Here is a 115,343-nt window from a genome sequence, read left to right as displayed (position 1 = left end):
GCGGGGTCTCGGGAGAGGGCCGCATCATCGGCCCCATGAGCCTGCTGATCCGCGGCCAGTTGCTGGCGCGCCTCACCCGGCTCCGCCTGATCGTCCCCGAGGCCGAGCCGAGCGCCCGGAACCTGGGCGAGCTCTCGGCACTCGTCGGATCAGGCTCCCTCACCCCGGTCGTCGACCGGGTCTTCCCGCTCAAGGACGCCGCCGAGGCCGTCCGCTACATGGAGGTCGAACACGCCCGCGCCAAGGTCGTCATCACCGTTTGATCATGTACCGGTGCGCGTCGGGCAGTTGACCGGGCCGGAGGCCGGTCGGCCCCCGGCCCGGGTCGAAGGCGCCCTTGGCGCGGCCAAGCGGCGCAAGGCAGTTGGTGTGCAGGTCCGCGCCTCGGCGCCATGACTGGACGACGTCGACCGGGCCATACTGATGCGGTGAACCGATATCTGCTGGACAACCGTCGTCCGGAGGCCGGCGAGCGGTTCGCGGCGCTTGCCGAGATGTTCGACCCGTGGACCTTCCGTCACCTCGACGACCTGGGGCTCGGTGAAGGATGGCGGTGCTGGGAGGTCGGCGCCGGCGGCGTCTCGGTGCCGCGCGGCCTGGCGGAGCGCGTGGGGGCCGGCGGCCGGGTGCTGGCCACGGACATCGACGTGTCGTGGGCCGAGCCCGCGGCCGGCGGCGCGCTGGAGGTACGCCGGCACGACGTGCTCCGCGACCCACCGCCGGCGGAGACGTTCGACCTGGTCCACGCCCGGCTGGTCCTGGTCCACCTGAAGGATCGCGCGGCCGCGATGCGCGTCATGACCGATGCGCTCCGGCCGGGCGGATGGCTGGTGATCGAGGACGGGGACCCGGCCCTGCAACCACTCGCCTGTCCCGACGAACGCGGCCCCGACGAGGAGTTGGCGAACCGGCTGCGCGCCCGGATGCGGCAACTGATGGCCGAGCGCGGGGCGGACCTCGCATACGGTCGCACGCTGCCCCGGCTGCTGCGTGAGTCGGATCTGACGGACGTCGGCGCCGAGGCCTACTTCCCCGTCGCGTCACGCGCGTGCGCGGTCCTGGAGGCGGCCACGCTCCAGCACGTCCGCGATCAGCTCCTGGCCGCGGAACTGGCGACGCCCGAGGAGATCGAGACGCATCTCGCGAACCTCGCGCACGGCGGCCTGGACCTTATGCTCGCACCGATGATCACCGCATGGGGCCGCAAGCCGGCCTGATGCCCCAGCCGGTCTGATACCCCAGACAACCGGCCGCTCGACGCGCGCTCCGACGACCGGCCATGTCCAAGCTCCTGGTGGGTCAACTGGCCGCACCCGGGCTCTGGTTCCGGGGGCCGGGGCATTCCGAGGCCGCCGTGTGCCCCGATCCGATCGGCGGTCTCAGGCGTCAGCCGGCCTTGGCCACCTCAACGGTCACTTGACGCTCGTGCAGCTCCTTGAGGACCGGCTCCGGGGTGCGCTCGTCCACGATGACGACGTCGAAGTCGGTGAGTGGAGCCAGGGCGTGCAGGGCCCGGCGTTCGAACTTCGTATGGTCCACGTACAGGATCCGCTTGGCCGCGACGTCCATCATGGCGCGCTTGAACGACACGGTGTCATGTGTCTGGTGGTAGCAGGTCCCGGCCGTGATGGCGGAGGTGGAGAGCACGGCGAGGTCGACCGAGAGGCTGCGGATGGCGTCGACCGTCATCCCGCCCAGGAAGGCGTCGCCGGCCTCGTGGTAAGTGCCGCCGAGGCCGATCAGGCGGATGCCCTGACCGCCCTTGAGTTCACTGAGCACGGGCAGGAAGTTGCTGATCACAGTGGCGGGCCCGGCGTCCCGCAGGAGCCGGGCGAAGTGGATGCCGGTGGTGCTGTCGTCGAGCAGGATCGCCTGACCCGGCTCGACATGCCTCAGGGCGGCCCGGGCGATGGTGCGCTTGTGGGCGGCCTGGCTCTCCAGTCGTACGGTCACGCTGCTCTCGAAGAGCGCCGACGGCTGCACGCTCGCACCACCGCGGGTCCGGCGCAGCAGGCCCTGACGGTCCAGTGCGGTCACGTCGCGCAGGATCGTCATCACGCTGACCCCGAAGCGCTCGGCGAGGTCTTCGTTCCTCACTGAACCCTGGTCGATGACCTGCATGAGGATTTGCTGCTGACGTTGCGACGGCCGTAGTGGTCCCTGGTTGTCGGTTTCCTCTGCGACCACGAGGTCGTCACTCTCACCCACCGGTGTTGCCTCCTGTCAGGTGCCGAGCCGCTTCAGTGCCTTGCCAGCCTAGTCGTGAGCGTCTCACCGGCTACCACCGAGCCGTCTTTCTTACGTAGGCAATGTTGGAACGAACACTTGACATGTTAGTTCGGGCGCGAGCATCGTCTTAACGAACAGGAAACCTGAGAGGTCGAGGACCGGTGCCCGGCCGCGGTCGAGGCGGCCGCCCGCCCGGTGGCTCCCTCACCGAGATGAGACGGGACAGCCCGATACCAGCAGCAGGTCCGGGACGGGATCGAAGCGGGCGGCGGCGTCGGCGTCACGGACCCGACGGAGAAGGAGGGGAGGTCACATGGAACGCAGCAGCGCCGGCAGGTACGTCATCGGCGTCGACAGCTCGTCGACCGCGACCAAGGCCGTCGTGTTCGACGACGCCGGCCACGCCGTCGGTGAAGGACGTCGCACGTTCCCGCTGCGGCGCCCGTATCCCGGGTGGCACGAGCAGAACGCCCGGCACTGGTGGGACTCCACGCGCGGCGCGCTGGGCGAGGCGGCCTCGCAGGTCGACGCCTCGCAGATCGCCGCCATCGGCATCACCCACCAGCGCGAGAGCTTCGTCTGCCTGGACGGGCAGGGCAACGAACTGCGCCCGGCGATCCTTTGGCTCGACGGCCGGGCGGGGAAGCAGATCGCCGAGTACGGCAGCCCGTCCGTGCATGAGACGTCCGGCAAGCCGCCGGACGTCACCCCTGCCTTCTACAAGTTGATGTGGCTGCGCGAGAACGAACCGGACACCCTGCGCGACAGCGCCCGCGTGGTGGACGTCGCCACCTACCTCACCCACAAGCTCACGGGCCAGTGGCGCACCAGCTGGGCCTCGGCCGACCCGCTCGGGTTGGTCGACATGGCCTCCTTCACATGGTCGCGGCAACTGCTGGAGACCGTCGGACTGACGGAGGATCAGCTGCCGGAGCTGGTGCCGCCCGGTGCCGTGCTCGGAGTGCTGGGCCGCGATGTCGCGGCCGAGTTGGGCCTCCCCGAGGGCATCCCGGTCGTGGCGGGTGCGGGGGACGGCCAGTGCGCCGGCCTCGGCGCAGGTGTCACCCGTCCCGGCCTGATGTACACGAACATGGGCACCGCCCTCGCCGCCGGCACGTGGTCGGACGAGTACCGCTGGTCCCGTGCCTTCCGTACGTTGGGCGGCCCGGTCCCCGGCACGTACACGCTGGAGACCCTGCTGTCGTCCGGCAGTTATCTGATCAGCTGGTTCATGGAGAAGTTCGGCGCGCTGCCGGGCCTGGGGCTGGAGCTGACCGCCGAGGAGATCATGGAGGCCGCGGCCGCCAAGGTCCCTCCGGGTGCGGACGGGCTGATGGCACTGCCGTACCTCAACGCCGCGCAGACACCGTACTGGGACCCCGACGCCCGTGGCGCGATCATCGGTTGGTCCGGATTCCACGGCAGAGAGCACCTGTACCGGGCCCTTCTCGAGGGCATCGCCTTCGAGTTGCGGCTCACCACGGACGGCGTCGCCGACGACACCGGTGTCCCCGTCGAGCGGTACCTGGCGATGGGCGGCGGCTCGCGCAGCCGGCTGTGGACCCAGATCGTCGCCGACGTCACCGGACGTCCCGTCACCGTGTGCGCCGAAACCGAGACCACGGCACTGGGTGCGGCGGTCCTTGCGGCGGCCGCCGTCGGTCTCGGCGGGGTGCACGACATCGGGCAGACGGTGAGCCGGATGGCCAGGAGCAGGGGCACCGTCGACCCCGACCCGGGCGCGCGACCCCGCTACGAGGACCTCTACGGCGTCTACCGCCGCCTGTATCCGGCGTTGAAGGACCTCTTCCCGCCGCTGCTCGCCGCCTCCGGGGCGGCCGGCGGGGCGCCCCGGGCCGAGGAGAGCGCCGATCCTCCCAACTGACGGCCGGCCCATGCGATTTCACACCCCGCACCACACCTGGAGACGAGATGAGCACCATCGCCATCGGCTCTGACGACGCAGGCGCAGCGATGAAGGACGCCCTGCGCGACCACTTGATCGCGAAGGGCCACGACGTGACGGACTACGGATCGGGCGAGGACGAGGACTACCCGGACGTTGCCGAACGCGTCGCCGTGGCCGTCGCCGACGGCAGGCACGACCGCGCCGTTCTCGTCTGCGGTACCGGCATCGGCGTTGCGATCACCGCCAACAAGGTGCCCGGGGTGCGCGCCGCGCAGATAGCCGACGCCTACAGCGCCGAGCGGGCCCGCAAGTCCAACGACGCGCAGATCGCCTGTCTCGGCTCCCGCACCCTCGGCATCGAGCAGGCGAAGGTCTGCCTCGATCACTGGGTCGCCTCCGAATTCGACGGTGGCCGTTCCCTGCCCAAGGTCCGCAAGATCCAAGAGGTCGAGCAGCGCCAGCTCGCCGCGCACGAGGCGAAGAAGTTCGCATGAGCCGGCCCACTGAGACGGTGACCATCCTCGGCGCGGGCGCGATGGGCAGCGCGCTCGCCTCTCCGGCGGCCGACAACGGCCACGAGGTCCGGGTGTGGGGCACCTGGCTCGACGACGAGCTGCTGGACGCGGTCGAGCAGGGCCGCTCTCATCCGCGTACCGGCGTCCCCCTCGACTCCCGGGTGAAGACCTACCGCAGCGGCGAGTTGGCAGAAGCCCTCGCGGAAGCCACGTACGTGGTGCTGTCCATCAGTTCCGACGGCGTCATGGAAGTCCTGCGCGAGGCCGCCGAGTACCTGCGCCCCGGCCAGACCCTGGCCATCACCACCAAGGGCTTCGTCCGCAGCGGCGACAGGGTCGTCACCCTGCCCGAGGCCGTGGCCGGGGTGCTGCGCGAGGCCGCACCGGCCCTGGACCTGTCGCTCGTCGCCATCGGCGGTCCGTGCAAGGCCAACGAGGTCGCGGCCCGTAGGCCCACCGCCGCCGTGCACGCCTGCGCTTCACGCGAGGTCGCCGGGCGCTCGCGCGCTCTGTTCGCCACCGGCGCCTACGCGGTGGAGGTGAGCGAGGACCCCGTCGGCGTGGAGGTCTCCGCCGCGCTGAAGAACGTGTACGCCGTTTCGCTGGGCGTCTGCCAGGGCCTGGCCCAGCACGGTGGCGAGCCCTACCACGACCTACAGGCCGCCGCGTTCGCCCAGGCCGTCACCGAGATGATCCGGATCGCCGAAGCGCTCGGGGGGCGTCCCGAGACCGTCACCGGTCTCGCCGGCGTCGGAGACCTGGAGGTCACCGGGCTCTCCGGCCGCAACCGCGTCTACGGCACCCGTGTCGGCGGCGGCGAGCATCCGTACGAGGCGATGCAGGCGATGCAGGCGGCGGGCCAGACCGTCGAAGGCGTCCCCGCCGCCCGGCTCGCCTGTGAACTCGTCGATCAGCTGATACGTGCCGGTGCCCTGCCGGACTGGTCCGGGCTGCCGCTGCTGCGGCAGATCGCCCGGCTGCTCGACGGGCGGTCCCCCCGCCGTGGCGAGGAACTGTCCCTCGCGCTCGCCCGGGCCGCCCTGCCACACGCCCTGCCGCACGCCCTGACGGAGCGTTAGCTCATGCCGTGCGTCGCACAGGGCGGGGGAGTCCACGGCAGCGGTACGGCCGTCAGCCGCAGTAGAGACGCGCACAAGAGCGCACCGACGCAGACCGCACCGATGCAGACCGCACCCATGACCCCAACGTGCGCCAGGGACACGGCAGTCCAGCAGCAGCGGGAGGCACCATGACGAACACCGCCCTCGAATGCCGGGGCGTGGTCAAGGCGTTCGGAGGGATTCCCGTGCTGCGCGGGATATCCCTGGCCCTGGAGCCCGGCACCGTCACGGCACTGGCCGGTGAGAACGGCGCCGGCAAGTCGACCCTGATGAAGATCATGTCCGGGCAGGTCCGTCAGGACGCCGGAGACCTCATGGTGGACGGCGAGACGCTGCACCACCCGGACCCGCAGCTCGTCCGGGGCCGCGGCGTCGGGATCGTGCCGCAGGAGCTCGCACCGATCCTCGACATGACCGTCTACGAGAACCTCTTCGCCGGCCGCGAGCTGCGCCGTCGATCGGGCCTGCTCGACCGCAACCGGATGGCGGCCCGCGCCCGCGAACTGCTGGAGGTTTTCGGCGTCGCCATCGACCCCCACGTCCCCATGCGCGAACTCACCGTGGCGCTGCGGCAGATCGTCGAGATCGTCAAGAACACCTCATGGGGCGCCCGCGTGGTGCTGCTGGACGAGCCGACCTCCGCCATATCAGGGCATGAAGCCGAGCGGCTGTACGGAGTGGTGAACAAGCTGCGCGACCGGGGCGTCGCCATGCTCTACACCACTCACAAGATGGGGGAGATCCGGGCACTGGCCGACCGTGTGGTCGTCCTGCGGGACGGCGAACTCGTCGTGGACAGCCCTCGCGAGGACATCACGGATGACGAGATCGTCCACGCGATGATCGGCCGCGAGCTGGAGGATCTCTTTCCCGCGCTGCCCGAGCCGGGCGATCAGACGACTCTGCGCGTCGACGGGCTACAGGTGGCGGGGGTTTCGGAGCCGGTGAGCCTCCACGCCCGCGCCGGCGAGATCGTCGGCCTCGCCGGGCTGGTCGGCGCCGGCCGCACGGAGCTGCTCGAAGCCCTCTTCGGCGCCCGTTCCAGCTCCGGCGGCGAGATCACGGTGGCCGGCACCTCCGTGCGCCGCAACTCCACCGGCTCGTCGATCAGTTCGGGCATGGCGCTCGTCCCGGAGGACCGCAAGGGAGCCGGACTGGTCCTCGGAATGAGCGTGCTCGACAACGGCACGCTGCCGCGCCTGTCCCACTTCAGCCTCGGCGGCTGGCTGCGCAACAGGCAACGCACCGGGACCGTCGGGCAGGCGATGTCCTCAGTCCACCTGCGCAGCAAGGGACTCGGCCAGCAGGCCGGCACGCTCTCCGGCGGCAACCAGCAGAAGGTCGTACTCGCCCGCTGGCTCACCGGACACGTCAAGGTGCTGCTGCTCGACGAGCCCACCCGCGGCGTCGACGTCGGCGCCCGCAGCGAGATCTACCGCATCATCACCGAACTCGCCGCCTCGGGCATGACCGTCGTCATGGCCTCCTCGGACATGACGGAGATCCTCGGGCTCGCGCACCGCGTACACGTCATACGTGACGGCGCCATCGCCGGGACCCTGGGCCGCGACGAACTCTCCGCCTCCGACGCCCAGCGTCGCATCTTCCACCTCGCCGCCGGACTCGACGGCGAGGCCTCCGCCAGCGTTTCGCTCATCCAGGACGGCGCGTCATGACAGCCCTTCAGCAGACCAAGCCCGACACCTCGGCAGACCACCCCGAGGCGGCGGCCCCGGCTTCCCGTCTCAGCGCAGCGTGGCTACGGGAGTTCGCACTCCGTCACGCCATGGTCATCGTGATGCTGCTCGTGGTCGTCTACTTCAGCTACCGCAGCGCCACGTTCAGCACGGTCGGCAACTTCCAGACCATCGCCGTCGCCGCGGCACCCTTCGCGCTCATCGCTCTCGGGCAGACCCTGGTCATCCTGACCGGCGGCATCGACCTGTCGGTGGGCAGCGTGATCGCCGCGAGCGCCATGGCGGCGGCCGCGACCGTCGCGGGACATCCCGAACGGCTCTGGCTGGCCCTGCTGGTCGGCCTGGCCGTCGGTCTGGCCGCCGGCTCCATCAACGGGGCGCTGGTGTCCTGGCTCAACGTGCCGCCGTTCGTGGTGACGCTCGGAATGCTCACGGCGGCCTCGGGCATGGCCTTCGTCATCGGCAAGGGCGCCCCGATCAACGGGTTGCCCTCGAACTTCAACAAGATCGCGAACACGAGCGTCCTGGGACTTCAGCTGCCCGTGGTGGTGATGATCCTCGGCATCGTCGTCCTCGCCGTGGTCATGCGGTACACCGCGTACGGGATGCGGATCTACGCGGTCGGCGGCAACCGGACCGCCGCCGAACTCGCCGGCATCAAGACACACCGCGTGCTGTTCAGCGTCTACGCCCTCAGCGGTCTGTTCGCGGGCCTGTCCGGCGTCATCCTCGCCTCGCGCGTCCTGTCCGGGCCGCCCACCCTGGGCACCGGATTCGAACTCGACGCGATCGCCGCGGTCGTCATCGGCGGCGCGAGCCTGATGGGCGGCCGCGGAACGATCTGGGGCACCGTCCTCGGCCTGTTCCTGATGCAGACCCTCAACAACGGCCTCGACATCCTCGTGGTCCCCGCCTACTGGCAGAAGGTCATCAAGGGCGCGCTCATCGTCGCCGCCGTCTCGATCGATGTCTGGGCGAACAGCCGCCGCCGCTGATCACCCCGAAAGGAAAGGTGGTTCTCCCATGCCCCGACGAATAGCGCGCCTTGCGGGAGCCGCAGCCTGTGCGGCCGTACTGCTGACGACGACCGCGTGCGGTGCCGGTGATCCGAACGCCGGCAAGCTCCGCGTGGGCGTCGCCGTCTACGACATGTCCTCCTTCATCAGCCAGGGCCAGGAAGGCATGCAGGCCTTCGCGAAGGCCAACAACGTGGAGCTGGCGTGGAATTCGGCCGGCGGCGACGTCAGCACCCAGGCCAGCCAGGTCGAACAGCTGATCAACTCCGGTGTGGACGCCATCGTCATCGTCCCCGTCGAGGCGGACTCGCTCGCGCCGCAGATCGCCAAGGCCAAGGAGAAGCACATCCCCGTGGTGACCGTGAACACCACGCTCAAGCGCTCCTCCGGACTGGCCGCCACGGTTCTCCCCGACGACGTCAGGGCGGGGGAGCAGGAGATGCGGATGATGGCCGACGAACTCGGCGGCAAGGGCAACATCGTGATCCTTCAGGGCCCGCTCGGATCGTCACCCGAGCTGGACCGCACACGCGGGATCAAGAACGTGCTCGAGAAGCATCCCGGCATCAAGGTTCTCGCCAAGGACACAGCCAACTGGAAGCGGGACCAGGCCGTCGACAAGACCAAGAACTGGCTGTCCAGCTTCGGCGGAAAGATCGACGGAGTCGTCTCCGAGAACGACGACATGGGCCTGGGCGCGGCGCAGGCGCTGAAGGAGCGAGGGAAGAAGCTCCCGGTGGTGGGCATCGACGGGATCGAGGACGGGCTGCGCGCGGTGAAGAGCGGCAAGTTCATCGGCTCGTCTCTGCAACACGGCAGGGTCGAGCTCGCGGAAGGCCTCGCGGTGGCTCGTCGCGTCGCCGAGGACAAGCCGGTTCGAAAGCACTACACGTATGTCATGCCGCCGATCACGAAGGGCAACGTCGACTCGTACCTCGACCACGTGGTGACGGACAAGGAAGCGTTCCTCAAGCGGCTGCCGGCGCTCGTCAACAAGAACCTGCACAGCGGGAACCTGGCCAACGAACGCTGACCCGGCGCTCGTCCCTCTTCGGTGTGCTTCAGGCGATCAGTGCGCAGTAGCATCGCCCGACATCCAACGAGTCCCGACATCCAACGAGGAAAGGCGAGTTCACGTGGTGGACATGAAAGCGGCCGCGCGCAAGGTCTTCGATACGTACGACCTCGACGGCGACGGGCGGATAACGGCCAAGGAATACCAGCAGGTCGTCGCCGAGCTGCGCGGCGAGCACCTCACCGACGAGCAGGCGCAGCAGTTCATCGACGTACTCGACACGGACGGCGACGGCACGATGTCGTTCGAGGAGTTCTGGGCCCCGATGCAGGGCGGCGCGGACTGACCACGGGCCTTCAGGTCACCCCGCGCGCGGCACCGGCGGTGGCGGGATCGCCGCTCCCACGGGGCGTGTGTCATACGTGCGGACGCCGGCCCTTCTCCTGGTGCGGGAGGGTCTGGTCCGCTCCGGGGAGCGTCGGCTTCGGCAGGTTCGCCACTTCCTCCCTCGCCTTCTCCAGCTGCTCCTCCGTGTCGTCGGGGAGCCGCGGCGAGCGGGGGCGGGCGTCGGGGAAGCGGAAGGCGGACGTGAGATCGCCGAAGGTGGCGCGCCGCCATTCGCTGATGTTCGGTTCCTCCACCCCGGTGAAGCGCTCCAGGAACAGCAGGGCGGAGGTGTGGTCGAATGCCTCCGATGCGACCCAACCGCCCACGGTCCAGGGCGAGATGACGATGGCCGGGACCCGGAAGCCGGCGCCTGTCGGCAGCCCCTGGACGTATTCGTCGGGCGTTCCCGCCGGAGCGGTCGGCGGGGCGACGTGGTCGAACAGGCCGTCGTTCTCGTCGTAGTTGAGGATGAAGGCGGTCTTGCGCCACACCTTCGGGTTCGACGCGATCGCCTCGATCTTCGAGGCCACGTAGTCGGCTCCGGCCGCCGGCAGGTAGTCGGGGTGCTCCGACTGGTCGGTCGTCGGAATGATCCAGCTCACCGCCGGGAGGCGGTCGTTGCGGGCGTCGTCCTCGAAGGTGCCCTCGGGCTGCGGGCGTACGCCCCGCTCGTACAGCTCGGAGCCGGGCTGCGCGTTCCGGAACGTCGCGAACTGCTCCAGCATGTTGCACTCGTAGTCGTCGTCCTGCTGGTACACCTTCCAGCTGATGCCGGCTTCCTGAAGACGTTCGGCATAGGTCTTCCAGCGGTACGGCGAGGGCGCGACGTTGCTGATGACCGGGCCGCCCCGGGTGCCGCCCGGGTCGATGGAACCGGTCATCCACATCAGGCGGTTGGGCCAGGTGGGGCCGAGGACCGAGCAGTAGTAGTTGTCGCAGACGGTGAAGGCGTCGGCGAGCGCGAACTGGAACGGAATGTCCTCGCGCGTGTAATACCCCATCACATAGGGGCCGTTGACGCCGTCCGCCTCGCGGTGGGCCGGCAACCACCGGTCCATCTTGCCGCCGTTCAACGCCTGGTGCTGCACGGACCAGGCATGGCTGGTGGACGGGATGGCTTGGGCGCTCGACTTGTGGGTGTCCAGGTGGAAGGGCAGCAGATACCCCTTCGGGTTCTCCTCGTCGGGCTGGTAGAAGACGGAACGCCCGTTCTCCAGCTTGAGGGCCCGCGGGTCGTCGAAGCCGCGGACACCGGACAGGGTGCCGAAGTAGTGGTCGAACGACCGGTTCTCCTGCATCAGCATGACGACGTGCTCGACGTCGCGCAGCGAGCCGTGCTTGGGCGGCTCGGCGGCGACGGCCTTCTGGACACTCGGCGGGAGGAGCGAGAGGGCAGCGGCGCCGCCCAGCGTCCCCGCTGCCGAACCGAGAAGCCTACGGCGTGTCAACTCAGCCATGACGGTCCCTTCTTGAGCGAGAGAGGGATCTCCGGTGACCGCGCCGGCCCGGATGCAGGCGGGGCCGCCGATCACCTTCCGCCCGCGACGGCGAGGCGCGTCAGGGATGCCCGGCGAACATGTGGCCAACGTGCGGGAACGGGTTGGCCAAGTCATGACCGGCAACACCCGCGCGTCGCACGGGTGTTGCCGGCTGTTGGGAAACGATGTCTGCTACATGGATCCGGCCGCAGGTGCAGGCGTCACGCGCGGCCTCCGCTATCGGGGCGCACGGGAGCCGCTGCCGATCCAGAAGCCGCGAATCGAGACCTGCCCAAGTGCACGCATGCCGGGCCGCTTTGATGCCGCCGCAGACTGCCCTTATGCGCGGGACTTGGTGCGCCTGAACGCGACGATCAAGAGTCCGCCAGGGTGGCGCCGGTGAAGTGACCCGGCCCAAGTGCCCTGCTGCGCAACGGAATTGGAGTCTCCGCAGATCCGGACCGATACAGTCGGGCCTGGAGCCGGACTTGGGGGAGGGGCAGGCGTGTTCGAGGTCGTGACGGTGGGAGCGCTGACCGCGTTTCTGACTGCGGTGGGGAACGGCGCCGCGGGGGAGATGGGCAAGCACATCCTGTTGTCGACCGGTGCCCAGGTACGGCGTTGCCTGGGGCGGGAGACGCCGCTACCGGACACCACGGAGGGGTGGGAGATCCTGGCGCGTCAGGTGCACCGGCGCCTGTCCGAGGATCCCCGGCAGAACACCGAGTTCACCCACCTCATGCGGAGCATGTCGGATGCTGCGCCGACGCTGCGGCCGGGGCCGGGTCTCCCGCCCGCTCCGCGGGACTTCACCGACCGCGCCAGGGTCGTGAAGCTGCTTCGGCGCGAGGCCACGCGCCCGGCTGCGGGTCGGCCGAGGGCCGCGCTGCTGTACGGGCGGCCGGGCATGGGCACAAGCGCGGTGGCGCTGCACTGGGGTTCCCTCTGCATCGACCGGTTCCCCGACGGACAGTTCTACATCGACCTCCGCGGCGCCGCGGGGGAGCTCGGACCGGATCCGGCCACCGTCCTTCAGCTTCTGTTGCAGCAGATGGACGTCGACCCGGAGCAGATGCCGTCCACGGAGACGGGTCGGGAAGCGCTCTACCGGAGTCTGACGGCGGGTCGCAGGGCTCTGATCGTGGTCGATCACGCGACCACGGCCGCGCAGGTGCGTGCCCTGATCCCATCCGCGCCGGAGGTCTTCCTGCTGGTCGTCTCCTCGGGTCCCGCCTTCACGCTGGAGGCGGAGTTGATCGAGGTGCCCAAGCTGGAGGAGCGGGACGCGAAACGGATGCTGAAGAAGGTGGCCACGCGGTACGGGGTGTCCTGGCCCGCGGCCGAGGTGTCGGGAACGGTGGCTCGCTGCGAAGGCAACGCCTTCGCGTTGCAGGCAGCGGCGATGCGTCTGCTGGCAGGGGATCCAACCCTCCCGAGCTCCGTGGACGGAGCCACGGCAAACGATCCCGTACGTGCTGTCACACGGGACGCCGTCCACCGCCTCGGGCCCGATGCGGCACGGCTCTGCCGGCTCGCCGCCCTGGGCGGCTGGCCTTCCGTCGACGCCACCCTGGGCGGACGGGCCGCGGACGTCACCCCGCAGGAAGCCGGCCGGATGCTGGCCAAGGCGGCGGAGGTGCAGCTGATGGAGCGCTTGGGCGACGGCCGCTATCGCTTCCGCCCAGAGGTTCGCCGTCATCTGGAGGATGAAGCAGGCCCGGAGCACGGAATTCCGGAGTGTTCGGCCGCCGTCTCACGAGTGCTCGGCGAGCTCCTTGAGCGGGCCTTGCACGCCGCGTGCGCCGCACTGCCGAAGAGCTGGCGGGTGGTGGAGCTCGCCCCGGCCGAGGGGAGCCCGTACCGCGACGAGGCCGAGGGCATGGCGGCTCTGCTGGCCGACCTCGGCAATCTGGTTCGGGCGGTCTCGGTCGCCGAGGAATACCAGCAGTACGGCACGGTCCTGCGCCTGGCCCGCGCGCTGTGGCCGCTTCAGCTGAAGGCCGGTCGCTGGGACGAGCTGCTGCCGGCCCTCCGGCTTGCCGCCCGCTGCGCCGACGAACACCAGTCAAGCTCCCGGATGGCCGGCGCATTGCACTTCCAGCTCGCCCACTGCCTCGGCGAGCTACGGCGCGGGGAGGAGGCCGAACAGCAGGCGCGCGACGCCGTCGCATGCGAGCGTGCGGCCGGCCACGTACGGGGAGAGGCGTCCTCCGTGGAATTACTCGGTCTGCTGCACCTGAACCAGTGGAAGTACCCGGCGGCGTACGAGCAGTTCATCGAGGCGGAGCGCATCTACCGGAGCATCACGCCCGGCCAGAAGGGCGTGGACGATCTCCCGCGTGCTCTCACGTTGGCCGAACGCCACCAAGCGCGGGCCCTGCGCGGTCTGGGACGGCTGGAAGAGTCCCGCAGCCGCCTGGAGTCCGTACAGGACTGGTTCGCCGCACAAGGGGAGGCGTACAACCAGGCCCGCGCCCTCACCGACCTTGCCGACACCCTGCACGAGGCAGGCGACAACTCTGCGGCGCTGGCGAAGATCACTGTGGCCGAGCGCCTGCTCGCCCCCGAGAAGGCTGCTCCGCACCTGGCGTACCTCACCGGTCTGCGGGAGCGCTGCGAGGCTGCGATATAGCAGGCGTCACCGACACCGGGTGCACTTCGCCGGCTGTGCACACCCGGAGGGTCGCTCCGTCGGGCGGCACCGTCCCGTCGCTGCCCAGCCACGCATACAGGGCTGAGACGTATGCCGCAGGGTCGGCGTCCGCTCCGGGGCCCGCGGACACTTGCAGAACGCCGTGCCGTCGGGTGCCTATGGTGCATGTGTCCGGCCCGGTCACGTACGCGGCCATGACGCAGTGCGGGTGCCGACTCAGCACCTCTGCGCTCCAGTTGGCGGGGCCCCCGAGGCGCGGATCGTCCGGCCGGCCCTCGCGCCAGATGACGTCGGCCAGGGCCAGATCACCGGGATCCCGGGTGTCCTCGTGTACGGCGAGGTGCGTGTCACCGGCGGCTCCGTACGGGATCCTCGTGGAGCGCTCCACTGTGACTTCCTCACCGTGGATGCGCGTACGGACGCGCATCGGCGCCGTACGCCGAGGCGGTTCATACTGCGGCAGCGGCAACGGCTCCAGCAGCGCGGGGCCGGGCGGCTCGGGCAGGTCCATCAGGGCATAGAAGTGCCGTCGCAGCAGCGCCGCAGAGGCGCCGGGGCTGGAACTGGCGAACTCCGCAGGGCCCGCGAGCGGGCGGTGCCGACTCAGCAACCTCTCCAACTGCCCCCGCAGCGAGGCGAGCAGATCGAGCCGCGGGGCGTTCCGGACGAACGACGCCAGCGGTGCCTCGGGGTCGAGCCCCTCCTGCGTGGAAGACGCGAGCAGTACAGGGGTGCCCAGAGCAGCCCCGTAGTAGGAGACCGCGCCGAAATCCCCGAGGATCACGTCCGCCGCGAGGAGCGCCTGACGCCACGCGTGCACCGGATCGATCAGCGTCAGCCCACTTCTCCGCGCCCGGTCCAGCCAGGCCCGGATCTGCCCTGGCCCATGGCCGTGCCAGATATTGGGGTGCAGTACCGCGGCCAGCCGAAAGTCGTCGGCGGGCAACTCGGCGGTGAGCCTGGGCAGCAGACCCGGCAGGAGGTCCTGATCGCCGCCGTCGCCGAAGAAACCCTCCGTGTTCCACGTCGAGTTGAGGACCACGAGACGCTGCCCGCGCCGCACTCCGAGGGCTCGACGGTAGCGCTCCCGATAGGGGCGCGCGGCCAGCATGCGGTCGAAGCAAGGATCCCCGGCGAGTACCGCTGACTCCGCGGCCTCCGGGCACACCCTGCACAACCGCTCCAGCTGTTCGGGGTGAGACAGAACGAGCGCGTCGACGAAAGGCTTGCCGTCCACCAGCAGCCAGTCGGGCGAAAGCCCGAACGTCGGGACGGCGTTCGGCGTTCGGCGTTCGGCGTTCGGCGTTCGGCGTTCGGCGTTCGGCGTTCGGCGTTCGGCGTTCGGCGTTCGGCGTTCGGCGTTCGGCGTTCGGCGTTCGGCGTTCGGCGTTCGGCGTAGCCAGCTTCTTAGTATATCCAACTCCATGTGACAGTATGGCCAACTTGCCACGTATCGCGTGGAGTTGACCCCCGAAGCTGGCGGAGACGGCCAGGTGGACCGGGGTCCTCAGCGCCTGCCTCCAGGGCAGCACGGGCAGACCAAGCTCGCCGAACAGGTCCTCGATGCCGCTCTGGAAAGCGGAGGACCCTGTCGACGTCACGATCAACTGGACGCGGAAGTCGTCGTGGAACAGCGGCAGGACATCCAGCAGACGCCCGGCCGAGGTGACGTTGTGTACGACGACGAGCACGCGCCGCTGAGCCCTCCGGCTGCTCCAGCGCTCGGAGTCTTCGCCCACCGGCACTTGTACTCTCGGGCGGTCAGCCGGGCCCATCCGCGATACTCCTCACCTCCTACACGGCCACGAGGACCGTGCGCACTACCCCGACCACGAAAGGCGTCAGCCAAGCCGTTTCGCTCTTCGTCGATCGTCGGCCCGGCGCGCAGCACATTCTCCCTGAGAAGCAGGGCAACGAGCGGGGGCGTCCGCGCACCCCGGCAGGCCCGTACCGCGCAGCGTGTGCCTGCCCCTGCGGCTGCATCAAGGCGTCGACGTCACGGCGCGGGCGACGAAGTCATGCAGCAGGGTCCGGCGGCGCTCGTGTTCGGCGGGGTCGTCCGCCTCGGTGGCGGTGTAGACGCTGCTGGTCGGCGACCAGGCGTTCGCCATGGCGATGACCAGGGTCAGCAGGTCGAAGGGGTCACCGGGGCGCAGCCGGCCCGCGGCCTGGGCCTGGGCGATGGCCGCGATCTTGTGCTCGTGCTGAGAGCTGTCGAACCACCGTCCGGCCGGGCGCCGTTCCAGCTGGATCCAGGCGATGAGTCGCACCAGATTCGGGCGGTGCAGGTTCTCGTCGTACAGCCGCACCGCCCAGCCGGGCAGGTCGTCGGCGTCGAAGGGCAACGCGGCGGTGCTCTGGTCGACGCAGTCGGCGACGACTGCATCGAACAGACCCTCCTTGTTGCCGAAGTAGCCATAGACCTGTGCCTTGTTGGTGCGCGCGGTGGAGATGATGCGCTCGATCCGGGCGCCGGCGATGCCGTGCCGCGCGAACTCCTCGGCGGCGGCGTCGAGGATGCGCCGGCTCGTCGCGGCTCCACGTTGGGTGCTCGGCAGTCCAGGCATGCCGTCAATGCTACAGACAGAATCTTCTGTTTGCGCCTCCGTCGAGCAGCTGTAGGGTCGAATGAAGACAGAAAAGTTTTTCTACTTGGAGGGTCCATGCGCACCACCCTTGGCTGGCAGAGCACCGCCGACGGCTCTACCGCGCTGGAGCGAGCCGTGGTCGAGCGACGCGAGCTGCGCGCCGACGACATTGCGGTGCGCATCGACTTCTGTGGTGTCTGCGGCAGCGACCTGCACAGAATCCAGGGAACTCTGAATGAGGGCGTTCTGGTCCCGGGCCACGAGTTCACGGGCACGGTCACCGCGCTCGGATCCGCTGTGACCTGCTTCGCTCTCGGCGACAGGGTGGCAGTGGGGACCATCGTCGACTCCTGCGGGGCCTGTCCGATGTGTGAGGCCGGGCAGGAGAACTTCTGCTACGAGCATCCGACCACCACCTATGGCGGCACCGACCGTGTGGACGGCACCAAGACCAAGGGCGCCTACAGTCGCGAGTACGTGCTGCGCGAGAAGTTCGCCTACCGCCTGCCCGAGGCGCTTGACCCGTCCGCCGCCGCTCCCCTCATGTGCGCCGGCATCACGGTGTGGGAGCCTCTGCGCGCAGCCGGGATCGGGCCGGGCAGCCGGGTCGCCGTTGCCGGCCTGGGGGGTCTAGGGCACCTCGCGGTGAAGTTGGCCGCCGCTCTCGGCGCCGAGGTCACAGTCCTCAGCCGCAGTCAGGACAAGGCCGGTGACGTCCGCGCACTCGGCGGCGCCGGCCTGGTGCTGACCACCGACGAGCAGCAGACCGAGCAGGCGCGCGACTCCTTCGACCTGATCCTGGACACCATTCCCGCTCCGCACGACTTCTCCCCGCTGCTGCGGATGGCGGCCCTGGACGGCACGCTGGCCGTGCTCGGCTTCCCACTCCCGGCCACGGTGAAGATCCTGGACCTCGTCCAGGGGCGCAAGAAGCTGACATCGGCAGGCACGGGTGGCCGGCTGCATACTGCCGAACTGCTGGCCTTCTGTGCAGAACACGGCATCACCGCGGACGTGGAAGTGCTCCCCTCGGCCCGCGTTCAGGAAGCCCTCACCCGCCTGGGCCGAGGAGACGTCCGCTACCGCTTCGTCCTGGACCTCTCCGACCTCGACCAGGCCGCTGCCTGACGCTCCTGAGCGTCGGCTTCCGACTCAACGTTCGGCGACCCGCGGTCCGTGCGGCCCTGGGCGGCGGGGAGGAATGTGGGCTTGCCCGAGGCGATGCCGGCCAGCGGATGTCAGCTCCACTTCTTCGGGCGACGAAGGTGCCTGCCCGTGGCCGGGTCGGGCACGGCAGGCGGTAGCTGGGATTGCGCAAGTCGTCCGCGGCCGATGGTGAAGGAGCGGGGGAGAAGCTTGCGCAGTTCCGCGGATTGCCGACGTGGAGGAAACGCGGCCACGATGTTGACTCCTGGCGCAGTCTGCTGCGCTGTGCGCACGGCGGGGCACATATCGGAGTCAGCGCTGATGATCAGAGCCGAGTTCGCGTGTCCGGCAGTCACATCAGCGGCCAAGTGGACCGCCATGTTGACGTCGGTTTCCTTCTCCTCATAACTGGTCCACGTCTCACCGCAGTTGCGGCAGCGCATCGTCTTGCGCTGGTAACGGCCCATGATGATCTCGATCTGCTCTCCGCAGTGCGCGGAGAGCGCCTTGAGGTAGGTGCTTTGCCGACTGGCGGCGCCGGGCTCGTCGAGTACGGCGGCGGTGAAGTACTTGACCGTGATCATCGACTCTCTGGGCCGGAGGCGACGGGCCAGCTGGACGAGGTCCAGCCACAGGAAGCGGCGGCCGTAGGCGCTCTTGATGCCGTTGTACAGATTGAAACCGTCGACGTACACGACGAGAGGCAAGGTGATGGCTCCTGCTCTGCGGTCGGCCGCAGCGATACAAAAACGGCCCCTCGTGAGGGGCCGTCTGGCCGGGCCTTCTCAGACCCGGTGGGGTATGCGGACACTCTACCGGGCCGGCCCGACGAAAGCCACACGGTGTGGTGCTCCTGGATGGCGCGTCATGGTCACGCCATCCAGAAGAAGACGGCTGTCATGCGCTTGTCTTCCAGAGTGCTGCCGCAGTAGCCGGTGGCGGTGTGCATCATGTTCGCGGTGTAGAGGAGCAGCCGGTTGTAACGGTGGGGTATGCGCACGTCCTCGACGAAGGCGTCGGGCGATACGAGGCGCGTGCCCAGGGCGTCGACCATGTTGTTGTGCGGCGCCGTCACCATGTTTCCGCCGAGGGTGCCTCCCGGAAGACTCTGCCTGTAGAAACTGGTTCCGCAGTCCTTCGGTGCGTCAGGGCTCAGGTAGAGCACCGCGGCGTAGCGGCACAGGTTGCGCGAGTCGGTGTGCGGGCGGGGCTCGCCCTCGTCCTTGCCGACGACCTGGATGCAGTTGTGGTTGAGAGTGCCACCGCCCGGAGCGACCTCCTGCCACAGCTTCTTCGCGCCCGTGCTCTTCCTCACCAGGCCTTCGATGCGGGCGAGTTCGGCCGGTTCGAGTCCGGGCATGGTCCGCAGTCCGGGCCAGCTCTCGCGCCTGTACGGATAGCCCTCGAGCCAGTCGTCCTTGGCGAGGCAACGGGCGCGCACGTCGTCGACGTTCGGAAGGACGTCGTCCAGTAGCCAATAGTCGCGGTCGCGTGTGGGTTTCCGGTAAGGCAGGACCGGGAGATTCGAAGACTGTGGGGGCATGCGGAAGAAACTAAGGCCCCGGTCCTTGGACTTTTCCCTTCCGGCAGTCAATCCTTTGTCAACTCCTCGCCATAGAGCGGCAATCGACTTTGCCTGCCGGCAATCTCCCATGCCCGGAATAGGGATTTTTCTCATTGCATGCGGCCGATGGCATGCGGCTCGTCACCCCAAGGCCAGGGCCTCCGTTCGGCGACCGGCGGACGTTACCAAGCTCACGATGAACCTCCGATCCGTAGCATCATTTCGTGTATCAGGGTGATTTCAGCAGGCTTGCGCGCACTACAAGCGCGCTCTTCCGTCGATGCGCTGACAGCCTCGGTCCACGCGATGCACATCGCTTGCCCGGTGGTCCCGCACGAATTCCGGTTCGCTGCCCGAGGCACCGCGACCACGGCTGCCCTCCCGTCCGGAACAGGTGAGTTCAGCTGTCACACAACGATCGGACGGAAGCATGAGAAAGAGCGAATCGAGCTTCGACTTCGTGATTGTCGGTGGAGGTTCCGCGGGAAGCGTGGTGGCTCGGCGTCTGGTCGAGGAGACCGACGCCAGTGTTCTGGTTCTCGAGAACGGCGGCGCCGATACGGACGCGCCGACCCTCTACTATCCGGCACGCTGGGTTGAGAACATCGGCTCGTCTTTCGACTACGGCTACGGCTACTCACCCCACCCGTCGACCCATGACCGGCAACACCCTCTCTCCAGAGGGAAGTTGCTGGGGGGATCTGGTGCCATCAACGCGCTCGTCTGGACGCGAGGCCACGAGGCGGACTACGACGAGTGGGCCGCCGCGGGAAACACCGGCTGGGACTTCGAATCCGTCCTTCCCCTCTTCAAGCGCAGTGAGGACTGGGAGGACGGCGAGAGCCGGCTCCGCGGTTCAGGCGGGCCGGTGCATGTCGAGCGCGCGAAGGATCTGCATCCGGTCGCGACAGCGCTGATCGACGCCGGGCGGTCGTTGGGTATGCCCTATCTGGACGACGTGACCGTCGCGGCTCCTGAAGGGGTCGGTCCCGTGAACCTGAACGTCCGTCATGGCCGGCGGGTCAATCCGTGGGATGCCTACGTCACCGCTCTTGAGGACAGCAGCAGACTGACCGTCGTGACGGGCGCGAAGGCGCGGAAAGTCCTTGTGTCGCGGGGCCGTTGCACGGGCGTGGAGTACGTCGTGGACGGCGAACCAGTCCGGGTGTCCGCGCTCACCGAGGTGGTGCTCAGCGCCGGAGCGATCGACACCCCGAGACTGCTGATGCTTTCCGGGATCGGACCGGCGAGCGATCTGAGAGAGGCCGGCATCGATGCGGAGGTGAACCTGCCCGGCGTAGGACGGAATCTCCAGGAGCATCCGATCCTTGCGAGCCTGTGCTTCGAGGCGAACGCCTCGCTCCCGCCGCTGAACAACAACCTGGAGGGCAGCGTCGCATTCTGCCGGAGCCGGCCCGAAGTCGGCAGGCCGGACCTGATGTTCGTGGCACTGCAAATCCCGTACGTCACCCCCGAGATCGGTGCTCGGTTCACCGTCCCTCCGAACTCCTTCAGCATCGCGCCCGGCCTGTCGAGACCCCAGAGCCGCGGATACGTCAGAATTCGGGAGGGCGGCGAGCTGGAGATCCAGCCGAACATGTTGCAGGACGAGGCGGATGTCGCGGCACTCGTCAGGGGCGTGGAGATCGGCTTCGACATGGCAGCCGGTCCTGGCTTCCGCGAGATCACCAAGAGACTGGTGGCACCGGGGGAGAGCATGACGCGTTCCGAGACCGTGTCATTCATCCGGGACGCGGCCACGCCCTACTTCCACCCCGTCGGCACCTGTGCAATGGGAGCGGTGGTGGACGCCGAACTCCGCGTCCACGGTGTCGACGGCCTCCGGATCGCGGACGCGTCCGTCATGCCGACGCTCGTCAGCTCCTATCCGCATGCCACAACCGTCATGATCGGTGAATTCGCCAGTCGCCTGCTGACCACATGAGCTTTCGTCCCGCCCGTCGTCCACGGCTGTGATGAGACCGGACTCGAGACCGGACTCGATCACGTCGCTGCAACGTGCCCGGGTACCGGGCCCCGTACCGGGCGCCGTTCGAGGAACGCCACCACATCAGTGAGGTCGTCATCGCTCCCGCCGGATGCCCCGGCCGCCTCGGTTACGGGGTGGCGGTTTGGGTCAGCCGGATGTGCCAGGACGCTGTGCACCGCGGACTGTTGCCGTGAGCACCGCCGTCAACTGCTCGTTGAAGCGCAGTGCCGAGTGGGCCCAGCGCGGTTCCTCTGCGTACAGCTGCCGAAGTGTCGGGGTCGGCCGGGACAGCTGGTACAGGAAGCCGCCGGTGCCCATCGCCGTGGTGAGCACCGTCCGCGCCCCCTCGATCTCGAGGCGCTCGACGCTGCCGGTGAGCGCGTCGAGCATCTCCTCGTAGGCGACGGTCGCCGCGCGCTTGTACTGCCGGGCCCGCTCGAGGCGGACGGCCCCCTCCAGGCTGAGCGCCGCGTGGGTGAGCAGATCGCAGAAGACCGGCAGCCTCACCAGCGACGTCGTGACGGCCGAGGCGGCGGCGGACGCGTCGAGGCCGTGGGCGCCGCTCAGTTGGGCGAGCAGTTCGTCGCGCCACTCGCCCCAGCCCCGCTCGGTGAGTTCCAGCAGGAGTTCCTCGGTGGACTCGAAGTAGCGGCGCAGTGCCGAGGGATGCAGGCCCACGTGTGCCGTCACCGCGGTCAGGGTGACGTGACGGACGCCGTCCCGAGCTGCTATCTCGCGAGCGGCGTCGAGGAACGCGGCGATGCGTGCCCCCTTGGCCTCCTCGGACCGGGCGCGACGAGCGGTGGATGCCATGGCGCCCGAGTTTAACGCAAGCCGTTTGACGTACTGCGGGTCGCGGACCTACCGTGCTCTCTCTACGCAAAGCGATTGCGTTACGCGAGAGGCGGGACAGGACATGGGCAAGGTGTTCTTCGTGACCGGGGCGTCCAGAGGGCTCGGGCGGCAGATCGTCGAGCAGGCGCTCGCGGCCGGCCACCGCGTCGTCGCCACGGCGCGCGACCCGCAGACACTGAAGACACTCGTCGAACGCCACGGCGACCGGATCCTCCCCCGGGCTCTGGACGTCACCGACTCCGAGGCCGCGCAGGCAGCTGTCGAGGCCGGTGTCCGTGCCTTCGGGCGCATCGACGTCGTCGTCAACAACGCGGGTCAGGGCGACCGTGCATCCCTTGAGGACACGACGCTGGACGCCTTCCGCCGCCAGGTCGAGACGAACTTCCTCGGGACCGTCCACGTCACCAAGGCGGCCGTCCCCGTGCTGCGCAGCCAAGGAGGAGGGCGCATCGTCCAGGTCTCCTCGCTCGGCGGCCGCGTCGGCACCCCGGGGATGACCGCCTACCAGTCGGCGAAGTGGGCGGTGGGCGGCTTCAGCGAGGCGCTGGCCGCGGAGGTCGGCCCCCTGGGAATCAAGGTGACGGTGCTGGAACCCGGCGGCATGCGTACCGACTGGGCAGGCACCTCGATGACCACGCCACCGATCAGCGAACCTTACGAGGAGACGGTGGGCGCCTCGATGCGGGCGATGACGGACTTCGCGAAGACCGCCAACAGCGACCCGGCGAAGGTCGCCGCGCTCGTGCTGCGCGTCGCGGACCTCGACGAGCCTCCCCTCCGTCTTCTCGCCGGCAGCGACGCATACGAATACGGACGCGAGATCTGGAGCAAGCGCGTCGAGAACGACGGCCGATGGGAAGCTCTCAGCCGCAGCACCGACGCGGACGACGCAGGCGACGCCTGGCAAGCCCAGAGAGGTTCGAGCCTGCCCTGACCGCGCCCTGCGCGGTGGAGCGCCCGAGTTGACCGGGGGTCACGCGGTACGGGCCAGGGTGGCGACCTCGGACGAGGAGAGCGCCCGCGGGAACACGCTGACCGCGTCGATACCGCCGCGGAAGCGGTCGGCCACCTCGCCCTCCCACCAGCCGCGCCCCACCGCGAACTTGCCGCTCGCCGACCACACCGGCGTGTGCCGGGTGGTGTCCTGGAGCTGTCCGTCCACGTACAGCCGGATCTCGCGGGCGGGCGCGTCGTAGACCCCCACGACGTGCTGCCACCTGCCGAGCACGGGACTCGCGGCCGACACCGCCTCGTCCTCGTCCAACTCGGAGGAGTCGTCGAAGCCGACCGCCAGCCGCCAGCGGTCGATGGAGTTGTCGTACTGGAGGAAGAAGCCGCTGATCTCCTGGCCGTCCTGGCTGATCGCCGTGGAGAAGTCCTGCTTGGAGGCGAGGTTGAGCCAGGCGGAGACGGTGTAGCTCCGCGTGGTGTCGATCGTTCCCGCGGCCCCTTCGACGTACTGGGACCCGTTCAGCGAGAGCGACCCGCCGTGGCCTCGGCTCAGGGCGCCGCTTCCCGTCACCGTGCCGTTGTTGCCGCGGCCGGAAGTGTCGCGAACGGCCGCACCGCCGGACTCCTCGTCGAAGTTCCACTGGAGGGCGGCGCCGCTCACCGCCGGCTTCGGGGGTTTCGACGGGGAGGGGGTGGGCTTCTTCGTCTTCTTGTCCGGCGGCTTGGCGTGCTCGGAGGAGGCGGACGGGCTCGGGGAACGGCTCGGTACGGACACCGTAGGACCGGCCTGGGACCGGGCCGTTTCGCGGCCTTGCGGTGCGCCGTCGTGTGAGCCGGAAGCGAAGAACGCCGCGGCGGCGATGACCGCCAGCCCGACGGCGGCCGAGGTGATCGCCACCTGTGTGGTGCGCCGTCTGCGGCTGCCCCCGCGGTCGTTGGGGCCGGGGGTGTGCGGCGCCGGGGCGGGCATACCCAGTTCATCCGTCGGTTCCTGCCCGGTTGGCTTCGCGCCGAGCTCCGTGGCGCCGGACTCCGGACCCTCAGGCGCCTGCTCGCGCGCGCCGGCGGACTTCGCACCGGAGCCCAGCCGCGCCGCGACGTAGCGCGCCCCGCCCCACGCCAGCACACCTTCCACGAGCAGGGTGTCGCAGTCGTCCTCTATGCGGGACAGGTCCTCGAAGGCCCGTCGGCAGTAGGCGCAGCCGGCGAGGTGGTCGTCCACGTCGCCGGCGGGGGATATGTGCCGCGTCTCCGCGGCGGCCTCGACCAGCCGCACGAAGGGGCGGCACTCGCTGTCGCCCGTGTCCGCGTACGTCCGCAGGTAGGCATCCCGGAACTTGGCGCGGGCGCTTCCGCGCCAGCCTCGGACGGTGTCGGGCGATGCGCCCAGCAGACGGCCGATGGCGGCGGGCTCCTCGCGCTCGACCACGTCGTGCCACAGCACGACTTGGAGATGGACCGGCAGACCGCTGAAGGTGCTGCGCAGCAGGGCCGGGCCAGGGTCGACGGCCCCGGGTGCGCTGCCGGCCCCCGGTGCGTTGTTGGACCCCGCGTCCTCGGGTACGTCATCCGGGCCGCTCTCCAGCCAGTCCCGGAGGTCGGCGCTCAGTTCCTCGCGGCGGTCGGAGTCCGAGTCGGAGTCCGCCCACCGCAACCTGGCCACCTCCAGCACGGCGGCCAGCAGCCTCGGCCGCAACGCCTCGTCCGGTGTGGCGGGTTCCGCCTCCAGCACGGCCGATCGGATCCCCGCGGCCGCCAGGGTCTCGGCGCCGCCCTCCGCAGAGGCACACAGCGATGCGTAGGCGGTCACCGCCAGGAGGTGGCGTGCGCTCAGCTCCTCCACGACGTGCTCGACCGATTCGGGTTCCCGCGCCGCTCTCTTGACCAGGGCGATGTCGTCCAGGTCGGAGAGTGACCCATTGCCGTCGCCCGGCGCGGCGCCGGTGTCTTGCCATCGTTCGGACAAGTCGTCATTCCTGCGATCTCTGAGGGGGTGTGGGCCACGCGTGTCGGGTCGGTCGGGCCCGGCGGTGCCGTGACCGGCCCTCCCTTCCCGAAAGAGCCACTTCCGACGTGGACGCCGTATGGGCACCAGCGACGCACTGCGCTGGAAGTCATGACAGCACAGTGCGTTGACTCCTGGTAGCCCGAGGCAAACACGTCCACATCGAAGTCACGGACAACGTGGACAACACCGGACATCTGCGATGCGGCCACGTGGGAATGGCGACGCGGCCCGGCCGCCCCGTCAGCGTGGTGACCGCCACGGGCGTCTACCTGGTTCGGCCACACGCGACGTCGGCAGAGTTCGACTCTGCGGCCAAGCGCTTAGAAGGCGCCTGCTCCGTTACCGGCCTGCATCGTCTCGGGAGGCCGCGGGGCTCCCGGCGTGGAAGCCGTGAGCCGTGCGCACCGGTCGGATCTCGTCGCCCACGGGCTTTCGCCGGCATCGGCATCAGTACGCTCGCTCAAGACGAACGCTTCAGAAGAGGTGAGGCGATGGAACGCTCAGCGATCGTCGTCGGCGCCGGGATCGGCGGCCTCGCGGTGACGCGGGGTCTGGCCCGTGCCGGATGGCGAGTCAGGGTCCATGAACGCGCAGGGCAGTTCGGCGCGATCGGAGCGGGCCTGGCCATCGAGCCCAACGCGGTACGCGCCGTGGACTGGCTCGGCCTCGGCGAAGGGTTGCGCGCCCACGGGATGAGACAGGGATCAGCCGGACTGCGGACCGCACGGGGGCGCTGGCTGATGCGGACACGTCTCGCAGACCTTCAAGAGCGGTTCGGTGAGCCGGCGTTCGTACTGCATCGTGCGGACGTGCACCAGCTCTTGATGGCCGGACTCGAGTCCTACGGCAACGTGACGCTGCACCCAGGGCACCGGGCCGTCACAGTCACCGCCGACACCGACCGTGCCACCGTGACGTTCGAGGGGCCCGACGGTCTCACGACCGCACAGGCCGATCTCGTGGTGGGAGCCGACGGCCTCCGCAGCGCCCTCCGCACGGTGGCCTTCCCCGGCCACCCTCAGCCCGAATACGCCGGATACGTCGCCTGGCGCGGCATCGTCCCCGCTCAGCGCACCGCTGGGATCAGCCTTGAGACGGCAGTCGTCGAAACCTGGGGCCGCGGACGGCGGGTGGGGGTAGTGCCCCTTCCCGACGACCGCGTCTACTGGTTCTTCTGCGAATCCGCCCCCGAGGGCTCACAGCAGCAGATCCGGGTGACGGACCTCGCCCACCGCGTCCGCCACTGGCACGCACCCATTCCGCAACTGCTCGCGGCCACGCCGGAATCCGCCTTGATCCGGACCGACGTCTATACGCAGGCGACCCCCTTGCCGTCCTATGTGCGTGGGCGAGTCGTACTGCTCGGCGACGCCGCGCACGCCATGACTCCCGACCTCGGCCAAGGAGCCGCACTCGCTCTCGAAGACGCGGTGACGCTCGCCGTCCACGCCGGACCCGCCCGCTCCGACACCGAAGTCGACACCGGGCTCGGCCGCTACGACCAGGAGCGCCGCCCCCGCACGCAGAGACTAGTCCGCACATCCGCCAAGGCCGGGCGCATCGCCCAGGCTCGCAGCCCGATCGCCGCCGCCGCGCGTGACCTGGTCGCCACCCTCGTCCCGACCGCTCTCTTCCTCAACACCTCCGCCGGCACCTTCTCCTGGACACCCCCGTGACTTCAGTGATCGCGATTCTGCTGGTCATCATGTTCTTCCCTCATGGCCGGCCTCGACATGACCGTGAACGGACCGGCTAGCTCGTCCTGAATCAGGAAGAGAAATCGATCAGGAAGAGGAAATGACGGAACTGGACTGGCACGCAGAACGCGGAGATCTGGAAGGCCTTGCGCAGCTGGATCGCGAACCTGCTGCCGACCAGGGGATCGATCTCGTCGCCGTGCGACGGTACCGGCTGAGCAGAGTCCGATCCCGGATGGCGGCACTCGGCGTGGACGCAGTGATCCTTTCTGATCCGGTCAACATCCGCTATGCGACCGGAGCGCGGAACATGCAGGTCTTCTCCATGCGCAACGCCCCGGCGCGATACCTGCTTCTCACTCAGGACCACTCGATTCTCTACGAGTTCACCGGCTGCATGCACCTCGCCGAAGGTCTTGAGACCATCGACGAAGTCCGGCCCGCCAGGACCGCCAGCTTCGTCGCCGCGGGACCTCAAATCGCCGCGTCCGAGCGTGCCTGGGCACAGGAGATGGCGGAGGAGATCTCCCGGCTTGCCGGAGACCGCGCAACGGTCGGCCTCGAGAGGCTGAACGCAGGGGCTGCGATCGAACTGAACGGCAGTGGAATCCGGGTAGTCGACGCCCAGCATGCGGTGGAGATCGCGAGATCGGTGAAATCGCCCGAAGAGCTGAAGTGTGTCGCTGCGTCGCTTCGGGCAACCGAGATCGGCGTGGGCGCACTCCGCGAGGCGATCGAGCCGGGCCTGAGCGAAGCCGAACTGTGGTCGGTGCTGCATCGGTCGGTCATCGCCCAGAACGGCGACTACATCGAAACGCGACTGCTGAACGCCGGGCAGCGGACCAATCCCTGGTTCCAGGAGACGGGCGGGAACATCGTCGGGGCCGACGAGTTGATCGCTCTCGATACCGACGTCGTGGGCTGCCACGGCTACTACTCGGACTTCTCCAGGACCTTCCACTCGGGGCCGGGGACGCCGTCCCGGGAACAGAGGAAGCTCTACAAGGTCGCGTACGAGCAGCTTCATCACAACATGTCGATCCTGCGTCCCCACATGAGTTTTCGGGATTACGCGAGAGAAGCCTGGGAGATTCCCGAGGATTACTACGCGAACCGGTACTACCTCTCGGCACACGGCTGTGGCATGACCGGGGAGTATCCGTACCTGTATCACGAAGGCGATTTCCCTGCTTCCGGGTACGACGGCGAGATCGTGCCCGGCATGGTGATCTGCGTGGAGAGCTATATCGGCCTGGAGGGCGGAGCCGAGGGGGTAAAGCTTGAAGAGCAAGTTCTGATCACCGAGACCGGCAGAGAGATTCTCTCCCGCTTTCCGTTCGAAGAGGACCTCTTGAAGTAGATCCGGATACGGCCAGGGCCGCCGTTTGCGGTTCCCGCACATAGAGCGAACGTTTAGCGCCCGTGGCCGCCGTCCCCTCCACAGAACCGCCGCTCATTCCGCCGCTCTGGAAGCCCTGGACGCGGGTCCTGCCGGGAAGGACACTCGCCCCATGCAGCTGAGCGCAGCCTCGCTCCTGCCGGTCAACGCGACCCTGGCGGTCCTCCTCGTCGCCCTTCTGCTTGCCGCCGCGGGCATCGCCGCCGTCTTCCACCTGGCACCGGACGGTGGGCGCGGCAGCCGCGTACGCCAGATCCTGCTGGCCGGCGTGCGGGCCACGGTTCAACTCGCCGCCGTCTCCGCAGTGATCGTCTGGGTGGTCCGCTCTTTCCTCGCCACGCTCGCCTTTCTGCTGCTGATGCTGGCCGTGGCCGTCCGCACCGCCGGACGCCGCATCACCGCTGACCGCTCCTGGTGGACGGCCGCGATACCGATCGCCTCGCCCGTGCTGCCCGTCGTCGCCGCGCTCCTGCTCACCGAACTGGTCCCCTTCAAAGGCATCGTTCTTATCCCCGTGACGGGCATCCTCATCGGCGGGGCGCTGACCGCTACCTCCCTGGCAGGACGCCGCGCGCTGGACGCACTCGACCACCGGCACGGCGAGGTGGAAGCGGGGCTGGTCCTCGGGCTGAGCGAGCGGGACGCCCGCCTGGAGATCGCCCGGCCTTCCGCGTCCGACGCGCTGATCCCGGGCCTCGACCAGACCCGCACCGTCGGCCTGGTGACCCTTCCCGGAGCCTTCGTCGGAATGCTCCTCGGCGGCGCCGGCCCCCTGTCCGCGGGCGCAGTCCAACTCTTCGTCCTCATCGCCTTGATGGCCGTCCAAGCCCTGGCCACCGCCCTCACCCTCGAACTCATCGCCCGCGGACGCCTGCACCGCCCCGGGCCGCGGTAGGACGACGGCCAACGGCAGCCGAGCACCAACGGCAGCCGAGCACCGACAGCAGCCGAGCACCAACAGGTCACCCGGGTCAGGCGACCCTGATCCATGGGGCCTACCGCTCGAAGCGGTAGCCCATGCCGGCCTCGGTCACGAGGTGCCGCGGGTGTGCGGGGTCCGGTTCCAGCTTGCGCCGGAGCTGGGCCATGTAGACGCGCAGGTAGTTGGTCTCCGTCCCGTAGGTGGGGCCCCAGACTTCGTGCAGCAGCTGTACCTGGGTGACCAGCCGACCCGTGTTGCGTACGAGCACTTCGAGGACGTGCCACTCGGTGGGGGTGAGGCGGATGTCGGAGCCGTCGCGGCGGACCTTCTTCGCTGTGAGGTCGACGGTGAAGGCCTCAGTCCGGACGACCAGGTCGGCCTCTTCGGAGGGGCTGGCTCTGCGGGTCGCCGCACGCAGGCGGGCGAGGAGTTCGTCCATTCCGAAGGGTTTGGTGACGTAGTCGTCGGCGCCGGCGTCGAGGGCCTCGACCTTCTCGTCGGAGGCGTGGCGCGCGGAGAGCACGATGATCGGTACGCGGGTCCAGCCGCGCAGGCCCTCGATGACCTCGGTGCCGTCCATGTCGGGCAGCCCCAGGTCGAGGATGATCACGTCGGGGTGCCGGGTGGCGGCGAGCTGGAGCGCGGAGGCACCGTCGTGAGCGCAGTCCACGCGGTACTTGCGGGCGCGCAGGTTGATGGTGAGAGCCCTGACGAGCTGCGGCTCGTCGTCGACGACGAGCACCCGTGGCATCCGGCCGACCGGAGGCCGGTCCGGCGTGGCTGCCTGCGATCCGGTCATGAGGTCGTCTCCGCGGGGAGGTCGGGGCGGGCAACGGGCCTGCCGGGGGCGGTCGCGAGAGTCAGGACCATGGTCAGGCCCCCGCTGGGAGTGTCCTCTGCGGTGAGGGTGCTGCCCATGGCCTCGGCGAAGCCCCGGGCGACGGCGAGTCCGAGGCCGACGCCGTCGCCGCGCGGTGCGTCTCCCTGGCGTTGGAAGGGCTCGAAGATGCGTTCCTTGTCGGCGTCCGGTACGCCCGGGCCGCGGTCGACCGTACGCAGTTCGACGCGGTCGCCGAAGGCGCTGGCGGCCAGCAGCACACGGCTGCCGTCCGGGCTGTACTTCACGGCGTTCTCGACGACGTTGGCGACGACGCGTTCGAGCAGGCCCCGGTCGGCGGTCACCATCGGCAGCGTCTCGGGGATGTCGAGCGTCACGGCCGACTCCGGTACGCCTCTGAGGGCGAGCGGCACCACCTCGTCGAGGTCGGTCTCGCGCATCAGCGGGACGACGGCGCCGGTCTGGAGTCTGCTCATGTCGAGCAGGTTGCCGATGAGGTGGTCGAGCCGGTCGGCGCCCTGCTCGATGGCGGCGAGCAGTTCCGCCTCGTCGGCGTCCGACCACGCGACGTCGTCCGAACGCAGCGAGGACACCGCTGCCTTGACCGCGGCCAGCGGTGTGCGCAGGTCGTGGGAGACGGCGGCCAGCAGTGCCGTGCGGATGCGGTCGGTCTCCTCCAGGCGGCGGGCGCGTTCGGCTTCGCCGATCAGCCGCCGGCGTTCGAGGAAGACGGCGGCCTGGGCGGCGAAGGCGCCGAGGACGCGCCGGTCCTCGGCGGGCAGCACTCTGCCCCGTAGCGCCAGGGTCGTGGTCTCCGCCGCCGGTACGTCCACGTCGGCATCGTCGGGACGGGTGGCGGGGTCCGGTCCGACGCTGTCGGCGCAGTTCCACCGGCCACGGGCCTCCGTGCGCTCCAGCAGGGAGGCGGACTCCATGCCGAAGGTCTGCCGGACGCTCTCCAGCAGTGCGGTCAGCTCCGTCCCCTCCTCCCGCTGTGCCGGGGAGCGCAGCACACTGCCCGCGAGGTGGCTGAGGATCTCGGCCTCGGAGCGGAGGCGGGCGGCCTGGTGGGTGCGTCTGGCGGCCAGGTCGACGACGGAGGCGACGGCGATCCCGACGACCACGAAGATCACGATGGCGAGGACGTTCTGCGGGTCGGAGATGGTCCAGGTGTGCGTCGGGGCGGTGAAGAAGTAGTTCAGCAGCAGGGAGCCGACGACTGCGGAGGTGACAGCGGGCAGCAGGCCGCCGAGCAGGGCCGCCGCCACCGTCAGAGTCAGGAAGAGCAGCATCTCGTTCGCGAGTCCCAGCCCCGGGCCCGCTGCTGCGAGCAGCAGCGTGAGAAGCGCGGGACCGGCGGTTCCGGTCAGCCAGCCGGCGACGATGCGGGCGCGTCCCAGGCGTGCTCCCCGGGCGGAAGGCAGTCCCCGCCCCTTGGCCGCGTGTTCGTGGGTGACGATGTGCACGTCGATGTCGGGGCCGGACTCCCGGGCGACGGTGGCACCCACTCCCGGACCGAGGACGTACTGCCAGGTCCTGCGGCGGCTGATGCCGAGCACGATCTGGGAGGCGTTGACGCCCCGGGCGAAGTCGAGGAGGGCTTCGGGGACGTCGTCGCCCACGACGGTGTGGAAGGTACCGCCGAGATCCTCGACGAGGGTGCGCTGGACGGCGAGTTCCTCCGGCGACGCCGAGGTCAGTCCGTCGCTGCGGGAGACGTAGACGGCGAGGATCTCGCTGCCGGAGCCCTTGGCGGCGATCCGGGTCGCGCGGCGGATCAGTGTGCGGCCCTCAGGGCCGCCCGTGAGCCCTACGAGGATGCGTTCGCGGGCGGGCCACGGCGAGGAGATGCCCTTCTCGGCGCGGTACTGCTGGAGGTACTCGTCGACCCGGTCCGCGGTCCAGAGCAGGGCGAGTTCGCGCAGGGCCGTGAGGTTGCCGGGCCGGAAGTAGTTGGAGAGGGCAGCGTCGATCCTGTCGGCCGCGTAGACGTTGCCGTGCGCCAGGCGTCTGCGCAGCGCCTGCGGGGACATGTCCACCAGCTCGATCTGGTCGGCGCGGCGTACGACCTCGTCGGGGACGGTCTCGCGCTGCCGTACGCCGGTGATGGACTCCACGACGTCGGTCAGGGATTCCAGGTGCTGGATGTTGACCGTGGAGATCACGGTGATGCCGGCGTCGAGCAGTTCCTCGATGTCCTGCCATCGTTTGGCGTTGCGCGAACCGGGGACGTTGGTGTGCGCCAGTTCGTCGACGAGAGCCACGGCGGGGGCGCGGGTGAGGACGGCGTCGAGGTCCATCTCCGTCAAGCCGGCGCCCCGATGGGCGAGTTCGCGTCGCGGGATGATCTCCAGCCCGTGCAGCAGCACTTCTGTGCGGGGGCGTCCGTGGCACTCGACGAAGGCCACGACCACGTCTGTGCCCCGCTCCAGGCGCCGGTGCGCCTCGGAGAGCATGTCGTAGGTCTTGCCGACACCCGGGGCGACGCCCAGGTAGATGCGCAGTTTGCCGCGGGCCATGGCTCCATTGTCTTTCAGGTCGGGCGGCGTACGGGCGCCGGATGAGCGCGGTCCCGTACGCCGCCTGGGACGGTCAGCCGTGCAGCGCGCGCAGGCCGAGGTTCAGCTCCAGGACGTTCACGGAGGGCTCCCCCAAGAACCCGGCGACCCGTCCCTCGATGTGCCTCCCGACCAGTTCGCGGACCTCGGCCCGGTCGAGGCCCCGCGCCTCGGCGACGCGGTCGGCCTGTAGCCGGGCGTACGCAGGTGAGATGTCCGCGTCGAGGCCGGACGCGCTCGCGGTGACCGCGTCAGCCGGTACGGCCGGTCGCGGCACGCCGTTGAAGGCCGCGACCTGCGTCCTGCGTGCCTCGACCTGCTTCCTCAGCTCCGGGCTGGTCGCGGCGAGGTTGGAGGCGCCGGAGGCGAGCGAGTCGTACTTCCCGGCTGACGGCCGGGGCTGGAACCACTGCCGTGCCGGTCCGCCGTCCCTGTCGTTCCAGCTCTGGCCGATCAGCGTCGAGCCCACCTCCTTCCCGCCGCTCCTGACCACGGAGCCGTCGGCCTTGCCGGGGAAGGCGGCCTGGGCGATCCCCGTGACGAGCAGCGGGTAGAGAACGCCGGTCGCCAGGGTGAGGACGAGCAGCGCCCGCAGGGCGGCCGCGGCGAGGCGTGAGGTGTTACGGACTGCGGCGTTCATGATGCGGTCCCGGAGAGTAGTGAGATGAGCAGGTCGATGATCTTGATGCCGATGAAGGGCGCGACCAGCCCGCCCAGGCCGTATATGCCGAGATTGCGGCGGAGCATGCCGTCGGCGCTCATCGGCCGGTAGCGCACGCCTCGCAGCGCGAGCGGCACCAGGGCCACGATCACCAGGGCGTTGAAGACGACAGCGGAGAGGATCGCGGTCTGGGGACTGGCCAGGCGCATGACGTTGAGCGCGTCCAGCCCGGGGTAGGCCGCGACGAACATCGCGGGAATGATCGCGAAGTACTTGGCGACGTCGTTGGCGACGGAGAACGTCGTCAGCGCACCGCGGGTGATCAGCAGCTGCTTGCCGATCCCGACGACCTCGATCAGCTTCGTGGGGTTGGAGTCCAGGTCGACCATGTTCCCGGCCTCCTTGGCGGCCGAGGTGCCGGTGTTCATCGCGACGCCCACATCGGCCTGGGCGAGAGCGGGAGCGTCGTTCGTGCCGTCTCCGGTCATCGCGACGAGCTTGCCCCCGCCCTGCTCCTGCCTGATCAGGGCCATCTTGTCCTCGGGGGCGGCCTCGGCGAGGAAGTCGTCCACGCCGGCCTCATCGGCGATGGCCTTCGCCGTCAGCGGATTGTCGCCGGTGATCATCACGGTCTTGATCCCCATGCTGCGCAGCTCCGCGAAGCGCTCCCGCATGCCGTGCTTGACCACGTCCTTGAGGTGGATGACGCCGAGAACGCGGGCGCCCTCGCGGTCCTCGGCGGCCACGAGAAGGGGCGTACCGCCCGAGGCGGAGATCTGCTCCACCGCGTGCCGGGCGTCGCCGGGGACGGTGCCGCCGCGCTCTGCGACCCACGCGGTCACGGCCCCGGCGGCTCCTTTGCGTACGCGGTACGTACGGCTGTCGTCGGCGATGTCGACGCCGCTCATCCGGGTCTGCGCGGTGAACGGGACGAACTCGGCGCCGCTCAGCTCGCCCTCGTCCCGTGCCCGGAGCCCGTGCTGCTGCTTGGCCAGCACGACGACGGAGCGGCCCTCGGGCGTCTCGTCGGCGAGCGACGAGAGCTGGGCCGCATCGGCGAGTTCGGCGGCGCCGGTGTTCCCGAGGGGCACGAACTCCGCCGCCTCCCGGTTGCCCAGGGTGATCGTGCCGGTCTTGTCCAGCAGCAGCGTGGACACGTCCCCGGCCGCCTCGACGGCCCGGCCCGACATCGCGAGCACGTTGCGCTGCACGAGCCGGTCCATGCCCGCGATGCCGATGGCCGAGAGCAGCGCACCGATCGTCGTCGGGATCAGGCAGACCAGCAGGGCGACCAGTACGGTCATCGGCTGCTCGGCCCCCGCGTAGACCGCGAAGGGCTGAAGGGTCACGGTGGCCAGCAGGAAGATGATCGTCAGCGAGGCGAGAAGGATGTTCAGCGCGATCTCGTTCGGCGTCTTCTGGCGGGCCGCGCCCTCGACGAGCCCGATCATCCGGTCGAGGAAGGTCTCGCCCGGCCTGGCCGTGATCCGCACCAGGATGCGGTCGGAGAGGACCCGCGTGCCGCCCGTCACGGCCGACCGGTCGCCCCCGGACTCGCGGATCACAGGGGCTGATTCACCGGTGATGGCCGACTCGTCGACGCTGGCGACGCCCTCGACGACGTCGCCGTCCCCGGGGATGGTGTCCCCTGCCTCGCAGACGACCAGATCACCGACGCACAGGGCGCTGCTGGGGACCGGCTCCTCGGCCCCGCTCCCGACTGCGGCTTCGTCGCCCGAGGTTCCGGCACCACCTCCGGGCACGCGGCGTGCCACCGTGCCCGTCCTCGCGCGGCGCAGAGTGTCGGCCTGTGCCTTGCCGCGGCCCTCGGCGACGGCCTCGGCCAGATTGGCGAAGACGACCGTCAGCCACAGCCACACCGTGATCGACCAGGCGAACCAGCCGGGGTCCACGACGGCGAGCACGGTGGTGAGGACCGAGCCGACCTCGACGACGAACATCACGGGTGACCTGACCATCAGCCGCGGGTCCAGCTTGCGCAGGGCGGCCGGCAGCGACTCCAGCAGTTGCCGGGGCTCGAACAGTCCGGCGGGCGTGCTCGCAGCCTGGGCGGCGGTACGGACAGGAGCATCGACGGTCGGCATGGCAGTGCTGCCCTCCGCTTGATTTCCGAAGTCTGACGGAGCAGATGTGCGAGCGGTCCGTGTCCTCACGACAGCCCCTCGGCGAGCGGACCGAGCGCCAGGGCGGGGAAGAACGTCAGCCCGGCCACGATCAGCACGGCGCCCACGAGCAGACCGCTGAAGAGCGGCTTGTGCGTGCGGAGCGTGCCCGCGCCCACGGGTACGGGGCGCTGCTGAGCGAGCGAGCCCGCCAGGGCGAGGACGAAGACCATCGGCAGGAACCGGCCGAGCAGCATCACCAGGCCGATGGTGGTGTTGAACCACTGCGTGTCCGCGCTCAGCCCGGCGAAGGCACTGCCGTTGTTGTTGGCCCCGGAGGTGTAGGCGTACAGCACCTCGGAGAAGCCGTGCGGGCCGGAGTTGAGCATCGAGTGCGCCGGTGTGGGCGATGCAATAGCCGCGCCGGTGAACGCCAGGGCGAGGGCGGGAGTGACGAGGATGTAGCAGGCGGCCAGCTTCATCTCCCGGGGCCGGATCTTCTTGCCCAGGTACTCCGGCGTACGGCCGACCATGAGACCCGCGATGAAGACGGCGATCATCGCGATGATCAACATGCCGTAGAGCCCGGAGCCCACGCCGCCGGGCGCGACCTCGCCGAGCATCATGCCCAGCAGCAGCACCCCGCCGCCGAGCGCGGAGAAGGAGGAGTGGGCGGCGTCGACGGCACCGGTCGACGTCATCGTCGTCGAGACGGCGAACAGGGACGAGGCGCCCCCGCCGAAGCGGACTTCCTTGCCCTCCATCGCCCCGCCCGCGGCCTGCACGGCGGCGCCGGGATGGGCCAGCTCCAGCCCCGTCACCGCGACCACGGCTCCCAGCCAGACGGCCCCCATCGCGGCGACGATCGCGTACCCCTGCCGCGCGCTGCCGACGAGCGTCCCGAAAGTGCGCGGCAACGAGAACGGGATGACCAGGAGGAGGAAGATCTCGAAGAGATTCGTCAGGGCGCTGGGATTCTCGTACGGATGGGCCGAGTTGGCGTTGAAGAAGCCGCCGCCGTTGGTGCCGAGTTCCTTGATCGCCTCCTGCGAGGCGACGGCTCCTCCCGGAAGGTGCTGAGTCGTGCCCGTCAGGGTGGTGACCTCCTGCGCGGAGGCGAAGTTCTGCACCGCGCCCGCGGCCACCAGTGCGATGGCCGCCAGGGCGGCGACCGGCAGCAGGACCCGTACGACTCCGCGCACCAGGTCGGCCCAGAAGTTGCCGATCTCTCCCGTACGCGAGCGGGCGAAGCCCCGTACGAGCGCGACGGCCACCGCCATGCCCACCGCGGCGGACACGAAGTTCTGCACCGCCAGACCGCCCGTCTGCACCAGATACCCCATGGCCGTCTCACCGGAATAGGACTGCCAGTTGGTGTTGGAGACGAACGACGCCGCCGTGTTGAACGCCTGGTCCGGGGAGACCGGCTCGAAGCCGAGCGAGAGCGGCAGCCGGTTCTGCACCCGCTCCAGCAGGTAGAGGAAGAGGACCGAGACCGCCGAGAACGCGAGGACTCCGCGCAGATACGCGGACCAGCGCTGTTCCGTGCCGGGGCTCACCCCGACCGCCCGGTAGATCCAGCGCTCGACGCGCAGGTGCCGGGAGGAGGTGTAGACGGCGGCCATGTAGTCGCCGAAAGGACGATGCACCAGGACCAGCGCGACGATCAGCGCGGATACCTGGAGCACGTCAGCGAGGACCGTGTTCACCGGGCGCTCAGAACCTCTCCGGGAAGACCAGCGCGACGACCAGATAGACCAGCACCGGAACGGCAACGACCAGACCGGCGACGTTCTCGGCGCTCACAGCCTCGTCACCGCCTTGGCCACGAGAGCCACCAGCGCGAACACCGCGACGGTGGTGAGGACGAAAGCCACGTCGGCCATCGCATGCTCCCCGGGAGAGTTCGGACAGGTACGCCCGCGGATGCGGGCTCACCTGGGAGGAAAGCTCCCCGGACAGCCCTGCGCAGCCCGCCTTGACGAAGCCCTGACGGCCCGAGGCGGGATCCTGACGCGGCTTTGACGACCGTGGCTTACGTGGTCCGGCCGCGCGGCATGCGATGAACCGGCCGGAGCACCCGAGCCAAGTACCGGGGTGAGTCCTCGTACCGGGGGCGAGTCCTCAGCTCCCGTTCGGCTGCCGAGGCGGGCCGGTGGTGCCGGGCGCGTGCAGCACTGCGAAGGCCGCGTCGACGAGAGCCGGCAGGTGCTCGCGGCCTTCACCGTCCACCCATGCGGTGAGCGCGGTCGCCACCGCGGCCAGCGACGCGGACGCCAGGACCCGGATCCGGAAGGCGTCCCCGGACGGTTCGCGTGCCGTGAGCGCGTCGGTGAAGAGCTGTTCCGTCGCGGACTGGTTCTGCCACAGGCGCGCGCGCAGCGCGGGTGTCGTGAGGATCAGCCGGGTGCGTGCGAGCAGTGCCCGCCGGTCCGTCTCGTAGATGCTCTTCAGACCGCCCGCCAGGGCCTGGTGCACGGCGGTGAGGGCGTCTTCCTGCGGTGGCCGCTCTTCGATGAGCCGGGCGATCATCGGGTCGTAGTCGTCCGATTCGACGACGGATTCCTTGGTGGGGAAGTACCGGAAGAACGTCATGTGGGAGACCCCGGCAGCCGTGGCGATGTCCTCCACGGTGGTGCCGTCGTAGCCCTCGCTGAGGAAGAGCCGCAACGCGTGTTCCTGGATGGTCCGGCGGGTCTGTGCCTTCTTGCGTTCCCGCAGTCCCTGAACAGGTGGCTGAGCGTGGTCGGCCGGCGGCGCCATTCTCCTCACTCCCGTCGTGTTCCGCTGTCCTGGTCTCGCCCGTCAGCCGTCACACCGCGGCATGCGACCGGTTCGGCGCCCAGGGCGGTCGTGAGCCATTTCTCCAGCGCGCTCAACGAGGTGCCGCGCCAGGCGAGATGCGCGTCGGGCCGCACGAGCATCACATGCCGCCCGGTGACCGAGGCGGGGGTCAGAGCGGCGACCTGGCCGGCGCCCCCGAGCCGCCGGCCCGCAAGGGCGACGAAGTCCGCTGCTTTTGAGCCGGGCGTCAACAGGGCCCAGCGGGCGCCGAGTTCAGCGTGCAGGCGGGTACGACTGCCGTCCTGTCGTGAGCAGTCCAGGTCGGGCACGCGGTCGCCGGGCCGTGGGCGGCGCGTGATCCAGGCACTCGGGGAGATCCAGGCACTCGGGAAACGGTCTCCCAGGGGGCCGCCGCGGTAGCTGATCTTCAACTGGGATGCCTGCTCCCAGATCAGTCGTTGCAGCGCGGGCCGGTTCATGAGCGGTACGAGCACGTGGTCGCGCAGACCCCGGGCCGGTGCGCTCTGTCCCGCCACCACGCGGGTCATGGCGCTCGTGGACTCCAGCACCTCCTTCGCGATGGGGCGGCGTTCGGTCTGGTACGTGTCCAGCAGCGCCTCGTGCGCTCGGCCCGCGGTGACGAGCGCCAGCTTCCACGCCAGGTTCTCCGCGTCGCCCAACCCGGTGTTGAGGCCCTGGCCGCCCAGGGGACTGTGGATGTGCGCGGCGTCCCCGGCGAGGAGAACGCGCCCCGTGCGGTAGGTCGACGCCAGCCGCCGGTGGATGCGGAAAGTGGAGGTCCACAGGGTCTCCCGGACGGGCACGGAGGTGAGCGCCGCCTCTTCCCGCAAGATCGTGGTGAGCACCTCGACCAGTTCCGTCGAGCCGAGTTCAAGGGCACAGTCCGCGGGAGCGGGAGCCATCACCCTCCAGATCCCGCCGGGGAGCGGGAAGACCCCGCACAGCCGGTCGCCCCGCAGCCACACCGACGCGGCATCCCGGGGGAGCGGCAGTTCTGCCCGGATGTCCGCGAGGAGGAAGCGTTCGATGACGGCGACGCCGGGGAAGTCGATGCCGGCTGCCCGGCGTACGCGGCTGTGGGCGCCGTCGCATCCCACGAGCCACTGCCCCCGCATGTGCCCGTCGGCGACTCCGACGGTGACGCCGTCGGAGTCCTGTTCGGCGGTGAACACCTCGCGTCCCCACTCCACTTCGACGCCCAGGGCCAGGAGGCGACGCCGCAGTCGGGCCTCCACCTCGGCCTGGGAGATGAGCAGACCCGGCCGGGTCACCAGCTTCGTGGGGCGCCCGACTCTCAGCCGGGCGACTGCCCGGCCGTCGACGTGGGTGATCACCTGCCGGATGGGGATCGAGTTCTCCGGCAGATCCTCCAACGCGCCCAGACGGTCGAGGACTTCGGACCCCCGTGGCTGGAGTCCCAGCGCGCGGGAGGTGTGCGCCGGTTCCTTGGCGCGGTCGACGACCCGCACCGGGATTCCCGCCGCGCGAAGGCCGCATGCCAGCGTCAGCCCCGTCGGTCCCGCCCCCGCCACGATCACAGCCGGACGGTCCACCGCCACTCCCCGTGTTAGCTACTAACATTTGTTAGAAGCTAACTTAATGGAGAGTCCGTTGACGGCCAAGCCCGCGGATGAGCGCCGATCGGCGGTGGACGGCTGGTACTTCGAGTACGTCGCAGGCCGTTGAGGAACGTAATCCTGGGCCATCTCCCGTGCCACGGCAGCGCCACCGCGCCCAGCGCGGCCAGCGCGAACAGTCCCGCCGTCACAGGCATCCGCGCCCTCAGGCCGCCCAGCCGGTCCAGATCGCGAACTCCCGTGGCACGCAGCACCGAACCCGACGCACAGAACAACAGGGCCTTGAACGCGGAGTGGTTGACCACGTGGAGCAGCGCCGCTCCCAACGCGAGGGCCGCCGGCGCCTCCCGGCCGGCCGCGGCGAACAGCCCGGCAGCGCCCACCCCGACAAGGATCAGGCCCATGTTCTCGCTGGTCGAATACGCCAGCAGCCGCTTGAGGTCCGAGGCCATCGCGGCCTGAAGGATCCCGTACACGGCCGACAGCCCGCCCAACGTGATCAGGACCAGCCACCACCAGCCCGCACCGCCGCCCAGCAGGTCCAGGCCCCCGGACGACGCCGTAGATCCCCAGGTTCACCATCGCCGCGCTCATCAACGCCGAGATGTGGCTGGGCGCTTCGGGATGTGCCCTCGGCAGCCAGGCATGCAGCGGCACGGCGCCCGCCTTCGACGTGAACGCGGCCGTCACCAGAAGGAACACCACGCCGCGCGTGGCCGGAGACATCCCGGGCGCGCCGTCCCGCAGCGCCGCGAAGTCCTCACCCCCGGCGCTCGCCGCGAACCACACCAGCCCGACCAGCAGCACTACGAGGCCCAGATGCGTCATCACCGCATACCAGACCCCGGCAGTCCGTACCGAGGACCGCTCGCGGTGCTCGGCGAGCACCAACAGCAGTGACGCGAGCGCCATCGCCTCCCACAGCAGCAGGAACGTCGACACCGAGGCGGCCACCGGCACCAGCACGAGCGTCACCGCGAAGAGAGGCAGCACGGTCTGCGCTCCGCGCGAGGCCGCACCGTGCGCTCCGCGCGAGGTCGCACCGTGCCCGCTGTGCCCGCCGTGCCGGGTGTAGCCGATCCCGTAGAGCGACACGGCCGCGACGACGGCCCCCGCCACCGTCATGAACAGCCCCGACAGCGCGTCGACTTCCAGACGGACGCCGGCCAGGGGCAGCAGCCACGGCACATCGGCGGCCCACCGGTCGCCGAGGGATGCGGCCACCCCTGCCCACGCCCCGGAGACACCGCTCGCGCCCGTACACATGCCCACGGCGGTCGCCCGCACACGACCGGCACTCGCCAGACCGGCACCGATGCCGGCTCCCGCGAATCCCGTCGACGCGGCGAGCACGGTCGCTACCGAGTTCACCGGCCGGTCACGGTGCGCAGCGCCGCAACGATCTCCTCGGGCCGCGGCGGGCACCCCGGCACCGTCACATCGACGGGCACCACGTCGCCGACCGCGCCCTCCACCCCGTAACCCCCGGCGAACTCACCGCAGTTCAGCGCGCAGTCACCCACCGCGACCACCACTCGGGGCTCAGGCATCGCCGCGACCGTACGCCGCAGCGGCTCGGCCATATTGCGCGTCACCGGCCCCGTCACCAGCGCGACGTCCGCATGCCGCGGCGAAGCCACCAACCGTGCTCCGTACCGCTCGACGTCGTACACCGGGCCGAACGCCGAACCGATCTCGATCTCACACCCGTTGCACGAGCCCGCGTCCACGCACCGCACCTGCGCCGAGCCGCCCAACTCCCGCGCCGCGTCCGGTACGACCCCCTGCGGCCGCGGCGGGGTCTCTTCGGCCACTCGCCCCGTACCGCGGATCTTGCGCAACAGACTCACCACATGCTCCTCAGCATCGGGCTCGTATCCCACCGAGCTGAGAAGCGGCCGCCCCCTGCCCCGTCACAAGGGGTCCTTCACAAGGGGCGACCGCCGCACATGGGCGCCCTAGGTGCTGCCGCGGCCCGGGGCCTCCTCCTTCTCCGAGGCCGCCGACCGCAGGTCCGCCAGCAACTCGACCTGTCCCGACAGCACTCCGGAGAGAATCGACCGCGCCACCCGCAGCAGCTCCGCCACTTCGGGGCTGGTCAGCGAGTAATAGACCGTCGGCCCCTCCTTGCGGGTCACGACGAGATTCATCCGCCGCAGCACGGCCAGCTGCTGGGACAGATGCGGGGCACCGACCCCCACCTCCGGCAGTATCTCGGCCACGGCATGCTCGCGCTCGCTCAGCAGCTCCAGTACGCGAATGCGGACCGGGTGTCCCAGCGTCTTGAAGAACTCGGCCTTGAGCTGATACAGGGGCGCCGTCACCGAACCGGCCTCCCGAAGCTCCCCGCCACCGGCCGCAGCCCTGTCACCCGCCATCGTTCGTGCCTCATCTCAAGGGCCATACGGTCTCCGCCACTTGCAACGTCCCAGAGATGATCTCGCTAGTTGCCAACTTTCGCAACTAGCTAGTTTGCAGATTAAGGGACTCGTCAGCCGGTACGGTTCATCGCTCCCGCGCCCCGGCTCGGCCTTGCTCGCCCCGGCTCGGCCTTGCTCCGGGTCCTGGCGGCCCGTTCCCGTCCGGCCGGGCAGTCGTGCTACGGGGATTCCCGCAGCAGGTCCTTGATCAGGGTGTCGGTGTCAAGGAAGCGCTCTTCATGCCCTGGCGGGACCAACAGGCAGGTGCGCTCGAGCCATTCGGCCAGTGGGCCCGCCGCGGTCTCCAGCACTGCGTCGCCGTCCGGCGAGTACAGCCGCAGATTGATCTGCGTGTCTCCGTGTGTGGGCCACACACGCACGTCACCGCGTCCTACGGGTCGCACCATGCCCGTCGTCAGCAACTCACGGGAGATGATCCAGCGGACCGGACTCTGTGTGGCCAGGTGAAAGTCGAGCTGAACGGCGAAGGGGTCGGTGGCCCGGTAGGTGAACCGCGCGCGCAGCGGTGCCGCGCACTCTGCGGAGAGCACCAGAAAGACTTCCAAGTCGCGTATCACGCAGGCTTTTCCGGGGCGTTCGACATCGCCGCCACTGCCGCCATCGCCGTCGTCGACGGTGGTGTTCATCGCTCTCACATCCTTCTGCGATCCCGGCTCTGGCTGCTGCTCCTCGGCGGATTCGCCGCATGCGGCGGACAGAACTGGGGGACGACGTGCCGGCGTGCCTGCGTCTCATTTCCCATGCCGAGCACCCCCGTACTGGACGCACTCCGCGAGCCGGCGAAGGTGCGCCGTGGGAATGCGAGAGATCGGGGCAGGCGGGAAGACGCAAATGACCGGGCATGCCGCACAGCGACAGTGGGTGCGTGCTGTCGAGGGGGCCGAGCGGACCCACGACCCGGAGCAGCGGTCGGGCGAGGCAGCAACACCCGTGCCGTCGGGCGTACTTCGGACAGAATGCCACCGGGGTCTGGGGCGACAGGCCGTCAGAGTACTCCCGGGCCCGGCCTCACCGTAACGGGACTTTCGCTGTGGGTGGCGGCTGTGCTATGCGGGGCGGATGCGGCGCTCCGGCCAAGCCCGGAGGAGCGGACTCTCCGCAGCTTTCCGACCGTTCAGCGGGTCAAGTCGTCCGGCGCGGCAGGAAGTTGCTCGGAGCCGTCGACGATCGCCTGCGCCAGATCGGACAAGCGCCGGTTCCGGAGGCGGGCTTCGCCACGAAGCAATGAGAACGCCTCATCGACGCTCACCTTCAGACGTTGGGCGAGCACCCCCTTGGCCTGCTCGACGAAGATGCGACTGTTCAATGCGGTCTGGAGCTGTTCGGTGAGGTTGTCCCGCTGCCGGATGGCCCGTTGTTGCAGCAGCCCGATGGTGGCGACGTCTGCGAGAGCCTGACCGATGCGTTGCTTTTCGAGGTCCATGGCCCCGGCCTTGGTGTCGAAGAAGTTGAGCGCGCCGATGATTTCACTGCGCAAGCGCATCGGTACGGCGTGGACGGAGGAGAAGCTGACCTCCGCTGCCGCTTCGGTGAAGTGCGGCCACCACGGCCCCATGGCAGACAGATCGGAGACCGTGACGGGCTGACCGCTGTGGAAACATTCCATGCAGGGACCTTGTTCGGTCTGAAGCTGGAACAGTTCGAGAAGTCGGGTCTTCTCCGAGGAAGCGGCGACCAGTTGAAGACTGTCCCGCTCGTCGGTCAGCATGACCCCCGCCGCTGTGATGTCCAGCAGCTCGACGCACCTCGCACTCAGCCCGTGCATGAAATCGAGCACGTCGAATTCGTCGATGAGCGTGTCCGCCATTTCCACGAACACGTCGGTCAGCCGGACCTCTGCCATCTCACTCAACCTCGTTCAGGCAACTTCATGCACTTGCGCCGATGATGTCCACACCGGCGTGGAGCGAACGGGACCAGGATCAGGACTCTGATCGCTCGGGAGGAGGCTCGCTCCCGTCCAATTGCAGGCGCCGCGCGACCACGTCTCGGGCGACATCGCGCAGCCGACGTTCACTTGCGAACGCGTAAGCGCGCAGCCTGAGGAGAGCCGACCCTGCGCTCACCCCGAGCTGCTCGATCAGCATCCCGGTGGCCTGATGCACCTCAGGGTGCAGCGGGCCCACCAGTTCGGACCACCGCTCCCCACGGGCCAGCCCTTCGTCCTGCCCCATATCGAGCAGCAGTGCCAAGGCCGTGTCCGCCAATACCAGTGCGTCAGCGAGTTGCTCACTGCTGAGGCTGCCCGCACGAGAGCGATACAGACACATGACGCCCAGACCGACACCGCCGAGCCGCAGCGGCAACGCGAAGAGCGCCCGGACCCCGGCCGCCACCGCGGCCGGGGCGAACACCGGCCAACTAACCTGACACTCCGCCGCGTTCAGATCCGACACCAGGGCAGGACCGCCGGCGCAGGCATCCACGCCCGGGCCTTCGCCGAGCGTCTGGGCCAGCTCTTCCATGTCTGCTGCCATCTGACTGCTCGCGTAGATGGTTTCGCGCGGACTGGCACTGAGCATCACCGTGACGGCGGCCGAATCCGCTCCCGCAACAGCGGTCAGCGCGGCACACACGTGCCCGATAGTGATCTTGCCGCCCTGGGCGCGTTCGACAACATGACTCCACAGCCGTCGCCTGCGATCGTCGTCTTCCAGGCCCCGCCCCATCTCAACGACCGCACAGCAGGGTCTGGAGACCGCACGCGGTGCCCGGCTCCGGTCCTGGCACGCGGTATCGGCCGCGACTGCCGGGTTCACCTCGGACCTGTCCCGAACTCGCTGCCGTAGCCGGCGCAGTTCCGGCGCCGAAGACATCGTTTCGGCAGCCACGACGCATCACGCCCATCCTTCGTGGTCTCACTGGCACGGCCTCTTCCCTCAGAATCGGAGGCCGAGCGACCCGGACCGCGCTACTGGCTGCCTCACTGCCGGGCTGGACTGCCTGACGTAAGGCTATGGGTCTCGTGTCCAAAGAACCAGCAAGGGTTGACGGAACTGGGCGACCCGCGAGACTGCCTGCCACCCTCGACGCCCTTGACCACGTGCTGGGGCGCATGGAAGGCAGCCGACAGTCCTGAGCGCGGTCAATGCCCTGATCGGCTGTGAGCACTCAGGCGCCAAACCCAAGACCGAGAGACGGGTTCCGGGTGGCACCGCGCCCCAGTGATCACCTGGCCCGCCCCAGAGAGGTCAGACCAGCGCCGGGTCGAGCGCCACCTTCAGCCATCCGGGACTGCGCCGATCGAACTCCTGGTACGCCGCCATGACGTCCCGCATGGGCTTGTGCTGGGTGAGGACGCCCTGCGGGTCCACCAGCCCCGACTTCACGATGTCCAGCAGTCTGGGGATGTACCGAGGATGGTTGCCGTTCCCCATGTTGATGGTGAGGTTCTTGTTCATGCAGAAGCCGATGGGGAAGTACCGGTCGGTGGGCGGATAGACCCGATGATGCCCAGCGTGCCGGCCTTCGCCAGCGACTCGACCGCCCATTTGTGGGCCTGCGTCGGAGCGTCCCCCGGCTTCCACTGCCCGTCCTGCTGGTTGGTCTCGGGCGCGATGTGCCGCAGTTCCTCAAGGCGCTGTTCTGCCTGAGCGCGCGCGAGAGGAGCGGCGGGGCCGCTCTTGGGACTCTCGGCGTCCACGCCCACCGCGTCGATGGCCCGGTCGGCACCGATGCCTCGGGTCAGCCGCAGGATCTCCTCGACCGGGTCCATCTCGTTGAAATTGATGACTTCCGCGCCCAGCTCCTGGGCTCGCTCCAGCCGGTCGACGTGGCCGTCGACCGCGATCACCCGCGCCGCGCCGCGCTGGAACGACGACAGGATGGCGAACTGCCCCACGGGGCCGCATCCCCACACCGCCACCACGTCGCCGTCGGAGACCTCGGCGATGACCGCGCCGAAGTAGCCCGTGGGATAGATGTCGGCCAGCGGGAGTGCCTGGTCGTCAGAGATGGAGTCGGGGAGGGGGAAGAGGTTCGTGTGGGCGCACGGCACCCGCGTGAACTCCGCCTGCACCCCGTTGAACGGACCGGTCTCCTCGGGCGCTCCGTAGAACGCGGTGCTCGACCTCGGCCCCTTCGGGTTGATCTCGTCGCACTGCGCGAAGTAGCCGGCCCGGCAGTACGCGCAGGATCCGCAGCCGAGCACCGCGGACAGCAGCACACGGTCACCGCGCCGGATATTGCGGACGTCCTTGCCCACCTCCTCGACCACGCCGACGCCCTCGTGCCCGAGGATCGTCCCCGGCCGCATCCCCGGCACGGTGCCGCGGATGAAATGCAGATCCGTCCCGCAGATGGCCGACGCGGTGATCCGGACAATGGCGTCGGTCGGCTGCTCGATCCTGGGCTCCGGTACTGACTCCAGGCGAATATCGCCGACGCCGTGGTACACGACCGCCTGCATAAGTGCTCTCCGTTCTCGAGACTCGATCCGAGCATCCACCCGCCCATGAGCAGGTCCAGGAGAAACGTATGGGCGAGCCCGGCCGGCCGGCGCGAGGCGCCACAGCGGTCCACCCGTGCAGGCCTCAGGACGCCGTTTGCCCGGCTCAGCGGGGCCGTCTGCCGGACCGGCACAGGTCGTCACGGTGACGTCGGCGCAATGATGCGCGTCACGCTCAGCGGGCCCAGGAATGCACTCGCCGCTATCCGGCGTTTGCAAGCACTGCCGGCGGATCCCCGTTAGCCCCGGCCGCAGCACACCGTTCTCGCACCATCCCTGGGAGCACTCTCGTGAGCACGATATTCCGGCCGTACACGGTCCGATCGCTGACCATTCCCAATCGCGTCTGGATGGCCGCGATGTGCCAGTACAGCGCGCTTCCGGAGGGAGAGCTGACGGGTGTGCCGACCGACTGGCACTTCGCGCACCTGGCCGCCCGCGCGACCGGCGGTGCCGGGCTGATCATCACCGAGGCCACCGCGGTCAGCCCGGAGGGCCGGATCAGCCCTTACGACCTCGGAATATGGAACGGGACCCAGGCGGAAGGGTTCCGGCGGATCACGGCATTCCTGAAGTCACAGGGCGCGGTACCCGGGATTCAACTCGCACACGCCGGGCGCAAAGCCTCCACCGAGCGCACCTGGGTGGACCGGGGTGCACCGATTTCCCCCGAGTCTCCCTACGGCTGGACGCCCGTCGCCCCGAGCGCTACCGCGTTCAAGGAGGGGATGACGACTCCGGAGGAGCTCACGGTCGAGCAGATCGGAGCCATCGCACGAGAGTTCAGCGACGCCGCCCGTCGGGCCCTGGACGCCGGCTTTGAGGTCGTCGAGGTTCACGGGGCGCACGGTTACCTGATACATCAGTTCCTCTCGCCTGTGAGCAACCGGCGAACGGACGCCTACGGGGGCGACTTCGAGGGGCGTACCCGCTTCGCGAAGGAGGTTGTGAAGGCGGTCCGCGCTGTGTGGCCAGAGGATCTTCCGGTCTTCTTCCGCGTCTCCGCCACTGACTGGCTCCAGGAGAACGACGACGAGCGCATCGGATGGACAGCACAGGAGACTGTGCGACTCACCAAGGAGCTTGGCGTCCTGGGCGTCGACCTGTTCGACGTATCCAGCGGCGGCAGCGTGCCGGACGCGAAGATCCCGGCCGGCCCCGACTACCAGGTGCCCTACGCCCAACGAGTACGGGACGAGGCCGGCATGCCTGTGGCTGCCGTGGGGCTGATCACCGAGCCCGACCAGGCCGAGGCCATCGTCGCCTCTGGCAGGGCCGACGCCGTTCTCCTCGGCCGCGAACTTCTGCGCGACCCGTACTGGGCCCGCCACGCGGCCAAGGCGCTGGGAGCGGACATCACGGCTCCAGTCCAATATCACCGCGCCTGAGCGGCCTACGGCGCCAACTCCTGCCTGGCGCTTGAGCGAGGATCATCTGTTCTCAGCCGTCGACCGAGAGCAGTGCCTTGTAGAACGTCGCAGCGGCATGGACGGGTTCGTGCAACTGCACTGGTATTCCCCGGCCCTGGCTGGGGCGTTGCCGGAAGAGCACGACGCTGTCACGGGCCCCGGGCGTCCGGCGGTTTTCCCGGGCGCCCGACTCCTGTTCATGGATGGGCGGGCGGGCTGTATCCGAGGGTGTAGGAGAAGACGGTGAGCAGCGCCAGCGCGATCGGCGCCAGGAATAGCAGCTGGAGGAAGGTGAAGCCCACCAGGTGGCGTGCCCGCAGCTTGAGGATGCCGAGCAGCGGCAGCATCCAGAACGGGTTGATGAGGTTGGGCAGCGACTCGGCGACGTTGTAGACCTGCACCGTCCAGCCGAGGTTGGCGTGCACGTCGTTCGCCGCGTCCATCACGTACGGCGCCTCGATCAGCCACTTCCCGCCGCCGGAGGGGACGAAGAAGCCGAGCACGGCCGAGTAGACCGCGACGACGAGCGCGAAGGGCGCCGCCGAGGACAGCGATGTGAACGCCTGCGTGAGGTAGTCGGCGACCGAGTGCCCCGCGGCGTTCGTCGGACGGGTCAGCACGGCCGCGATCGCGGCGTAGATCGGGAACTGGATCAGCACACCGCTCGTCGCGGGCACCGCCTTGGCCACCGAGGTGAGGAAGCTGCGCGGACGCCAGTGCAGCACCATCCCGAGCAGCAGGAAGACGAGGTTGTAGGTGTTCAGGCCGGAGATGGCCACCAGCGGATCCGACGACGCGAACTCCTGCACCGCCCAGCCGATGCCCAGCGCCACCACGAGCACCGTCAACAGCGGGCTGTACTCCAGCCATTCGCCGGGACGCGAGCGCGGCGGCAGCTTCTCCTCCTCCTCGGCGTCCAGGTCGACGCCGAGGTCACGGGCGCTGCGGACCTGCCGGCCGCGCGGCGCGGAAAAGTACGCGACGGTGACCACCACCACGGTCAGCACGGCGGCGATCAGCAGCGACTGCCAGAGGAAGATGGTGTCGCGGAACGGGATGACACCGGTGATGGGCATCAGGCTCTTGGGGATGCTGTCCGGGTTGGCCTGGAGCTGGGCCGCCGAGGAGCTGATGCCCAGCGCCCAGACGCTGCCCAGCCCCATGAAGGCGGCGGCCCCGGCCGCCCGGTAGTCCAGGTTCAGCTCGTCCCTGCGGGCAGCCTGACGTGCCAGCAGCCCCGAGAAGATCAGGCTGAAGCCCCAGTTGAACAGGGAGCTGACGGTGCTCACGGCGGCGATCAGCGCGACCGCACGCGGCCCGGTGGAGGGCATCGCGGCGATGCGGGCGATCAGCCGGTGCGCCACCGGGGCGGTGGCCACCACGTACCCGCCGATGGCGACGAAGGCCATCTGCATGGCGAAGGGGATCAGGTCCCAGAAGCCGGCGCCGAACTCCCGTGTCACCGACGCCGGGGAGGCGCCGATGGCCAGCGCCCCGGCCGTCACCACGATCAGGGCTATGAGCGCGAAGATGAACGCCTCGGGGAACCACTTCTCGGAGAAGGTCGACATCCGGACGGCGAGGCGGGAGAGCGCCCCGGTCTCCTCCGGTCCGGCGAGGTCCCGTTGGGGGACGGACAGGTCCTTGTTCGCGTGCATCGGTGACTCCTGAGTGCTCCTAGGCGGGGTCGCGGCCCGCGAAGACGGTCACGGCCGCGATGAGGTCGGTCAGTCCGGTGCCGACGGTCTTGAAGACGGTGATCTCCCCGTCCGTACGGGGGCGGGGAGCCGGACGTGCGCAGAGTTCGGGCAGGGTGGCGGCGATGTCCCCCTCGGTCAGCACCCGTCGGGCGAGTGCGGTGGCGATCTCGCCGGCCTCGGTACGGGCGACGTCGTTGTCGACGAAGACCATGGCGCGGCCCAGCAGCGAGGGCTCTACCTCGTGCATCTCCGGGCGGAAGCTGCCGATCAGATCCAGATGGGTGCCCGGCCTGATCCACTCGTCGCGCAGCACCGGCTCCCGGGCGAGCGTCGCCGTGGTGACGATGTCCGCACGGCCGACGGCGGACGGCAGGTCCTCGACGGCGGCGGCGTCGGCGCCGCGCCGGGTGAGGCGCTCGGCGAGCGCCTCGGCGCCCGCCGGGTTGTGCGGGTCGGCGACGAGGGTGGTCGCGATGCCGGGCCGCACCGCGCGGTACGCGTCGTACACGGCGCCGCCGATGTGCCCGGTGCCGACGATCAGATGGACGCGGGCGTCCTCGGGGGCGAGCAGGGACGTGCCGAGGGCCGCGGTCGCGACCGTACGCCGCCGGGTCAACTCGCCCCCGTCGACGAGTGCGAGATGCTGCCCCGTCGTGCCGTCGGCCAGTACGTAGACCGACGAGAGGGCGGGCAGGCCGTGCCGGGCGTTGCCCGGGAAGACGTCGACCAGCTTCACGCCGAGGAACTCGCGGTTCCACGCGGGCATCACCAGCAGCGTGGCCTCTCCGCCGGGGTCCAGGGAGTAGTGCTGCCTGGGCGGTACGGAGGCCTCGGCGGCCATGCCGGAGCGCAGGGCCGGGATGAGGACCGGGTAGTCCAGCCGGTCCGCGGTCTGGGTGGCGTCGAAGTACTGCACGGGTGGGCTTCTCCTCGGGGTCGGACCGGTACGGATCGGTTCGGGGTCAAGGCGGGTCGGAATCAAGGCGGTTGGGGGCGGGACGGTTCGGGATCGGTTCGGTTCGGGATCGGATCTGGATCGGGGCGGCGGCGCGGGACGCCGGTCCCGGTGCGGGCCGTCGTCAGGCGTCGAGTACGACGTCGCCGGTTGGTACGGCCTGGCAGGTGAGGCAGGCGTCCTGCACGTCGGGCGGTTCGGTGAGATGGGCGACGGACCCCGAGACCACCCGCACCGCGCAGCTCTCGCACTGCCCGACCCGGCAACCGCTGGGCAGGCGGAGGCCGTTGCGCTGGGCCAGGTCCAGCAGGGGACCGTCCTGCGGGCGCCAGAGGAGGGTGGTGCCGGAGGCGCGGAAGGTGACCGAGTGCCGGGCGTCCCCCTCGGGCAGGGCCAGGGGCGGTGGGGCGAAGCGTTCGGCGAAGATCTCGAAGCGGGGCACGCCGCGGGCCACCAGACCCTCCGTCACCTCGCGGATCATGGAGTCCGGTCCGCAGAGGTAGAAGCGGGCCCGCTCCTCGACGTCCCGCTGGTCGACGGTTTCGGCGGAGACCCGTCCCGCGTACTCGTAGTCCCGCCCGGGGCGGTCCCCGGGTCCGGGCCGGCTGAAGTGGCGTACGAGACGCAGCCGGGGGATCTCCCCGGCGAGACGTTCCGTACGGGAGCGGAAGCAGCAGTCCGCGCCGTCGCGGTCGCCCTTGTGCACGGTGATCCGCTCGCCCTCGGGGTGGTGGCGGGCGATCGTCTCCAACTGGCTGAGGAACGGGGTGATTCCGACCCCCGCCGCCAGCACGACGACGGGGAAGGGCGGGTCGACGGGGAGGGTGAAGGCGCCGGACGGCGGCCCGAGCGTGACGGTGTCGCCCTCCCGCAGCGCGGTGTGCACACGGGTGGAGGCGGTACCGCCGGGCAGCAGCCGCACCGCGACGGAACGCTCACCGTTCGCCGCGCCCGTCAGCGAGTAGGGCCGGACCACCTCGCCCTCGTCCCGTACGCCGGCGAGCGTCAACTCGACGTACTGGCCGGGCCGGTGCGGGGCCACGGGCCCGCCGTCGGCCGGACGCAGCCGCAGCTCCGTCACATCCCGTCCGCGCGGGGTCATCTCCAGGACGGTGAACGGGCGGGCGCCGCCCGGGAGTCGGGACGGCGGGGCCGGCTCGTCCGCCGCGACGTCGCACGCGACGCCCCGCATCTGGAGCGATCCGCTCACCGGGTCGGCGGGGCGGCCGGAGACGGCGGCGTTGAAGTTGGTCCCGCCCGTGACGGGATCGGCGCCGGGCAGGCCGAGTTCGGGCGACTCCTCCCACCAGCCGTACTCGGCCACGACCACCCGGGGATCGAGGTCCTCGGACAGCACGGCGCGCATCTGGAAGGAGCCGCGGTCCGTCGTCACCCGTACCAGGTCGCCCGCGGCGAAGCCGCGGCCGCGGGCGAGCCCGGGCGCCACCTCGACGGTGGGCTCCGGGTGGCGGCGCCGCAGCGAGGGGAGGGCGCGGTGCTGACTGTGGCAGTAGTAGCCGTTCTTGGCGCTGGTCAGCAGCAGCGGTAGCGAGTCGCCGGCGGGCTCGCCCGCGTCCGGTACGCCGGACTGTCCGGCCCGCGCCAGCCGCGCCGAGTACAGCTCCACCCGGCGGCTGGGAGTGGCGAACCCGGTGACATGGCCGTGCTCGTCCCGCTCGGCGTACTTCCGGTACACCGTGCGCAGCGGCACGCGGACGCCGCCGGGCGCCAGGCGCAGCTCCCGCGTGGTCAGGCCCGTGGGCTCCAGTACGTGGTTCCAGGCGGCCTCGATGTCGCCGTCGAAGAAGTCGTCCCCCATGCCCATCCGGCAGGCCAGATCGAAGACGATCTCCGTGTCGGAGCGGGAGGCGCCCACCGGATCGACCATCCGCTGCCGCAGCTGGACCAGTTCCTGGGCGCGGCGGTCGATCTCGAAGCCCGTCTTGAGGGCCTCGCGCTCCCAGGGGCTGCCGACGGGCAGCACGATGTCCGCGTGCCGTGCCGTGGGGTTGAGGAACAGATCGCAGTGGACGAAGAAGTCCAGCGCCCGCAGCGCGTCCCGGCCGCGTTCCGGATCGGGCTGTGAGACCAGCAGGTTGGCGCCGAACGACATCAACGCCCGTACGCGGTAGGGGACATGGTCCAGCATCGCGGTGTACAGGTCGTGCCCGGTGACCCAGCCGGTGGCGGGGGGACCCAGCGGACGCTGTGCCAGCCCCAGAGTCTTGGCCCGCTGCTCCGGTGCCATCTGGTCGAGCGAAGTGACGGCGCGTACGGACACCTTGGGCAGGACGACGTTTCCGCCCGGGGCGTCGTAACAGCCCTTCAGCGCGTACAGGGTGGCTATCGCCCGCTCGGTCTGGGTGGCGTTGCCGTGCTGTCCGACGCCCGTCCAGGAGTGGTAGGCGACGCTGCGGGCCGCGGCGAACTCCTCGGCGAAGGCGCGGAGTTCCTCCTCGGGTATCCAGGTGTACCGGGCCGTGCGCTCCGGGGTCCACGGCTCGCAGGCCCCCACGTACAGCTCGAAGGCGGGGCGTACGGTCACCGGCCGCCCGCCGTACGGGGTGACGGTGAACTCCCCGCGCAGCGCGAGTTCTTCGGGCCGCTCGGCGGGCAGCCGGCTGTCGTAGCGGCGCGGCCGGTCCGTGGCCGTATCCCAGACGGTGAAGCCCTCGGGCGCCCCGGGGTCGAGTTCGGATGCGGTCAGGGGCTCCCCGGTGTCGTCGCGGATCAGCAGGGGGCCGTTGGTCCAGGACCGTACGAACGCCTCGTCGTAGCCGCCGGAGTGCAGCAGATGCCGGGCGACGCCCAGGGCCAGCGCGGCGTCGGCGCCGGGGCGTACGCGCAACCAGTGGTCGGCGTCCCGGGCGCTGGTCGAGCGCCGCGGGTCGACCACGGCGAGCCGGGCCCCGCGGTCGCGGCCCTCGCGTACGGCGACGGCCTGCGCGAGCCAGGTCTTGGCGGGGTTGTGGCCCCACAGCACGGCGAGGTCGGTCCCGGCGTAGTCGGCGGTGGGCTGTCCGCTGCCGAAGGTGAAGGCGTGCGCGAAGTCCTTGTGCCAGTTGCAGATCTCGGTGGAGTAGCAGGTGTTGGAGGCGCCGACGAGGCGGATGAAGCGCTCGACCCAGTCGATCGAGTCCGACATCGGCGTCCCGCTGGGGGAGGTGACCGCGAAGCCGATCGCCTCGGCCCCGTCCTCGTCCCGGATCGCGGAGAGCCGCTCGGCGATCTCGGACATCGCCTCGTCCCAGGAGATCTCCTCCCAGCCGGGGTCCTCGGCGTCCCTGGGGTTGGTACGTCGCAGCGGGGCGGTCAGCCTGCGGGTGCTGTGCGCGATCTCGGGGGCCGCGCGGCCCTTGGGGCACAGGGCGGTGCCCGTGGGGTGACCGGGGTCCGGCGCCACCCCGGTGATCCGTCCGTCCTCGACGGTGTAGACCGCGCCGCAGCGGGACCGGCACAGCGTGCAGTATCCGCGCTTCCTCTGAGCTGACACGGGCGGATCCTTAACGGGCTGAGAGCGGACCGGAGTCGGGGCCGTCACGGCGGCCGGGCCGCCGGTGCGCGGTGGGGACGCGGCATCGGACGGGGAGGGTAGGCGGTAAGCGATTACCGCTTAGCATTGGCAGGTAGTGTGCAAACCGCTGAATCGCGGTGTCAAGAGTGCTGGGACGAAGCGGGAGGGAGACGCCGGTGCAACGACTGGAGCGGGTGAGCCTGCGGGAGCAGGCCCTGGTGATCGTGCGGCAGGCCATCGTCTCGGGGGAGATCGGCCCGAACGAGATCTACTCGGCGTCCGCCCTCGCCACCCGGCTGGGAGTGTCCAACAGCCCCGTACGCGAGGCCATGCTGACCCTGGTCAACCAGGGAATCCTGGAGCCCGTACGCAACCGCGGCTTCCGTATCGTCCCGATCAGCGAGCACGACCTCGACGAGATCGGCGAGATGCGCAGCATGCTGGAGATCCCCGGTGTCGCCGCGCTGGCCGAGCGGGCGAGCGACCGGGACATCGAGGCGCTGCGCCCCGTCGCCACCGAGATCGCCGACGCCGCGCACTCCGGCGACATCCCCGTCTTCCTGGAGGCCGACCGCCGCTTCCACCTCGGCCTGCTGGAACTGGGCGGCAACACACGGCTCGTGGAGACCGTCGCCCAACTCCGCGACCAGACACGGCTGTACGGGGTCAGCGCCCTCGCCGAGCAGGGCACGCTCCAGCAGACCGCTCCCGAGCACTTCGAGATTCTCGACGCTCTGCTCGCCCGGGATGTCGCGGCGGTCGAAGACATCATGACCCGGCACCTGGGCCATGTCCGCGGCGAGTGGGCGGCCAGGACGCCGGGGCCCGGGCGGCATCTCCGACGGGACCGGCCTCCTGCTGACGCCTCTCACGAAGGGGAACACACCGCGTGACGGCAGCCATTCCGGCCCTGACCGTCTTCGCAGAGAACCTGCATGGTTCCCGGAACGCGATATCTGTAGCGCACCAGTTCACGCTGCCATGCCCGTACGGCTAGTGACGGGGCCGTGCGGCGCCTGCCCACCCGGAACGGAGCAGGTCGGGCCCCCTTGTGCGTGGTTCACGCAGAAGCCCCCGTACGCTCCGGGGAGCCGGTGCGGAGGGGCGCGAGAGCGGCGCCGGCCCGCTTGACCTGCCGGATGACGGGTGAGCTTTCCACCTGGAGCACTCCGCGCAGTGAACCGATGCCGTCGGCCAGGTAGTCGTAGAGCGCGTCGAGGTCGCGGCATACAGCGAACGCGGCCACGTTGGTGGTTCCGCTCGTGGCCGCCGCGTAAGCGATCTCCTCGTGTCCCGCGAGTGCTCGCGTGACGGGTGTCAGTTGGGCGGGCGCCACGGTCAGCCACAGCGTCGCCTGGCAGGTGTAGCCCAGCAGCGCGGGGTCGATGTCGACGTCGAAGTAGAGCACCCCGTCGCGGTGCAGTTGGGACAGCCGCCGACGAACGGTGGACTGCGACCAACCGGTCGCCGAGGCCAGTTCGACGTATCCGGTGCGGCCGTCGGCGGCGAGCGCGCGCAGCAACGACCAGTCGGCCCGGCCCAGTTCCACCGGACCCGGGGAAGCGGCCGGCGGCGCCGCACCGGACGGGAGAGGCGCGCCGGACGGGGCCCTCGGCGCACGGATCCGCTCGGCCTCGGCCGGTGTCAGCGCCGAGGTACGGCCTCGCCAGCCGGCGGTTCCGGCAACGCCTCGCAGCAGGCACTGCGCGGTGACGGTGTGGATCCGCGGCGTGCGCGAGATCTTCTCCAGCAGCAGGCTTCCGCCGGTTTCGCGGGCACGGGCCAGGCACGTGATCTCGGTCCCGCCCGAGGCCACGGCGACCCACGAGGTGTCGTCGCGGCGGGAGAGGGCTGACGCAATCGCCGGCGCCGCGTCCGGAGAGCATCGCAGCCGCACCAGCCAGTCGACCTGTCCCGACCGCCTGCCGTCGGCCAGGCCCACCACCCTCAACCGGCGGCGCGCAGCCTCCGGTACCGGTGGGCGACCGTGCGGTCCGAGCACCGCAGCACGGACGCGATGCGGCTGAACGGCGCACGGCCGTCGACTGCAAGGGAATGCACAAGCTGTCTGTCGAGATCGTCCAGTGTGAGCGTATCCACCAGAAGACCGTAACAACGCTTCGGAATCCGCCCGAGAAATCCGCGTTAGCCGACGTTCGCGCCATCGGACGGAACACTGCGGGCATGTGCGCGGGCAGTTCGCCGGGCACGACGTGAAGGGACATGCCCGGACGGGACAGGCGTCCGGATACGACAACCGAGGAAGCAGCCGATGAAAGACCGCCCCGAAGTGCCCGCCCCCGCCCCGGCAACGGAAGCGCAGCCCCTTGATCCGGTTGCACTGACCGGCCGGCTCACCGCCGCCCTGCGTGCCCGTGAATCCGCAAGCTCCGACCGGCTGTTCCTCGACCCTTTCGCCGACCGCCTGGCCGGGGAGGAGGGCCGCAGGCTGCTGGAGGTCTTCGGCGAGAACTCGACGATCGCCGTGCGGACCCGGTTCTTCGACGACGAACTCACCCAAGCCGCCCGCAGCGGCCCACGCCAGATCGTGATCCTCGCCGCAGGCATGGACACCCGCGCCTACCGGCTGGATTTCCCCGCCGGAACCCAGGTGTTCGAGCTGGACCGGGACGAAGTGCTGCGCGTGAAGGACCAACTGCTCTCCCAGCCGTCCGGAAGCGCTCCGGAGCCGCGCTGCCGGCGCCGCCCCCTCGGCGTGGACCTCGCCTCCGACTGGTCGGAGCCGCTCACCGAGGCGGGCTTCGACGCGAGCAGGCCCACGTGCTGGCTCGCCGAGGGGCTGACCCAGTATCTGACCGCGTCGGACGTCGGCGGGCTGCTCGACCGTGTCACCTCACTGTCCGCAGGCGGCAGCGTCCTCTTCATCGACTTCGTCGGGCAGTCCCTGCTCGACAGCCCCGTCATGCGGCCGCTGATCGAACGGTTCGCCGAGCACGGCGCGCCCTGGCGCTACGGCACGGACCGGCCAGAGGACCTGCTCACACCTCGGGGCTGGCAGCCGGACACCGCGCTGATCAGCACCGTCGGCACCAGGATGGGCCGCTGGCCCTATCCCGACGTGCCCCGCGACACCCCCGGCGTCGGTCAGGGCTTCTTCGTGCGGGCCCGCCGCTGAAAAGGGTGCCATCGCCATCATGACCAGCCCCGAGGGCCCCATGACCAGGGCGACGGTCACCATGGAAGCGCCGAGTCCGTAACCGGTGGCCTCCGGGAGCCGGAGCACCTGCGGCAGTACGAGCGACATCGCGAACGTCGCGGAGCCGGAGCCGGAGCCGGAGCCGAAGCCGAAGCCGAAGACGGCGGACGCGGGGTTGGTGAGCAGCACTTGACGGCGCGTGGCGGCCGCCAGGTCCACCAGCGGCCGTGCCACCCGCCGCAACCACAGCCGCCGCCGATGCGTTCGGTGTTCCCGGCGGCGATTCCCAAGGCATGCGGACAGGCAGCGCAGGGTCAAGTGGACGCCCCAGTCGCTGAACCGCGCTGGCCTGTGGCGCCACGTCCCCCGCTGACGCCGCTGAACGAACCGGACACGCGGTCATTCGTCGTCGGTGCGGGGCTCTGCGGCGGCCACGGACTCCAGCGTGTGTACATGGCCCTGTCCGTAGGGGACTTGGGCAGTCTCCATGTCAATGGAGCCGTCCGCCCCGGCCTCTTGACCGCGGACGTGGTGGCGGCCGATCGGCAGGATCAGGGGGCTGCCGGAGACCGGGTCCTGTATGACGCGGCTCTCCAGGCCGAAGACCGTGCGAACGCAGTCCTCCGTCAGCACCTCGGCGGGGGTTCCGGCGCCGCGGAGCCTGCCGTCCGCGAGGGCGACGAGGTGGTCGGCGTAGCGGGCGGCGAGGTTGAGGTCGTGCAGGACCATGACGATGGTGGTGCCGCGGATGCGGTTGAGGTCGGTGAGCAGGTCGAGGACGTCGACTTGGTGGCTGGCGTCGAGGAAGGTGGTGGGCTCGTCGAGCAGGAGCACGTCGGTCTGCTGGGCGAGCGCCATGGCGATCCACACCCGCTGGCGCTGTCCGCCGGAGAGTTCGTCCACGGCGCGGTCGGCGAGCAGCGCCGTCTGTGTGGCGTCCAGCGCGGAGGCCACGGCTGCATCGTCGCGTGCGGTCCAGCGGGAGAACGCGCCCTGGTGCGGGTGGCGTCCGCGGCCGACGAGATCGGCGACGGTGATTCCTTCCGGTGCGAGGGGTGACTGCGGCAACAGCCCGAGCGTGCGGGCGAGTTGCTTGGCGGGCAGCCGGTGCACCGCCTTGCCGTCCAGTACGACGCGGCCCCCTTGGGGCGCCAGGAGACGGGACATCGAACGCAACAGCGTGGACTTCCCGCTGGCGTTGGCGCCGACGATGGCGGTGATCCGCCCGGGCGGCACGGCGAGATCGAGGCCCTCGATGACGGTGTGGTCGCCGTAGCCGAGGCGGAGGCCTTCGGCCGTCAGGGAGTGGGTGGTGGTCACAGTGAGCCTCCCGCCCGGTTGGTGCGGACGATGAGGTGGACGAGGTAGGGGGCGCCGAGGACGCCGGTGATGACACCGACCGGATATCGGGTGCCGAAGGCGAACTGCCCCGCGAGGTCGGCGACGAGGACCAGCAGGGCGCCGACGAGTCCCGCGGGCACCAGCAGTGATCCACCCGGACCTGCGAGGCGGGCCGCGATCGGGCCGGAGAGAAAGGCCACGAACGCGACCGGCCCGGCTGCCGCCGTCGCGAAGGCGATCAGCCCGACGGCGGCGACCACCACGATGACGCGGGTGCGCTCGACACGGACACCGAGCGCCGCGGCGGTGTCGTCGCCGAGCTGCATCGCTCGCAGGCCGCGCGACTGCCGCAGCAGGACGGGGGAGAGGACGGCCAGCGCCACGGCCGCGGGCGCGATCGCGTCCCAACTCGCCCCGTTCAGGCTGCCGGTGAGCCAGCGCATCGCCTCCTGGCGGTCCCACTCGGCTGCCTGGGAGAGCACGTAGGAAATGACGCTGTCGAGCATGGCGGAGATGCCGATGCCGATCAGGATGAGCCGGGTGCCGGCCACGCCGTCCCGGAACGCCAGGACGTACACCAATAGCGCCACGGCCAGTCCGGCCGCGATCGCGAAAGCGGATACCTCCGCGCCGCCGAGGGAGAGCGTCACGATGGCGAGAGCGGCGGCGGCGCTCGCGCCGGAGCTGATGCCGATGACGTCGGGGCTGGCGAGCGGATTGCGCAGCATCGTCTGGAAGGTGACACCGGCCAGACCGAAGCTGAAGCCCGCCACCACGGCGAGGACCGCCCGGGGCAGCCGCAGCCGCCCGACCGTGAAGGACGCGCCGGGCACCTGCTCGCCCAGGGTCACGCGGATCACGTCGTCGACGGGGTAGAACGTCCGTCCCACCATCAGGGTCGCCGCGAACACCGCGGCGAGGAGGACCAGCAGGGCCAGCACCACGCTGCGGCGGCGACCGGACCGGCGGGCGCGGCCACGGCGCACGCGCTCCAGCGTCGCGGGAGAAGCAGGCGCGACGGTCCCGGCACGGACGGCGCTCGTGCGGACGCCGCTCACAGGGCACGCACCTTCTGGCGGCGGACGATACGGATGAAGAGGGGGCCGCCGATCAGCGCCGTCACGATGCCCACATCGATCTCGGCCGGGCGTGCCACGACGCGTCCGACGACGTCGGCGACGGTGAGCAGCACGGCGCCGAGCAGTGCCGCGAGCGGCAGCAGCCGCCGGTGGTCCACGCCGACCAGCAGCCGGCAGGCGTGCGGTACGACGAGGCCGACGAAGCCGATCGGTCCGGCGACGGCGGTCGAGGCGCCGCACAGCACGACCGCGCCGAGCGCGGCGACGGCCCGGCCGCGTCCCACCCGCTCGCCGAGCCCGGCGGCCAACTCGTCGCCCAGCGCGAGGGAGTTGAGCGTACGGGCCGAGAGCAGACACAGGGCGAAGCCGACGGCGAGGAAGGGCAGGACCTGGAGGATGCGTTCGGCCGATGCGCCGCTGACGCCGCCGATCTGCCACAACCGGAAGCTTCCGGCGATGTCGTTGCGCGGCAGGATGACGGCGCTCACCAGGGAGACGAACGCCGCCGACGAGGCGGCACCGGCCAGGGCGAGCTTCAGCGGGGTGGCGCCGCCGCGGCCCGACGACCCGACGGCGTAGACGAATCCGGCCGCGAGCGCGGCGCCCGCCATCGCCACCCAGATGTAACCGGTTGGCGAGGTGAGGCCGAAGAAGGCGACCGCCGTGACGACGGCCAGCGAGGCACCGGTGTTGACGCCGAGGATGCCGGGGTCGGCCAGCGGGTTGCGGGTCACGCCCTGCATGACGCCGCCGGCCAGCCCGAGCGCCGCCCCGACGACGGCCGCGAGCAGCGTCCGCGGTATGCGCTTGGCTGCGGCGGCCTGTTCGAGGGTGTGCTGCGCACCGCCGAGCGCCGTCCACACGTCGGACCAGGCGACCGTGCGCGAGCCGAACGCGAGGGAGGCCGCCGCCGCGAGGGCCAGCGCGAGCAGCGCGGCGGCGAACCACAGGGTGCGTGTTCCCGCCGTCCGCCGGACCGTGGCCGCGGCGGACGGCGGGGACTGTCGTACGGGTGCCGTCACGGTGCCTTGTCCGCCGCCTTCGCGAGCGCGGCGGCGTAGTCGTCGAGCACGTAGGAGATGGACAGCGGCGTCGGGTTGGCGGCGGTCGCCAGGGGCGAGGTGCTGCCGGGCAGCAGGGAGATCGCGCCGTGGTCGATGGCGGGCATCTTCGACAGCAGCGGGTCCTTGCTCAGGGTCTTCTGCAGCTTGCCCTTGTCGTCGCCGTAGCCGGTGACGATGTCCACGTCGTCGAAGGTGTCGATCTGCTCTGCGCTCCGGGTCAGCGCGAACTTCTCCGTGCTGCGGGACGCCTTCTCGATGCTGCCGGGGATCTTCAGACCCAGGTCCTCGAAGAACTGGGTACGGGTGTCGTGCGTGGTGTAGAAGCCGACCTTGCTGACGTCCTTGGGGTCGACGTGCGTCATGAACATCGCCGTCTTGCCCTTGAGTTGGGGATACTTGCGCGCCGTCGCGGCGATCTCCTTCTCCAGGCGGCCGATCAGCTTCCCGCCCTCGGCCCGCAGACCGAGCGGCTTGCTGTTGACGCGGATGATCTCCCGCCAGGGCGTCGCCCACGGAGCGTCCGGGTAGGCCACCACGGGTGCGATGTCGCTGAGGGTGTCGTAGTCCTCGCGGGTCAGTCCCGAGTAACCGGCGAGGATCACATCGGGCTTGGTGTCCGCGACGGCCTCGAAGTCGATGCCGTCGGTCTCGTCGAAGAGCGTGGGCGTCTTGGCGTGCAGTTTCTTCAGCCGCTTCTCGACCCACGGCAGCACGCCGTCGCCGTCGTCGTCGCCGAAGTCGGCCTTCGCCATGCCGACCGGTACGACGCCGAGGGCCAGGGGCACTTCGTGGTTGGCCCAGTTCACCGTGGCGATGCGCTGTGGCTTCTTCTCGATGGCGGTCTTGCCCAGTGCGTGCTTGACCGTCATCGGGAACGCGGCCGAACTGCCCTTGCTGTTCGCGCCGTCGGCGTCGTCGCCGGAAGAGGCCTGCCCGCCGCATGCGGTCAGGGCGCCCAGCACGGCTGCCGTCACGGCGAGCAGCCGAAGGCGGTGTGAACGTCTCAACTCGTACTCCACTGTCCGGGGCCAGGGTGCCGGTCCGCGCACTCTGGAACCCGGGATGCCGTCGTGGAGCGGTGCACTGCACTGGCGCAAGCAGATGAGGTAAGGCTTGCCTTAGTACCTTATGGAGATTCGTCGCGTGTCGCAATCGAGCTGATGCGACACCCGATGTTGCGATCCGGACAGAGACGGCCCGATGAGTCGGGGCCGGGGAAGGGGGAACGGGAAGGGGCAACTCCCCGGCTGTGGCACGCGGTTGGGGCCCGCCGGTGCGCTCCCGCCGACGTCCCGCGCGGCCCCCGGTTCGCTCACTGACCGCGGAAGGTGCCCGGCGTGAAGCCGGTCGTACGGCGGAAGGCGACGCCGAAGGCGTTGGCCGACGTGTACCCGACCTTCTGCGCGACGGCCTCGACGTTCCAGCCGCGTGTCAACAGGCCGACCGCGTGCTGTGCGCGCACCGTTGTGACCCAGCGCGCGAAGCTGGTGCCCGTCTCCGCGATGAACGCGCGGGAGACCGTACGGGCGCTCACACCCAGTTCGGCCGCCCAGTCGCCGAGGGTGCGCGGGTCGGCGGGGTCCTCGCGCACCGCGTCGGCGATCGGGGTCAGCAGCGCCGACGTCGGGGCGTGCACGATGAGTTCGCGCGGCGAGGGGGTGAGCACGTCGAGCAGCATCGCCTCCGTCGTCTGCCGCGAGCGGGCCGGGAGGTCCGCTTCGCAAAGCCGTTCCAGCAGCAGTTGCAGCAGCGGCGTCATCTCGACCGCCGCCGGGACGCCGGACATGGATGTCGAGGAGCCGGACCCGATGAAGCACGCCCGCAGCCAGGTCCCGGCGAACGCAGACGCCGCGTGCAGGGTGCCCGCGGGCATCCACAGCCCCACGGCGGGAGTGATCGTCCAGACGCGGGTGCCGACGACGGCGGAGGACGCGCCGCGCCCGTTCCACAGCAGTTCGTGGAAGGGGTGGGAGTGCTCCTCCCAGGTGGTGTCGTGCGCGAGTACCTCGGCGTAGCACGCCATGCCCGTTGCGTCCTCGGACCCCGGCTCGGCTATTGGAAGCGAGCGTGTCACCCGCACCGTGAGCGACTTCCGTACGTATACGGGCAGTTCGGAGGAGGGCCGGTGGCGATCGGGGACACGTCCGTGCCGGCGCGCGGCGGACCGGCTCGGGTGCCGCCGACGCCGGCGGTGGATATGCGGGGCACGCCCCCGATCCTATGTCGCCGCTTTTCCGGGTGTTATGGGCGTGAAGCGGGTGTCTGCGGCCGGACGCCGGCGCCACGGGACGTACCGGTATCCGGTCTTCATCAGGCAACCCCCTGCCCGGAGTTGGCCGCCGGCGGTGTGGTGAGCAGAACGGTCCCGGTCCTGGCCGGGCGGCGGGCGTGTTCGATGGCCGCCTCGAAGTCGGCGAGGTCGTAGCTGGCCGCGACTTCGAGCAGGTCCGGCGTGTTCCGTGCCAGGTCCTGGGCGAAGGCGACGTCCTGGGCCCGCTCCTCCGGTGTGCGGCTCATCCACTGCGACACGGTCACGCCCTGCACGGTCAGCGACCTTTGGATGAGTGGCAGCCCCTCCAGCGGGGTGGTGCCGGAGCCCAGTTGCCCGTAGGAGATGAGGGTGCCGCCTTCGGCGAGCAGCTCGGCGAGGTCCCGGGTCATGGCGCCGCCGACGCAGTCGAGGACGATCCGAACGCCCTGCTCGCCGGCTTCGTGGCGGACCCGCTCCCGCCAGCCGTCGTCGCACGTCGCGATCAAGGACAGCGTGGGGTAGAGCGTTCGCATCTTCCGGGCACCGCAACCCGCGGGAGGCACGGTCGGAAGAGGTGAGCCGTCGGCCCCGCGTCCTCGATGGCCATCGACCCCTCGATCGCGAAGATCAGCGTCGGTATCCGCGCTTCACACCCGGTAGTACGTCAAGTTCGGCCGGAGTCCCTGTATGCGTTTTCGTAGGGCGAGGGGTCGAGCACGTCTCACGGCCGGGGTCCGCTGCCCTGCGGCCCAAAGAGGTCCAGGAGCCGTGTGCGGGCTGCGTGCAGGCGACGGGCGATGATCTCCGCTGTGCATCGGGTGAGGGCCTGCCCGAAGACGGGCTCTTCTTCGCACAGTCGTCGTGTGGCATTCGCGTCGAACTCCAGCGCCCTGACAGGTGAGAGCGCGGAGGCACCCAAGTGCCAGGTGTGGGGCGGGAACAGCCACGACCAGCCGAGCAGGTCGTTGGGGCCGAGAGTCTCCACTCGGGCGGCCTGGCGTCCGGGAACATGCAGGTCGAGGGTGACCGAGCCGGTCCGGATGATCCAGAAGCGGTCAGCAGTGCGCCCTTCCTCGAAGATGCGCGCCCCTTTGCGGTATTGCACCTCGTGCGCGAACTGCATCATCCGGTCACGTCCCTCGGGCGGCAGGGCAGCGATCAGCCGCGGGCTTGCTGCTGTCGTCATGAGTCTTCTCCTCTTTGCCGGTCGGCGGCTCAGCGCAGCGCTGCGCTGCGCTGTCTCATGTGTTCGGGGCGGCTGGTCAGATGGGTGCGTTCCTGTTGACGCCGTCCACACGTCGGCGCAGCAGTTCAACGGGCGCGAGCCGACTGGGGACTGGGGATTCGTCCGCGCAACATCACGTATCCGTCGGCCACTTCGACGGTCGGCTGACCGGGCGCCAGTCCGCCCTTACGGGATCAGCGCGGATACGGCCCGGGCCGGGACGCTGGAGGTGTCCCGGCCCGGGCGGGGAGGCCTGTCCGTTCAGATGAGCCAGCGGTTGCGGCTGACGAACGGAAGCCGCTCCCACGTCCTGCCCAGTCCCCAGGCGCGGCCGGCAGAGGCGACTGCGAGCGCGATCAGGACCACGGCGTAGACGAGGTGGTAGTCCAGGACGGGGTTGGTCGACATGCTGGGCGAGCCGTCCGACAGGTGCTGCGCAGGCGGCCATTCGGCGGCCCACATCAGTGCCATCATCACGGTCCCGGCCGCTGCCGTGAGCCGCAGGGCGATTCCGGCCACCAGGGCGGTGCCGATGCCGAGGAGGCCGAGCATGAACAGCCAGTCGGCCCAGGCGGCTCCGGCCCACGAATGGAACGTGGACTCCAGCGGTCCGGCGGCGACGCCTGTCAGGAAGCCCCTGGTCGGCGAACCGCCGTCGATCCAGCCCTTGCCGTGGGGAGTGGCGTACCCCCACCCGAAGAGCTTGTCGAAGAACGCCCAGAGGAATACGCCGCCGACGATCAGCCGCACGACGGCGAAGCTCTTCTCGACGGTGGTGAAGGCGGCGGACTCCGCGATGTCCTGAGTGCTGTGGGCCTGGTGATTGTGCCACCAGCGGAAGATTCGTGAGCTGGGTGCCTGATGAACGGCCATGACGGGTGTCCCTTCCAGAGGCGGCATCGACTGCGGTCTGTGGTGTGCGAATTCAATGTCGCGTGATCCGCGGCGCTGGCTCTGGTGGCGTGAGGCCCTCACCTGGTGGGCCGAACGTCCCGCGCTCGCGGGCCCGTTGGACCGGCCGCCTGGCCGGCGGGTCCAACAGGCCCGTCCGCGAAGGCCGGACGGCGGCCGGCGCCGGGCCCAACGGCCCCTCCGCCCCGCTGGTTCCCGACCGGATGCTGAGTCACGAAGGAACACCGGGGTGTGCCTGGCACACCGTCAGAGTCGGGAAGGCGTCGTTATGAATCGCGCGATAGTTGTCGGGGTGGACGGCTCCGAGGAGAGCATGGCCGCAGCGGCATGGGCCGCGGAGGAAGCGCTCCGTCGCGAGCTGCCCGTTCATCTCGTGCACGCCCGGTTGTGGCAGCCCGTCGATGTGCCCGTCGTCCAGCCCTCGGACGTACAGGAGCAGGCGGGCAAGGACCTGCTGAACCTCGCGGAGAAGGACCTCAACGAGCGTTATCCGACAGTCGAGTTGTCGGCCGAGCCGGTATGGGAGCTCGCAGTCGCTGCGTTGCTGAAGGCCGCCGACCGGGCCGAGATGCTCGTCGTGGGATCCCGTGGACACGGTGCCCTCGCGGGTTTCCTGCTCGGCTCGTGCGGACAGCGTGTGATCGGTGAGTGCACCCGGCCCGTCGTCGCGGTGCGAGCCCGCGGGGACGGGCCCGCACGCCGGGAGGTCGTCGTGGGCCAGCAGGGAGACGCGGACGACAGCCGTGAGGTGCTCCAGTTCGCCTTCGAGACCGCGGCCGCACGGGGCGCGGCGGTGCGCGCCGTGCGGGTGTGGAGTCTGCCGCCGGTCTTCGCCTACAGCGCGGACGGCTCCCTGTGGTACGCCGACCAGGTGGACAGACTGGAACGGGAGGCGAAGGCGGCACTGGAGGCGGCCCTGGAGCCGTTGCGGGAGCGCTTCCCGGACGTGCCGGTCACCACGCAGGTCGAGATGGGCAGTCCGGGAATCATGCTCCTCGAGGCCGCTGAGGGAGCGCAGCTCCTCGTGGTCGGCCGCCGCACACGCCGTGCTCCGATCGGGGCGCGCATCGGGTCTGTCGCCCATGCCTGCCTCCACCACGCGCACTCACCGGTGGCGGTCGTACCGCACGACTGACATGGGCCGATGCCGCGTACAGGAGAGCCGGGCCCAACTGCCCGGCTCTTCCGCGTCCTTCGCCACGTGGCGGCGGGGGGGGAAGAGAGAGTACGACGGCAGTGTCTCCCCTCGGCTGTGAGCCAACGTGCCGTGCGCGATGTCAGCGACGGGGCGTACGCCCATGCCCGGAGGACCCGGTCGCCTTGTGCTGGTCCTGTGCGGCGAGCGTCTGGGTGGCGATCACGGCGGCTTGCACGCGGCGTTCCACACCGAGCTTGGCCAGCAGCCGCGAGATGTTGTTCTTCACCGTCTTCTCTGCCAGATAGAGCCGCTTGCCGATCTCACGGTTGGTCAGCCCCTCGCCCACCAGGGCCAGGATCTCCTGCTCGCGTCCGGTCAGGCCGGGCACGGTCTGCTCCGGTTCCTCGGAGTCGGCGCGGAGCCGGGCCATCAGGCGGGTGGCGGCGCCGGGGTCGAGCATCGACTGCCCCGACGCCACGGTGCGTACGGCAGTGACGAGGTCGGTACCGGTTATCTGCTTGAGGACGTAGCCCGATGCGCCGGCCATGATGGCGTCGAGCAGGGCCTCTTCGTCATCGAAGGAGGTAAGCATCAGGCACGCGAGCTCCGGCATGCGAGAGCGCAACTCCCGGCACACGCGCACGCCGTCGCCGTCCGGCAGTCGCACGTCGAGGACGGCGACCCGCGGGCGCAGGGCGGGAATGCGGACGAGTGCCTGTTCGGCTGTCGCGGCCTCGCCGACGATCGTCAGATCGGGTTCGGAGTCCAGCAGATCGCGCACGCCTCGGCGGACCACCTCGTGGTCGTCGAGCAGGAAGACACTGACAGGGGCTTCCGCTTCCACGCCGTCATCGCTGTCCGTCATCTGATTTCCCGTGCCTTCCGGAGTGGAGCGCATCCCGCTGCCGACACGATGCATCGTCCCCGTAAGCAGGGCCCGAAAGCCAGGGCGGGCCGGGTTTCCGTCCCCGTGCACCTCACCGTGCCGGTGCGGGTGGCTCCGGCCGAGGGAGGAGCAGGGCCGGCGCTGGAGGCTCGCATGCGAATTGGGCTCAGCGCGTGGCCGTGGCGGGCCGTTCGGCCCTGGAGTCCAAGCGCCATGGGAAGCGACGCTGTCGACGTGACCGGACAGGTGTCTGTCCTGACCGGCGGGATCAAGGTGGGGATGATGAGCGAGAGCGCTTCGGGAACGCTGGACGGCCTCGGGGAGCCGGGGGCGCCCCGGCACATGAAACCGCTGGACCGCGCAGAAGCGTTGCGCCTGCTCGCTTCCGTCGCGCTGGGACGCCTCTTCTTCACCCAGCGGGCCTTGCCGGCGGTGCGCCCTGTCATCCATGTCCTCGACGGTGAGGACGTCATCGTCCGGCTGAGCGACGCAGACGCGCTGGCGGCCGTGGCGGCACCGGCCGGGGGCCCGCCGGCCGTCGTGGCCTTCGAGGCCGATGTCATCGACGCCGAACGGCACGTCGGCTGGAGCGTCGTCGTCACCGGCTACGCCTGCCGTATCGGGGACAAGGCGGAGCTGGAGCGCTACGGAAGACTCCTGCGCCACCGGGCACCTCAGGCCGTCACAGGCACGCTGCGGATCCGGCCGGAGCTGATCACAGGATTCGAGTTCGTCGACGCGACCGCGCTCCAGTGACCGTTGCGGAGTTACGGACTGGAGCTGGCCCCGTGCGGCGTACCCGAGCGTGGCGCGGAACCCGGTGGAACAGCCCTCGCGCCGCGGGCTGCGCCCTGTGTGCGCCCGAGTACGGGACTTCCGCCGGTGCTGCCGGGGGCCGGTCCTAACGGTCGCCGTCGGCGTGCAGGGGAGCCCGCCAGACCAGGCGGCTGCCGGCGTCGACCGCCGTATCGATCGTGAACGTCCCTCCCAGGCCGTGGGCCCTGTCCGCGAGGTTCCTCAGCCCGCTGCGCCGGCCGTCGGCGGGGATGCCGCGGCCGTTGTCCGTGACGGTGAGGACGACCTCTTCCCCAGTGGCCTGGAGGCCGATTTCCACGCGAGTGGCATGGGCGTGCCGGGCCGTATTGCTGAGCATCTCGCCCAGGGCCGCCAGGACGTGGTCGGCCACCGCCGGAGGTACGTCCGTGTCCAGCAGGCCTTCCATGCTCAGGCGGGGCGGATATCCCAGCGCCGGGGTGGCCTCTCCCACCGCACGGGAAGCACGCGCCCGCAGGCTGGGACCCGAACGTTCCTCCTGAACCCGCAGCCCGAAGATGGTGCTTCGAATGATCTTGATGGTTTCGTCCAGGTCGTCCACCGCGCGTGAGACGCGCTCGGCGGCACCGGCGTGGTCCACCAGGCGTGCGGCGCTCTGCAAGGTCATCCCGGTGGCGAACAGCCGCTGAATGGCGAGATCGTGCAGATCGCGGGCGATGCGGTCGCGGTCCTCCAGAAGCGTCAACTGCTCGGCGTCGCTGCGGCGTTCTGCGAGTTCGTGCGCGAGAGCCGCCTGCCCCGCGAAGGCGAGAAGCAGGTCGACCTCTCCGTCGGTGAAGACCGGTTCCCCCAGTGACCGCGCCAGCAGCAGCACGCCCAGGCTCCGTTCGGCCCCGCCCAGGGGGACGGCGACCGCCGGCCCCAGGGCTCGGTACTCACCGGGCCCCGAGCGGTAGCGGGGATCGCCCTCGAGACGGGCCGATCTGGCAGGCGTACCGGACCGGTGGGCGGCACCGGAGAGAGTGCCCTCCGTCGGTACGACCAGTCCCCGGCGGGTCATCTCGTCACTGCCCAGGGCGAGTTCGACGACGAGTTCGTCCGTGCCGGGGACGGGGACGGACACATCCGCGAGGGCGGCCCCGGTGATCTGCTGTGCACGCCGGGCGATCAGCTCCAGAACTTCCAGCCGCGGACTGCCGGAGAACAGGCTGTTGGTGATCTCCGCGTTGGCCTGGAGCCACCGCCGGTGACGCTGGGCTCCCTCGTACAGCCGGGCGTTGTCGATCGCTACGCCCGCCGCCACCGACAGGGTGGATATGACGTTCTCGTCTTCGGCGTCGAAGTCCTGCCCGCCCTGCTTGTCGGTCAGGTAGAGATTTCCGAACACCTCTTCCCGCGCCCGGACGGGCACGCCCAGGAAGGTATGCATCGGCGGATGGTGGGCCGGGAAGCCGTACGAGGCCGGGTGCTCGCTCAAGTCGGCCAGACGCAGCGGCTTCGGATTGCGGATCAACTCGCCGAGCAGGCCGTGCCCCGCCGGCAGAGGCCCGATCTTCTCGATCTGCTTGTCGGTGAGCCCGACCGTCAGGAACTGCGCCAGGGTCCGCCCGTCCGGGCCGATCACCCCGAGGGCCGCGTACTGCGCGTCGACGAGCAGGGCGGCTGCCTCGACGATCCGTCGCAGCACCTGGGCGAGATCGAGTTCCCGGCCCACGGAGACGACGGCTTCCAGCAGGCTGTGAACGCGGTCCCGGGTGCCACGGACGGCGTCGATGCGTGTCTGCAGTTCCTCAAGCAGCTCGTCCAGGCGCATCTTCGGCATCTGCGGAAACGGATCCTGCACGCTCACCGGGTCCCCTTTCCCAGCCGCCCTGCCCCACGGGCGAGAATATCGCTCACGCAGAAGGACGGACCTGGTCCCGACGACGCCCGTGGTGGTCGGGAGGCGCCACGAGGCGCCTCGTCCCGCGGTCAGGGCCGTTCTGCCAGTGATCTTTTCGCACACCATCCGGAACGGCCACGGACTTCGGTGGACCGGAGCCCGGGGGCGACGGGGTCAAACAGCGGGACTCCTGACGCTCTTCCGGGGAGCTGAAGAAAACTTCCGCGAGTGTGTAGAGAAGCGCGGGCCGGCTCCGACGTTCCCTGTGCGAGCCGCCCACCACGGGCGGCCCGAGCCGAAGGAGCGGACTCATGAAGTACCTGGTGATGGTGCAGGGCACGCAGGCGGACTACGAGGCCCAGGCGGGCAAGCCCGGCGCCGGTCTCCCGACCTGGAGCGAGAAGGATATGCAGACGATGTTCCAGCACATGGGGGCGATCAACAACGACCTCGCCGAGACAGGCGAGTTCATCGATGCCCAGGGGCTGGCCGAGCCTGCCAGGACCCGCCTCGTCAGCGCCGGCACGGACGGCAAGCCCGTGATCACCGACGGGCCGTACGGCGAGACCAAGGAAGTGATCGCCGGTTACTGGCTCCTGGAGTGCGAGAGCCTGGAGCGGGTCACGGAGATCGCCGCGCGGGTCACCCGGTGCCCCGTTCCCGAGGGCGCGAACACGTACCCCGTCGTCATCCGGCCGCTCGGCGAAGTGTGAGCAGGGGAGACGTTTGAGACGTACGAGCGAGGTCGAGGTCCTGCTGCGCCTGCACGCGCCGCAGGTCCTCGGCGCACTCGTACGCCGGTACGGGCACTTCGACGCCGCCGAGGACGCCGTACAGGAGGCGCTGCTGGCAGCGGCCGGGCAGTGGCCCGAGTCGGGGTTTCCGGACAATCCGCGGGGCTGGCTGATCAGGGTCGCCTCGCGGCGGCTCACGGACGCGCTGCGCAGTGATCAGGCGCGACGGCAGCGAGAGGAGAAGGCGGCGGCGCTCACACCGCGTGACGCCTTCACCGCGCCGGCGCCCGGGCTCGATCGTGCGCCCTCCGAGGACGACACGCTGACCCTGCTCTTCCTCTGCTGCCACCCGGATCTGCCCCCGCCCGCCCAGATCGCGCTGACGCTGCGGGCCGTCGGCGGTCTGACGACGGCCGAGATCGCCCGTGCGCATCTGGTGCCGGAGGCGACGATGGCCCAGCGCATCAGCCGGGCCAAGCAACGGGTGAAGGGCACGCGTTTCGGCCGCCCCGATCACTGGGAGGAACGGCTGCCCGCCGTCCTCCACACGCTCTACCTGATCTTCAACGAGGGCTACACGGCCACCTCCGGAGCCTCCCTCCAGCGGGCCGAACTCGCGGGCGAGGCCATTCGGCTGGTCCGTACGGTGCACCGCCTGCTGCCCGGCGACTGTGAGATCGCCGGCCTGCTCGCCCTGATGCTCCTCACCGACGCCCGCCGCGCTGCGCGGACCGGGGCGGGCGGCGAACTGATCCCCCTCGACGAGCAGGACCGCGGGCTGTGGGACAAGGCGGCGATCGGAGAGGGCGTGGCCCTGGTGACTTGGGCGCTGTCCCAACGCCGCCCCGGCCCCTACCAGTTGAGGGCCGCGATCGCCGCCGTCCACGACGAGGCGGACTCGCCCGACAGCACCGACTGGCCCGAGATCCTCGGCCTCTACGACGTCCTCGTCCACCTTGTCCCCAGCCCTGTCGAACGCCTCAACCGTGCCGTGGCCGTCGCCATGGTCCACGGACCGAAGGCCGGTCTAGCCGAACTGGACGCGCTCGCACCGGAGTTGACCACCGGTCATCGTCTGGACTCGGTCCGCGCCCACCTCCTGGAACGCGCCGGCGACCCCGAGGCCGCCCGAGCCGCCTACGAGTCAGCCGCCGCCAAGACCCTGAGCCTCCCCGAACAGCGCTACCTCCGGGCCCGTGCGGCCCGCCTCGGCGACATCACTTGACGTGTCGCTCGTGCCCGAGCTGACGCACATCACCGAAAGGTCCCTCTGGCACGCGGCCCGCGAGATCGGCGAGCCGCACCTCGAATACGGCAAGAGCTCTACGAGCCAGGCGAATTGACAGGCTGTCAGGCGCCAACATGAGGCCGAGAGATGGGTCAGGCGTTAGCCACCGGTGACGAGTGCGACGTGCTGGGTCATGATCTCCTCTTTCAGGTGTGCGTCGGTGGTGGTCACTGGGCCGCGAGGACGAGGCGTCCAGCGAGCGCGCGGCTTTCCATGCGCTCATGCGCGCGGGCGGCCTCGTCGAACGAGAGCACGTCGACGACCGTCTGGCCGAGGCCTGCGGCGATCGCGGTGCGTGCCGCCTCCAGTGCAGGCCGCACGACCTCGGGGTGCGTCGGCAGGTAGGCGCCAGCGTTGAACCCGGCGATCGTGACGCTGCCCAGCCAGAGCTGGTTGTCGGGGATGGTGTGCTCCCAGTCGCCGCTGGCGTTGCCCGCGGCGATCAGGCGCCCTCCGGGACCCGTCAGCGCGAGGCTCTGCATGCGGACCTCCCCGCCGACGGGGTCGATGACGACGTCGAACTTCTCGTCGCCGAGCTCCTCGGAGAGCCGGGTCGAGTCCACGATCCGGTCGTAGGGCAGCGCCGTGCTCTTCGCGGCGGCGAGCTTGTCGGGGCGGACCGTGCCGACCACGCGCGAGGCGCCTAGCTGCTTCGCGACACCGGGGAACGCACTGGCGAGGCCGCCCAGGGCGCCGTGGACAAGCACGCTCTCGCCCTGCCGGAGGTGCGCGACCTCGGTGAGCGCCACGTAGGCCATCGCGGCGTTGGGGATCATCGACACCGCGAGTTCCGGTGCGATGCCGGAGCCCTCGATCGAGACGATCCGCCACGCGGACGCGACGTACGCCGAGGCATAGCCGCCGGTGCCGGTCTGGGACATCGCCACCACCTGCTCACCGACGCGGAAGCCGGTCACCCCCTCGCCGATCTCTCGGATCGTGCCGACGACCTCGAGCCCCGGAACGTACGGCGGCTGCGGCATCCCGGGCTGGTCTCGGTAGACGCCCTGGCGGAAGAAGAGGTCGATCAGGCCGACCGCGGCGTGGGTGACGTCGATGGCGACCTGGCCGGCACCAGGGGAGGGATCGGGCAGGTCGACGACCGAGAGGACGGTGGGATCGCCGAAGGCGTGGGCCTGGACAGCTCGCATGGGAGGTTCTTCTTCCTCTGGAACGCGTGGATTTATAACGCACCTCATGATGCGTTATGAACCCTACCACGGAAGCCCGAGATAGCGCACCGCGCGATGCGTTAGCATGGAGCGATGCGCGAGAGAGCCCGATCCGCCGAGGACAAGGCCCAGCGGTCCGCAGATCTCCTGACCGCCGCCGAGGCACTCGCTCTCGAGCTCGGGGGCGTCCGGTTCGTGACGGTCGCGGCGGTAACCGAGCGCGCCGGCCTACACCGCACGGGGGCACGGCGGTACTACGCGAGCAAGGAAGAGCTCCTCCTGGAGCTGGCCGAGCGCGGCTGGGGTCAATGGCGGGATGTCGTGCAGAAAGCGACGGCGGAGCGGTTGGGGATCGACGCTGCGGAGGTCGCGATCATCCTGGCCGAGACCATCGCGTCGCTGTCCGTGTTCTGTGACCTGCTGTCCCACGTCGCGATGCGCCTTGAGAACGAGGTCGACCTGGATCGCGCCCGGCGGTACAAGGGCACGGCGACGGCCGCCCACGATGAGATCGTGAGCGCACTGAAGCGCGCCAGCACGATGAGCGCGGTCCAGATCCGCGTCCTGATGGCGACGACCGTCACGGCGGCTGGCGGCCTCTGGCAGGCGGCGCACCCCGGGCCGACCCTCGCCGCTCTCTACCGGCAGGAGCCGACTTGGGCGCACGATGCCCTCGACTTCGAGCCGAGGCTCACGCTGATCCTCCAGGCCACGGCGATCGGACTCGGTCAGATTCTGGCCGAACAGTGACCGTCGCCCTCACGAACTCGGGGCCGGGTTTCTGAAGCCGCTGGGTGCCGCCCGCAACAGCTCCAGGGGCAACACTCCGTTCCCCAGCGCAGCACGTTGCTGAGTCGGCATGATCTAGCGGCCACTCACAGACCGGCTCGCGCCGCCCTTTCTCCGTCTCCCGCTGCGTCGGGTACGGATCGCGGGATCTGTGCAGTGTCTGTTGGAGACCCTGCTCGTTGTTCTTCGACCCTGTGCCGGGTCGTGCCGGGGGTTTGAGGCGGGTCAGGAGACGACGTCCTTGCGGGCGAACCCCCGGAAGGCCAGGGCGAACAGCACGAGGGCGAACGCCACCGAGACGGAGGTGCCCTTGAGCATTCCGGTCCATTCCAGCTCGGGCTGTATCGCGTCCGCCCACGCGTACTGCCAGTGCGCGGGGAGGAACTCCCGCCAGGAGCCCAGGGCTTCGACCGCGTCCAGCAGATTGCCGACGATGGTCAGGCCGACCGCTCCGCCGACCGCGCCCAGCGGCGCGTCCGTGACGGTGGAGAGCCAGAACGCCAGCCCCGCCGTGACCAGTTGGGAGACGAAGACGAAGGCGACGGCGAGGGCGAGCCTGAACACGGCATCGGTGGCGGGGATCGAGCTGCCAGTCGGGCTCCGGAGCGGGTTCCACCCGTAGGCGACGGTGCCCACCGCCAGCGAGAGCAGCGGAAGCAGGACGATCGCGGCCAGGCTGAAGGTCAGCGCCACCCGGAGCTTGCTCCACAGCAGCCGTGCGCGCGGCACGGGCGCGGCGAGCAGATAGCGCAGCGAGGACCAGCCCGCCTCCGATGCGACGGTGTCCCCGAAGAACAGCGCCACGGGGATGACCAGCAGGAAGCCCGCCGACAGGAAGAGCGCCGACGTGGCGAAGTTCAGCCCGGAGACGGTGGCGGTGTCCACCAGGTTGATGCGCTGTTCACGGCCGGCGCCGCCACCGCCACCGCCGTCGCCCCCGATCGCGAAGGCGACGACCAGGACGAAGGGCAGGACGGCCAGGATCACCGCCACCACGGCCGTACGGCGGCGCCGCAGTTGCCGGATCGCCTCCACCCGGAAGGGCAGGGTGCGGCCCGCGCGGTAGCCGGACGCGGTTTCCAGCGGGGCGGTCACGAGGTCTCTCCTTCGATCAGGGTGAGGAAGGCGTCCTCCAGGCGGCGGTGCGGGCCCAGACCGTTCACGGGGATCTCCATCCCGACGAGTTCCGCGAGCAGTTGGGCGGGGGTCGCGCCGTCCAGTCGTACGAGCAGGCCGTCGTCGGTCCGTACGGCGGAGCCGACGCCCGGCAGTCCGGCCACCTTCCCCAACAGGGCGTCCGGGACGGGCGGGCCGTCGACGCCGACGAGCAGCGTCTCGCCGGAGCCGGTGATCTCCGTGACCGTGCCCGCCCGCACCAGCAGCCCGCGGTCCATCACGACGAGATGGGTGCAGGTCTGCTCGACCTCGGCCAGGAGGTGGGAGGAGACGATCACGGTACGGCCCTGCGCGGCGTACCGGATCATGACCTCGCGCATCTCGCGGATCTGCGGGGGATCGAGCCCGTTGGTGGGCTCGTCGAGGATCAGCAGATCGGGCAGGCCGAGCATGGCCTGGGCGATGGCGAGCCGCTGCCGCATGCCCTGCGAGTAGGTGCGCACCGCGCGGTGCAGCGCGTCGCCGAGCCCGGCGATCTCCAGCGCCTCCCCGAGGTGGGCGTCCTGCCCGGGACGGCCCGTCGCGGCCCAGTACAGCTCCAGGTTGGCCCGCCCGGACAGATGCGGGAGGAATCCCGCGCCCTCGACGAACGCGCCCACCCGGGACAGCACCGGCGCGCCGGGCCGCACGGCATGCCCGTAGATGCGGATCTCGCCGTCGTCGGGCGTGACAAGGCCCATCAGCATGCGGAGGGCGGTGGTCTTGCCCGCTCCGTTCGGGCCCAGCAGACCGAGCACCTGCCCTTGCTCGGCACGGAAGGTCAGGTCGCGCACGGCGTAGCGGTCGGCGGAGGTGTCGTAGCGCTTCGTCAGTCCGGTGATGTGCAGCGGCACGTCGGCCAGTTCGGGGTCGGCGGCGGGGGCCGGGGAGCGGCGCCTGCCGGTCACCAGCAGGACGGCGGCGAGCGCGCCGGCGAGAGGGAGGGCCCAGACCCACGCGGGCAGCGGGGCGGTCTCGGTGGTGACACCGCGAGCGGTGGGGACGCTCAGGCCGCCCTCCACCGAGGCGGTGTACGAGGCCGGTTCAGCCGGGGACGCGTAGCCGAGGTCGGTGGCAGCGAGGACGAGCCGCAGCCTGTGGCCCGCCTCGACCTCGTGGTCCACGGCGGGCAGGCGGAGTCGCACGGTCCGGCCCTTCCCGGCGTCGGCGACCCGGACGGGGGAGACGAGTTGGGAGGGCAGGGTCTGCTTGCCGTCCGGGCCGACGTCGTACACCTTCGCGAAGAGCACGGCGTCGTCGGCCCCTTGGGACTTCACGTGCGACTTCACGCGCACCGTGGCCGTGGGGGAGCCGGTGATGTGCAGCGGGTTCCTCAGGGGCCGGGAGTCGAAGCGGGCGTGCTGGCCGGGGAAGTCGACGTTCAGCCCGCCGACGCCGAGCGAGGACAACTGGGAGAGCCCGCCGCCGAGTCCGCCGCCCAGACCGGGAACGGCGGAGATCGAGGGCGGGCCCGCGCCCGGCGGGTTCTCGAAGGGCCTCTCCGCGGTGTCGAGGGCGACGGTGCGTGCGCCGCTGCTCAGCCCGGGATAGGTGTCGCCGACGGCGCCCCGGGTGCGGAGCGTGCCGTCCGTGGAGTCCATCCCTCCGGCCCTGGTGACGCGGAAGGCCGGGCCCGTGTCCACACCCGCCTCGCCCTTCAGATAGCGGTCGAACCAGGCCGTCGTACGGGCGTCGAGGCGGGCCGTCTCGAGGTCGCCGCCGTCGTGCCCGCCTGCGAACCAGTCGACGGAGACGGGCGCCCCGTTGGCCCGGATCGCCTTGGCCATGGCGTCCGCCTGGCCAAGCGGGAAGAGGGAGTCGGTCTGCCCCTGGGCGATCAGCGCGGGCACCTTGATCCGGTCCCCGACGGCGGACGGGCTGCGGGCCTCCAGCAGTTCACGGGCGGCGTGATCGGGCTTGCCGCTCACCGCCACCCGCTCGTACATCTCGCACAGCTCCGCCTCGAATCGCCCGCAGCCGCCTCCGGGAGAGCCGGACCCGAAGAAGACCCCGGACCACAGCTTCTTGAAGACGCCGTCCGGGAAGAGCGCGTCGGCCAGGTTCCAGTACGTCATCCGCGGCGCGATGGCGTCGACCCGGTCGTCGTGCCCGGCCGCGAGGAGCGCGACCGCGCCGCCGTAGGAGGCGCCGGCCACCCCGACCCGCGGGTCGCCGGCCGCGTCGAGGCGCACCTCGGGCCGCCGGGACAGCCAGTCGATCAGACGGGAGACGTCCGCGACTTCGTGGTCCGGGTCGTTGATGCCTATCCGCCCGGTGGAGTCGCCGAAGCCGCGCGCCGACCAGGTCAGTACGGCGTATCCCTCGCGGGCCAGGCTCTGCGCCTGCGCGCGCATGTCGTCCTTGCGTCCGCCGAAACCGTGGCCGAGCAGCACGGCGGGACGCTTCGCGGACCGGGAGCCCGAGGTGAAGTACGAGGTGTCGATCCGCGCGTCCGGCACGTCGAAGATGCGGTCGGCCTGCCGTACGGGCGGCTGTTTGCCGGACGCCACCGCGCTCCACGTGCCCGCACCGGCGAGCGTGACGAGGGCCGCGCCCGCGACGAGCAACCGTCTCCAGCCGCAACGCGTCTTCCCACGCGGTCCGGCCGACGGCGCCGACGGCCGGAACAGGCGCGTCACACGGCTCTTTCGCAGGTCCATCCTCGAACCCTAGAAGTACAGACCGCCGGTATACGGGGGCCTCCAGGTGGATTCCGGGTCCGCTCCCGGGCGTAGGCGCACGTGCTCGCATACAACCGACGGGGTATGCCGTACGCGGACAGCAGTACCTACGCCCCTGGACAGGTAGCCGGTGCGCCCGAACCGTCTGCTCATCTCAACCCCACGCTCTTCTGCCAGCCGACATCAGATCAACAGCAGAGGGAGTTTCCGTGTCGGACGGGACGGACGGGCTGCACGTCCCGCAACCAGAATTGGGACTCGTGAATTCCCCAAGTATCGGCGATGTCGCCGTCATGGCCGTCCTTCAGGTGGCGGCGCCTACCCAGCCATGCCTGTTTTGCGGGCGGGTCAATCGCCGTTCGACCGCCGCGTCTCGACTGCCGTGACTACTGCTTTCCCCTGGATGTGCGGGCTTTCCCTCGGACTGCTGCGGGCTTCTTTCGGGCGGGCGCGTCCTTGGGCTTCGAGCCGCTCTGCCTGTTCACCGCCGATGGCTCACCGCGAGCGATCAAGCCCGCGACAACCAGTATCTGATGGACCTTCCTCGACTCGTAGGTGCTGGCTCCGCGCCGCGCCCGTACGTCAAGAGCCGTACGCATCAAGCGGATTGACGGCTTGTCAGGCGTCAACCTAAGCCCGAGAGATGGGTTCCACTGGCTCGTGTCAGTGCTTGACGCGTACGCTCGATGCCTCGGGTCGATCTTGACGAGGGGTGACGTGATCTCGACTTCGGCTCTTTGGCCTTCTACAAGGGTGCGCACATCAGCGTGCAATGCGGTCATGTGGACGAAGACGTCAGGTCCGCCGTCAACAGCAATGAAGCCGTACCCCTTCTCCGCGTTGAACCACTTCACAGTCCCGGTACGACGGTGAGGCGGCGCCGGATCCTGCTCCTGAGGGGAAGGCGCCGGATCCAGACCAATAGCGGCGAGGTTGTTTCGCGCGAGGAGGGTGTCGGGGTGGTGGGGTCCCAGGATGCGGGTCATGTCGTTGAGTGTCTGCTCGTACAGCGAGGTGGCCCGCCGCAGATCGCCGACAGCCAAGTATGCGCCAGCGAGATTGGAAAGCGAGGTAGTGAGGTCGGCCTCGTAAGCGGACGGGGTGGCCGTCGCAGGTCGACGATAGATCGCCAGGGCTTCCTCGCTGGCTCGCAGTGCCTCCTCTCATTGCCCTGTCGCTGACAGACGGTTGCTGTAGTTGTTGAGGGCGGACGCGAGGTGGGGCATGTCTGCGGGTGGGTTCTGTGTTGCCAGTTCGCGGCAGATCCCGACTGCTTCAGTCGCGGTTTGGAGGGCCTCTTGCTGGCGGCCCAGTTCCGACAGCATCGTGCCGAGGTTGTTCAGCGACATCGCGAGGCTGAGGTGGAAGCGGTCGGGAGACGCACATCAAGGACAAGACGTCGACAGCAGAAAATCCGGTAATGCGGCCCTGGATGTCTGATGTTTTCAATCGCGTCTACGCGCCCGACCCCACCACCCGGCAAGACCGACTCGCTTCGCCCGCCTGGATAACCAACTTGGACAGCCTCGCCGGAATCGCTCCGGCTCTGATCATCACCTGCGAACTCGACCGGCTCCGCAATGAAGGCGTCAGCTACGCCCACGCCCTGGACGCCGTGGGCGCTCTGGTAGAGCACCACGATGTGCCCGGAAACGACCACGGATACAACATCCTCGACTTCGGAACCCGCACGCAGACCGAGCACATTTACGACCGGATCGTCGATCACGTACGCCACGCCACCAGCAAGTGACCGGGGTCGGAGATTTAGTTGGCGTACAGGGACGCCCCGGCACAACTGCTGCCGTCCGCTCGGCCACGGCTCTCCGGAGGCGACGTCCACGCCGGAGGAGCGTCGCAACCCTCGTCGCCAAACGCAGCGTCACAGGAGGCGCCTCAATCAGTCCGCGCCTCGTCCAGATCGCCCTTCACCTTGTCCAGGTCTGCCCCGCGCAGGTCTGCCCCGTCCAAGTGCGCTCCGCGCACGTCAGCCCCGGTCAAATCCGCCTCGAATAGGCTCGCGAAACGAAGGTTTGTCCCGCGCAGGTCCGCCCCTTGCAGGTCGGCCCCGGACAAGTTCGCCATGCGCAGGTTCGATCCGCGCAAGTATGCTCCCCGCAGGTCGGCTTCGTTGAGATTCGTTCGGCGCAGGTCCGCCTCGGACAGCAACGTGTCGCGTAGATCCCCCTTTGGGAGATTCGTTCCGCTCAGGTCCGCGCCAGACAGCGACGCTTCACGCAGATCCACGTTCCAAAGCAGCGCCCCGGTCATTTTTACAAAATGCAATTCCGCACCCTCCAGGTTCGCTTCGCTCAAGTCAGCGAGGCGCAGGCTCGCACCGACCATCTTCGCGTCGCGTAAGTCCGCATCCGCGAGGTTTGTATCGTCGAGGTTGGCATCGGCCAGTTGAGCTCCGCGCAGTTGCGTTGCGTGTAGGTCAACTTCTGCCTGGCCATCATGCTCGGACTCGCGTGCTCCCAGTAGGTTGACAGCGGCGAGAATGTCCTCTCCCGTTCGTCCGTCGTTGCGCTTGGACGAGCGTCCTTGTCTCGTGGCGTCGCTGTGGGTGCGGATGAACGCAGAAAGCACGTTGACGACCGCGGCCTGGTCATCGTGGGAATCGCTCATGATGCGTTGCAGGGCGTACATGCCTCCCAGTCGCACCTCTATGCTCTCGTCACCGAGTTGGGAGACTGCCTTGGTGAACCTGTCGGCGATCTGCGCCTGACGGTCGGTCTCTTGGCCTTGCTGCGCAATCTTCAGTTGATTTTGTGCCTGACAACTGGAAATCCCCGTGAAGAGCAGCGCAGCCACTGCCGCGACTCCCGTGAGCGCCGTACCCCAGGAGTTGAGGCGCTGGTGCCAGTCTGGACGCGTCGTATCGGACTGGCCCCGGCGGTGCGGCCACGCCAGGCGCTGTGAACGCCGTACTCGCGGCGCACGCCCCAACCTCCGCCGTGGCCCGCTGCCCGTACGATGAAGCGTCGGCCGTGGAATCACCTGCTCCCCCTGTCCTCTCAACATCCGTACCGGTCCCGGACAGACGAACCTAGCGATCGCCTCAAGGCCGGGACCCACCGACCTGGTTTCCGGCCGTAGAGCAGTCCTGAGACGCGCCGCCGGCCAAGCGGTTGGAGGAGATGCAGCTGCCGAACACGTTAAGCACCTGGTTCTCTGTCCTGCGAATCGTAGAAACCACGCCGCTATGGCACGTCAAGCGGTACTGTCGCCTGTGTGGAAACTGAATGCGCACGGAAGTGGCGGCTGATAGCAGTCGGAGTCAACCTACTACTCGGAATTCCAGGGTCCATTCCGGCATACTTGCTGTGGGAAAACGTTGATTACGACATTCCCGTGGCCATGGGATGGACCATGCGCGATCCGACGGATAACGACGGCACCATGCCCTTGTTCTTCATGTTCGAGGTAGTTGTGCTGGCGCTCTACCTCTTCCTATGGTGGATCGCAAATCTCCCTGTACAGCGGAGGGCTCTCCTGGGTTTTTGGGGATATTGGACGATTAGCGCGCTTGTTGCCATTGTGTCCTCATTCGCGCTTCCGACCATTCAGATGACGGGCGGCTGATGTCCCCTCGGATGTGCGGTCGATTGACGCTCCTCAACTGCTTTCCGGAGGTAGCCGCCGCAACTCTTAGAAACGTGGGCCCTGGATTGCAGCGGGATCCGGCTATGCCGGGGCAGCGCACGCTGCCCCGGCTGTTGCGTGAGTCAGACCTGACGGACGTCAAACTTCACGCCCGGTAGTACGTCAAGAGCCGTACGCACCAGGCGAATTGACAGGTTGTCAGGCACGAACCCCACGATCATGCCGGCGGTTCTGATCGGGCCACCCGGCAGAGCCCCATCTCGCTGAGAGGTGAGGGTTGGCAACGCACCTGGCCACCCGTATCGCGACAGCATCGTTGGGCACGCGGTCGGTCACGTGACACCGAGGCAAGAAGAAAGCCCCTGATCAACAGGGGCTTCAGGTGGTGTCGGGAGGGGGACTTGAACCCCCACGCCCTGTAAAGGGCACTAGCACCTCAAGCTAGCGCGTCTGCCATTCCGCCACCCCGACAAGGTGTAACCGCCCGCCTCCGGCGTGCAGCAGAGCCAACTTTAACACTGGACCGAGGGGCTCCGATCACCCCGCTCCTGCTCCCCGCACTTGGGAGCCCGCGCCGTACGCGGGAGTATGGGGGCGGACCCCCGCGGCGATACGAGGAGGCAGCGTGAACCAGTCGACCCCCGCACAGACCGGTGGCGGAGCGAGCGCCGAGAGTGAGGTCGTCGATCTCTGCCGCGACCTCATCCGGATCGACACCAGCAACTACGGCGGCAACGAGGGGCCGGGGGAGCGGGCCGCCGCAGAGTACGTCGCCGAGAAGCTCGCCGAGGTGGGCCTGGAGCCCGAGATCTTCGAATCGCGGCCCGGCCGCGCCTCCACCGTGGCCCGTATCGCGGGCGAGGACTCCTCGCGCCCAGCCCTGCTGATCCACGGGCACACCGACGTCGTGCCCGCCAACGCCGAGGACTGGACGCACGACCCCTTCTCCGGGGAGATCGCGGACGGCTGCGTCTGGGGGCGCGGCGCCGTCGACATGAAGGACATGGACGCGATGACGCTCGCCGTCGTACGGGAACGGCTGCGCAGCGGGCGCCGGCCGCCGCGCGACGTGGTGCTGGCGTTCCTCGCAGACGAGGAGGCCGGCGGCGTCTACGGGGCGCGGCACCTGGTCGACAACCACCGGGACCTCTTCGAGGGAGTGACCGAGGGTATCGGCGAGGTCGGCGGCTTCTCCTTCACCGTCAACGAGGACCTGCGCCTGTATCTGGTGGAGACCGCCCAGAAGGGTATGCACTGGATGCGGCTCACGGTCGACGGCACGGCCGGTCACGGTTCGATGACCAACAACGACAACGCCATCACCGAACTGTGCGAGGCGGTCGGGCGGTTGGGCCGGCACAGGTTCCCCGTCCGCGTGACCAAGACCGTTCGGTCCTTCCTCGACGAGCTCTCCGACGCCCTGGGCACCGAGCTCGACCCGGAGGACATGGAGGAGACCCTGGCCAAGCTCGGCGGCATCGCGAAGATCATCGGCGCCACCCTCCAGAACACCGCGGCTCCCACCCAGCTCGGCGCGGGCTACAAGGTGAACGTCATCCCCGGCCAGGCCACGGCGCACGTCGACGGCCGCTTCCTGCCGGGCCACGAAGAGGAGTTCCTCGCGGACCTGGACGGCATCCTCGGCCCGCGCGTCCAGCGCGAGGACGTACACGCGGACAAGGCGCTGGAGACGAGCTTCGACGGCGCGCTCGTGGACGCCATGCAGGCGTCGCTGAAGGCCGAGGACCCGGCGGCGCGCGCCGTGCCGTACATGCTCTCCGGCGGTACGGACGCCAAGTCCTTCGACGACCTGGGCATCCGCTGCTTCGGGTTCGCGCCGCTGAAGCTGCCGCCGGAGCTGGACTTCGCCGGGATGTTCCACGGAGTCGACGAGCGAGTGCCGGTGGACGGGCTGAAGTTCGGGGTGCGTGTGCTCGACCGCTTCCTCGACCAGTGCTGAACTGAGCCGTCGCCGCGCTCTGTTGGCGGCTGTCCGCGCTTTCCGTGCGGACAGCCGCCCTTTTTTGCGTACGGGCAGAGCAGTTGCCGCCCGCCGTCCCCGCCGTAAGTGCCGCGCCCACCGGCCCGTACGGCACCGACCGGCCCAACCAGCCCGCACGGCACCAACCGGCCCGTACAGAAAGGCAATTCGGCCTGTTGTGCGCAGACACCCGGAAAGGGTGAATGCCCGCGTCGGCTCGTACCCGGATTCCTCCGTCTTCGTTACAGGTGATGCGGTTCGTGGTTTGAACTGCATGCCAACTAGGAGGAATTCATGATCAAGAAGGCCGCCGCCGTAGCGGCTGCCGCCGGTGGGCCGTCGCTCACCGGCGCGGGTGCCAACGCCCCCGCGAAGGGCTGCGGCCACACGGTAACCGCGTTCGGGGCAACGGACTTCGCCGACGGCACAGCCTGCCCAGGCGACCGAGGTCGTATCCCGAACGCATGAGGAAAGCGAAGCCCGGGCGGCGCGGCACGCAGGAATGCGGCCTCGGTACCACCGCGTGGGCTTTCCGGGGGCGGATACGCGGAATCCTCACGGCGACCGCAGTCCACTCCCCTTGTGTGCCCTTGAATCACCCACTGGCAGAAAGCAAGACAGGGGAATAAGAACCATGCGACAGGTCACCAGAAAAGGCCTGATCACCGTGGCCGCGGCGGGCGGCGTGCTCGCCACGTTCTCGGGAGGCACGGCGTTCGCCGACACGGGGTCCGGGCTGCTCTCGGGCAACAGCGTCAACGCGCCGATCAATGTGCCGACGACCGTGTGCGGCAACACCGTCAGCGTCCTCGGAAGCCTCAACTCGGCGGCCGCATGCGGCGGCAGCAGCGACAGCCGGTCCGCGGCCCCGTCCGGTACGGCCGTCAAGTCGGACGAGATCGGGTCCGGCAACAACGTCAACGCTCCGGTCGACATCCCGATCGGCGTGTGCGGGAACAACGTCAGCGCCCTCGGTGACGGCAACACCGCGGGAGACTGCGCAGGCTCCGAGGCCGCGCCGCCCGTCAGCGACGAGCCGGACAACCCCGGCCCGGACGAGCCGGGCCAGGACGAGGACTGCGACGAGCCGGGCTCCGACAACCCCGGCTCCGACAACCCGGGCCCGTCGGACGACCAGGGAGGCGGCTCCGACCAGTCCTCGGACGTCAACCCGGCCTCCGACGTACGGACCCAGTCCGAGCCCGGCACCGAGCAGCTTGCGCACACCGGCGCCGGCGACATGCTCGGCGTCGCGGCCCCGTTGAGCGCTGGCCTGCTGCTCGGCGGCTTCGTGCTCTACCGGCGCGCTTCGAAGCTCGCGCGCCGCTGAGCGGACACAGCCTGAGAGACGGCGGAGCGGGCACCACACGGGTGGAGCCCGTTCCGCCGTCTTGTCCTGCCGCCTCCCCGTGCCGGGAGGCTCACCAGGTCGCGTGCAGCTGGCGGATGATCCGGCGGCGCAGCCGCACCCTGCGGCTTCCGTCGGGGTAGAGCCGTGTACGGGCCAACTCCCAGTGCCCGTACTCGGCATGGTCGGTCAGCAGTCGGGTAGCCGCCTTGCGGGAGACCCCGCGAGGCACGTACACATCGCGAAATTCGTATTCCGGCATCTCATCTATTGTGCGGGCAGAGGACGGATCCGGATAGCGTCTGCACTATGTCTGATGCTGAGCAGCCCACCGCTGCCGACGTACGCGCCGCCGCCGAAGCGGTGAAAGCCGCGCTGGACCGGCACCTCGAAGCGGTCGAGCGCCGGGCTGAGGGCGCCGGGAAGGACACCGGGAACGGCGCCTCCGACACCGCCGTCTACGCCGCCTTCGACGAGCTCGCGGCGGCGGGCGAGGCCTACGACGAGCTGCTCTACGAGATCTACGACGAGGTCACTCCATTCGAGATCCCCGGTGGCGACTCGATGCCCGCCTACACGGGACCCGAGGCGCCCAGCGCGCTGAGCGTGCTGATCCGCCGCGACTACACCGTCGTGGAGCCGCAGCGGCTCCTGGCCCAGGCCCAGCGCGTCACCGACCTCGATCCGGACTCGGCCGACGAGGACGGCCAGGCACCGGGCACGGCGGGCGGCAGCGTGCACGCGGCGCTCGGCATCCTCTTCGGGGAGTACGAGGCCGACGAAATCGCCACCCGGCACAAGGAGTTCGGGCTCGACGAGGGCGACTCCACGCTGTGGGTGACCGCGGGCGACGAGCCGAGCGAGCCGGGGGAGTGGCTCAGCGCCCCCTTCGAGCAGGCCGACCCCGAAAGGGTGATCTGCCGCTTCGACGTCAGCTCCGTCTTCGACGAGACGGACATCGAGCTGGACGACGAGGAGTGACCGGGCCGGCGGCGGTGCCGCGTCCGTACGGCCGCCGGCGGGGCCGGTAGCGGCGCTCCCGCTCGCCCGTAACGGCGCGGATCCTCCCGTACGCACCCCTCCTCGCTCCTCGCGCATCCGGATACTGCCGGGCCCAGGCCGTGCCCCTCCTACTCCGGGCCTCCTACTCCGCGCCTCCTACTCCGGGGCGCCGCCCGCGCCGCTCTCCGCCGGTGGGACGGCCGCGGCACGGGCCGCGCGGGCGGACTGTGCCAGCAGCGCACGCAGCCGCGTGGTCCGCGGCGGAGCGGTCACCGACGCGACGGCCTTCGCGAGCGCGTCCTCCGCGCCCTGCACGACGGACAGGTGCCGCTCAGCGCGTCCGAAGGCCGTATAGACCCACGCGCGGGTGAGCGCCGCCGTCGTATCGCCGGGCAGCACCGCGACCACCGCGGGCCAGCGCATCCCCACCGCCTGATGGGCCGTGACCGCCCAGCCGTGCCTGACCTCCTCCGCGACGCGGTCGCGGGCGACGAGGGTGCTCTCGCCCGTGCCGGAGTACTCCAGCCGCAGGCCCTCCTCCTCGCCGGAGACGACCACCGCCGGTGCCGTACGCCCCCGTGACGGGGTGTGGACCACGCGGTCGCCCGGGTCGAAGCCGTCGAAGCGGCCGGGCCCGGGATGCAGCCGCTCCTTCAGGGCGGCGTTGAGCGCACGGGTGCCCGCGGCTCCGCCGTGCCCCGTCGTGATGACCTGGGTGTCGCCCGCGGGGACGCCGAACGCGCGCGGCACCGAGTCGGCCACGAGCTGGACCGTGCGGTGCACGGCCTCGCCGGGGTCCCGCACGGGCACGACGACGACCTCCTTGCCAGGGGCGTCGACCTGATTGAGCTCGCCGATGCCGATCCCGGAGACGAGTTCGCCGACGGGCCCGGGATCCGGCGTACGGGAGGCGATGCGCGGACATGCGCCGCCGGCCAGCACATCGGCGAAGACCTGGCCCGGCCCGGCCGCGCCCAGCACGCCCGGATCGCCGCTGAGCACCAACCGCGCCCCGTCGGGAAGCGACTCCACGAGGGCGGCGGCCGTCTCGGCGTCGAGCTGCGGGGCGTCGCACACGATCAGCAGGTCGAGGGCCCAGGCGCCTTCCGCGTCGCGGCCCGGACCTTCGCGGCCTTCGAGGAGCCCGGCGACGGTGACGACGGACGGGGACCGCCGCCCCTGCCCCGCAGGCTCGCCGTCGCCCTCGCCGCCGCCCTCGGTGCCATGGGCGCTCTCCGTGCCCTCGGCGTCGTGGGTGTCCTGCATGTCCTCGGGGAGGAGCCCCGCGAAGCGGTCGCGGCCGTCGGCGCTGTGCACGGCGGCGCATGCCCGCAGCCCCAACTGCCCCGCGGCGGCGAGGAGTGCGGCCGGCTCGGCGCGCGCGGCCTCGCCTCCGGTGTGCGCGACCAGCCCGTGACCGGCGACCGCCCGGATCAGCTCCGCCGCCGACGGAGAGGGCGCGGACGCGGCGGCGGCCTCCCACTCCTCGGGAGCCGCCCGGCGCACCTCGCCGTCCTCCGGCCCGGAAGCCGGTGACGTATGCGGACCGGCGGCGCTGATCACCCGTCCCAGCCCGTCCGCGAGGCTCTCCTCCGCCAGCGCACAGCGCTCCAGCCCCAACAGCAGCCGTACGGGCCGCTCCTCCGTCCCGTCCTCGCCCGCTGCCGGCGTCTCCGCGGGAGCACCGCCCGGCGGCATGGCGTCGAGCGCGTCCTCGAAGACGAGAACGGCGCCCGCGTCGATCGCGCCGCGCACCGCCTCGTCGGGCTCCGGAACCGCGTACTGCGAGAGGCCCTTGGACAGCGCGGCCGGCTCCAGAGCCGTATGCCCCTTGAGCGCCGCGCGCTCCAGCAGCCACACCACGAGCGCCTGTGCGCGCCGCTCGTCGCCGGGGCCGCTCTCCTCGCCGAGCAGGGCGCGCGCGAAGCCGTCCGCCTGCTCAGGCCGCACGCCCGGGACCGCGAGCAGCTGCCACGGATCCGCGTGCAGCAGCCCGGCGGCCTGCTCGCCGAGCGTCTCCGCGACCCTGGGCGCGAGCGACTCCGGAGCACCGCCCGCCGACAGCGCCTCGCGCAGCCCGTCGGGTACGGCGACCGGGCCGCGCCCGGCGCTCGGGCCTGGACCCGGGGCAGGTGGTCCGGTGGCGGCGGCGGGCCGCTGCAGCGCGCGTGCCGCGGCCTGCTGCTGTCCGGAGTCGGTGAAGAACGACGCGGCCGAGCGCTCGCCGCTCTCCACCGCCCGTACCGCCGCGAGGAGTTCGGCTGCCTTGTCGTCCGTCATAGCTCGCTCCAGTCCTGGTCGGGATAGCGGTGCACCGGCGCCGATACGTCATCCAGCGCGCGGCAGATCTCGTCAGGAAGAGTAAGGCCCTCCACTGACAGCGCCTCGGTGAGCTGGTGAGCCGTGCGCGCACCGACGATCGGCGCGGCCACTCCCGGCCGGTCGCGGACCCAGGCCAGCGCCACCAGCAGCGGTGAGACGGCCAGTCCGTCGGCGGCTGTCGAGACGGCGTCGACGATGCCGGCAGCGGTCTCGTCGAGGTACGGGGCGATGAACGGCGCCAGATGCTCGGAGGCCCCGCGTGAGTCCGGCGGCGGTTCGCCGCGGCGGTACTTGGCGGTGAGCACGCCGCGCCCCAGCGGCGAGGACGGCAGCAGCCCCAGGCCCAAGTCCACGGCGGCGGGCAGGAGTTCGCGCTCGACGCCGCGCTGGAGCAGGGAGTACTCCATCTGTGTGCTCGCGAGCCGGGTGCGCGTACCGGGCGCCGCGAGCTGCCAGGTGGCGGCCTTGGCGAGCTGCCAGCCGCTGAAGTTGGAGACTCCCACGTACCGCGCGCGGCCGCTGCTGACCGCGATGTCCAGCGCCTGCAACGTCTCGTCCAGCGGCGTCGCCGGGTCGAAGGCGTGCACCTGCCACAGGTCCACGTAGTCGGTGCGCAGCCGCTCCAACGACGCGTCGAGCGCCGCGAGCAGATGGCCGCGCGAGCAGTCGAAGCGGCGGTCGGGGTCGGGCACGCTTCCCGCCTTGGTGGCGATCACCAGGTCACGCCGCGGCACGAGCCCCTCCAGCAGCCTGCCGAGGAGATACTCGGCGCCGCCGTCGCCGTAGACGTCGGCGGTGTCGACGAGCGTGCCGCCCGCTTCCCAGAACGTCTTCAGCTGGTCGGCCGCGTCCCTCTCGCCGGTGTCGCGGGACCATGTGAGGGTGCCGAGACCGATTCGGGATACGCGCAGGCCGGTACGGCCGAGGTGCCTTGCCTCCATGGGCGTTGAGGTTACTGGCGAGCGCGCGCTAGAGTCCCCGGGACAGTGACGTTACTGATCAGTAAGGGGGCCGGTATGCGGCTCGGCATCAACCTCGGCTACTGGGGCGCGGGGATGGACGCGGACAACCTCGCCGTCGCCCAGGAGGCCGACCGGCTCGGCTATTCCGTCTGCTGGGCCGCCGAAGCCTACGGTTCCGACGCGCCCACCGTCCTGTCCTGGGTCGCCGCGCAGACCGAGCGCATCGACGTCGGCTCCGGCATCTTCCAGATCCCGGCCCGTACGCCCGCGATGACGGCCATGACCGCCGCCACTCTCGACACCCTCTCCGGCGGGCGCTTCAGGCTGGGCCTCGGCGTATCCGGACCGCAGGTCTCCGAGGGCTGGTACGGAGTCAGGTTCGACAAGCCGCTCGCCCGCACCCGCGAGTACGTCGACATCATCCGCAAGGCCATGTCCCGGGAGCGCCTCAGTCACCAGGGCGAGCACTGGGCGCTGCCGCTGCCCGACGGTCCGGGCAAGCCGATCAAGCTCACGGTCCACCCCGTGCGGGAGGAGATCCCGCTCTACATCGCCGCGATCGGCCCCAAGAACCTCGAGCAGACCGGGGAGATCGCCGACGGTGCGCTGCTGATCTTCTTCTCTCCGGAGCACGCCGAGGAGACCACGCTGCGCCATCTCCGCGCGGGACGTGAGAAGGCCGGCAAGGGCACCGGCGACGGAGGAGGGCTCGCGGGCTTCGACGTCTGCCCGACCGTCCCGATGGCAGTCGGCGACGACGTGCACGCGCTGGCCGACCAGTTCCGCCCGTACACGGCGCTGTACGTCGGCGGCATGGGCAGCCGCAAGCAGAACTTCTACAACCGCCTTGCGCAGCGCATGGGTTACGAGAAGGAAGCCGCCGTGATCCAGGACAAGTACCTGGAGCGCGACAAGGAGGGCGCCGCGGCGGCCGTACCGCACGAGCTCATCGACTCCACCACGCTCCTCGGCTCCGTCGACCGCATCGCCGACCGGATGCGCGCCTACGCCGAAGCCGGGGTGACCACCCTGTCCCTCGCTCCCGCCGGCTTCACCCGCGAGGAGCGGATCGCCGGGCTGCGGGCGGGAGTCGAGGCGCTGGAGCGGGCCGGAGCGGCCTAGCAGTAGCGGCGGCGGTGCGGCTGCGGGTGGAACGGGGACGTGGCGGCCGGCCGCGGACATGCCTACGGCCGTGGAGGGGGCTCGGGGGTCATCCCCGCCACGGCCGTTACGGAACTCAACGCGCCGCGGGCGCAAGGGTTACGCACCGGCCGTCGTCCCCTTCGCGGACCGTACCGCCGTACCGCCCCGGAGAGCCTGGTGCGCGCGTCCGGTGCCGCCGTCATGCCGACCGGTCGCGCGTCACATCCAGCCGCGGCGCTTGAAGACCCGGAAGAGCACCAGGCACGCCGTGGCGATGACCGCCAGCACGGCCGGATACGTCCACACCCAGTGCAGCTCCGGCATGTGCTCGAAGTTCATGCCGTAGATCCCGGCGATGGCCGTCGGGATCGCGAACATCGCGGCCCACGCCGAGATCTTCCGCATGTTGTCGTTCTGCCGGACGCTCATCTGCGCCAGGTTCGCGGAGAGGATGTCGGACAGCAGCCGGTCGAAGCCGTCCACCTGGTCGTTGACCCGCGTCAGATGGTCGCTCACGTCCCGGAAGAAGGGCCGCGCGTCCTCGTGCACGAACGGCACCCCCGCCCGCGTCAGCCGCTCCAGCGGCTCCCCGAGCGGTCCCGTCGCCCGGCGGAAGCCGAGGACCTGCCGCTTGAAGGCATAGGTGCGGCCGGCGATGTCGCGTGCGGCGTACGCCTCGGGGGAGAAGACGTCCTCCTCCAGCGAGTCGAGGCTGACCTGGAGATCGGCCACGACCTCCATGTACCGGTCGACGATGGCGTCCGCGACCGCGTACATCACGGCGGTCGGGCCGTGCCGCAGGACCTCCGGCTCGTGCTCCAGCCGCTCCCGCACCGCTCCCAGCGGATTGGCGTCGCCGTGGCGCACCGTCACCACGAAGGAGTCGCCGACGAACAGCATCAGCTCGCCGGTGGAGACCGCCGTGGCCGACGAGTCGTAGGAGACGGGCTTGAGGACGAGGAAGAGGGAGTCGTCGTAGACCTCCAGCTTCGGACGCTGGTGGGCGTGTAGCGCGTCCTCGACCGCGAGCGGATGCAGACCGAACTCGCTTCTCACATGGTCGAATTCGGCCTCGGTCGGCTCGTGCAGACCTATCCAGAGGAAGGCGTCACCGGTCTCCCTCGCCTCGTCGAGGGCATCGGAGTAGTCGGACGGCCGCTCCATGCGGCGTCCGTCCCGGTAGATGGCGCAGTCCACGATCACGACTGGTCATTGTGCCCCGATGCGCCCGAAGCAACCACCGCTCGGGCCTCACGGACCGCTCGCCTACGCTGGCACGCATGCCCACGCTCATCCTCGTACGGCACGGCCGCTCCACCGCCAACACCTCCGGACTGCTCGCCGGCCGCATGCCGGGAGTGCCACTGGACGAGCACGGCCGCGCCCAGGCCGAGGCGCTTCCCGGCCGTCTGGGCGCCGTGCCGCTGGCCGCCGTGGTCACCAGCCCCTTGCAGCGCTGCCGCGAGACCGTCGCCCCGCTGACCGAGGCCCGCCCGGATCTCCCCGTACACACCGAGGAGCGCGTGGCCGAGTGCGACTACGGCGACTGGAGCGGCCGCAAGCTCGCCGAACTGGCCGACGAGCCGCTGATGACGACGGTGCAGCAGCACCCCTCGGCGGCGGCCTTCCCCGGCGGGGAGTCGATGCGCGGAATGCAGGCGCGTGCCGTGGAGGCCGTACGGGAGTGGAACGTACGGATCGAGGCGGAGCACGGCTCGGACGCCATCTATGCGCTGTGCTCGCACGGCGACATCATCAAGTCGGTCGTCGCCGACGCCCTCGGGATGCATCTGGACCTCTTCCAGCGCATCGCGGTCGGGCCCTGCTCGCTCACCGTCATCCGGTACACGCCCCTGCGGCCCTTTCTGCTGCGGCTCGGCGAGACCGGCGAACTGGAGTCCCTCCTGCCGCCGGAGCCGTCGCCGGGAGACGGCGAGGCGAAGGAGAACGAGGAGGGCAAGGAGGGTGACGACGGGGCGGGCGAGGCCGGTGACGCCGGGGGCGACGGTGCGCCGGGGCCGCAGGACCGGGGAGGCGGGCGGCAGCACGGCAGCGATGCCACCGTGGGGGGCGGAGCCTGAGCAGGAAGATCGGCGCGGGCAGTAGGGTGCCTTAGACCGATTAGACGTCGAGACAACGGAGCAGGACGTGTCCCGTCAGGTGTTCCTCTACGACCCGCCGGACCGATTCATCGCCGGTACCGTCGGGCTGCCAGGACGCCGCACCTTCTACCTCCAGGCGTCGGCCTCCGGCCGTACGACCAGCGTCGCCCTGGAGAAGGCACAGGTGGAGGCCCTGGCCGAGCGCATCGACGAGCTGCTCGACGAGGTCGTCCGCCGCTCCGGCGGCAACGCACCGGTGCCGGCCGTGGCCCCCACCGAAATCGACGACACCGAGCCCCTGGAGACGCCCGTCGAGGAGGAGTTCCGCGTCGGCACCATGGCGCTCGCCTGGGACGGGGACGGTGAGCGGATGGTCGTCGAGGCGCAGGCCGTCGTCGAGTTGGAGGCCGACTCCGACGAGGACCTCGCCGACGCCGAGGAACGGCTGCTCCAGGACGACGAGAACGGGCCGCCGATGCTGAGGGTGCGGCTGGACGGCACCATGGCACGCTCCTTCGCCAAGCGCGCGCTGGAGGTCGTCAACGCGGGCCGCCCGCCGTGCCCGCTGTGCAGCCTCCCGCTCGATCCGGAAGGCCATGTGTGCCCCCGTCAGAACGGATACCGGCGCGGCGAATGAACCAGGCAGCCGATTCCGGGCGCCGGCCGCCGAAGGCCGAGGCGGAGCCTGCCGCTTCGCCCGCGGCGGAGGAGACCCGCACCCGTCTCGCACTGGGCACGCTGTCCGTACGGGGGCAGATCCGCCAGGCCTCCAACGCCGTGCTCTTCGGCGAGGTCGAGCACGAGGGGCACCGGGTGCCGTGCGTGTACAAGCCGGTGGCGGGCGAGCGTCCGCTGTGGGACTTCCCCGACGGGACGCTCGCGCAGCGCGAGGTGGCCGCGTACGAGATCTCCCGCGCGACGGGCTGGGACCTGATCCCGGCGACGGTGCTGCGGGACGGACCGTACGGCGAGGGCATGTGCCAGGCGTGGGTCGGGCCGCTGCCCGATGCGGAGCCCGAGGGCGAGGAGGCACAAGAGGCCGCGGAGGGCGAGGAGTTCGGCGACCCCGAGGGCCACGGCGATCCCGGTGACACCGAAGCGGCCGACGTCGACACCGAAGCCGACGCCCATGCCGAAGCCCATGACGAGGACGAAGCAGCTGGCGAAGCGGAGGACGAAGCCTCCGGGTCCGGTGGCGCCGGCGAACTGCTCGCCATCGTCGAGGGCGACGAGCCGGGGGAGGGGTGGAAGGCCGTGGGGCACGTGGACGCGGGCACGCTCCGTCCGGCGCTGCTCGTGCACGCGGACGACGAGCGGCTGCGGAGGCTGGCCGTCATCGACGCGGTCATCAACAACGGCGACCGCAAGGGCGGCCATCTTCTGACGCTCCCCACGGGCGCGCTCTACGCCATCGACCACGGCGTCAGCTTCCACGTGGACGACAAGCTGCGCACCCTGCTGTGGGGATGGGCGGGCGAGGACCTGACATCCGAGGCGACCGCGACTCTGCGCGCGCTGGCCGCCGCCCTCGCCGAGGGCACCCCGCTCGCCGGCCGGCTCTCCGGGCTGATCACCGCGGCCGAACTGGAGGCGCTGCGCAAGCGGGTCGACGGTCTGATCAGCTCCGGCCGCCACCCGCTGCCCAGCGGCGACTGGCCCGCGATCCCCTGGCCGCCCGTGTGAGACGCGGCGCTTGACGGCGTACGGAGCCGACGACGCCTACGTATGGGTCCGAAGCCGGTCAAGACCGCCTATCCGGCCATTTCCGCAGGCCCGCAGGGGACGGGGCCGTCCCGTCAGGATGGCGAACTCCCGTCCGGGTTAGTCTCAAGGGATGCATGCCTGGCCCGCTTCAGAGGTCCCCGTCCTGCCCGGTCAGGGCCGCGACCTGGAGATCCACGACACCGCGAGGGGCGCCCGCGTCACCCTTGCCCCCGGTCCCGTCGCCCGCATGTACGTCTGCGGGATCACGCCGTACGACGCCACGCACCTGGGGCACGCGGCGACCTACAACGCGTTCGACCTCGTGCAGCGCGTGTGGCTCGACACCCAGCGGCAGGTTCACTACATACAGAACGTCACCGACATCGACGATCCCCTTCTGGAGCGGGCCCGGGAGACGGGCGACGGCTGGGCGGAGCTGGCGGAGCGCGAGACGGCGCTCTTCCGGGAGGACATGACCGCTCTGCGGATGCTGCCGCCGCGGCAGTTCGTCGGTGCCGTCGAATCGATTCCGCGCATCGTCCCGCTCGTCGAGCGGCTGCGTGATCAGGGCGCCGCGTACGAGCTGGAAGGCGACGTCTACTTCTCCGTCGACGCCGACCCCCACTTCGGCGAGGTCTCCCGGCTGGACGCGCACACCATGCGGATCCTGTCCGCCGAGCGCGGCGGCGACCCCGAGCGCCCCGGCAAGAAGAGCCCGCTCGATCCGATGCTGTGGCGCGCGGCCCGGGAGGGCGAACCGCAGTGGGACGGCGCTTCGCTCGGCCCCGGACGCCCCGGCTGGCACATCGAGTGCGTGGCCATCGCCCTGGAGCACCTCGGGATGGGCTTCGACGTGCAGGGCGGCGGATCCGATCTCGCCTTCCCGCACCACGAGATGGGCGCCTCGCACGCGCAGGCGCTCACCGGCGAACATCCATTCGCGAAGACGTATGTGCACGCCGGGATGGTCGGCCTGGACGGCGAGAAGATGTCGAAGTCCAAGGGCAATCTGGTCTTCGTCTCACAGCTGCGCCGCGACGGAGTCGACCCGGCCGCGATCAGGCTGACCCTGCTCGCCCACCACTACCGGTCGGACTGGGAGTACTCGACGGCCCTGCTGGAGGAGGCGCAGGAGCGGCTCGCACGGTGGCGTGCGGCCGTCTCGCGGCCCGACGGACCGCCCGCCGACGCCGTCGTCGAGGAGATCCGTGCGGCGCTCGCCGACGATCTGAACTCACCGGCGGCGCTGGCCGTCGTCGACCGCTGGGCAGCCGAGCAGGAGGCGGGCGGAGGCACCGACGAGGGTGCGCCGGGCGTCGTCTCGCGTGCGGTGGACGCGCTGTTGGGAGTGGCGCTGTAGCGACGTCCTGTGCACCGCGGCACAGCGAAGGGCCGCCCCGCGTGATGAGCGACGGGGCGGCCCTTCGGCCGTTCTCATGGTGTGCGGTCCCGAGGTTCCGGGCGGACGTTCCGGTGTGCGGGGCTCACTCCTTGCCGGGGTCCTTGTCCTTGCCCTGCTCCCTCTCGGGCTCCTTCTCGAAGTCCTTCTCGGGTTCCTCTTTTTCGGGGTCCTGCCCGTCCTGGCCCTTGGCGTCCTTGGCGCTCTTGCGGCTCTTGCCGCTTGTGGCGCTCCTGGTGGTCTTGCCCTTGCCGTTCCGGCTCCCGCCGCGTGGGGACTTGCCGTCCTGGGTCCCGTCGTCCTCCGGCGAGGACGAGTCCGGCTTCGCGTCCGCGCTCTCGTCCTTGCTCCGGCCGTCGTCCTGGGCGGACTTGCCGGTACGGCCGGTGCCACGGGAGGTGCCGCGGGTGCCGCCGCGAGTGGTCCTGCCGCCGCTCTTGCTCCTGCCCGTCCCGGTGGTCCCGGTGCGTCCGGCGGGCTTGGCGCGCTTCGCGGGCTTGGCCTCCGTGGCGCCCGCACCGCTCTTTCCGTCCCCGGCGTCCCCGGCGTCCTTGCCGCTCCTACTGCCCTTGCCGTCCTTGCTGCCCTTGCCGTCCTTGCCGTTTCCGGATTCCGTACGGTCCCCGGCTTCCTTCCCCTCCCCGTCCCCGGCGCCCTCCGCGTCGGCCGTGCCGGTGTCGCCGTCCTCGTCCTTCCGGCCGCCCTTGCCGGTGTCCTTGGAAGTGTCCGCCGGTGCGTCCTTCGCCGGGCGCCTCGAAGGACGGGAGCGTCCGCCGCTCGTACCGCCCGTACCGCTCGTACCGCGCTTCGGGGCCTCGCCGCCGAAGCCCGGACCGCCGGCACCGGGCCCGGGCCCCGAACCCGCCCCGGAATCCCGCGCGTTGCCGCCGGAGGCGCCGCCGTCGCGCCTGCGCAGATACCGCTCGAACTCCTTGGCGATGGCCTCGCCCGAGGCCTCCGGCAGCTCGGCCGTGTCCCGCGCCTCCTCCAGCGACTGCACGTACTCGGCGACCTCGCTGTCCTCCGCCGCCAGCTGGTCCACGCCGAGCTGCCAGGCCCGCGCGTCCTCCTGGAGCTCGCCCAGCGGTACGTTCAGCCCGAGCAGGTCCTCCAGCCGGTTGAGCAGGGCGAGGGTGGCCTTCGGGTTCGGCGGCTGCGAGACGTAGTGCGGCACCGACGCCCACAGGCTCACCGCAGGCACGCCGGCGTGGGTGCACGCCTCCTGGAGGATGCCGACGATGCCGGTCGGCCCCTCGTACCGCGACTCCTCCAGGTTCATCGTCCGGGCCAGGTCCGGGTCGGACGTCACGCCTGTCACCGGCACGGGCCGACTGTGCGGGGTGTCGCCGAGTAGCGCGCCCAGCACCACCACCATCTCGACGCCCAACTCGTGGGCGAAACCGAGGATTTCATTGCAGAAGGAGCGCCAGCGCATGCTCGGCTCGATGCCGCGCACCAGCACGAGGTCGCGGGGTTTCCCCTTGCCGCCGGCGTTGTCGACGCGTACGACCGCGAGCCGCGTCGTGGGCCAAGTGATCTTGCGTGAGCCGCCGTCCAGCCACACCTGCGGCCTGTTGACCTGGAAGTCGTAGTAGTCCTCGGCGTCCAGAGCCGCGAACACCTCGCCCTTCCACTCACGCTCCATGTGCCCGACCGCGGTGGAGGCGGCGTCGCCGGCGTCGTTCCAGCCTTCGAACGCGGCCACCATGACCGGGTCGACCAGCTCGGGAACTCCCTCGAGCTCGATCACCCAGCGCCTCCTTCCGGCCGGGTGGCCGTGCCTCGACGTGCACCCGGCTGCCGTTCCATTCCGTGCGGCAACCAGCCTACGGCGTGACGGCGCGCATGCCGCAGCCCTGGCGGCACCCGCGCGCAGGGGCTCCCGACGGCGTGCAGGAACCGGCGGACGTACGCCCGTTCCCGGCGCCGCCCCGCATCTTGACCTGCGCGGTCCCGGGTGACGAGGCTCTGTTGCGACAACCGGGCAGCGGCTCCCGTGGCGTCGCGGCCCCGCCGTACAGTGCCCCTCGGTCGCCGTACAGTGCCCGTCGGCGCCGGCCCGCATCAGGCCGCGTACGAATCCGGCGTGCGCGGAGATCACCGGGCCCGCGGGAGTCCGCGGAGTCCGCGGAGTCCGCGGAGTCCGCGGAGTCCGTGGAGTCCGCGGAACAGGCCCGCCGCACGCGCCACTTCAGAGAGGACACCGTGACATCCAGCACGTCCCATCAGCCCGCGGAAGCCGACGACGACTGGTGGCGCGAGGCCGTCGTCTACCAGGTCTACGTGCCCAGCTTCGCCGACTCCGACGGCGACGGAACGGGCGACCTTCGTGGCGTCGCCGACCGCCTCGGGCACCTGGCGGATCTCGGCGCCGACGCGATCTGGCTGACGCCCTTCTACCCCTCGCCCTGGGCCGACGGCGGCTACGACGTCTCCGACTACCGGGACGTCGACCCTCGTCACGGCACCCTCGACGACTTCCGGGACCTGCTCGCACGCGCCCACGGACTCGGCCTGAAGGTCATCGTCGACATCGTCCCCAACCACTGCTCGGACCGGCACCCTTGGTTCGTGGAGGCGCTGGCGTCGCCTCCCGGTTCGGCGGCCCGCGACCGCTTCCACTTCCTCGACGGCCGTGAGGCGTCTCCCGGGCGGTCGGGTTCAGGGGGCGGCAGGGGTGGCACGGGCGGGAGCGAACCGCCCTCGGACTGGCAGTCGAAGTTCGGCGGCTCCGCCTGGACCCGCACCCCGGACGGGCAGTGGTACATGCACATATTCGCCGCCGAGCAGCCCGATCTGAACTGGGAGAACCCCGAGGTCGCCGCCGAGTTCGAACGCACCCTGCGCTTCTGGCTCGACCTCGGCGTCGACGGCTTCCGCGTCGACGTCGCCCACGGCCTGCGCAAGGACCTGCTGCCGCCGCTGCGCGACACCCGCGGCGCCGACGCCGCACCCCTCGACTCGCCGCCCGAGGGCGACGACCACCCCTTCTGGGACCGCGACGAGGTGCACGAGACATACCGTTCCTGGCGGAAGATCCTCGACTCGTACGAGCCCGCCCGCGTCGCCGTCGCCGAAGCGGGAGTGAGCGCCGCCCGGCTGCCGCTGTACACCCGGCCCGACGAGCTGCACCAGGCCTTCAACTTCGCCCATCTGCGCTGCCCTTGGGACGCCGCGTCGTTCCGCCGCGTCATCGGCACCTCGCTCGACGGGGCGCGCTCCGTGGGCACCCTGCCGACCTGGGTGCTCTCCAACCACGACGTCGTACGGCACGCCACCCGGTACGGGCTCCCGGAGGGCACCGACTTCGCCGAGTGGCTGGCCTCCGACGGTCGCGAGCCCGCGGCCGACCACGAGCGCGGGCGGCGCAGGGCGCGTGCCGCCGCACTGCTCACGCTGGCGCTGCCGGGCACCGCGTATCTGTACCAGGGCGAGGAGTTGGGCCTCCCGGAGGTCGCGGACCTGCCCTCCGACGCCCTGCGCGACCCGATGTGGGAGCGCACCGGGCGTACGCAGAAGGGTCGCGACGGCTGCCGCGTACCGATGCCGTGGCGGCAGGACGGCCCTTCGTACGGCTTCGGCCCCGGAGGGAGCTGGCTGCCGCAGCCCGAGGGTTGGGGTGCGCACTCCGCGGAGGCGCAGAGCGGAGTGGAGGGTTCCTTCCTGGAGCTGTACCGGACGGCGCTGAGGCTGCGCCGCGGCTTCCGGGGCTCTGGGGGTTCCGGCGGCGCGGCGGACGGCGCGGGCGGAATCGACGGGGGCGTACTGGAGTGGCTGGACTCCGCGGAGGGCGAACTGGCCTTCCGCAGGGGCTCGTTGCTCGAATGCCGCGTCAATCTCTCGGACCGTCCCGTGCCGCTGCCTTCCGGTGCGGTGCCGCTGCTGGCGAGCGATGCGGCGGGGATGCGGCCCGGTGAGGGCACGCTGCCGCCCGACACCGCGGTCTGGCTCGACCCTTCGGCACCGGGTTCCTAAGTCCTGGGCCCCTCTGCCTGGACCCGTCCGTCCCGGACCTTCGGAGAAGCGGAGTTGAACCCGCCGCGATGCGTGAAGCGGACGGGTCCGGCACTCTCGGACCGCAACGCAACGCACGGCACACCTCGACGCACCGCACCCCACGACGCAAGACACCGCACAACGGGCGGGCCCGCGCTCCGGCGCCGGCCCGCCCGCCTGCGTGCCCCGTGCGGTCCCGTCACGGCCGCACGGGGCGCATCTCCCCCCCGGGACCCCCGTTCTGCCCCGCCTCGGGGCCCCTTCTGGCCTCCCTGGAAGCGGCCGGACCCCGGCGCGCTCCCGGCAGGTCAGCTCCTGCGTTCCGCCAGCAGCCTCCCGACCCGCTCCCGCACATCGTCGGTGTCCAGACCGCGGATCGTGAGCGTGGTGCGCCGCCGCAGCACGTCGTCCGCGGTCTCCGCCCACTCGTGATCGCGGGCGTGTACGACCTGCGCCCAGATCTCCGGCCCGTCCGGGTGGATCCGTTCGCCCAGCGACGGGTCCTCGTTGACCAGCCGCGCGATGTCGAAGGAGAGCGAGCCGTAGTGCGTGGCGAGATGGCGCGCCGTCATCGGGTCCATGCGCGGGCCCGGTTCGCGCTCGCGGTCGACGAGCAGCCGGTGCGCCACCGCGTTCGGATTGGAGATGCCGGGCAGCGGGGTGCGGCGCACCAACTCCCGTACGGGCTCCATGTCCTGCGCGATCGAACCGCCCGGCAGCTTGGCCAGCTTGTCCATCACGGCGCGGCCGATGTGCCGGTACGTCGTCCACTTGCCGCCCGCGACCGAGAGCATTCCGCCGATGCCCTCGCTGACCACCGTCTCCCGCCTGGCCGCCGTCACACCGCCGGGACCGCCCGGCAGCACCCGCAGCCCCGCGAAGGCGTAGCTGATCAGGTCCCGGTCGAGGTGCTCGTCCCGTACGGAGAAGGCGGCCTCGTCGAGGATCTGCCGGATGTCGGCCTCGGTGGCGCGCACGTCGGCGGGGTCGCCCTCGTACGCCTCGTCGGTGGTGCCCAGCAGCAGCTGGTCCTCCCACGGGAGCGCGAAGGTGATGCGGTACTTGTCGATCGGCGTCGCCATCGCCGCCCGCCAGGGCGCCTTGCGCCGCAGCACGAGGTGGGCGCCCTTGGACAGCCGGACGCTGGGCGCGGCCCCCTTGTCCTCCATCCTGCGCAGGTGGTCCACCCAGGGACCGGTCGCGTTGAGTACGAGACGAGCGTCGACGCCGAACTCGCTGCCGTCGGTGCGGTCGCGCAGTTCCGCCCCCGTCACGCGGCCGACGGTACGGCGCAGGCCCGTCACCTCGGCGTGGTTGAGGACGACCGCGCCGGAGTCGACGGCCGCGCGCACGGTCATCACGGCCATGCGCGAGTCGTTCATCTGGTGGTCGCCGTAGACCGCGACGGCCTTGAGGTTCTCCGTACGCAGGCCGGGGTTGTCCGCCGCCGCGCGCGAGGGCGAGACCACGCGCCCGACGCCGTCGCCGAACGCCGAGAGCGCGCTGTAGGCGAAGACGCCGGCGCCCAGCTTCGCGGCGCCGTGCGGTCCGCCCTTGTAGACGGGCAGATAGAACTTGAGCGGGTTGACCAGGTGCGGGGCCACGTCCTTGGCCAGCACCCGCCGCTCGTGGTGGTTCTCCGCCACCAGCTTCACCGCGCCGGTCTGGAGGTAGCGCAGACCGCCGTGCACCAGCTTGGAGGAGGCGGATGAGGTGGCGCCGGCGAAGTCGCCGGCGTCCACCATCGCCACCCGCAGTCCCGACTGCGCGGCGTGCCATGCCACCGAGGTCCCGAGGATGCCGCCGCCGATCACGAGCAGGTCGTACGTCGCTCCCGCGAGCAGCTCCCTGGTCTCGGCGCGGCTCGGGTTGCCGCCGGCAGCCGGGTGCGTCCCGAGGGTGGGGACGCTCTGCAGGGTGTTCATGTCGTTCAGTTCTCCTCTTCGATCCAGCCCATGGTCCGCTGTACGGCCTTGAGCCAGTTCTTGTACTCGCGGTCGCGATCGGCCGCGTCCATGTGGGGCGTCCACTCCGCCGCCCGCTTCCAGTTGGCGCGCAGCTCGTCGGTGTCGGACCAGAATCCGACGGCGAGCCCTGCCGCGTATGCCGCGCCGAGGCAGGTGGTCTCCGCGACCATCGGCCGGACGACCGGTGCGTCGAGGAAGTCCGACATCGTCTGCATCAGCAGGTTGTTGGACGTCATGCCGCCGTCGACCTTCAGCGCGGTCAGCTCCACGCCGGAGTCCTTGTTCATCGCGTCGACGATCTCTCGCGTCTGCCAGGCGGTCGCCTCCAGCACGGCACGGGCGAGGTGGGCCTTCGTCACGTACCGGGTGAGGCCGGCGATCACACCGCGGGCGTCGTCGCGCCAGTACGGGGCGAAGAGGCCGGAGAAGGCCGGCACGAAGTAGGCGCCGCCGTTGTCGTCGACGGAGCTGGCGAGGGTCTCGATCTCCGCGGCCGTGCTGATCAGGCCCATCTGGTCGCGCATCCACTGCACCAGCGAACCGGTGACGGCGATCGCACCCTCCAGCGCGTAGACGGGGCGTTCGTCGCCGATCTGGTAACCGACCGTCGTGAGCAGTCCGTTGTAGGAGTTGACCGCCTCGTGGCCGGTGTTGAGCAGCAGGAACGTGCCTGTGCCGTAGGTGGACTTCGCCTCGCCCTCGGCGTAGCAGGTCTGTCCGAAGAGCGCGGCCTGCTGGTCGCCCAGCGCGGAGGCGACGGGCACGCCGGCGAGGGCGCCCGTGGCCTCTCCGTACACCTCGGCGGAGGAGCGGATCTCCGGCAGCAGCGACATGGGAACGCCCATGGACTGACAGATCTTCTCGTCCCAGCTCATGCTGTGCAGGTTCATCAGCATGGTGCGGGAGGCGTTGGTCACGTCGGTGACGTGACGGCCGCCGTCGGGGCCGCCGGTGAGGTTCCAGATGACCCAGGAGTCCATCGTCCCGAAGAGCAGTTCGCCGCGCTCGGCGCGCTCGCGCAGGCCGTCGACGTTGTCGAGCAGCCAGCGGATCTTCGGGCCCGCGAAGTAGGAGGCCAGCGGCAGACCGGTCTCGCGGCGGAAGCGGTCCTGGCCGACGTTGCGGCCGAGTTCGCGGCAGAGGGTGTCGGTGCGGGTGTCCTGCCAGACCAGCGCGTTGTGCACGGGCTCGCCGGTGGCCTTGTCCCAGAGCAGCGTCGTCTCGCGCTGGTTGGTGATGCCGAGGGCCTTCACGTCGGCCTTGGTTATGCCCGCCTTGTCGAGGGCGCCTATGACCACCTGCTGCACGTTGGTCCAGATCTCGGCGGCGTCGTGCTCCACCCAGCCCGGCTTCGGGAAGATCTGCTCGTGCTCCTTCTGGTCGACGGCGACGATCCGGCCGTCCTTGTCGAAGACGATGCAGCGGCTGGAGGTCGTGCCCTGGTCGATCGCGGCGATGAAGGGGCCCTGGCCGTGCGTGGAAGCGCCCGCGGACTGGTTCTCTGTCTCGCTCATGTGTCCTGCTCCAAGTGGTTCGTCGGGAAGGGGCTCTCGGCCGCGAGGCCCGGGCCGTCCGTCCGGGCTTGTGGGCCTGTGCTCGTACGCCGCCGGGGCGGGGATCCCGGCTCCGGCGGCGCAGTGGCGCTCAGGCGAACGCGACCTGGTGGAGACCGGCGGCTATCGCGGAGCCGATCAGCGGGCCCACGACGGGAATCCACGAGTAGGCCCAGCCGGAGCCGCCCTTGTTGGGCAGTGGCAGCAGGGCGTGCACGATGCGGGGGCCGAGGTCGCGGACCGGGTTGATGGCGTACCCCGTCGGGCCACCGAGCGACAGGCCGATGCCGACGACGACGAGCGCCACTATCAGCACCCCCGTGCCGGAGACGCCGACGCCCTTGGTCAGGCCCAGGTTGAGGATCGCGATGACGAGCACGAAGGTCGCGATGATCTCGGTGACGAGGTTCTGGACGGTGTTGCGGATCTCGGGCGAGGTGAAGAAGACGCCGTGCACGGGCCCCGGGTTCTCACCGCGGCGCTCGGCCATCTCGGGCTCTTCGAGCGCCGCGTGGAACTGGCCGTAGTAGGCGAGCCACACCAGCACGGCGCCGATCATCGCGCCGAGCAGTTCGGACACGACGTAGACCGGGACGTCGGCCCACGGGGTGGTGCCCTGGATGGCGAGGGCCAGCGTGACCGCCGGGTTGAGGTGGGCGCCGGATATCTGGGCGACGTAGCCGCCGCTGAGGACCGCGAAGCCCCAGCCGAAGGCGATGGCGACCCATCCGGCGTTGAACGCCTTGGAGCGCTTGAAGGTCACGGCGGCGCAGACGCCGCCGCCGAGCAGGGTCAGTAGAGCGGTACCTGTGGTCTCGCTGAAGAAGATGTCGGAGCTGGACACCCGCGACTCCTTTGTCTTGTCCAGATGGGGAGGGCGGGCCGGTTCCGTCCGGTGTTCGACAATGCCGACCGCCGATGGGGCAGTTTTGCCCCTGGTGGTGGTCTCGTCAAGGGGTGTGACCCAGGACTCCGGCAGTCCCTGTACGCAGGCGAGATCATCTCCGGGCAGCACTCGGCGGCGGGGCCGCGACGAGCCTCACCGCACCGCTGCCGACCGCCCCGCGACCTTGCGGAGAACGGAAGTTCTCAGAATCTCCGGGCGCCCAGATCGCGCGAGACCGCGCGTGCGCAGTCCCGTACGGCCGCGACCAGCGTGGGGCGCAGCTCCACCTCGACCGCGGGGCCGACCGCCCCGCCGGCACCGGCCGCACCCGCCGCGGGAGAGGCCGTACCGACGGCTGCCGTGCCCACGACGCCCGTGCCCGCGGCGACGTCCTCGCAGACCCGCTCCACCGCGCCCGTGACCCCGACCGCTCCCACCGGCATGCGGCGGCGGTCGCGGATGGGCGCCGCGATGGAGGCCAGCCCCTCCCAGGTCTCCTCCACGTCGGCGGCCCAGCCGCGCGCCCGTGTCAGCTCCAGTACGTCCTCGAAGTCGCCGAGCGCGGTGACCGTGCGCTCCGTGAAGCGCCGGCGCTCGCCGTCCACGGCCTCGCTGTGCGCCACCGGGTCGAAGGCGGACAGCACCTTGCCCAGCGCGGTGCTGTGCAGCGGCTGCATCGCGCCGACCTCCAGCACCTGCCGGCTGTTGTCCGGCCGGAAGACGTGGTGGACGATCAGCACGCCCTGCTGGTGCAGCACGCCCAGGTAGACGCTCTCGCCGCTGGAGCGCGCCAGGTCGTCCGCCCAGACCAGCGCCCTCGAACGCAGCTCGTGGACGTCCAGATAGCTCGTGCCCAACCGGAGCAGCTCGGCGCCCAGTTGGTACTTGCCCGTGCCGCCGTCCTGCTCCACGAACCCTTCCTGCTGGAGCGTGCGCAGCAGACCGTGCGCGGTGCCCTTGGGGAGGTCCATCGACGACGCGATGTCGGACAGGCCGAGTCTGCGTTCGCCGCCCGCCAGGAGCCGCAGCAGGGCTGCCGCGCGCTCCAGCGACTGGATGGTCCGGGCCACGGGGCACCTCCCTGACCTGCTTGCTACGGGCTGTCCTGAATCGGGTTCGACAATGCCGAACGGTATCGCTAGATGTCGGCGGACGGTAGCCCGGTCCCACGCAAGAGCGAGCGCATCGCTTTTCGGCCACGCCGGGGCGGGCGCCCCCGCGAACCGCCCCCGCGAACCGCCCCCGTGAACCGGGCCCGCGGAGCGGACGCCACCAGCGCCGCCCGCCCGCACTCGTCCCGCCCCTTTCCGCCCACCACGCGGCCCTGTGTGCGGATACGTGCCTCTCCATCAGGCTCGTTGGCTTTCGACGGCACCCGTACCGTCCGCAGGGCGGAACGCCCGGCTGCGCTCTTGTGCTCGCCCGATACCCTGATCAGGTGCGCCGTCCTCAGCGGAGTGACGGGACCGCGCATAGCCGACAGCCGTCGCACCTTAGGGAGAACCCTTCATGGCCTCGCCGAGCAGTACGCCCGATTCCGCCTTCCCGCGGGCAGCAGCCCTGCGCAAGGCGCTCACGGAACGCGTGATCGTCGCAGACGGCGCGATGGGCACCATGATTCAGGCGCAGGACCCGTCCCTCGACGACTTCCAGCAGCTCGAAGGCTGCAACGAGATCCTCAACGTGACACGTCCCGACATCGTGCGGTCGGTCCACACCGAGTACTTCGAGGCCGGCGTGGACTGTGTCGAGACCAACACCTTCGGCGCCAACCACGCCGCCCTGGGCGAGTACGAGATCACCGACCGCATCTTCGAACTCTCGGAGAAGGGCGCGCGGATCGCACGCGACGTCGCCGACGAGTTCGAGGCCGACGGCCGCGCCCGCTGGGTGCTCGGCTCGATGGGCCCGGGCACCAAGCTGCCGACGCTGGGCCACACCGAGTACGCGACGCTGCGCGACGCCTACCAGAAGAACGCCGAAGGCATGATCGCGGGCGGCGCCGACGCGCTGCTCGTGGAGACCACCCAGGACCTGCTCCAGACCAAGGCCGCCGTCATCGGCGCTCGCCGCGCCATGGACGTGGCCGGAGCGCACGACCTGCCGCTGATCTGCTCCGTGACCGTCGAGACCACCGGCACCATGCTGCTGGGCTCCGAGATCGGTGCCGCCCTCACGGCCCTTGAGCCGCTGGGCATCGACATGATCGGCCTCAACTGCGCCACCGGCCCTGCCGAGATGAGCGAGCACCTGCGCTATCTCGCGCAGCACTCGCGCATCCCCGTCTCCTGCATGCCCAACGCGGGCCTGCCCGTACTGGGCAAGGACGGAGCCCACTACCCGCTCACGCCCGAGGAGCTGTGCGACGCCCACGAGGGCTTCGTCCGCGACTACGGCCTCTCCCTCGTCGGCGGCTGCTGCGGTACGACTCCGGAGCACCTGCGCCAGCTCGTCGAGCGCGTACGAGGCAAGGAGCAGGCCGAGCGCACGCCCGCACCCGAGCCGGGCGCCGCCTCCCTCTACCAGATGGTGCCCTTCCGCCAGGACACCTCGTACCTGGCGATCGGCGAGCGTACGAACGCCAACGGGTCGAAGAAGTTCCGCGAGGCCATGCTGGACGGCCGCTGGGACGACTGCGTCGAGATGGCCCGCGACCAGATCCGCGAGGGCGCGCACATGCTCGACCTGTGCGTGGACTACGTGGGCCGCGACGGCGTCGCCGACATGAACGAGCTGGCCGGCCGCTTCGCCACCTCCTCCACCCTGCCCCTCGTGCTGGACTCGACCGAAGTCCCGGTGATCCAGGCCGGGTTGGAGAAGCTCGGCGGCCGTGCCGTCATCAACTCCGTGAACTACGAGGACGGCGCCGGCCCCGAGTCCCGCTTCGCCCGGGTCGCCAACCTGGCGAGCGAGCACGGCGCCGCCCTGATGGCGCTGACCATCGACGAGGAGGGCCAGGCCCGTACGGCCGAGAACAAGGTCGCCATCGCCGAGCGCATCATCGAGGACCTGACCTCCAACTACGGCATCGACGAGTCCAGCATCCTCATCGACTGCCTGACGTTCACGATCTGCACCGGCCAGGAGGAGTCCCGCAAGGACGGCATCAACACCATCGAGGCCATCCGGGAGTTGAAGAAGCGCCATCCGGACGTGCAGACCACGCTCGGCCTGTCCAACATCTCCTTCGGCCTCAACCCGGCCGCGCGCATCGTCTTGAACTCCGTCTTCCTCGACGAGTGCGTCAAGGCCGGGCTGGACTCGGCCATCGTGCACGCCAGCAAGATCCTGCCGATCGCGCGCCTGGAGGAGGAGCAGGTCACCACCGCGCTCGACCTGATCTACGACCGGCGCAGCGAGGGCTACGACCCCTTGCAGAAGCTCCTGGAGCTCTTCGAAGGCGTCGACACCAAGGCGATGAAGGCCGGCAAGGCCGAGGAGCTGGCTGCGCTGCCGCTCGACGAGCGCCTCCAGCAGCGCATCATCGACGGCGAACGCAACGGGCTCGAAGCGGACTTGGACGAGGCGATGGAGGAGCGCCCTGCGCTCGACATCGTCAACGACACGCTGCTGGCGGGCATGAAGGTCGTAGGCGAGCTCTTCGGCGCGGGCAAGATGCAGCTGCCGTTCGTGCTCCAGTCGGCAGAGGTGATGAAGACCGCGGTGGCCTATCTGGAGCCGCACATGGAGAAGTCGGAGGACGACGACGGCAAGGGCACCATCGTGCTGGCCACGGTCCGCGGCGACGTGCACGACATCGGCAAGAACCTCGTCGACATCATCCTCTCCAACAACGGCTACAACGTGGTGAATCTGGGCATCAAGCAGCCCGTCGCCGCGATCCTGGACGCCGCCGAGGAGAACAAGGCCGACGTCATCGGCATGTCCGGTCTGCTGGTGAAGTCCACGGTGATCATGAAGGAGAACCTGGAGGAGCTGAACCAGCGCAAGATGGCCGCGGACTTCCCGGTCATCCTCGGCGGAGCGGCGCTCACCCGTGCCTACGTCGAGCAGGATCTGCACGAGGTCTACGAGGGCGAGGTCCGCTACGCCCGCGACGCCTTCGAAGGCCTGCGGCTGATGGACGCCCTCATCGGCGTCAAGCGGGGCGTCCCCGGCGCCGAGCTGCCTCCGCTTAAGCAGCGCCGGGTGCCCAAGCGCCCCTCGTCCGCCGCCGGTGAGGTGCCGGAGGCAGAGGTCAACGACGGTTCCGTACGGTCCGACGTCGCCACCGACAACCCCGTGCCGACGCCGCCGTTCTGGGGCAGCCGCGTCGTCAAGGGCATCGGGCTCAAGGACTACGCGTCCTGGATCGACGAGGGCGCGCTCTTCAAGGGCCAGTGGGGCCTGAAGGAGGCCCGTACGGGCGAGGGCCCCGGCTACGAGGAGCTGGTGGAGACCGACGGGCGTCCCCGCCTGCGCGGTCTGCTGGACCGGCTGCACACGGACAACATGCTGGAGGCGGCCGTCGTCTACGGCTACTACCCGTGCGTCTCCAAGGGCGACGACCTGATCCTCCTCAACGAGGACGGCAGCGAGCGCACCCGCTTCACCTTCCCGCGCCAGCGCCGCGGCCGCCGGCTGTGCCTCGCGGACTTCTTCCGCCCGGAGGACTCCGGCGAGCAGGACGTCGTCGGGCTCCAGGTGGTCACCGTCGGCTCCAAGATCGGCGAGGTCACGGCCGAGCTCTTCGCGAAGGACGCCTACCGCGACTACCTGGAGCTGCACGGCCTGTCCGTCCAGCTCGCGGAGGCACTCGCGGAGTACTGGCACGCCCGCGTCCGCTCCGAGCTGGACATCTCCAATGAGGACCCGGCCGCGATGGCCGACATGTTCGCGCTGAAGTACCGCGGCGCCCGCTTCTCCCTGGGTTACGGGGCCTGCCCCAACCTGGAGGACCGGGCGAAGATCGCGGATCTGCTCCAGCCCGAGCGGATCGGCGTGGAGCTGTCGGAGGAGTTCCAGCTGCATCCCGAGCAGTCCACGGACGCGATCGTCATCCACCATCCGGAGGCCAAGTACTTCAACGCCCGGTAACGGCTCCGACCGTACCGTCGTAGAATGGTCGATCCGGTACAGGCCGGTCGTCCGCTCTGCGGGGCGCTCCTGCGGGACGCCCCCGCGGGGTGGGCGGCCGGCCTTGTCGTCCCTCATGGAGGTGTACGCGGATGACCAGCTCCAGCCCCGCGATCGGAACTCTTACGGCCGAAGGCTCGTCGCTCCAGGCAGTGCTCCTGGACATGGACGGCACCCTGGTCGACACGGAAGGCTTCTGGTGGGACGCCGAGAGCGAGGCATTCGCGGAGCTCGGACACGTGCTGAAGGACGAATGGCGCGAGGTCGTCGTCGGCGGCCCCATGACCCGCAGCGCCGGCTTCCTCATCGAGGCGACACGGGCCGACATCACGATCGAGGAACTGACCGTGCTGCTCAACGGCAAGTTCGTCGAGCGGCTGCGCCGCGGTGTGCCGCTGGTGCCCGGCGCGCAGCGGCTGCTCGCCGAGCTGTCGCTGCACGGGATGCCCACCGCGCTGGTCTCCGCCTCGCACCGCACCGTCGTGGACGAGATGCTGGTGTCGCTCGGCAGCGAGCACTTCGAGATCACGGTCGCCGGTGACGAGCTGACCCGTACCAAGCCGCACCCCGACCCGTATCTGACGGCCGCCCGCCGGCTGGGCGCCGATCCCGCTCGCTGCGCCGTCGTCGAGGACACCGTCACGGGGGTGGCGTCGGCCGAGGCCGCGGGCTGCCGTGTGGTGGCCGTGCCGTCCGTCGCGCCGATCGAGCCCGCCGTGGGGCGCACCGTCGTGGAATCCCTCGAAGAAGTGAACCTCGCCTTTCTGCGGTCCGTCGTGCTCATGGCCCGGCAGGGCGTCTCTTGACGCTTCGTGACAATCCCTGACCCGCCCAACGACCCGCTCCGTCAAGCCTCTTGACGTGGCGCGACGCACGCTGTGACATTCAGCAGGCACTTCGCGTCGGCGCCGGTCGCCCGGTCCTCACGGGTGCGAGGCGGTTCGCCGGTGCGCCGTGAACGTCGTCTCCGTCCGCCGAACTGACGCGCTCGTGTACGCGGGCCCGCGGAAAGCCGTGGCCGCCCGCGTCGACCGTACGGCGAATCCGGAGGTGATCCTCATCGGGCTCCGAGTCCGTTGTCAGGACGGCATGTTCACGACCGGCTGTCCGACTCCGCCGACGGTCCTCAGCCCGGGCCCTCGTGCCGTGACCGCGCCGGCCGCAGGAGGGGACCGCGCCCGATGAAGAGCAAGCCTTCGATACTGGCCGCGACGGCCGGTCTGCTGGCGTCCCTGCTGAGCGGGTGCGGAGGGGTCACGGGCAGCGACGATCCGGCGATCGTCGTCGGTACGACCGACAGCTTCGCCGTCACCAAGGCCACACCCGCGCCGTTCGACCCGGCGGCCGCGTACGACGTCAGCTCCTGGAACGTCATGCGCAACGCCTTCCAGACGCTGCTGAGGATGCCCCGCTCCGGCACCCGCCCCGTATGGGACGCCGCGGAGCGGTGCGGCTTCACCGACGAGCAGAACGAGCAGTACCGCTGCACCCTGCGCGAGGGCCTGACCTTCTCCAACGGGCACACCCTCGACGCCCGTGACGTGGAGTACTCCATCAAGCGCATCCTGCGGATCCGCTTCGCCAACGGTCCGGCCTCGCTGCTCGCCGGCATAGCGAAGGTCGAGGCCACCAGCGACCGCGAAGTCGTGTTCAACCTGCGCAAGCCGGACGCCACCTTCCCGTACAAGATCGCCACACCGGCCGCCTCGATCGTGGACCAGGAGAGCTATCCCGAGGACGGCTTCGTCAAGGGCTTCCGCACCGTGGGCTCGGGGCCGTACACGCTCGAGTTCGACACCAGGGCGAACAAGACGGTCTTCACCCGCAACCCCGACTACAAGGGCGGGCTCAACGTCCACAGCGAGAAGGTCGAACTGCGCTCCTTCGCCGACTCCGCCGACATGGAGAAGGCGCTGCGCGCCGGCGACATCGACCTGATGAACCGCACCATCTCGCCCAAGCAGATCGAGAGACTCGACTCGGCCGCCGGTGAGGACCACATCGACCTCGTGCAGCAGCCCGGCCAGGAGATCCGCTACCTCGTCTTCAACACCGACGACGAGACGGCCGGCCGTTCCGCGGTGCGGCGTGCCATGGCCGAGCTGATCGACCGCGAGTCGCTCGTACGGGACGTCTACGCCCGCACCGCCGACCCGCTCTACTCCCTGGTGCCCTCGGGCGTCCCGGGACACCGCAACTCCTTCTTCAACAAGTACGGCGAGCCCGGCAAGGAGTCCGCACAGCGCACCCTGCGCAAGGCCGGCCTGAGCACCCCCGTGAAGGTCGAACTCGCCTACACCACCGACCACTACGGCAGCGTCACGCAGAAGGAGTTCACCAAGCTCAAGGAGCAGCTCAACAGCAGCGGCCTCTTCGAGGCCGACGTGCGGGGGCTGCCCTGGGACACCTACCGGACGGCGGCCCTCAAGGGGAAGTACCAGGTCTACGGCTACGGCTGGTTCCCCGACTTCCCCGACGCCGACAACTACATCGCGCCCTTCTTCGAGAAGAACAACTTCCTCAACAGCCCGTACATCAGCTCCGAGATCCGCGACCACGTGATCCCGCAGACCCGGCAGAAGACCGACCGCGTCCGCACCGAGGCCGGCTTCGGGCGCGCGCAGGACATCGTGGCCGACGAGGTGCCGGTGCTGCCGCTGTGGCAGGGCAAGCAGTTCATCGCGGCACGGGACGACATCAGCGGCGTCGAGTGGGCGCTCAACTCCTCGTCGGTGCTTCAGCTTTGGGAGCTGCGCCGCGACACCGACGAGTGAGGGCGACACCGGCGAGTAGGGCTACACCGGCGGGGGAGGGGCGGAGCGGCGGCACGGGCTGAACGCGGCGAGCCTTGCGGGGCCTATGCGCCCGGCCGCACCAGCCCGCTCTCATACGCGTACACAGCGGCCTGCACACGGTCCCGCAGCCCCAGCTTCGTCAGCACGTGCCCCACATGGGTTTTGACCGTCGTCTCGCTGACGAAGAGGTCCGCGGCGATCTCCGAGTTCGACAGGCCCTTCGCCACCAGCTTCAGCACCTCCACCTCACGGTCCGTCAGCTGGTGCAGCGTGTCCGGCACCGGCTCGTCGCCCGACGGCAGCTTCCCCGCGTACTTGTCGAGCAGGCGGCGGGTGACGCTCGGCGCCAGCATGGCCTCGCCCGCGGCGACCACGCGGATCGCCTGCACGAGCTCCGCGGCGGGTGCGTCCTTCAGCAGGAAGCCGCTGGCACCGGCGCGCAGCGCCTCCACCACGTACTCGTCGAGGTCGAAGGTGGTCAGCACGAGCACCTTGGCCGGGCCGTCCTTCGCGGGACCCGTGATGCGGCGCGTCGCCTCCACGCCGTCCATCCGCGGCATGCGGATGTCCATCAGGACCACATCGGGCTGCAACGCCCGCACCTGGTCCAGCGCCTGGAGGCCGTCGCCCGCCTCGCCCACGACGGCGAGATCCTGCTCCGCCTCCAGGATCATCCGGAAACCGGTACGCAGCAGCGGCTGGTCGTCGACCAGCAGGACGCGGACGGCCACGGGGATCTCCTTCGGCGGGCGGCGGGGAACGGGCACCATTCTTGCCTAAGCGCCGCCGGCCGGTCCGCCCGGCCCGTCCGGCTCCTCCGCCCGCGGCTCCGGCAGCCGGGGCTGCACCGTGAGCGGATACGGCGGGGGAGAGCCGCCGAACTCCGGGCAGCGCGCCTGGTGGTCGCACCAGTCGCAGAGCCTGCCGGGGCTGGGCCGCCAGTCGCCCGACTCCGTCGCCTTCGTGATCGCCTCCCACAGCGCCAGCAGCTTCCGCTCGACGCGGCGCAGGTCCTCCTCGTCCGGGTCGTACGTCAGCACGTCTCCGCTGCCCAGGAAGACCAGTTGGAGGCGGCGCGGCACGATCCCGCGCAGCCGCCACACCACCAGCGCGTAGAACTTCATCTGGAACAGCGGCCCGTCGGAGAACCGGGGAGGCGGCGCCTTGCCCGTCTTGTAGTCGACGATCCGCACCTCGCCCGTGGGCGCGACGTCGACGCGGTCGATGATGCCGCGCAGCCGCAGGCCCGAATCCAGGGTGGTCTCGACGAACAACTCCCGCTCCGCGGGCTCCAGCCGCGTCGGGTCCTCCAGCGAGAACCAGCGCTCGACGAGCGCCTCCGCCTCCGCGAGCCACGCGGCGAGCTGGGCGTCGTCCACCGCCTGCTGCCCGCCGTCGCCGCCGTCCGTGTCGTCCCCGTCTGCTCCGCCGTCGGCGAACAGCTCCTTCAGCTCCGGACGTTTCGCCAGCAGCCGCTCCCATTCCCGGGCGACAAGAGAGCGCGCACGGGGCAGACTGCGCTCTTGCGCGGGGGCGTCGAATAGCCGCTCAAGCACCGCGTGTACGACGGTGCCGCGCGTCGCCGCCGCTGAAGGTTTCTCGGGCAGTTTGTCGATCACCCGGAAGCGGTAGAGCAGCGGGCACTGCATGAAGTCGCTTGCACGGGACGGCGAAAGGGAGTTGGGCGGCGAGGCGACGCGGGTGGTCATGACGTACGACCCTAGGGCCTCGCACTGACAGCGGACGCATACCATCGAGGTCGGCGCACCCGCCCTGCGCGCCCGCCGGGGACAGGCGGCGAAGAAGCGGCGCGGCGGAAGCGCGAGGAGCAGCAGAGGGGAACCGGTGGCGGACACGGAAAACGGCGGCAGGCCGCGTACGGGCGGCTCCGGCGGCTCCGATGACTCCGGAACGGCGCGGGAGGGCACGGCGCCTGTGCCCGCAGACCGTCCGGATACGCCGGCGTACCCGGAGACCGAGGCGACGGCCGACGGAAAGGCTGGCGAACAGGCCGACGGAGCGGTCGACTCGGCGGGTGAGGCGGCACCGGAGCCGGACGGCACGGCACCGGACGGCACTGTGTCGGACGGCACGTCAGAGCCGCGTACGCGCGAGAACTCGCGACCCGAAGCCGATGCGGATACCGACCCCGGGCAGACACCCGGCTCAGGCGCCGCGGACAGCGGCACCGGCACCGGCTCCGACCCGGACGCGGGCCTCGGCTCCAACTCCGACCCGGACGCGGGCTCCAACCCGGATGCCGGCTCCGGCTCCAGCTCCGACGCTGGTCCCAACTCCACCTCCCGCACCGGGCGTTCGGGTTCCGCAGCGGCGGCCCCCGCCGCGGACGCCGCCACCGCCCGGGGAGACAGCGGTGATACGGCGGCGGTCCGCCGCGACACCGCAGCCGCCCGCGGCGAAACTGGAGCAGCACCGCCCCCTGCGAGCGCCAGCGAGAAGAGCGCCCCCACGGAGAAGCCCGGGCACGGAGCCGGGCACCGCCCCGAGCCGGCCCCCGCGCCCGCCCCCGGCCCCACCGGTACGCGCGGCGGTCCGCCCCGGGACGCCCCCGCATACGATCGGCGCCCCACCGGCCCAGCCCCGGGCTCCGCGGCCCCCACCGGCGCAGGCACCGCCCCCGGCACCGGTCGTGACCCCGGCGGCCCGGACGGCCCCGGAGGCCTCGGCCCTGACCAGCCCCGGCGCGCCCGCCCCTTCGGCGGCGGCCTGCTGATGGGCCGCCCGTTCGGCGTGCCCGTCTACGTAGCGCCGAGCTGGTTCCTCGTCGCCGCCCTCATCACCTGGGTCTTCGGCGGCCAGTTGGACCGCGTGCTGCCCCACCTCGGCGCGGTGCGCTATCTCATCGCCCTCTTCTTCGCCGTCGCCTTCTACGCCTCGGTCCTCGTACACGAACTGGCCCACACCGTCGCCGCGCTCCGCTTCAAGCTGCCCGTGCGCCGCATCCAGCTCCAGTTCTTCGGTGGCGTCTCCGAGATCGAGAAGGAGGCGGAGAGCCCGGGCCGCGAGTTCGTCCTCGCGTTCGTCGGACCGCTGCTCTCGCTCGTGCTCGCCGGGGTCTTCTACGCCGGGATGCAGGTGGTGCGGCCCGGCACCGTACCGGGCGTGCTGCTGGCAGGGCTGATGATCTCCAACCTCATCGTGGCCGTCTTCAACCTGCTTCCCGGTCTGCCCCTGGACGGCGGCCGGATGCTGCGCGCCCTGGTGTGGAAGCTGAGCGGCCGTCCCATGACGGGCACCGTCTTCGCCGCCTGGATCGGCCGCGCCCTGGCCATCGCGGTCCTCGTCGGGCTGCCGCTGGCCACGCACGCCGGCGGCATCACCCCGGAGAGCATCGGCGGCGTCGACTCCATCATGGACGCGCTGCTCGCCGCGATCCTGGCCGCCATCATCTGGACCGGCGCGGGGAACAGCCTGCGCATGGCACGGCTGCGCGAGCACCTCCCGGAGCTGCGGGCCCGCAACCTCACCAGGCGCGCGGTCCCGGTGCCCACTGACACGCCCCTCTCGGAGGCCCTGCGCCGCGCCAACGACGCAGGCGCCCGCGCCCTCGTGGTCGTCGACGGCGGAGGCGGCCCCGTCTCGCTCGTACGGGAGGCCGCCATCGCCGGCGTCCCGTCGCATCGCCGCCCCTGGGTCGCGGTCTCCAGCCTCGCCCAGGACCTGAAGGACGGCATGCGCGTCCCAGCGGAGCTCGCCGGGGAGGAGCTGCTGGAGCATCTGCGTGCCACACCGGCCACCGAGTACCTGGTGGTCGAGGAGACGGGCGAGATCTACGGGGTGCTCT

General features: G+C 70.4%; 90 protein-coding genes, 1 tRNA gene and 7 pseudogenes (2 of these 98 running past the window's edge). 39 read left to right on the top strand and 59 right to left on the bottom strand.

Going from position 1 to position 115,343, the window contains the following annotated elements; genetic code table 11:
* Both HCC61_RS21925 and HCC61_RS21920 read left to right on the top strand, forming a co-directional pair.
* On the top strand, positions 1–263 hold the final stretch of the coding sequence (locus tag HCC61_RS21925) for an NAD(P)-dependent alcohol dehydrogenase (RefSeq protein ID WP_169137891.1). It extends 718 nt beyond the left edge of the window; 263 of the gene's 981 nt are visible here — the last part of the coding sequence; its start codon lies beyond the left edge, outside the window; its stop codon occupies positions 261–263.
* Between the two features lie 129 nt (positions 264–392).
* The gene (locus tag HCC61_RS21920; RefSeq protein ID WP_169137889.1) at positions 393–1,217 is read left to right on the top strand and encodes a methyltransferase domain-containing protein; all 825 of its coding nucleotides are present in this window, start codon (positions 393–395) and stop codon (positions 1,215–1,217) included.
* A gap of 169 nt (positions 1,218–1,386) precedes the next feature.
* Here HCC61_RS21920 and HCC61_RS21915 read toward each other — a convergent pair whose 3' ends face one another.
* Positions 1,387–2,187: a DeoR/GlpR family DNA-binding transcription regulator gene (locus tag HCC61_RS21915; RefSeq protein WP_346777334.1), complete on the bottom strand. Its 801-nt coding sequence runs from the start codon at positions 2,185–2,187 to the stop codon at positions 1,387–1,389.
* 355 nt (positions 2,188–2,542) lie between these two features.
* Here HCC61_RS21915 and HCC61_RS21910 point away from each other — a divergent pair, with 355 nt between their 5' ends.
* The 7 genes from HCC61_RS21910 to HCC61_RS21880 all read left to right on the top strand — a co-directional run bounded on the left by HCC61_RS21910 (position 2,543) and on the right by HCC61_RS21880 (position 9,848).
* A complete protein-coding gene (locus HCC61_RS21910; RefSeq protein ID WP_169137887.1) occupies positions 2,543–4,114 on the top strand; it encodes an FGGY family carbohydrate kinase in 1,572 nt (523 codons plus the stop codon).
* 47 nt (positions 4,115–4,161) lie between these two features.
* On the top strand, positions 4,162–4,632 hold the full coding sequence (rpiB, locus tag HCC61_RS21905; RefSeq protein ID WP_169137885.1) for a ribose 5-phosphate isomerase B: 471 nt from the start codon (positions 4,162–4,164) through the stop codon (positions 4,630–4,632).
* Positions 4,629–5,732 (top strand): NAD(P)-binding domain-containing protein, encoded by a 1,104-nt coding sequence (locus HCC61_RS21900; RefSeq protein WP_169137883.1) that lies wholly within the window; start codon positions 4,629–4,631, stop codon positions 5,730–5,732. Before rpiB ends, HCC61_RS21900 begins: the two co-directional genes overlap by 4 nt.
* Before the next feature lie 170 nt (positions 5,733–5,902).
* Positions 5,903–7,450, top strand: coding sequence for a sugar ABC transporter ATP-binding protein (locus tag HCC61_RS21895; RefSeq protein ID WP_169137881.1), 1,548 nt, complete (start codon positions 5,903–5,905; stop codon positions 7,448–7,450).
* Complete coding sequence (locus HCC61_RS21890) at positions 7,447–8,466, top strand: ABC transporter permease (protein WP_169137879.1); 1,020 nt, start codon at positions 7,447–7,449, stop codon at positions 8,464–8,466. Before HCC61_RS21895 ends, HCC61_RS21890 begins: the two co-directional genes overlap by 4 nt.
* Positions 8,467–8,494: 28 nt before the next feature.
* Positions 8,495–9,520: a substrate-binding domain-containing protein gene (locus HCC61_RS21885; RefSeq protein ID WP_169137877.1), complete on the top strand. Its 1,026-nt coding sequence runs from the start codon at positions 8,495–8,497 to the stop codon at positions 9,518–9,520.
* Between the two features lie 103 nt (positions 9,521–9,623).
* A complete protein-coding gene (locus HCC61_RS21880; protein ID WP_169137875.1) occupies positions 9,624–9,848 on the top strand; it encodes an EF-hand domain-containing protein in 225 nt (74 codons plus the stop codon).
* A 70-nt stretch (positions 9,849–9,918) separates the two neighbouring features.
* On the opposite strand, the gene HCC61_RS21875 is transcribed toward HCC61_RS21880, so the two are convergent.
* Positions 9,919–11,346 (bottom strand): alkaline phosphatase family protein, encoded by a 1,428-nt coding sequence (locus tag HCC61_RS21875; RefSeq protein WP_169137873.1) that lies wholly within the window; start codon positions 11,344–11,346, stop codon positions 9,919–9,921.
* Positions 11,347–11,872: 526 nt separating this feature from the next.
* Between HCC61_RS21875 and HCC61_RS21870 the strand changes: the two genes are divergently transcribed.
* The gene (locus HCC61_RS21870) at positions 11,873–13,999 is read left to right on the top strand and encodes an ATP-binding protein (protein ID WP_169137871.1); all 2,127 of its coding nucleotides are present in this window, start codon (positions 11,873–11,875) and stop codon (positions 13,997–13,999) included.
* Here the strand turns inward: HCC61_RS21870 and HCC61_RS21865 are convergent.
* Positions 13,962–15,257: a hypothetical protein gene (locus tag HCC61_RS21865; RefSeq protein ID WP_169137869.1), complete on the bottom strand. Its 1,296-nt coding sequence runs from the start codon at positions 15,255–15,257 to the stop codon at positions 13,962–13,964. The two genes, HCC61_RS21870 and HCC61_RS21865, sit on opposite strands and share 38 nt — an antisense overlap.
* Positions 15,258–16,002: 745 nt before the next feature.
* On the bottom strand, positions 16,003–16,587 hold the full coding sequence (locus tag HCC61_RS21860; protein WP_169137867.1) for a TetR family transcriptional regulator: 585 nt from the start codon (positions 16,585–16,587) through the stop codon (positions 16,003–16,005).
* A 96-nt stretch (positions 16,588–16,683) separates the two neighbouring features.
* Here HCC61_RS21860 and HCC61_RS21855 point away from each other — a divergent pair, with 96 nt between their 5' ends.
* The gene (locus tag HCC61_RS21855) at positions 16,684–17,736 is read left to right on the top strand and encodes an NAD(P)-dependent alcohol dehydrogenase (RefSeq protein WP_169137865.1); all 1,053 of its coding nucleotides are present in this window, start codon (positions 16,684–16,686) and stop codon (positions 17,734–17,736) included.
* Positions 17,737–17,846: 110 nt separating this feature from the next.
* Here the strand turns inward: HCC61_RS21855 and HCC61_RS21850 are convergent, their stop codons facing one another.
* Positions 17,847–18,461: an NYN domain-containing protein gene (locus HCC61_RS21850; RefSeq protein ID WP_206322827.1), complete on the bottom strand. Its 615-nt coding sequence runs from the start codon at positions 18,459–18,461 to the stop codon at positions 17,847–17,849.
* A 164-nt stretch (positions 18,462–18,625) separates the two neighbouring features.
* Positions 18,626–19,297, bottom strand: a complete 672-nt coding sequence (locus tag HCC61_RS21845; RefSeq protein WP_169137864.1) for a DUF6445 family protein — start codon at positions 19,295–19,297, stop codon at positions 18,626–18,628.
* Positions 19,298–19,748: 451 nt separating this feature from the next.
* On the opposite strand from HCC61_RS21845, the gene HCC61_RS21840 reads away from it, so the two are divergent.
* On the top strand, positions 19,749–21,263 hold the full coding sequence (locus HCC61_RS21840) for a GMC family oxidoreductase N-terminal domain-containing protein (protein ID WP_169137862.1): 1,515 nt from the start codon (positions 19,749–19,751) through the stop codon (positions 21,261–21,263).
* A 192-nt stretch (positions 21,264–21,455) separates the two neighbouring features.
* Here the strand turns inward: HCC61_RS21840 and HCC61_RS21835 are convergent, their stop codons facing one another.
* Positions 21,456–22,121, bottom strand: coding sequence for a TetR family transcriptional regulator (locus HCC61_RS21835; protein ID WP_169137860.1), 666 nt, complete (start codon positions 22,119–22,121; stop codon positions 21,456–21,458).
* A gap of 103 nt (positions 22,122–22,224) precedes the next feature.
* Here HCC61_RS21835 and HCC61_RS21830 point away from each other — a divergent pair, with 103 nt between their 5' ends.
* Complete coding sequence (locus HCC61_RS21830) at positions 22,225–23,097, top strand: SDR family NAD(P)-dependent oxidoreductase (protein ID WP_169137858.1); 873 nt, start codon at positions 22,225–22,227, stop codon at positions 23,095–23,097.
* 39 nt (positions 23,098–23,136) lie between these two features.
* Here HCC61_RS21830 and HCC61_RS21825 read toward each other — a convergent pair whose 3' ends face one another.
* The gene (locus HCC61_RS21825) at positions 23,137–25,080 is read right to left on the bottom strand and encodes a LamG domain-containing protein (RefSeq protein WP_169137855.1); all 1,944 of its coding nucleotides are present in this window, start codon (positions 25,078–25,080) and stop codon (positions 23,137–23,139) included.
* Positions 25,081–25,613: 533 nt separating this feature from the next.
* Between HCC61_RS21825 and HCC61_RS21820 the strand changes: the two genes are divergently transcribed.
* The 3 genes from HCC61_RS21820 to HCC61_RS21810 all read left to right on the top strand — a co-directional run bounded on the left by HCC61_RS21820 (position 25,614) and on the right by HCC61_RS21810 (position 29,113).
* Complete coding sequence (locus HCC61_RS21820; protein ID WP_169137853.1) at positions 25,614–26,798, top strand: FAD-dependent monooxygenase; 1,185 nt, start codon at positions 25,614–25,616, stop codon at positions 26,796–26,798.
* A 121-nt stretch (positions 26,799–26,919) separates the two neighbouring features.
* Entirely contained in the window at positions 26,920–28,179 is a 1,260-nt protein-coding gene (locus tag HCC61_RS21815) for a Xaa-Pro peptidase family protein (RefSeq protein ID WP_169137850.1), read from the top strand.
* A 151-nt stretch (positions 28,180–28,330) separates the two neighbouring features.
* Positions 28,331–29,113: an ABC transporter permease gene (locus HCC61_RS21810; protein WP_169137848.1), complete on the top strand. Its 783-nt coding sequence runs from the start codon at positions 28,331–28,333 to the stop codon at positions 29,111–29,113.
* 100 nt (positions 29,114–29,213) lie between these two features.
* Here the strand turns inward: HCC61_RS21810 and HCC61_RS21805 are convergent, their stop codons facing one another.
* From HCC61_RS21805 to HCC61_RS21735, 17 genes and pseudogenes are all read right to left on the bottom strand, one after another.
* Positions 29,214–29,891: a response regulator gene (locus HCC61_RS21805; protein ID WP_169138134.1), complete on the bottom strand. Its 678-nt coding sequence runs from the start codon at positions 29,889–29,891 to the stop codon at positions 29,214–29,216.
* A gap of 44 nt (positions 29,892–29,935) precedes the next feature.
* Positions 29,936–32,497, bottom strand: a complete 2,562-nt coding sequence (locus HCC61_RS21800) for a sensor histidine kinase KdpD (RefSeq protein ID WP_169137846.1) — start codon at positions 32,495–32,497, stop codon at positions 29,936–29,938.
* Between the two features lie 73 nt (positions 32,498–32,570).
* The gene (kdpC, locus tag HCC61_RS21795; RefSeq protein WP_169137844.1) at positions 32,571–33,176 is read right to left on the bottom strand and encodes a potassium-transporting ATPase subunit KdpC; all 606 of its coding nucleotides are present in this window, start codon (positions 33,174–33,176) and stop codon (positions 32,571–32,573) included.
* Complete coding sequence (kdpB, locus tag HCC61_RS21790) at positions 33,173–35,302, bottom strand: potassium-transporting ATPase subunit KdpB (RefSeq protein WP_169137842.1); 2,130 nt, start codon at positions 35,300–35,302, stop codon at positions 33,173–33,175. The genes kdpC and kdpB overlap by 4 nt, the downstream gene beginning before the upstream one ends.
* Before the next feature lie 65 nt (positions 35,303–35,367).
* Positions 35,368–37,029 (bottom strand): potassium-transporting ATPase subunit KdpA, encoded by a 1,662-nt coding sequence (gene kdpA, locus HCC61_RS21785; RefSeq protein ID WP_346777320.1) that lies wholly within the window; start codon positions 37,027–37,029, stop codon positions 35,368–35,370.
* A gap of 7 nt (positions 37,030–37,036) precedes the next feature.
* Positions 37,037–37,126 (bottom strand): potassium-transporting ATPase subunit F, encoded by a 90-nt coding sequence (locus tag HCC61_RS30865; RefSeq protein WP_169137840.1) that lies wholly within the window; start codon positions 37,124–37,126, stop codon positions 37,037–37,039.
* Positions 37,127–37,444: 318 nt separating this feature from the next.
* The gene (locus tag HCC61_RS21775) at positions 37,445–38,083 is read right to left on the bottom strand and encodes a TetR family transcriptional regulator (RefSeq protein WP_169137838.1); all 639 of its coding nucleotides are present in this window, start codon (positions 38,081–38,083) and stop codon (positions 37,445–37,447) included.
* 5 nt (positions 38,084–38,088) lie between these two features.
* Entirely contained in the window at positions 38,089–39,678 is a 1,590-nt protein-coding gene (locus HCC61_RS21770) for an FAD-dependent monooxygenase (protein WP_169137836.1), read from the bottom strand.
* Positions 39,679–39,716: 38 nt separating this feature from the next.
* Positions 39,717–40,178 (bottom strand): proton-conducting transporter membrane subunit, encoded by a 462-nt coding sequence (locus tag HCC61_RS31290; protein ID WP_346777319.1) that lies wholly within the window; start codon positions 40,176–40,178, stop codon positions 39,717–39,719.
* Positions 40,179–40,311: 133 nt separating this feature from the next.
* Positions 40,312–40,614, bottom strand: a pseudogene (locus HCC61_RS31285) (proton-conducting transporter membrane subunit); the annotation flags it as partial.
* A 455-nt stretch (positions 40,615–41,069) separates the two neighbouring features.
* A complete protein-coding gene (locus tag HCC61_RS21760; protein ID WP_169137834.1) occupies positions 41,070–41,552 on the bottom strand; it encodes an oxidoreductase in 483 nt (160 codons plus the stop codon).
* Positions 41,553–41,660: 108 nt separating this feature from the next.
* Positions 41,661–42,026, bottom strand: coding sequence for a metalloregulator ArsR/SmtB family transcription factor (locus HCC61_RS21755; RefSeq protein WP_169138129.1), 366 nt, complete (start codon positions 42,024–42,026; stop codon positions 41,661–41,663).
* A gap of 275 nt (positions 42,027–42,301) precedes the next feature.
* Positions 42,302–42,769 carry an SsgA family sporulation/cell division regulator gene (locus HCC61_RS21750; protein WP_169137832.1) on the bottom strand — a complete coding sequence of 156 codons (468 nt, stop codon included), beginning with the start codon at positions 42,767–42,769 and terminating at the stop codon, positions 42,302–42,304.
* 488 nt (positions 42,770–43,257) lie between these two features.
* Positions 43,258–43,986 carry a GAF and ANTAR domain-containing protein gene (locus HCC61_RS21745; protein WP_169137830.1) on the bottom strand — a complete coding sequence of 243 codons (729 nt, stop codon included), beginning with the start codon at positions 43,984–43,986 and terminating at the stop codon, positions 43,258–43,260.
* Between the two features lie 79 nt (positions 43,987–44,065).
* A complete protein-coding gene (locus HCC61_RS21740; RefSeq protein WP_169137828.1) occupies positions 44,066–44,812 on the bottom strand; it encodes an ANTAR domain-containing protein in 747 nt (248 codons plus the stop codon).
* 522 nt (positions 44,813–45,334) lie between these two features.
* Complete coding sequence (locus HCC61_RS30265) at positions 45,335–45,544, bottom strand: hypothetical protein (RefSeq protein ID WP_206322824.1); 210 nt, start codon at positions 45,542–45,544, stop codon at positions 45,335–45,337.
* Entirely contained in the window at positions 45,541–46,551 is a 1,011-nt protein-coding gene (locus tag HCC61_RS21735; protein ID WP_206322823.1) for an alcohol dehydrogenase catalytic domain-containing protein, read from the bottom strand. Before HCC61_RS21735 ends, HCC61_RS30265 begins: the two co-directional genes overlap by 4 nt.
* A 329-nt stretch (positions 46,552–46,880) precedes the next feature.
* Here HCC61_RS21735 and HCC61_RS21730 point away from each other — a divergent pair, with 329 nt between their 5' ends.
* Complete coding sequence (locus tag HCC61_RS21730) at positions 46,881–47,978, top strand: NADH:flavin oxidoreductase/NADH oxidase (protein ID WP_169137826.1); 1,098 nt, start codon at positions 46,881–46,883, stop codon at positions 47,976–47,978.
* Between the two features lie 218 nt (positions 47,979–48,196).
* Here HCC61_RS21730 and HCC61_RS21725 read toward each other — a convergent pair whose 3' ends face one another.
* From HCC61_RS21725 to HCC61_RS21715, 3 genes are all read right to left on the bottom strand, one after another.
* A complete protein-coding gene (locus HCC61_RS21725) occupies positions 48,197–49,657 on the bottom strand; it encodes a TIGR00366 family protein (protein WP_169137824.1) in 1,461 nt (486 codons plus the stop codon).
* 19 nt (positions 49,658–49,676) lie between these two features.
* Positions 49,677–50,615 (bottom strand): ornithine cyclodeaminase family protein, encoded by a 939-nt coding sequence (locus HCC61_RS21720; RefSeq protein WP_169137822.1) that lies wholly within the window; start codon positions 50,613–50,615, stop codon positions 49,677–49,679.
* A gap of 163 nt (positions 50,616–50,778) precedes the next feature.
* On the bottom strand, positions 50,779–54,147 hold the full coding sequence (locus tag HCC61_RS21715) for a molybdopterin-dependent oxidoreductase (protein ID WP_169137820.1): 3,369 nt from the start codon (positions 54,145–54,147) through the stop codon (positions 50,779–50,781).
* Between the two features lie 197 nt (positions 54,148–54,344).
* Here HCC61_RS21715 and HCC61_RS21710 point away from each other — a divergent pair, with 197 nt between their 5' ends.
* Complete coding sequence (locus tag HCC61_RS21710) at positions 54,345–55,061, top strand: GntR family transcriptional regulator (protein ID WP_346777318.1); 717 nt, start codon at positions 54,345–54,347, stop codon at positions 55,059–55,061.
* A gap of 167 nt (positions 55,062–55,228) precedes the next feature.
* On the opposite strand, the gene HCC61_RS21705 is transcribed toward HCC61_RS21710, so the two are convergent.
* Positions 55,229–56,110, bottom strand: coding sequence for an Lrp/AsnC family transcriptional regulator (locus HCC61_RS21705; protein ID WP_346777317.1), 882 nt, complete (start codon positions 56,108–56,110; stop codon positions 55,229–55,231).
* Between the two features lie 5 nt (positions 56,111–56,115).
* Positions 56,116–56,268, bottom strand: a complete 153-nt coding sequence (locus tag HCC61_RS31545; RefSeq protein WP_346777316.1) for an AsnC family protein — start codon at positions 56,266–56,268, stop codon at positions 56,116–56,118.
* 172 nt (positions 56,269–56,440) lie between these two features.
* On the opposite strand from HCC61_RS31545, the gene HCC61_RS21700 reads away from it, so the two are divergent.
* Positions 56,441–57,304, top strand: coding sequence for an SAM-dependent methyltransferase (locus tag HCC61_RS21700; protein WP_169137818.1), 864 nt, complete (start codon positions 56,441–56,443; stop codon positions 57,302–57,304).
* On the opposite strand, the pseudogene HCC61_RS30860 reads toward HCC61_RS21700, so the two are convergent.
* The 9 genes and pseudogenes from HCC61_RS30860 to HCC61_RS21655 all read right to left on the bottom strand — a co-directional run.
* Positions 57,299–57,562 (bottom strand): annotated as a pseudogene (locus HCC61_RS30860) (hypothetical protein); the annotation flags it as partial. The gene HCC61_RS21700 and the pseudogene HCC61_RS30860 overlap by 6 nt on opposite strands.
* A 162-nt stretch (positions 57,563–57,724) precedes the next feature.
* Positions 57,725–58,645 carry an ABC transporter ATP-binding protein gene (locus tag HCC61_RS21690; protein WP_169137816.1) on the bottom strand — a complete coding sequence of 307 codons (921 nt, stop codon included), beginning with the start codon at positions 58,643–58,645 and terminating at the stop codon, positions 57,725–57,727.
* A complete protein-coding gene (locus HCC61_RS21685) occupies positions 58,642–59,652 on the bottom strand; it encodes an iron chelate uptake ABC transporter family permease subunit (RefSeq protein ID WP_346777333.1) in 1,011 nt (336 codons plus the stop codon). The genes HCC61_RS21690 and HCC61_RS21685 overlap by 4 nt, the downstream gene beginning before the upstream one ends.
* A 68-nt stretch (positions 59,653–59,720) precedes the next feature.
* Positions 59,721–60,767, bottom strand: a complete 1,047-nt coding sequence (locus HCC61_RS21680) for an iron ABC transporter permease (protein WP_169137812.1) — start codon at positions 60,765–60,767, stop codon at positions 59,721–59,723.
* Positions 60,764–61,828 (bottom strand): iron-siderophore ABC transporter substrate-binding protein, encoded by a 1,065-nt coding sequence (locus tag HCC61_RS21675; protein ID WP_169137810.1) that lies wholly within the window; start codon positions 61,826–61,828, stop codon positions 60,764–60,766. The genes HCC61_RS21680 and HCC61_RS21675 overlap by 4 nt, the downstream gene beginning before the upstream one ends.
* 293 nt (positions 61,829–62,121) lie before the next feature.
* Complete coding sequence (locus tag HCC61_RS21670; protein ID WP_169137808.1) at positions 62,122–62,832, bottom strand: AraC family transcriptional regulator; 711 nt, start codon at positions 62,830–62,832, stop codon at positions 62,122–62,124.
* Between the two features lie 287 nt (positions 62,833–63,119).
* Positions 63,120–63,593: a zinc-binding dehydrogenase gene (locus HCC61_RS21665; RefSeq protein ID WP_169137806.1), complete on the bottom strand. Its 474-nt coding sequence runs from the start codon at positions 63,591–63,593 to the stop codon at positions 63,120–63,122.
* 188 nt (positions 63,594–63,781) lie between these two features.
* On the bottom strand, positions 63,782–64,246 hold the full coding sequence (locus tag HCC61_RS21660) for a cyclic nucleotide-binding domain-containing protein (RefSeq protein WP_169137804.1): 465 nt from the start codon (positions 64,244–64,246) through the stop codon (positions 63,782–63,784).
* Between the two features lie 300 nt (positions 64,247–64,546).
* On the bottom strand, positions 64,547–65,158 hold the full coding sequence (locus tag HCC61_RS21655; protein ID WP_169137802.1) for a DoxX family membrane protein: 612 nt from the start codon (positions 65,156–65,158) through the stop codon (positions 64,547–64,549).
* A 307-nt stretch (positions 65,159–65,465) separates the two neighbouring features.
* On the opposite strand from HCC61_RS21655, the gene HCC61_RS21650 reads away from it, so the two are divergent.
* Positions 65,466–66,332, top strand: coding sequence for a universal stress protein (locus HCC61_RS21650; RefSeq protein ID WP_169137800.1), 867 nt, complete (start codon positions 65,466–65,468; stop codon positions 66,330–66,332).
* Between the two features lie 142 nt (positions 66,333–66,474).
* Here HCC61_RS21650 and HCC61_RS21645 read toward each other — a convergent pair whose 3' ends face one another.
* Positions 66,475–67,200: a response regulator transcription factor gene (locus tag HCC61_RS21645; RefSeq protein ID WP_169137798.1), complete on the bottom strand. Its 726-nt coding sequence runs from the start codon at positions 67,198–67,200 to the stop codon at positions 66,475–66,477.
* Between the two features lie 234 nt (positions 67,201–67,434).
* Here HCC61_RS21645 and HCC61_RS21640 point away from each other — a divergent pair, with 234 nt between their 5' ends.
* The gene (locus HCC61_RS21640; protein ID WP_346777315.1) at positions 67,435–67,977 is read left to right on the top strand and encodes a pyridoxamine 5'-phosphate oxidase family protein; all 543 of its coding nucleotides are present in this window, start codon (positions 67,435–67,437) and stop codon (positions 67,975–67,977) included.
* A 145-nt stretch (positions 67,978–68,122) separates the two neighbouring features.
* On the opposite strand, the gene HCC61_RS21635 is transcribed toward HCC61_RS21640, so the two are convergent.
* Positions 68,123–69,808, bottom strand: a complete 1,686-nt coding sequence (locus tag HCC61_RS21635; protein ID WP_169138123.1) for a GAF domain-containing sensor histidine kinase — start codon at positions 69,806–69,808, stop codon at positions 68,123–68,125.
* A 380-nt stretch (positions 69,809–70,188) separates the two neighbouring features.
* On the opposite strand from HCC61_RS21635, the gene HCC61_RS21630 reads away from it, so the two are divergent.
* Together HCC61_RS21630 and HCC61_RS21625 are read left to right on the top strand one after the other, a co-directional pair.
* Positions 70,189–70,590, top strand: coding sequence for a YciI family protein (locus HCC61_RS21630; RefSeq protein WP_169137796.1), 402 nt, complete (start codon positions 70,189–70,191; stop codon positions 70,588–70,590).
* Positions 70,591–70,603: 13 nt separating this feature from the next.
* Complete coding sequence (locus HCC61_RS21625; protein ID WP_169137794.1) at positions 70,604–71,836, top strand: sigma-70 family RNA polymerase sigma factor; 1,233 nt, start codon at positions 70,604–70,606, stop codon at positions 71,834–71,836.
* Between the two features lie 230 nt (positions 71,837–72,066).
* Here HCC61_RS21625 and HCC61_RS21620 read toward each other — a convergent pair whose 3' ends face one another.
* The gene (locus HCC61_RS21620) at positions 72,067–73,050 is read right to left on the bottom strand and encodes a zinc-binding dehydrogenase (RefSeq protein ID WP_169137792.1); all 984 of its coding nucleotides are present in this window, start codon (positions 73,048–73,050) and stop codon (positions 72,067–72,069) included.
* Positions 73,051–73,164: 114 nt separating this feature from the next.
* Here HCC61_RS21620 and HCC61_RS21615 point away from each other — a divergent pair, with 114 nt between their 5' ends.
* Positions 73,165–73,821 carry a TetR family transcriptional regulator gene (locus HCC61_RS21615; protein WP_206322820.1) on the top strand — a complete coding sequence of 219 codons (657 nt, stop codon included), beginning with the start codon at positions 73,165–73,167 and terminating at the stop codon, positions 73,819–73,821.
* A gap of 264 nt (positions 73,822–74,085) precedes the next feature.
* Here the strand turns inward: HCC61_RS21615 and HCC61_RS21610 are convergent, their stop codons facing one another.
* The 4 genes and pseudogenes from HCC61_RS21610 to HCC61_RS31275 all read right to left on the bottom strand — a co-directional run.
* On the bottom strand, positions 74,086–74,955 hold the full coding sequence (locus HCC61_RS21610; protein ID WP_169137790.1) for an ABC transporter permease: 870 nt from the start codon (positions 74,953–74,955) through the stop codon (positions 74,086–74,088).
* Entirely contained in the window at positions 74,952–77,675 is a 2,724-nt protein-coding gene (locus HCC61_RS21605) for an alpha/beta fold hydrolase (RefSeq protein ID WP_169137788.1), read from the bottom strand. The genes HCC61_RS21610 and HCC61_RS21605 overlap by 4 nt, the downstream gene beginning before the upstream one ends.
* A gap of 737 nt (positions 77,676–78,412) precedes the next feature.
* Positions 78,413–78,550 (bottom strand): annotated as a pseudogene (locus HCC61_RS30855) (cold shock domain-containing protein); the annotation flags it as partial.
* An 81-nt stretch (positions 78,551–78,631) separates the two neighbouring features.
* Positions 78,632–78,823 (bottom strand): annotated as a pseudogene (locus tag HCC61_RS31275) (tetratricopeptide repeat protein); the annotation flags it as partial.
* Positions 78,824–79,080: 257 nt separating this feature from the next.
* Here HCC61_RS31275 and HCC61_RS21590 point away from each other — a divergent pair.
* On the top strand, positions 79,081–79,449 hold the full coding sequence (locus tag HCC61_RS21590) for an alpha/beta hydrolase fold domain-containing protein (RefSeq protein ID WP_346777332.1): 369 nt from the start codon (positions 79,081–79,083) through the stop codon (positions 79,447–79,449).
* A 143-nt stretch (positions 79,450–79,592) separates the two neighbouring features.
* Here the strand turns inward: HCC61_RS21590 and HCC61_RS21585 are convergent, their stop codons facing one another.
* Positions 79,593–80,510: a pentapeptide repeat-containing protein gene (locus tag HCC61_RS21585; protein WP_169137782.1), complete on the bottom strand. Its 918-nt coding sequence runs from the start codon at positions 80,508–80,510 to the stop codon at positions 79,593–79,595.
* A 540-nt stretch (positions 80,511–81,050) separates the two neighbouring features.
* On the opposite strand from HCC61_RS21585, the gene HCC61_RS21580 reads away from it, so the two are divergent.
* Positions 81,051–81,281 carry a hypothetical protein gene (locus HCC61_RS21580; protein WP_169137780.1) on the top strand — a complete coding sequence of 77 codons (231 nt, stop codon included), beginning with the start codon at positions 81,051–81,053 and terminating at the stop codon, positions 81,279–81,281.
* A 404-nt stretch (positions 81,282–81,685) separates the two neighbouring features.
* Here HCC61_RS21580 and HCC61_RS21575 read toward each other — a convergent pair.
* A tRNA-Leu gene (locus HCC61_RS21575) sits at positions 81,686–81,773 on the bottom strand.
* A gap of 154 nt (positions 81,774–81,927) precedes the next feature.
* On the opposite strand from HCC61_RS21575, the gene HCC61_RS21570 reads away from it, so the two are divergent.
* On the top strand, positions 81,928–83,262 hold the full coding sequence (locus tag HCC61_RS21570) for a M20/M25/M40 family metallo-hydrolase (RefSeq protein ID WP_169137778.1): 1,335 nt from the start codon (positions 81,928–81,930) through the stop codon (positions 83,260–83,262).
* Positions 83,263–83,917: 655 nt separating this feature from the next.
* A complete protein-coding gene (locus HCC61_RS21565) occupies positions 83,918–84,613 on the top strand; it encodes a chaplin (protein WP_169137776.1) in 696 nt (231 codons plus the stop codon).
* 91 nt (positions 84,614–84,704) lie between these two features.
* On the opposite strand, the gene HCC61_RS21560 is transcribed toward HCC61_RS21565, so the two are convergent.
* A complete protein-coding gene (locus HCC61_RS21560; RefSeq protein WP_037976561.1) occupies positions 84,705–84,893 on the bottom strand; it encodes a DUF5703 family protein in 189 nt (62 codons plus the stop codon).
* A gap of 47 nt (positions 84,894–84,940) precedes the next feature.
* Here HCC61_RS21560 and HCC61_RS21555 point away from each other — a divergent pair, with 47 nt between their 5' ends.
* Complete coding sequence (locus HCC61_RS21555) at positions 84,941–85,612, top strand: hypothetical protein (RefSeq protein ID WP_169137774.1); 672 nt, start codon at positions 84,941–84,943, stop codon at positions 85,610–85,612.
* A 177-nt stretch (positions 85,613–85,789) separates the two neighbouring features.
* Here HCC61_RS21555 and HCC61_RS21550 read toward each other — a convergent pair whose 3' ends face one another.
* Positions 85,790–87,913 carry a helix-hairpin-helix domain-containing protein gene (locus tag HCC61_RS21550; RefSeq protein WP_169137772.1) on the bottom strand — a complete coding sequence of 708 codons (2,124 nt, stop codon included), beginning with the start codon at positions 87,911–87,913 and terminating at the stop codon, positions 85,790–85,792.
* A complete protein-coding gene (locus tag HCC61_RS21545; RefSeq protein WP_169137770.1) occupies positions 87,910–88,896 on the bottom strand; it encodes an aldo/keto reductase in 987 nt (328 codons plus the stop codon). The genes HCC61_RS21550 and HCC61_RS21545 overlap by 4 nt, the downstream gene beginning before the upstream one ends.
* 75 nt (positions 88,897–88,971) lie before the next feature.
* Between HCC61_RS21545 and HCC61_RS21540 the strand changes: the two genes are divergently transcribed.
* Positions 88,972–90,039 (top strand): LLM class F420-dependent oxidoreductase, encoded by a 1,068-nt coding sequence (locus HCC61_RS21540; protein ID WP_169137768.1) that lies wholly within the window; start codon positions 88,972–88,974, stop codon positions 90,037–90,039.
* A gap of 240 nt (positions 90,040–90,279) precedes the next feature.
* Here the strand turns inward: HCC61_RS21540 and corA are convergent, their stop codons facing one another.
* Positions 90,280–91,263 (bottom strand): magnesium/cobalt transporter CorA, encoded by a 984-nt coding sequence (gene corA, locus HCC61_RS21535; RefSeq protein WP_169137766.1) that lies wholly within the window; start codon positions 91,261–91,263, stop codon positions 90,280–90,282.
* A 77-nt stretch (positions 91,264–91,340) separates the two neighbouring features.
* On the opposite strand from corA, the pseudogene HCC61_RS21530 reads away from it, so the two are divergent.
* The 4 genes and pseudogenes from HCC61_RS21530 to mshC all read left to right on the top strand — a co-directional run.
* Positions 91,341–92,075 (top strand): annotated as a pseudogene (locus HCC61_RS21530) (histidine phosphatase family protein); the annotation flags it as partial.
* 133 nt (positions 92,076–92,208) lie between these two features.
* Positions 92,209–92,799, top strand: a complete 591-nt coding sequence (locus HCC61_RS21525) for a DUF3090 domain-containing protein (RefSeq protein WP_169137762.1) — start codon at positions 92,209–92,211, stop codon at positions 92,797–92,799.
* Positions 92,796–93,845, top strand: coding sequence for an SCO1664 family protein (locus HCC61_RS21520; protein WP_169137760.1), 1,050 nt, complete (start codon positions 92,796–92,798; stop codon positions 93,843–93,845). Before HCC61_RS21525 ends, HCC61_RS21520 begins: the two co-directional genes overlap by 4 nt.
* A 151-nt stretch (positions 93,846–93,996) precedes the next feature.
* The gene (mshC, locus tag HCC61_RS21515; RefSeq protein ID WP_169137758.1) at positions 93,997–95,226 is read left to right on the top strand and encodes a cysteine--1-D-myo-inosityl 2-amino-2-deoxy-alpha-D-glucopyranoside ligase; all 1,230 of its coding nucleotides are present in this window, start codon (positions 93,997–93,999) and stop codon (positions 95,224–95,226) included.
* Between the two features lie 850 nt (positions 95,227–96,076).
* Here the strand turns inward: mshC and HCC61_RS21510 are convergent.
* Positions 96,077–97,015, bottom strand: a pseudogene (locus HCC61_RS21510) (PAC2 family protein); the annotation flags it as partial.
* A 455-nt stretch (positions 97,016–97,470) separates the two neighbouring features.
* On the opposite strand from HCC61_RS21510, the gene HCC61_RS21505 reads away from it, so the two are divergent.
* A complete protein-coding gene (locus tag HCC61_RS21505) occupies positions 97,471–99,240 on the top strand; it encodes a glycoside hydrolase family 13 protein (RefSeq protein ID WP_346777314.1) in 1,770 nt (589 codons plus the stop codon).
* A gap of 329 nt (positions 99,241–99,569) precedes the next feature.
* Here HCC61_RS21505 and HCC61_RS21500 read toward each other — a convergent pair whose 3' ends face one another.
* The 4 genes and pseudogenes from HCC61_RS21500 to HCC61_RS21485 form a co-directional block, all read right to left on the bottom strand.
* Entirely contained in the window at positions 99,570–101,186 is a 1,617-nt protein-coding gene (locus HCC61_RS21500; protein ID WP_169137756.1) for a glycerol-3-phosphate dehydrogenase/oxidase, read from the bottom strand.
* 5 nt (positions 101,187–101,191) lie between these two features.
* Positions 101,192–102,742 carry a glycerol kinase GlpK gene (gene glpK / locus HCC61_RS21495; RefSeq protein ID WP_169137754.1) on the bottom strand — a complete coding sequence of 517 codons (1,551 nt, stop codon included), beginning with the start codon at positions 102,740–102,742 and terminating at the stop codon, positions 101,192–101,194.
* Positions 102,743–102,872: 130 nt separating this feature from the next.
* The gene (locus HCC61_RS21490; RefSeq protein WP_169137752.1) at positions 102,873–103,625 is read right to left on the bottom strand and encodes an MIP/aquaporin family protein; all 753 of its coding nucleotides are present in this window, start codon (positions 103,623–103,625) and stop codon (positions 102,873–102,875) included.
* A gap of 434 nt (positions 103,626–104,059) precedes the next feature.
* A pseudogene (locus tag HCC61_RS21485) lies at positions 104,060–104,737 on the bottom strand (IclR family transcriptional regulator); the annotation flags it as partial.
* Between the two features lie 439 nt (positions 104,738–105,176).
* On the opposite strand from HCC61_RS21485, the gene metH reads away from it, so the two are divergent.
* The 3 genes from metH to HCC61_RS21470 all read left to right on the top strand — a co-directional run bounded on the left by metH (position 105,177) and on the right by HCC61_RS21470 (position 111,517).
* Complete coding sequence (metH, locus tag HCC61_RS21480) at positions 105,177–108,704, top strand: methionine synthase (protein ID WP_169137748.1); 3,528 nt, start codon at positions 105,177–105,179, stop codon at positions 108,702–108,704.
* Between the two features lie 131 nt (positions 108,705–108,835).
* On the top strand, positions 108,836–109,549 hold the full coding sequence (locus HCC61_RS21475; protein WP_169137746.1) for an HAD family phosphatase: 714 nt from the start codon (positions 108,836–108,838) through the stop codon (positions 109,547–109,549).
* A gap of 375 nt (positions 109,550–109,924) precedes the next feature.
* Positions 109,925–111,517 carry an ABC transporter substrate-binding protein gene (locus HCC61_RS21470; protein ID WP_206322819.1) on the top strand — a complete coding sequence of 531 codons (1,593 nt, stop codon included), beginning with the start codon at positions 109,925–109,927 and terminating at the stop codon, positions 111,515–111,517.
* Between the two features lie 83 nt (positions 111,518–111,600).
* Here the strand turns inward: HCC61_RS21470 and HCC61_RS21465 are convergent, their stop codons facing one another.
* Together HCC61_RS21465 and HCC61_RS21460 are read right to left on the bottom strand one after the other, a co-directional pair.
* Entirely contained in the window at positions 111,601–112,269 is a 669-nt protein-coding gene (locus HCC61_RS21465; protein WP_169137744.1) for a response regulator transcription factor, read from the bottom strand.
* A 45-nt stretch (positions 112,270–112,314) separates the two neighbouring features.
* Positions 112,315–113,247 carry a PD-(D/E)XK nuclease family protein gene (locus tag HCC61_RS21460; protein ID WP_169137742.1) on the bottom strand — a complete coding sequence of 311 codons (933 nt, stop codon included), beginning with the start codon at positions 113,245–113,247 and terminating at the stop codon, positions 112,315–112,317.
* A gap of 136 nt (positions 113,248–113,383) precedes the next feature.
* Here HCC61_RS21460 and HCC61_RS31540 point away from each other — a divergent pair, with 136 nt between their 5' ends.
* Positions 113,384–115,343: the 5' portion of a site-2 protease family protein gene (locus HCC61_RS31540; RefSeq protein ID WP_346777313.1), read on the top strand. The gene runs 56 nt beyond the window's last position; the window shows 1,960 of its 2,016 coding nt (coding positions 1–1,960); it begins with the start codon at positions 113,384–113,386; its stop codon lies off the right edge, out of view.

The organism is Streptomyces sp. HNM0575 (assembly GCF_012726265.1).
Classification (GTDB): domain Bacteria; phylum Actinomycetota; class Actinomycetes; order Streptomycetales; family Streptomycetaceae; genus Streptomyces.
Note: the sequence above shows the minus strand (reverse complement) of the source record. Positions and strands in the feature narration are given on the sequence as shown.

Coding starts and splice junctions, on each gene's coding strand:
- HCC61_RS21725 (WP_169137824.1), bottom strand. CDS start 49,657: ATGCACGCGAACAAGGACCTGTCCGTCCCCCAACGGGACCTCGCCGGA.
- HCC61_RS21910 (WP_169137887.1), top strand. CDS start 2,543: ATGGAACGCAGCAGCGCCGGCAGGTACGTCATCGGCGTCGACAGCTCG.
- rpiB (WP_169137885.1), top strand. CDS start 4,162: ATGAGCACCATCGCCATCGGCTCTGACGACGCAGGCGCAGCGATGAAG.
- HCC61_RS21845 (WP_169137864.1), bottom strand. CDS start 19,297: ATGCCCCCACAGTCTTCGAATCTCCCGGTCCTGCCTTACCGGAAACCC.
- kdpC (WP_169137844.1), bottom strand. CDS start 33,176: ATGAACGCCGCAGTCCGTAACACCTCACGCCTCGCCGCGGCCGCCCTG.
- metH (WP_169137748.1), top strand. CDS start 105,177: ATGGCCTCGCCGAGCAGTACGCCCGATTCCGCCTTCCCGCGGGCAGCA.
- HCC61_RS21855 (WP_169137865.1), top strand. CDS start 16,684: ATGCGCACCACCCTTGGCTGGCAGAGCACCGCCGACGGCTCTACCGCG.
- HCC61_RS21540 (WP_169137768.1), top strand. CDS start 88,972: ATGCGGCTCGGCATCAACCTCGGCTACTGGGGCGCGGGGATGGACGCG.
- HCC61_RS21875 (WP_169137873.1), bottom strand. CDS start 11,346: ATGGCTGAGTTGACACGCCGTAGGCTTCTCGGTTCGGCAGCGGGGACG.
- HCC61_RS21890 (WP_169137879.1), top strand. CDS start 7,447: ATGACAGCCCTTCAGCAGACCAAGCCCGACACCTCGGCAGACCACCCC.
- HCC61_RS21800 (WP_169137846.1), bottom strand. CDS start 32,497: ATGGCCCGCGGCAAACTGCGCATCTACCTGGGCGTCGCCCCGGGTGTC.
- glpK (WP_169137754.1), bottom strand. CDS start 102,742: ATGAGCGAGACAGAGAACCAGTCCGCGGGCGCTTCCACGCACGGCCAG.
- HCC61_RS21815 (WP_169137850.1), top strand. CDS start 26,920: ATGACGGAACTGGACTGGCACGCAGAACGCGGAGATCTGGAAGGCCTT.
- HCC61_RS21775 (WP_169137838.1), bottom strand. CDS start 38,083: ATGGCGCCGCCGGCCGACCACGCTCAGCCACCTGTTCAGGGACTGCGG.
- HCC61_RS21920 (WP_169137889.1), top strand. CDS start 393: ATGACTGGACGACGTCGACCGGGCCATACTGATGCGGTGAACCGATAT.
- HCC61_RS21750 (WP_169137832.1), bottom strand. CDS start 42,769: ATGAACACCACCGTCGACGACGGCGATGGCGGCAGTGGCGGCGATGTC.
- HCC61_RS21545 (WP_169137770.1), bottom strand. CDS start 88,896: ATGGAGGCAAGGCACCTCGGCCGTACCGGCCTGCGCGTATCCCGAATC.
- HCC61_RS21500 (WP_169137756.1), bottom strand. CDS start 101,186: ATGAACACCCTGCAGAGCGTCCCCACCCTCGGGACGCACCCGGCTGCC.
- mshC (WP_169137758.1), top strand. CDS start 93,997: ATGCATGCCTGGCCCGCTTCAGAGGTCCCCGTCCTGCCCGGTCAGGGC.
- HCC61_RS21640 (WP_346777315.1), top strand. CDS start 67,435: ATGGGAAGCGACGCTGTCGACGTGACCGGACAGGTGTCTGTCCTGACC.
- kdpB (WP_169137842.1), bottom strand. CDS start 35,302: ATGCCGACCGTCGATGCTCCTGTCCGTACCGCCGCCCAGGCTGCGAGC.
- HCC61_RS21555 (WP_169137774.1), top strand. CDS start 84,941: ATGTCTGATGCTGAGCAGCCCACCGCTGCCGACGTACGCGCCGCCGCC.
- HCC61_RS21650 (WP_169137800.1), top strand. CDS start 65,466: ATGAATCGCGCGATAGTTGTCGGGGTGGACGGCTCCGAGGAGAGCATG.
- HCC61_RS21665 (WP_169137806.1), bottom strand. CDS start 63,593: ATGCGAACGCTCTACCCCACGCTGTCCTTGATCGCGACGTGCGACGAC.
- HCC61_RS21645 (WP_169137798.1), bottom strand. CDS start 67,200: ATGACGGACAGCGATGACGGCGTGGAAGCGGAAGCCCCTGTCAGTGTC.
- HCC61_RS21630 (WP_169137796.1), top strand. CDS start 70,189: ATGAAGTACCTGGTGATGGTGCAGGGCACGCAGGCGGACTACGAGGCC.
- HCC61_RS21835 (WP_169137860.1), bottom strand. CDS start 22,121: ATGGCATCCACCGCTCGTCGCGCCCGGTCCGAGGAGGCCAAGGGGGCA.
- HCC61_RS21470 (WP_206322819.1), top strand. CDS start 109,925: ATGAAGAGCAAGCCTTCGATACTGGCCGCGACGGCCGGTCTGCTGGCG.
- HCC61_RS21560 (WP_037976561.1), bottom strand. CDS start 84,893: ATGCCGGAATACGAATTTCGCGATGTGTACGTGCCTCGCGGGGTCTCC.
- HCC61_RS21460 (WP_169137742.1), bottom strand. CDS start 113,247: ATGACCACCCGCGTCGCCTCGCCGCCCAACTCCCTTTCGCCGTCCCGT.
- HCC61_RS21840 (WP_169137862.1), top strand. CDS start 19,749: ATGAGAAAGAGCGAATCGAGCTTCGACTTCGTGATTGTCGGTGGAGGT.
- HCC61_RS21655 (WP_169137802.1), bottom strand. CDS start 65,158: ATGGCCGTTCATCAGGCACCCAGCTCACGAATCTTCCGCTGGTGGCAC.
- HCC61_RS21740 (WP_169137828.1), bottom strand. CDS start 44,812: ATGGGGCGGGGCCTGGAAGACGACGATCGCAGGCGACGGCTGTGGAGT.
- HCC61_RS21550 (WP_169137772.1), bottom strand. CDS start 87,913: ATGACGGACGACAAGGCAGCCGAACTCCTCGCGGCGGTACGGGCGGTG.
- HCC61_RS21860 (WP_169137867.1), bottom strand. CDS start 16,587: ATGCCTGGACTGCCGAGCACCCAACGTGGAGCCGCGACGAGCCGGCGC.
- HCC61_RS21520 (WP_169137760.1), top strand. CDS start 92,796: ATGAACCAGGCAGCCGATTCCGGGCGCCGGCCGCCGAAGGCCGAGGCG.
- HCC61_RS21805 (WP_169138134.1), bottom strand. CDS start 29,891: ATGCCACGGGTGCTCGTCGTCGACGACGAGCCGCAGCTCGTCAGGGCT.
- HCC61_RS21810 (WP_169137848.1), top strand. CDS start 28,331: ATGCAGCTGAGCGCAGCCTCGCTCCTGCCGGTCAACGCGACCCTGGCG.
- HCC61_RS21660 (WP_169137804.1), bottom strand. CDS start 64,246: ATGACGACAGCAGCAAGCCCGCGGCTGATCGCTGCCCTGCCGCCCGAG.
- HCC61_RS21885 (WP_169137877.1), top strand. CDS start 8,495: ATGCCCCGACGAATAGCGCGCCTTGCGGGAGCCGCAGCCTGTGCGGCC.
- HCC61_RS21900 (WP_169137883.1), top strand. CDS start 4,629: ATGAGCCGGCCCACTGAGACGGTGACCATCCTCGGCGCGGGCGCGATG.
- HCC61_RS21605 (WP_169137788.1), bottom strand. CDS start 77,675: ATGGACCTGCGAAAGAGCCGTGTGACGCGCCTGTTCCGGCCGTCGGCG.
- HCC61_RS21635 (WP_169138123.1), bottom strand. CDS start 69,808: ATGCGCCTGGACGAGCTGCTTGAGGAACTGCAGACACGCATCGACGCC.
- HCC61_RS21745 (WP_169137830.1), bottom strand. CDS start 43,986: ATGGCAGAGGTCCGGCTGACCGACGTGTTCGTGGAAATGGCGGACACG.
- HCC61_RS21895 (WP_169137881.1), top strand. CDS start 5,903: ATGACGAACACCGCCCTCGAATGCCGGGGCGTGGTCAAGGCGTTCGGA.
- HCC61_RS21735 (WP_206322823.1), bottom strand. CDS start 46,551: ATGCAGGCGGTCGTGTACCACGGCGTCGGCGATATTCGCCTGGAGTCA.
- HCC61_RS21670 (WP_169137808.1), bottom strand. CDS start 62,832: ATGGCGTGCTACGCCGAGGTACTCGCGCACGACACCACCTGGGAGGAG.
- HCC61_RS30265 (WP_206322824.1), bottom strand. CDS start 45,544: ATGAACAAGAACCTCACCATCAACATGGGGAACGGCAACCATCCTCGG.
- HCC61_RS21700 (WP_169137818.1), top strand. CDS start 56,441: ATGAAAGACCGCCCCGAAGTGCCCGCCCCCGCCCCGGCAACGGAAGCG.
- HCC61_RS21820 (WP_169137853.1), top strand. CDS start 25,614: ATGGAACGCTCAGCGATCGTCGTCGGCGCCGGGATCGGCGGCCTCGCG.
- HCC61_RS21620 (WP_169137792.1), bottom strand. CDS start 73,050: ATGCGAGCTGTCCAGGCCCACGCCTTCGGCGATCCCACCGTCCTCTCG.
- HCC61_RS21830 (WP_169137858.1), top strand. CDS start 22,225: ATGGGCAAGGTGTTCTTCGTGACCGGGGCGTCCAGAGGGCTCGGGCGG.
- HCC61_RS21565 (WP_169137776.1), top strand. CDS start 83,918: ATGCGACAGGTCACCAGAAAAGGCCTGATCACCGTGGCCGCGGCGGGC.
- HCC61_RS21475 (WP_169137746.1), top strand. CDS start 108,836: ATGACCAGCTCCAGCCCCGCGATCGGAACTCTTACGGCCGAAGGCTCG.
- HCC61_RS21615 (WP_206322820.1), top strand. CDS start 73,165: ATGCGCGAGAGAGCCCGATCCGCCGAGGACAAGGCCCAGCGGTCCGCA.